The following is a 113,494-nucleotide window of genomic DNA, read 5'->3' as shown; positions in this document are numbered from 1 at the left end:
CCTCAATGCCCTGCTCCCCCTGGTCGCTCCACAGATCACCGGGCATTGCGAAATCGCGGTAGGCACCCCAATTTGAGCGGGCGCGCGGGGGGGGGGCGGGCCCCGGGCGGCACTTGCTGACGGCTGGAATACCGGCGAGGCGGTCAGGCTTCGGTGTCGGGGTCCGGGGGAAGGACGCCGGTGACGAGGAAGATCACGCGGCGGCCGATCTCCACGGCGTGGTCGGCGAAGCGCTCGTAGTAGCGGCCGAGCAGCGTCACGTCGACGGCCGCGGCGACGCCGTACTTCCAGTCGCGATCCATCAGCAACGTGAAGAGGTGACGGTGCAGGTCGTCCATCGCCTCGTCGTCCTCGTTGAGCTGCGCCGCACGCTCCGGGTCACGAGTCTCGAGCACCTCTTTGGCGCCCGCGCCCATGTTCACCGCGATGCGGCCCATTTCGGCGAAGTAGCCGTTGACCGATTCCGGCAGGGCATGGTTGGGGTGGCGGCGTCGCGTGACTTTGGCGACGTGCAGCGCGAGCGCGCCCATCCGGTTCACGTCGGCGACGATCTGGATGGCGCTGACCACCTGTCGCAGATCGCCCGCGACGGGAGCCTGCAGCGCAAGCAGGGCAAACGCCTTCTCTTCCGCGTCCTGGATCAGTTCCGAGATCCGGTCGTCTTCGCTGATCACCGACTCGGCAAGGGCGAGGTCGGCCTGGAGCAGTGACTGAGTGGCCCGGTCCATGGCCGAACCCGCCAGGCCGGCCATCTCACCCAGCAGGTGAGCGAGATCGGCCATTTGCTCGTTGTAGATGACACGCATGAGTTCAGACACTAGTGCCCTGCCCTGACCTAGTCACGAACACAGGGTTAATGCCCGGTTGCCGTCGTTTGCGCTGGTGTTGCCGCAGCTGAGAGCAGCGCCCTGGCTCCGGCATTGTTCGCAGCAACCGCGGGTGCGATAGCGAACCGCGGCGTGACCGGGATCGCATTCGATGTGATCATCGCTGCCCTGTGTGGTGGCCGCGCATCCGCCCGTCATGACAGCGCGACCAGTTCGTATTCGGACTATTGAAAGATTATTTTCGGCCTGCCAAACTATGGAGATCGCTCGCTCTAATCACGACAGGCTGGGATGACATCTTCAACACGGCGCCGGTTCATGATCGGCGGCACCGTCGCGGCTTCGACAGGCCTCGCGCTCGGAGCGTTGCCGCTGCGCGACAACGGCCCGGCCACCGCGGACTCGCCTCCAGCACCATCCGGACCCCACCCCGCACACCATCCGAATACGAGTGCGCACGGCGGCGGGGTCAGCGGGCCGACGTTCCGCAAGGGCGCAGTCGTCGATCACGCCGCGAACGGGTTCGACCCGACCGAGGTCCTGCGCGATTTCGACTACGGCAAGACCTCGACCCGGCCGGACGGCCGGACAGTGCGCGAATGGGAGGTCTTCGCCAGTGACGAGGACATCGAGATAGCGCCGGGAGTGCGTTTCCCGGCGTGGACCCTGAACTCGCGGATCCCGGGCCCGACCCTGCGTTGCCGCGAGGGCGATCTGCTGCGGGTCCATTTCACCAACGGCTCGCACCACCCGCACACGCTGCATTTCCACGGCATCCACCCCGCCGAGATGGATGGCATTCCCGGTATCGGTCGCGGCGTCATCAACCCGGGCGAGAGCTTCACCTACGAGTTCGACGCGACACCGTTCGGCCTGCACTTGTTCCACTGCCATGTCGGCCCACTGGCCGAACACATCGCCCGCGGCATGTACGGGACCTTCATCGTCGATCCGCCGCAGCCGCGGCCGCAGGCCGACGAAATGGTGATGGTGATGCACGGCTACAACACGACTTTCGATGGCGAGGGCAACCAGCTGTACGCGGTCAACGGGATTCCGTTCCACTTCATGCACGAACCGGTCCGGGTCAAGCGCAATGAACTGGTGCGCATCTACCTGGTCAACGTGCTGGAGTACGACCCCATCAACAGCTTCCACATCCACGGGAACTTCTTCGACTATTACCCCACCGGAACCCGGCTGCAGCCAACGGAGTTCACCGACACCATCGTGCAGGGGCAAGGCCAGCGCGGCATCTGTGAGCTGCGCTTCCCGCACCTGGGGCAGTACATGTTCCACGCCCACAAGACCGAGTTCGCCGAACTCGGCTGGATGGGCATGTTCGAGGTGACGGAGTAATCGCGATGACCGCCACCGTGCACACCCGCCGACCGTGGATTCTGGGACTGATCTCGGTCGCCCTCCTGACGATCGCACTGGCCGGGTTGGCCATGCTCGGCGGGCGCACCCTGCCCGAACGGACCGGCCCGCCCGTGGAGGAGATCGCGGTCGAGCACACCACGCTCACGCCCGGTGCGATCGAGCTGACGGTGCGCAATACCGGGCCCGACGCGGTGTCGATCGCCCAGGTCTTCGTCAACGACGCATACATCGACTTCACCGGCCCGACCGAGCCGATCGGACGATTGGCCTCGGCTCGGTTGCGACTGGACTATCCGTGGCAGGACGGCCAGCCCTACAAGATCTCCCTGCTGACCTCGACTGGTCTGGTGATCGAGCACGACGTCCCCGTCGCCGTCACCACACCGGAGCCCAACCCGTCGTTCTTCGGCCTGATGGCGCTGCTCGGGACCTACGTCGGCATCGTCCCCGTCGTGCTCGGCATGTTGTTCCTGCCCGTCATGCGCGTCGCGGGCAGCCGTGTCGTGCGGGTGCTGCTCGCCGTGACGGTGGGTCTGCTGGCGTTTCTGGCGTGGGAAGGCGCCAGCGAAGGCTTCGAGCTCGCGGGCCGCTCGGGTGGTGCGTTCGGCGGCACGGCCCTGGTGGTGCTCGGCGCGGGTCTTGCCTTCCTCGGACTCACCGCGGTGGACCAGTGGCTGCGCGACCGCCGCCGGGCCACCGAGGCCGCGGGCGGTGCCGGCGTGCGGCTGGCGCTGATGATCGCCATCGGCATCGGCCTGCACAACCTCGGCGAGGGCTTGGCCATCGGATCTTCCTATGCCGTAGGCGAATTGGCGCTCGGCACCTTCCTGGTCATCGGTTTCACCATCCAGAACACCACCGAGGGCCTCGCCGTCGTGTCACCACTGACCGAGCGTCGTCCACCATTGCTGACCCTGCTCGGTCTCGGACTGATCGCCGGAGCGCCCGCCATCGTGGGCGCCGTGCTCGGTGCGACGGTGAACAACGCCGAACTGTCCGCCCTGCTGCTCGGCGTCGGTGTCGGCGCGATCATTCAGGTCATCGTGCAGATCGCGCCCAGCCTGCGCGAATCGACCGGCCGGGGTTTCGACGTGATGGCACTCGGCGGCGTCGCGGTCGGACTGCTGGTGATGTACTCGACCGGGTTGCTGGTGGCCGCATGATCAACCCTGCCGCAACGCATTCCGACCCACCGCCGTGCGCCGGGTGCACCCGGCGCAGCGTATTGATCGGAGTCGGCGCTGCCGCCGCAGCGGTTGCCGCCGGATGCGCAAGCGGCAGTGCGGATTCCGGGCCGCTGCGGGTTTCGCTGGCCGAGATTCCGGTCGGCGGCGGGCGGATATTTCACCAGCAGGGTCTGGTGGTGACCCAGCCGACCCCCGGTGAGGTCCGTGCCTTCTCGGCCGTCTGCCCCCACCAGGGCTGTGCCGTTTCCAAGATCGGTGACACCATCGAGTGTCCCTGTCACGGAAGCAAATTCAGCATCGCTGATGGTTCGGTGTTGCGTGGCCCGGCTCGCGAGCCACTGGCCGCCCGGAATGTCGCCATCGAAGCGACCGAGATAGTCGTCGGAGGGCCGGCAATGCCCGAAGGCGCGTCTGCGCACTAGGACATGCTGTCTGTGCATACCATCGCAGACCACATGCGAGGCATGGGTGTTCAGCTCGGCTCGGGCCGCTGCTACTTGCAGGTCTCGTCGGCGGCGTTGACGTGTTCCAGGTCCGAGGGAAGTGTCACCGGCGTTGTCGACGCGGAGGTGCTGATGTTGACGTTCGGGATCGGATCGCCCACCGGTGTCGGCGGGCGGATGTTGCCCGTGTAATCGGCGCCGATCACCACTTCGATAATGCCGCCGAGATCGCTCACCTGCTCGATCGTCGCTCCGGGCAGCGAGCTGGCCACCGTGGCCGCTTCGGCCTCATGTCCGGCCCCGTAGCGGACCTTGGAGGCCACTTCCGAGCTGCCGAGGGAGTAGTTGGCGGTGTTGTAGATCGAGAAGCCCTGGTTGCCGAATTTGGTGGCTGCCTTGCCCCCCGCACCTACGGTGGTCGAGCCATTGGAGACCAGCAGTGACACCGTGCTCGGATCCACCGCGATCAGCTTCGGCGGCGTGGGCGGAGCCGAAGGGATCGAACCGGGCGCGGGCGCGACCTTCTTCTCACCGGGCAGCGGCTGGTCGTCTCGGATCGCCTTGAAGATGGCCTTGATGTCGGACTCGCGCGGGATCTCGTTGCCGTAGGAGGTGGTGCCCGCGGTCGGGATGGTCAAGAAGGTCACCGCACCGGCGTCCATCTTCTGCAGGGACCGCCCCAGAGTCAGCAGATCCTTCGCTTCAACCCTTTCGACAAAGGTCGCTTCCTGGAATGCAGCGATGAAACCGTTCAATTTGCCCGGATCGAACAGCACCTTGCTGGACAGAGCACCGCGTAGCAGTGAGGCGAGGAACCGCTGCTGCCGGGCGATGCGGTCGTAGTCGCTGCGTTCCTCGCCGTAGACATGCCTGGCGCGCACATAATTCAACGCGGTCTCACCGTTGATCATCTGCTTGCCTGCTGTATCGAGGACGGTGCCGAGAACTTCGTCCTTGATCGGCTTCGGTGCACAGACCTCGACACCGCCGACCTGATCGACCATTGCTTCGAAGCCGGCGAAGTCGATGCCGATGAAATGATTGATCGTGCTGCCTGTCAGTCGCTGAATCGTCGTGACCAGACATTTTGGACCGCCGAGGTTATAAACGGCGTTGAGCTTGTCGCCGATCGCCGACGGGAACGTTTCCTGGGTGTTTTCGCCCTTGTCGTTGTCCCAGCCGTTGCACTGCGGTCGGGTGACGTCGAGGTCGCGCGGGAACGACACGACGACGACGCGCGAGCGGTTCTTGGGGATATGGACCAGCATGGCGGTGTCGGCGCGCGCGCCCTCGGCGTCGTCGATGGTGCCCGCTCCGAGCTTTCCGTTGACGCCCGCGCGGGTGTCGGTACCGACGAGCAGGAAGTTCTCGTCGCCGAGTTGAGCGCCGGAGTCGACGACGTCTTTGGAGTTGTCGTCGAGCGCGTTGACCTGGTTGAAGCCGTTGGCGGTCGCGTTCAGATAGCTCCAGCCGCCGCCGGTGATCAGGACCGCGACCGCCGCGCAGATCGAAACGCTGACACGTCCGGCGATCTGCATCCGCTTGTTGCGGCGCTGCTTGGACGCCGCGAGCCGCGACAGCGGTGGATTGCCGACGGTCTTCGGTTGTGCGGCCCGATCCTTCTTATCGGATTCGGTCGTCGGCCATCCGGCGCCGCGGCGTTTGGTCTTGGCGGGTTCCTTGACCGGCGGGATGATGTCGGTGACGACCTCGGGTGGTTCCTGCGCGCCGGGTGCGGACGGTGCCGATCGCCGGGGATCCTCGGCGGTGCGCCGAACGGCGGGGCGTGCGGCGGACGGTGCGCCCGCGATGTCGTCGACGACGGGGGAGGCCACTGCGCGGCGGGCGCCGGTGACGCCTGCGGGCCGCGCGGGTTCGGTCGGTCGTTGGGGCGCGCTGCCTGCGGGCCGGGCTTGTGGGGCGCCGGATTCACGTGGGGGGGCGCTGCCTGCGGGCCGGGCTTGTGGGGCGCCGGATTCACGTGGGGGCGCGCTGCCTGCGGGCCGGGCTTGTGGGGCGCCGGACTCGCGCGGGGGCGCGCTGTCGGCGGGCCGTGTGGTCTCTGGACGCCGTGCGGGCCGGCCAGTCGGTACGGCTTCGCCCTCGGCGGCCGCCCTGCGCCTGCGGCCGCCGCGTTCGTTGTCGACCTTCTGGACGAGATCCTGAACTGTCAGCGGTGCCGAGCCGGATTCGGGAGCGTCGGTGTGCCTGGACCGCCGGGATGACCGCGAGTCGTCTCGCTCGGTGTGATCCGCCGTGGGATACCGCTCCCACGGGGCGCGATCTCCGGGCCGAGGCGAACGCCCGTGCCGATCGTCACCCACCAACGAACCTCACTTTTCGTCTACGTCGCATGGCTTATCGAGTCCGAGCCGGGTTCGCCCGGCATGACCGATTCCGCCAATGATAACGATTCCGCCACGACGAGCCAGCCCAGCGGGAAATCGAATAGGCCACACGGGTGTTTCGCGTGGTGCGTGGCCTGCTGAAATCAGCCGCCGCTGTGCATCAGATCCGCGCCCTCCGGTACGGCGGGATCCTCCGGATCGTCGAGCCAGCCGTGTGGCAACGCGACCTTGCCCGGCGAGCCCTGGCGTCCGCGTGGCCCCTCGGCGTCCCGCGGGAACGGGGCGTCCGGATCGAGTTGGCCGATCAGATCCTGCAATTCGGTCAGCCGTGACACCGTGGCGAACGACCGGCGCAGATCCGCACCGACCGGGAAGCCCATCAGATACCAGGCCATGTGCTTGCGCAGATCTCGCATTGCCTTGTCCTCGCCGAGGTGCTCGGACAGCAGCGCGGCGTGCCGGTAGAGCACCTCGCCGACGCGCCCGAGGTTCGGCGCCTCCGGGAGCGGCTCACCACGCAGCGCCGCCTGCAGCTCGCCGAACAACCATGGCCTGCCGAGGCAGCCGCGGCCGACAACGACTCCGTCGCAACCGGTTTCGTCCATCATCCGGACGGCATCGGCGGCGGAGAAGATATCGCCGTTGCCGAGCACGGGGATCGACTGTACGGCTTCCTTGAGCCTGGCGATGGCGGTCCAGTCGGCCTGGCCGGAATACCGCTGTGCGGCCGTGCGGGCATGCAGCGCGACGGCCTTGGCGCCCTCGGCCTCGGCGATGCGGCCCGCGTCGAGGTAGGTCAGGTGGTCGTCATCGATACCGATGCGGAATTTCACCGTCACCGGGACGCCCGCCGGTTCCGCGCCGCTGACCATGGCCCGCACGATTCTGCTGAACAGGGCGCGCTTGTAGGGCAGCGCCGCGCCACCACCGAGCCGGGTGACCTTGGGCACCGGGCAGCCGAGGTTGAGGTCGATATGGTCGGCCCACCCTTCGCCGACGATGATGCGCACAGCCTCGCCCAGCGTGGCCGGGTCTACGCCGTAGAGCTGCATGGAGCGCGGGTGTTCATCCTCGTCGAAGGACATCATGTGCAGCGTCTTCTCGTTGCGTTCGACCACCGCGCGAGCGGTGATCATCTCGCAGACATAGATCGAGGTGGAGCTGCCGAACTCCCGGCACAGCTTGCGGAATGCCAGGTTCGTGATGCCCGCCATCGGCGCCAGCACCACCGGCGGATCGACCGGATACGGTCCGATCCGCAGCGTGGTCTTCGCCTCGGTAGTCATCGTCACGCCGTCCAGTGTCTCATCAGGGGCAGCAAGACCCCGAAGCTGCTGGTGCGCGACGTGCGCTGATTCACTCCCCGACCCGACGACGGACCCGATCCGCCGCCGCACAATCAGTGCCGCGTTGCGTCCGCGCCGCCGATCCGATCCTTGTTCAGGTCACGGACCAGCAGGAACAACGGCACCGCGCAGCAGATGCCCACCGCGAAGGTCAGCCCCACCGACAGCACCCACCAGCGCATGATCCGGAGCGTGCGGGCTTCGGTCAGCGCCCAGCCCAGGAAGGCGATCACCACGATCGTCAGGTCGACCAACAGCTGAGTGGAGGGCAGGCTCGCGGTCCAGGCACGGAAGTAGTCGGCCTGAGTGTGCTCCGAGCCGCTGAAGTACGCGATCACCATGGCGTTGGGCGCGACGAAGCCGATCACGGTCATCGCGGCGAGAAACAGTCGCAGCGGACTCGACCATCCGGTGCGGTGGGATGCGGCGTACAGGTCGGACATCGTTATCTCCCGTGTCGGCGGCGTCGTGCCTACCTGCCCGTGGCGGGTGCGGTCGAACGAATCCTATGGTGATCGTCACAGGAAGCGGCGGCGCTGACGCTATTCGACGTCCCGGAGCCTGCGGTGGTAGATCTCTCGCACCGCGGCATCCGGCTGCGCGTAAGCGGTTGTCGCACCGGTGAATCGGGCCACTACGAGCTGTGCGCGGTAGGGCAGCAGCTGTGCCGATTTGATGATGGCGGCGAGCCTGCGCGGCACGGTCACCATCGGCTTCTCCCGCTGCACCGATGTGACGATGGCCGCGGCGACGTCCTCGGGGTCGACGGTGGTCAGCGGAGTGATCCAACTCGGCATATTCGCACCGGCGGACAGTTCGGTGCGCACGATGCCGGGCAGCACCGCGCCGACGTGCACGCCGTGTTCCTTCATCTCGAGGTGCAGCGCCGTGGTGAAGCCGATCACCGCGTGCTTGGTCGCGCAGTAGGTGGCGAGGCCGGGGAAGCCTTGGGTGCCTGCCAGCGAGGCGATGTTGATGAGATGGCCGCTGCCGCCGGCCATGAATCGTTTGACGGCCAGCCGGGAGCCGTGGATCACGCCGTTGAGGTTGATGTCGATGATGCGGTCGGTCATCGCCTCGTCTTCGTCGGCGAACAGGCCGGTCGGCATGATGCCGGCATTGTTGACCAGCACGTCCAGCGGACCGAGCGCACTGTCGACGGAATCGAGGAAGGCGGCGAAGGAGGCGCGATCGGTGACGTTCAGTGGCAGCCCGACGATCGTGGCATCAGCGTCCGCGCCCAGCTCCGCCGCGGTCTTGGCGACCAGCTCGACATCGATATCACCGATAGCCACCGCGGCGCCTGCCGCGAGAAAGGCTGCTGCGGTGGCGCGTCCGATACCGCGCGCGCCGCCGGTGATCGCGACGACCTTGCCCGCGAGCGGGGCCGCGTCCTTCGCTCTGCTGGTCATTTTCTCGGCCTTCCTGCGTTGCTCATCCCGTGGGTGTGGCCGTGCGACGCACCACGCCGTTCGCGGCCGGTTGCGCCGCTGGTTCGGCGCGGATACCCCAAGTGTCGAGGTTCGCGGCCGGATCGTCGGCGAATTCGGTATTCGCGGTTCGGCTGAAGCGCGGTGCGGTCGCGGCCCGGCGGCCTGGCCGCGGGACCGAGGGGCCTACGGCGTGAGTAACCGACCTCAGTAACCTGGTACTCCGAGTAACACCTGCCGCTGGCGGTGGGAGTGTCTCGACACACCAGACTCATCGGAGAGGCCGCATGACAGCACGGATCGAAGACACCGGTACGAGCGGGGACGACGCCGCGACAGGCACGCCGACGGCGCGAGAGACAACCGCATCGACAATCGCGGCGGCATCGGACGCGAAGCCCGCCCGCCCGGCAACGGTGTCGATCCAGGTTTCGACGGTAATCCGGGGCGCCGTCATTACCGCGCTCGTCGTCGCGGTTTGTGTGCTGAGCGGACTGCTGTGGTCGGCGCGACACGATATCGCCCAGCGAAATGATCGCGCCGCGGACGACCGGAAAGCCGAACAGGTCGCCACCGAATACTCGGTCGGCGCGGCAACGGTCAATTATCAGGACATCAATGCCTGGGTCGCGAAGCTGAAGGCGAATACCGCGCCGCAGCTGGCGAACAAGTTCGAGGCGACAGGGCCCAAACTCGAACAGATTCTGGTGCCGTTGAAGTGGACCTCGACGGCCGCGCCGATCACCGCAAAGGTGATGTCGGAACAGGACGGCATCTTCGAGGTGAATGTGTTCGTCAACGTGAGTTCGACGAATGCGCAAAGCCCGGAGGGTGCGCAGACCTCGGTCACCTACAACGTCACGCTGGATAAGAACTCGGGCTGGAAGATCACCGATGTCGGCGGCGTCGACGGCGCACTGCCCCGATGAAATAGCTCGCCATGGCGATAACGAGATAGCTATGGCAATACGAGATAGCGGGACATAAACGCGCCGCCGCCCGGATACCCGGACGGCGGCGCGTTGTCGTCGGTGGGGGTCAGCCCGCGGCGACCCCGGCCAGCTCGCGCTTCTTCGCCTCGCGGGCCAGCATGCGGTCGCGCTGCTCTTCGAACTTGATCACGTCGCCCGCCAGCTTCTCCAGGAAGATCGCGAGTCGATCGCGGACCGCCTCACCACGGGGGGTGAAGTCGGTGCGTTCGAAGATGTTCCACTTCTTGAGGACCGGCTGCACCACCTCTTCGAGGTGCTGGCGCAGGTCGTAGATGCCGTGCTTGGCCATCAGCACGCCGTTGCGACGGAAGTTGGGCATCCCTGCGCCCGGCATCTGGAAGTTCTCCAGGATCAGCGTGATCGCCTCGATGGACTGGTCAGGCGAAAGATCCAGCGCCGCACCGCACATGTTGCGGTAGAAGATCATGTGCAGGTTCTCGTCGGCCGCGACGCGCTGCAGCATGCGGTCGGCGATCGGGTCGTCGCAGACCTTGCCGGTGTTGCGGTGGCTGACCCGGGTGGCGAGTTCCTGGAAGGTCACGTAGGCGACCGAGTGCAGGAAGCCCGCGTCGGCCTCGGTGGGCGAGGCGAACCCGTTGGTCATGTGGATCATGCGCGCCTCTTCGAGCGCGACCGGATCGACGCCGCGCGTGACAACAAGGTAGTCGCGCATGACGATGCCGTGGCGGTTCTCTTCGGCGGTCCAGCGGCCCACCCAGGTGCCCCATGCACCGTCCTGAGAGAAGTTCTCGGCGATCTCACGGTGGTAGGAAGGCAGGTTGTCTTCGGTCAGCAGGTTGGTGATCATGGCCGCCTTGGCGACCTCGTTCAGCCGGGACTGCTCCGGGTCCCAATCCGCCCCGCCGAGTGCCGCGAAATTGCGGCCTTCGTCCCACGGGACGTAGTCGTGCGGATGCCATTCCTTCGCCAGGGAGAGGTGCCGGTTGACGTTTTCTTCGGCAACCGGCTCCAACTCCGTGAGCAGCTCGAGTTGAGTCAGATCCCTTGCCATGCATATGCCCTTCATGTGTGCGTGCGCTCTTGCAGGTCGTCCCCCCAAGGTAAGACCGTGCCGATGCGGCCATACCTTACGGCACCGTAAGTGTGATGCGAAACGCATCTGTCTGACAATCGATGCCCTGGTGATGCACGTCATACGCCTTCGTTGGCGCTCGGCGACCGCGTCGAGTCTATGGCTTCGGCCCGCAGCAAGGGGACTATCGCTACGGGCCGAGAGTTGTTAGCCCTGCGTGCTCGATCACATAGTGTGCCTTGATGCGTGACCGCCGCTGACGGCAGGACATACTCGCACGACCGGCATCGAGTGTCGGAGCGCTGATTCAGCGCTTGCCACCGAAGAGGCTGCCGAGCACATTCCCCAGGGCGCCGCCCGCGTTCTTGGCCAGTGCTTCGCCGATCGCGCCGCCGATGCCGCCGCTCTTGCTGCTGCCGCCGAGCAGCCCGCCGAGTAGGTCACCGATGCCACCGCCGCCTGCCTGTGCCTGCGGTGCGCCTGCGCCGCCGCCACCGGTCAGCTGCTTGGCCAAATAGGCGAGCACGATCGGGGCGAGCATCGGCAGTAGTTTGGACACCAGGTCGTTGCCGCCCGTGCCCTCGGTAGCGCCGAGCGCGCTGATCACCGTGTTCTTCTCCGCACCGAAGACGTTGTCGACGATCTTCGAGCCGTCCGCGACGTCGACCTTATCGATATCGACCTGGCCCTCGCCTTCGACGAGTTCGCCATGTCTGTCTAGCGCGCCGACCAGCGAGGCGGCGCCTTCCGGCTGGGTGGCATTGGCCTGCAATCCGCCGAGCAGTGTCGGCAGCGCCGCTTCGACTGCGTTGGTCGCGGTGCTCTCGTCGACGCCGAGCTTCTCGGCGATCTGGGCGATGGGTACCTGGGAGAGCAAATCATCGAAAGAAGTCATCAGCTCCGCCTGTCGTCGAGGGTGTCCCGGATGTACAGGTACGCGCCCACAGTAGGGGAAACCCCGCGGGCAGTGTGGTGTTTCGTGGCCGGAGGCGACGCGCGTCGCCCATCGGTGAGACAGCTCGGGCGTCCGGTTCCGAACCGGACGCCCGACACAGTGCCCCCAGTAGGGCTCGAACCTACGACCTGCGGATTAAAAGTCCGTAGCTCTACCAACTGAGCTATAGGGGCGCGGAGGGACAGTGTAGTGGGCCGGGCGCGTATCCGGTAACCGGGGCGGCGGCGCGTCCGATACGGCTGGGCGCGGCCGGTGCCTGCGCCGTGCGGGCGCCGTCGAGAGGTGGTGTGGCAGCGGGTAACAAAGGGTGCGAGCGCGACGATGCTGCCGGTAAACATCTGGTACCCAGCTTTGTTCATTTCGCCGAGACATGGATATCATCGAAACATGTTGCCTACCAAAGTCTTTGGATTTGCGGAAGGCGCGGGGCCGGAGCTCGGGGGAGCGCGTCGTCGGCGCGGGCCGGCGCCGCGCGTCGAGCGGTCGCGTCATCGGTCGGCCGGTCGGCTCGGGTGAACGTGGCTGCGACGCTGTCGAATTCGGAAATCGAGCAGGGAGCCCAGATTGATTGCGAAATGTTTGCTGTAACAGATAACCGGGCCTTGCGGCGACCCTACTCTCCAGTTTGCCGCGTGTCGGATGACGATTCCGGGTACGGTGACGACTTGGTGAATACCGGAAGAATCGCCGTCATGCCTGGCGTTCCGGAATTCGGCCTATCGTTGTTGTGTTCGAACGTATCGCGACCGGTATGGCCGATCGTGATGAACTACGAATCGACGCCGGGGGAGGCAGATCCGAGACGAACAAATACCCGGGTGCGCACCCCCTGCGGCGCACCCGGGCAGGAAAACTATACCAGCTGGTGTGTTTGAGGTTTTTCGCAAGTTTTCGTACCGAAAGTTTGAAACTGGGCGAAAACCCGGTTTGAAGTATTGATAAAACTCATAACTTCGCGCCAAGGGTTTGTTCCTTTGGGGGGCATCGATTGGCGGCGAGTAGGCTTCGGAGGCGTTTCGAGCATGGCACGGCAGCAAGAGCGGGCCCGCCGGACACGCGCGGCGATTATCAGGTCCGCCGCCGTTGAGTTCGGGAAGAGCGGCTATGCCGCTGCATCGCTCAACCGCATATTAGAAGGATCGCGCGCCACCAAGGGCGCCATGTACTTTCATTTCGATTCCAAGGAAGATCTGGCTCGCGCCGTACTGGAGACGGCGGTCGAGCGCTATCGCGCGTCGGCCGAACGTTGGATCACCAGAACGGATCTCGGTGCGCTGGACATCCTGCACGGCATGATCGACGAGATGGCGCTGCGATTGGAGCACGACATCATCGTCCAGGCCGAGTACCGGTTGATCATCGAGCCCGACTTCTATCGGGACGTGCAAACCGGCGGTGGGCGGATTCTCGGCCGCGCCACCAGGATGCTCACCGTCCGTGCCGTCGAGCAAGGGCAGCTGCGCACCGACGCGGACCCGGACCGCTTCACCCGCACGCTGGCCGCCGCACTCGCGGGCCAGCGCTACATGGTGGACCTCTTCGGCGGCGGGGCGGATCTACGCGCCAGATTCCAGGAGGCGCTCGAGGTGATCGTCGAAGCCATGGCCACTCCGGAGTGGGCCGAGAAGTTCCGCAAGGATGGCTGGCAGGCTCGAGCTCGCCTGGAAGACCTCGGTTTAGGGCTGTGACCAGCCGGTTTGGAAAGCTACACCGGTCTGTCATAAGCTAACCGAGCTCCCAACGGATACCCGTTGAAAGCCGGTCTGGAGGAATCCAGGACGAGCCCCCTTCGTCTAGCGGCCTAGGACGCCGCCCTTTCAAGGCGGTAGCGCGGGTTCGAATCCCGTAGGGGGTACGGTCTTCGGATCGTTGGTAGCACGCAAGGCCCTGTGGCGCAGTTGGTTAGCGCGCCGCCCTGTCACGGCGGAGGTCGCGGGTTCGAGTCCCGTCAGGGTCGCAAGATAAGTGCCGGAGCAATCCGGCACTTCGCGTATGGCATTCAATACGGGTGCCTGCGGCCAGGTAGCTCAGTTGGTACGAGCGTCCGCCTGAAAAGCGGAAGGTCGCCGGTTCGATCCCGGCCCTGGCCACTCGCAAGCGGGCAAGCCCTGCACGCAGAAAACGCGTGCATCGGCTTGCTCGTCTTTTTGTTTGTGGGGGTGCAACCCCCACGCCCCGCCCGGCGGGGCTTCGCCCCCCGGACCCCCGGATGTGGGTCACCTTCGCCCCCCGGACCCGCGGATATGGGTCACGGTCGCCCCCCGGACCCGCGGATGTGAGTCATGTTCGCCCCCTGGACCCTGGATGTGGGTCACGTTCAGCGCTCGGCCCCTGGATCGGGGTTTACGTTCGGCTCCCGGCTCCCGGCTCCCGGCTCCCGGCTCCCGGCTCCCGGCTCCCGGCTCCCGGCTCCCGGCTCCCGGCTCCCGGAGTCACATTTGGTCCTCGGGCCCTCCTATGTGGTCACCTTCGTACCAGGCCAGCGGTTGTGTCGGGCTTTGCCCGAAATCTCGGATCGGCCAGGGGATCGGTGGGATGCTGGGGGTATGGCTGAGCGCTGGTATTACTGCCTGAAGCACAACCGGGCCGAGCAGGGGCGGCAGTGTTGGTTCCGGGATCGGATGGGGCCGTATCCGGATCAGGCCACCGCTGAGCGGGCGCTGGAGATTGTGCGCGCGCGCAATGAGCGCGAGGATTCGCGGGATCGGTCGTGGCGCGAAGGCGAATGAGGTGTACCGCGGCGCAGGCAGGAGCGAAATGCGTCCTTGGGGTCGTCCGGCGCGCCGATCACCGCGATCGGCGGCACAGGCGTTAGAGGTGCGCCGTTCGTACAGTTCTGACATACGCCGATGCAGGTTCGAGTCGCGACAGTGGTGGTGGCCGGCCGTGCCGAGACCGGGGTGAGGACGGCCGACGTGCAACTCGATGGGTTATCGACCAGGTCTGCATCGGTGGAAGGTCGAGCGGTTTCGATCGTGTGTGAACCAGAAAAAGCCCGGCGAGCGGACCGGCCGTGGTGCAGGCAACAGAATGTCCGCGCGCCCGAGGCATTTCCGAGCGATTGCTGCACGGGTACCCGGTTCGGCCCCGGAGGTGCGACGGAAGGCGACGGAACCTCGGGGAGTGCGCTCAGGTGCTGTTTAGGTCGATCAAGTACGGTTTCCTGAAATCAGACGAATACTCGGGGTCCTGTCGTGGGCTCGGGGCTGACAGGTGAGCAGGGAGGGCGACCCTTGAGGGTTACCGTTGTTGTGCCGACCTACAACGAGCGGGAAAATCTGCCGGTTGCGGTGGAGCGGCTGACGGCGCTGCCAGTGCCCGACCTGCATGTGCTCGTGGTGGATGACAATTCGCCGGACGGGACGGGCGAGGTCGCCGACAAGCTGGCGGCCGAGCTGCCGAACGTTGTCGGCGTGCTGCATCGCACCGAGAAGGACGGATTGGGCCGGGCCTACATCGCCGGGATCACCCGCGCGCTGGAGGAAGGCGCCGATGTGGTGATCCAGATGGACGCCGACCTATCCCATCCGGCCGAGGTGATTCCGGCGATGCTGGAGAAGCTGACCACCACCGATGCCGGCGTCGTTCTCGGATCGCGCTATGTGCCGGGCGGGTCGACCGCCGCGGAGTGGAAGTGGTACCGCAAGGCGCTCTCGTCGTGGGCCAATTTCTACGTGAACCTGATTCTGCGGCTCGGCGTGAAGGACGCCACCGCCGGTTTCAAGGCGTGGAAGGCGGACACGCTGCGCGCGATCGACGTCGCCTCGATCCGCAGCAACGGCTATTCGTTCCAGGTCGAGATGAACTACCGGACGATCAAACAGGGCATCACGATCGCCGAGGTGCCGATCCGTTTCGAGGAGCGCACCCTCGGCGCATCGAAGATGAGCCTCAAGGTGCAGCTGGAGTCGGCCTTGATGCCGTGGAAGCTGCTCTTCGGTCGCAAGGTGTAGCTGGACGACCCGGGGCCCCGCATCGCTCTCGAATGCGGGGCGCTGGGGCTTTTCGCAACGCTCGTCTCGTGTTGCCCGAAAGCGTCAGTCCGCGTCCGGTTTCGGCCAGTTCAGCAGCGTGTCGAGGTAGAGCTGCCGTACCGCCTCGACCTCGTCGTCCATATCGTCGGGATTCCAGCCGCTCACATCGATGGGCGCGAGGATCGCGACGTCGACAGTGCCCTTGCGCGCGACCATCGAATTGCGCCACGAGATTTCGCCCGCGTTGCGGATCACCACCGGGATCACCGGCACGCCTGCTTGTAGCGCGATATGGAACGCGCCCTTCTTGAACGGCAGTGGGCTCGGCGTGTACGAGCGATGGCCTTCGGGGGCGACGGCGATGGATAGACCCTCGCGCAGCGTCTCCACCACCGGCGCCAGCGCGGCTTTCGCCTGCGCGGTATTCGAACGATCGATGAATGTCACTCCGACGAAACGCATCAACGGCCCGAATATCGGATTACGGGTCAGTTCCTTCTTCCCGATGCCGGTGACGCCGCCCGCCAGCACCTTGGGCACGATGACGACGTCGAATTGGCTCTGGTGGTTGAAGAGAAATACCGCAGGCCGCGGTGCGCGCGCGTGCTCCGCGCCGGAGACGCGGATTCGCACGCCGATAGCCCCGAGGGTGCCGCGCGTCGCATAGTCCATCAGTCCATCGGCCATCTTCCTGCGCTGCCGCGTGTACGACTTGGCGATCACGCCGAGGAAGGCGCCACCGAGGAGCGCGGCGAATCCCGTGATCGTCCGGCCGTAGTCGGCCGGGCTCGGCATCTGCCGCGGCCGGAACGTCAGCCTCGGCCAATCCTGTTCGGCGGTTACCACACTGAGCCGTCTATCGGGATTCACCGCAACCGGGTGGCCGACCAGCGACAGCAACGGCAGATCGGCGAGTGTGTCGGAATAGGCGTAGCTGCGGCCGAGGTCGATGCCCCGTGCGGCCGCGAAACTGCCGACCGCATCGGACTTGCCGTTGCGCCACAAGGTCTTTCCCTCGACGTAGCCGGTGAGGATGCCCTCGCTGGTCGCCATCGGGGTGTACAACACGTGCTCGATGCCGAGCGCGGCGGCCGCGGGCGCCACCTGGAACCTGGTCAGCGAGGTGGCGAGCACCACGGTGTGACCCGCGGCCTCATGGGTTCGGATGAGCCGCCACGCTTCGGGATACAGGCGCCCGTAGATGGATCGTTCGAAGAGACGTTGGCCGAGCGCGTCGAGTTCCGCCTCCGGCCGCCCCGCCAGTGCCTGCATGGACAGGTGCACGAAGCGCCCGTACTCGCCGTCGGTGAGGCCGTTGCGAATGCCGCCGAGCAGCGTTGCGGCCGCTGTCCGCGAGGCGTTCGGCCGGAAGACGCGCCGCAACAGCGAGGGCCGGGCGAACCCGTCGACGACGGCGCCGCCGAAATCGAAGACAGCGGCGACTTCGGGTCCCTGCGGGCCCGACCGGATCGCGGCGATCGCCGCTTCGAGATCCGTTGGCGCGGTCTCGCGGTGTGCGACAGTCGCGCCTTCCCGCTGATACTGCGCCGCAGCGTCGCGCGCACCCATCACGGCTCCTGCACTAGTCGGTTCGACGGATCCAATGCGGCGGCCTGAGAAATCCGGTTGCCGATGGCACGCAGTCGTTCGGCGAACTCGAGTCTGCGCTTGGTCAATTCGGCCCTGCGTTTGGCCGAATCGTGCCCGACCGGTGTCAGCAGCCCGTGGTTGTCCGCGAGTTTCAGCGCACTGGTGAACAGTTCGGTCGACACCGATTCCGGGCTGTGCAGCCGCTGCTGCAGCATCATCTGTTTGCCGACCCGGACGCACTCGTCGACGAACAGCTTGCGGTCGATCTCTTCGGCGGGGTCATGGTCGGCAAGCCGTTCGGCCACCACCAGTTGCGCGTCGAAGAAGGAACGCAAGGTGCGGTGCGCCATCATGAATCCGGAGGCGGTGAGGGTGGCGAGCACATCGGTGCCGAAGGTGTCCTCGGTGGTGTGGGTGTTCCAATCCGGGTCGAGCACCAGCATCTCCGTGGTCATCTGTTCGGCGAACTCGGACCGCTCGGGGAAGAAGAAATCGAACTTCAGTAGGTCGCGCAGCCGGAACGCCTCGTCCCAGCCCGCCTTCAGCTGGTTCGGTGCCGGTGTGTCGAGCGCGGTCAGGATGGACAGTTCGAGGATCGCGCGGTTGATGAACCAGTGCACGGCGCTATTGCGGTAGAACGCGGCTTCCAGGTGCGCGCCCGCCTCGATCGCGTAGATCGGTTCCAGCCCGCCGCGATAGACGGTGACGACCTTGGCCAGCGACAGCTGCTCCAGCACCACGGTCAGGCTCTGTTCGTCGCGCAGCGCGTCGAGCTCACCGCTCGGCAGCGCGCGCTTCTCGATGTAGTTCAGCACCGGATCGAGCACCGCGCGCACTTCGCCGAGGGTCAGCGCGCGTCCGTGCACACCGAGCAGTGCCAGGGTGGCCAGCGCGTTCACCGTGATCGGGGTGACGGCGTTGATGCCGACGGCGACCTCGAACGCCAGCCGCTGCACGGCCATTCGCTCCCGTTCGGCGATCTCTACCTCGGCGGCGGTGGAGCCCGGCTCATCCAGCGCCGAATCAGTACCGTGCAGCGGGATGGACAGCGGTGGTGTGGTGAGTGGATCGCCAAACGCCGCAAGCCGGTCGCGCGCGGACAGCGGCTCGCCGAAACGCACATAGACGTGTCCGGCCGAATGCTGTTGGCTGCGAATGTAGCGCGCCAGCCACGCCAGGCCCTCGGGCTGCTTCTTCCCGCCCACCTGTTCGGTCGCGATAGCGCCGAGCTCGTTGAGCCGTTCATAGGTGATCGACACCGGCACCAGCATCACGTCGTCGATGCGATTCGAGCGGACGGCGGCCGCGAGATAATTCAGCAGCCCGTAGCGTGGCGGCCGCAGCTTGCCGGTGCGGGTGCGGCCGCCCTCGAAGTACCACTCCAGGTTGAACCGCTTGGCGAGCAGGTAGGCGAAGTATTCCTCGACCACCGCCTTGTAGACCTCGTCGTCGCCGAAGCTGCGCCGGATGAAGACGGTGCCGGTGCGCCGGGCGATCGGGCCCATCGGCCAGAAGCTGAGGTTCGCGCCGCCGATCACATGGTTCGGCGGAAAATCATTGCGGGCCAGCACGTCACCGAGCACGAAAGCGTCCACGTAAGAGCGGTGCGAAGGCAGGAAGACCAGCGGATAACGCCGGTTGAGCGTCCGCAGTCCGGCCAGCCCGGACTCCTCGGTGTGCACCTTCCAGGTGGAGGCGTGCACCGGCCGCATCGCCTGGGTGAACAGGTCCGAGACCAGCCTGCTCTGTGCGGCAACGAGTTCCCGCAGTCCCTTCTCGGCCCTGCGGTACACCTCGTGCGGGCTCGCGCCGATCTGGTCGGCGATGACGTCGAGCCGGTGCAGGAAGTCGGGGGAGTCGAGGATCTCCTCGGCCACCAGCCGCGGCACCTTGTACCGATCGCCGATCACGTTGCGTTCGGCGCGTTCGAGCACCACGAGCGCGGCGCGCACAATGGCTCGGGCGAACGGTTCGGCGGAGCCGGTGATGAACAGCGCGGTGGCCTCGGGGTTATTGGCGCGCAGCTCGCTGAGCAGCGCGGGCTGCCCGGTGAGCACGACGTGGCGGTCCGGCGACTTGCCGATCAATCTGCGCTGGGCAAGCCGGTGCGGCTTGCGCGGATTGCTCAGCAGCGCCAGGTCGGCGAAGGTGACGCGGCGGACCCCGTCGCGTTCGGGTGGCAGCCATAGCACCCGCACGGGGACCACGAGTGGATCGTCGCTGCGGCCTGCCAGCCGGGTGGCGATGGCATCGGCGTCCAAGTCCAATTGGGTGACGGGTGCGTGCACGCCGAATTCCTTGGCGATGCCGCCGTCGGCGAGCCAGGCGCCGACGAGTTCGCGTTCGACTCCAGAGCTCGCGTCGACGAGGGCCACCACCGATCCGGGTGTCGTTGCTCGCTGAGCCTGCGCGGGTGAGTCCCCGCGGTGATCAATCATGACCAGATCCCTCCGCAACTGACGATCCCCCTATTCAAGCCCGCCACGGCATTCCGCGCAGGAACTCCGGCTCGCGAGTTCGCCGTGTGTCGGCTGTCGCGCCCATCGGGCGGCGCCCCGGCCTGTGCTCGTGCGAGCGCGGCATGGGCGGAGCGCGTCCGGTGCGCCCATTAGGCTGCGCGCATGGACTGGGCGTTGCGCGCATGCGGCTGGCACGGCCACTACACCTACGCGCCGGACGAGCCCGAACTACGGGACCGGCTGCGCATCGATACGGTCGCCGGGGAGGCGTGGCGCTGCCTGCGGTGTGGCACCTTCGTGCCCGGCGACCCGGTCGGCTCGGGGCCTGCCGACCACGCACCGGAAGTGCCGCGCGGCAGATTGCTGCGGGACCGCTGGCTGATGCGCGCGCTGGCGATCGAGCGGTTGCTGCGTGGTCTGCTCCTGGTTGCGGCCGCGGTGGTGGTATTCAAATTCCGTTCCTCCCGCGAGACCATGCGGGCGGCATTCGATCAGGATCTGCCGCTGTTGCGGCCGTTCGCCGATCAGATCGGCTGGGACATCGACCGATCCAAGCTCGTGCGGCTGGCCGGTGAGGCGTTCGACCTGTCGAACACGACCTTGCTGTGGATCGGGTTCGGCATCCTCGCGTATGCGGGTTTGCAGGTGCTGGAGGCGGTGGGGTTGTGGCTGATCAAACGCTGGGGCGAGTATTTCGCGGTCGTCGCGACGAGCCTGTTTCTGCCCTTGGAGATCTACGAGCTGACCGAGAAGATCACCGCGTTGCGGATCGGCGCGCTGGTGGTCAATATCGCGGCGGTGGTGTGGTTGGTCTACAGCAAGCGGCTGTTCGGGCTGCGCGGGGGCGGTGCGGCGTATCACGCCGAGCACAGTGCGGAGAGCCTGTTGAGCGTCGAACGGTCGGCGGTTGCTGTGGCTGTCGGCACAGTTCCGGTGTAGCCAGGTAATGCTAACCTTACTTCTCAAAGTTAGGTCAGCATTACCTTTGGAGGATCGTTGTCGACCACGGAGCGCTTGCGCCTGGAGTACGTGACCGATCCGGCGGCAGCGATGTCCCGGCTGGCTGCCGCCGATCGGTTCGGCGAGTACGTCATGTACGAGCGCCCGGGGGAATGGGTCTTCGCGGCCGATCCGCTCGGCAGTGTGGAACTGGACGCGCACGAGCTGCGCGTGGTGTGGGAGGGACGGACCACCACCAGTGCGTGGGACGGCAGCCCCGCGAGCGTCATCGACCGCGCGCTGAACGCGCTGCCGCTCGACGGCCGCCAGGCATACGGCTGGATCGGATTCGAATTCTGCGCATGGGCGCTGGAGGCCACCGCGCATCTGGCTCCGCGGACGGCCCTGGCGCACCTGATGATTCCACGCATCGAGGTGGCGATCGGCGAATTCGGCGTGCGCATCTCGGGTGCCACCCCGGCCGAGACCTGCGATATCCATGATCTCATCGCGGCCTCGCAGGAGAGTGAACTGCCGCAGGCGCATCCGGCGGACGTCCGCCTGGATTCCACCGGATATCGCGATCGGGTCGCCGAGGCGGTCGGCGAAATCCGTTCGGGCCGTTACCAGAAGGTCATTCTGTCCAGGAAGGTCGATCTGCCGTTCGTGGTCGACGTGCCCGCCACCTACCGGCTCGGTCGCGCCAACAACACCCCGGCCCGCTCGTTCCTGTTGCGGCTCGGGGGACTCGAGGCGGCGGGCTTCAGCCCGGAACTGGTCGCTTCGGTGGACCAGGATCGGGTGGTCACCACCGAACCGCTGGCAGGCACTCGCGCCTTCGGGCGCGGCCACGATGCCGACATGGCGGCCAGGGCCGATCTGATCACCGACCCGAAAGAAATTGTCGAGCACGCGATTTCGGTGCAGACCTCGTTCAAGGAGATCACCTCCGTCGCCGATCCCGGCACGCCCGCGGTCTCGGACTTCATGGCGGTGCGTGAGCGCGGCAGCGTCCAGCACCTCGCCTCCACAGTGCGCGGCAGGCTCGCCGCCGACCGCTCCAGCTGGGACGCGCTCGAGGTGCTGTTCCCATCGGTCACCGCGTCCGGCATTCCGAAGCGCGAGGGCGTCGACTCCGTCTTCCGCCTCGACGGCGCACCACGCGGACTGTATTCCGGTGCGGTGGTGACGATTTCCCCGACCGGTGCGATGGAGGCCACGCTGGTCCTACGGGCGGTCTACCAGAACACCGAGGGCGCGTGGCTGCGTGCGGGCGCGGGCGTTGTCGGCCAGTCGCTGCCCGAGCGCGAGTTCGAGGAAACCTGCGAAAAGCTGGGCAGTATCGCCCCGTACGTGGTGAAGGCCTAGCAACCGGGTCCGCTGTGGAAAGGCCCGGCCGTCGGAAACTCGGCCGGGCCTTGTGCGTTCGCCGTCAGGCTTCGCCGCGCAGGGCTTTCTTGTCGATCTTGCCGACAGCGGTCAGGGGGAGGGAGTCGGCCTGCCGCAGGATGTCGGGGAGTTTGTAGGTGGCCAGACCGCGGTCGGTGAGGAAGGTCTTGACCTCCGCCAGGGTGGGCATGGCGGCATCGACTACCAGGACGGCGCAGACCTTTTCGCCGAGGGCGGCATCGGGCAGGCCGACCGCGGCGGCGTGCCGAACGGCGGGGTGGGCGAGGAGGTGTTCTTCCAACTCGTCGCAGGAGATGTTCTCGCCGCCGCGGTTGATGACGTCCTTGATGCGGCCGGAGACGATCAGGTGGCCGGTGGGGAGGCGGCGGACCAGATCTCCGCTGCGGTAATAGCCGTCGGAGGTGAAAGCGCGGGCATTGTGCTCGGGGGCGCGGTAGTAGCCGCGAATTGTGTAGGGGCCCTTGGTGAGCAGCTCGCCTTCGGCGCCGGGGGCGACATCGTTGCCGTCGGCATCCACCACGCGGACCTCGTCGGCAGGGGAGAGCGGGCGGCCCTGGGTGGTGCATGCGGTGTCGGCGGAATCGTCGAGACGGGTGTAGTTGAGCAGCCCCTCGGCCATGCCGAACACCTGCTGCAGCCGCACCCCGAGCGCGGGCTCGACATCACGGGCGTTCACCTCGGCCAGCCGGGCGCCGCCGACCTGGAGCAGCCGCAGTGATCCGAGATCGGCCTCCTCCCATTCGGTTGCCGCGCACCACAACTGGGCCAGCGGCGGAACCACGGCGGTGACCGTGACCCGATGCCTTTCGATCACGGCGAACGCGTTTTCCGGACTCGGATCGGTCAGGAAGGCGATCGCGCCGCCCACCCCGATGGTGCCGAGGATGCCGGGGCAGGCCAACGGGAAGTTGTGCGCCGCCGGCAGCGTCGCGAGGTAGACATCCGCCTCGGTCAATTCGCACACCTCGGCGCTCGCGGTGGCGTTGTAGACGTAATCGTCGTGGGTGCGGGCGATCAGCTTCGGCAGGCCCGTCGTGCCGCCGGAGACCAGCATCAGCGCGATATCGCTCGGGTCGATTATGGGCAGTGAATCACCATCGCGCGGAACAGAATTAAGATCGGTGAAGGTGCCTGGATCGCCGAGCACCAGCACGTGCCGCACCGTCGGGACGGACTGCTCGACGGTCGCCGCGAGGTCGCGGTAGTCGAAGTCGCCGAGGCGGTCGGCGATGAGGTAGGCGACCGCACCGGAAAGGCGGGTCAGGTGCTCGATCTCGGCGCGGCGGTGCGCGGGCAACGTGAGCACCGGGATGATCCCCGCACGGAGCAGCCCGAACAGCACGGTCGCGAACTCCGGCACATTCGGCAACTGCACGACGACTCGATCGCCTGGCGCGATCCCCAGCGCGAGCAGCCCGTGCGCCATCCGGTCGGCCTCGGCATCGAGTTGCGCGTAGCTGCGCCCGACGTCGCCATCGAGCAGCGCGGTGCGATCCGGATGCCGTCGCGCCGTCGCGCGCAGCAGGTCATCGAGCGGGCGACCGGTCCAATAGCCCGCCGCACGGAATGCGTCGGCGTCGGCCGCGGGGAAGGCCACGTAGCCGTCGCCCGCGGCGCCGTTTCGAGCGCCGGGCAAGCGGTCGCTAGCGATGGGTGTCGAAGTCACAGTCGGCCTCACAGGTGGGGAGCACGGCAGATACGTACTGCCGGATCGATGTCTCTGAACATAGGTTAGGCAACCCTATATTAGTGTCTCGGTGCGCGTCCGGCCGTGTCGATTCGCCCAACGGCGGTGATCGAGTAATGGCAGCGCCTCACCGTGGGCGCGTGGGGCCGTGTGCACGCCGAGTTCACCCCCTATCGGACTAGACTCGCCAACATGGGTGGCTGGGGCACATCGAACATTCCCGATCAGAGTGGCCGGACGTTCATCGTCACCGGCGCGAACAGCGGACTCGGCGCCGCGACGGTGCGAGCGCTGGCCGGTGCGGGGGCCGAGGTAGTGCTGGCCTGTCGCAATGTGGCCAAGGGGGAGAAGGTCGCGAACGAGATCGGAGCGCGTGCGCAGGTACGCAAGCTCGACCTCGCCGATCTGGCCTCGGTGCGGGAGTTCGCCGATTCGGTGGACAAGGCCGACGTGCTGATCAATAACGCCGGTGTGATGGCGGTGCCGCTCGGCCGTACCGCCGACGGTTTCGAAATGCAGGTCGGCACAAACCATCTCGGCCATTTCGCGCTGACCGGTCTACTCCTGGACAAGATTTCCGATCGAGTGGTCACGGTATCCAGTGGTGCGCACCGCACCGGCAAGATCGATCTGGATGATCTGAACTGGGAGCGCCGCAAGTACCAGCGCTGGCCCGCGTACGGCCAGGCGAAGCTGGCCAACCTGATGTTCGCCAATGAGCTGCACCGCAGGCTGACCGCGGCGGGCTCGCCGAAGATCTCGGTCGCCGCGCACCCCGGCTACGCCGCGACGGAACTGCAATCGCACACCGAATCGGTTCAGGACACGATCATGGCCTACGGCAACCGGCTGCTGGCGCAGAGCGCCGAGATGGGTGCGCTGCCAGAGCTTTTCGCGGCCACCGAAAAGGTCGAGCCGGGCGCGTTCTACGGGCCGGACGGGTGGCTCGGCCTGCGCGGCTACCCGGCCCGCTCCAGCTCGAGCGCGGCGTCGAAGGATGCCGACGTCGCGCGTGGGCTGTGGGAGCTGTCGGAGAAACTGACCGGCGTCACCTACAAGTTCGGTGCGTAACCTACTGCTTCGGGAAGTGAACGGCGGCCGGATGTCCCTGCGCACGGGACGTCCGGCCGAATCCGTTCGGGGCGAGTCTCAGCTCAGGATGTGCAGGTCGTAGAAGAGCTGGTAGCGGTTCGGCTCGTCCGGCAGGAACCAGTGGAATCCCGCTAGCAGGAACACCACGACCAGGTTGATCGCCAGCACGATGCCGAGCAACCACAGCGCGATCCGCCCGACCATGCGGTGCGGTGCGGCGGGGATCGCCGGTGCGGCAGTTTCGTGCGAAAACGACAGCACGACACCGATAGTCGCGATCGCGGCAACGAACAGGATCCACGCCCAGACATACAGGTGCAGACCGAGCATCGGGTCACCATAGCCGGGATCGCCGGGCAGGATGTGCAGCATCGTTTGCCGCCAGGACGCGAATCCGCCTGCGACACAACCGACTATGGCCAGGCCCCAGCCGGTGGTGTAATCGTTGGCCTCGATCGTCCCGTTCATGCCCTCGCGCACGATGGACGCGGCGCCCAAGGCGGCAAGCGCCATGAACATGCGCTGCACGATGCACAGCGGGCTCGGGTACTCCCACGCGGCGAACTGGAATGCCAGCCCGCCGCAGATGACGCCGGTCCAGCCGATCACGAAAATCACCGCGAGCCAATACTGGATCTGGCCGAGGGCCGTTCGCGTGGTCGACGGCCGGCTGGTCGTCATCAGTAGTTCAATCCGAGTCCGAGACTGCTGGTGAAGTGATGGGCGAACAGCAGCACCGTCGCGATCAGCAGCACCCACCACGCACCGACCACCACCCGTCGGGAGCGCTGCTGGAACAGGGCGACCATGGCCGCCAGCAAACCGCCGAAGATGAGCGTGTCCATGGCGCAGAACGGTACTCGTTTTCCGGCTCTCACCAGCCAAGATGGTGTTTTGACACGCCGCGGGGTCGAATCGTTCGACGCGCCGGACAGTGCGCCGCGCCCGGGCTCCCGCGGGTAGTCGACGACGGCAGGGTCGAGTGGTACAGCTCATGTTCGAGCCGGTGTCACACATCGTGTCGCTGTGTCGTCCTCACTGTGAAGCCATCGAATAGAAAAGGAAGTCATCTCATGGACGCTCGGATGAATCTCTTCGCCAACCCGGTCTCCGCCAGCTTCACCAAGCGACTCACCATGGCGGGCAAGGTCATCAGTGATTCCGCTCTGCCCGCCGCCACCTACGAGCTCGTCAAGATTCGGGCCAGCCAGATCAATGGCTGTGGTTACTGCACCGACATGCACACCAAGGACGCGGCGCACGCGGGTGAAACCTCGGTGCGGCTCAACCTCGTTGCCGCGTGGCACGAGTCGACGGTGTTCACCGAGGCCGAGCGGGCCGCGCTGGCGCTCACCGAGGAGGCCACTCGCATCGGCGACGGTCGCAGCGTCAGCGACGAGGTCTGGGACCAGGTGCGCAAGCACTACGACGAGGACCAGATCGCCGCGCTCATCGCCGCCATCGCGATGATCAACGCCTGGAACCGGATGAACGTCATCGCCCGCACGCCCGCGGGTAGCTATGAGCCCGGCCAGTGGGGGTGAGCGGCAGCGCCCACCCAGCGCCGAGCCGAACGTAGCGATCGGTAGCAGCAGGCTGCCGATCGTGACGTTCGGCTCATTCGGTGCGACCGTGCGGCACCGTGCGTTCACTGGTTGGTATCTGCCTGGTACAGTCGCCGACGTGCAGCGCGTGTATTTCTGGTTTAGCGAGCCGGCCCCGGGTGGGTCGGTCTGCGGCAACCTCCTGCGCTGACCAACTTTCCACCCCGAGCCGGATAGAGACCGGCTCGACGGGTTTCCGTCAGTGAGTCGGCCTGACGTAAAGGAACCCACAACGATGACTACCGCTGCCGATATCGATGCGCGGCATTCCGATCTCGATGATCAACGCACCCTCAGCGTGAGCCCATTGCGCTCACCGGCCGAGGTGCGTCGCGTGCATCCGATCACCGATCAGCTCGCCGACACCGTGCGCGCCGGCCGCAAGGCCACTGTCGACGTGCTCAACGGCGACGACGACCGCCTGATGGTGATCGTCGGTCCGTGTTCGGTGCACGATCCCGCCGCGGCGCTGGATTACGCGCGCCGCCTCGCCGCCAAGGCCGCCGATCTCGATGATCGGCTGCACGTGGTGATGCGGGTGTACTTCGAGAAGCCGCGCACCACCCTCGGCTGGAAGGGGCTGATCAACGATCCGCACCTGGACGGCTCCTTCGATGTGAACACCGGTCTCGGTTTCGGCCGCAAGCTGCTGGTCGACATCACCGCGCTCGGCCTGCCGGTGGCGTGCGAGTTCCTCGACCCGATCACCCCGCAGTACATCGCGGACCTGGTGTCCTACGGCGCGATCGGCGCGCGCACCGCGGCCAGCCAGGTGCACCGCCAGCTCAGCAGCGCGCTGTCCATGCCGGTCGGCATCAAGAACGGCACCGACGGCGATGTGCAGGTGGCAGTCGACGGCGTGCGCGCCGCGGCCGCGAGCCACGTATTCCCCGGCACCGATCTCGACGGCCGTGCCGCACTCATCCGCACCTCCGGCAACCCCGACTGCCATGTGATCCTGCGTGGCGGCAGCACCGGCCCGAATTACGACGCCGCCTCGGTCGCCGAATCGTGCATCCGGTTGGAGAAGGCGGCGCTGCCGCAGCGGATCGTGGTGGACGCCAGCCACGGCAACAGCGACAAGAACCACAACAAGCAGATCGATGTGGTCACCGATATCGCGGCGCGACTGGCCGCAGGCGAGCCGGGCGTTGTCGGTGTGATGCTGGAGAGCTTCCTCGTCGCAGGCCGTCAGGACCTGACCCTCGGCCATGCCGAGAACCTGACCTACGGCCAGTCCATCACCGACGCCTGCCTGGACTGGGAGACCACCGCCCGTCAGCTCGACCGCCTGGCCGACGCGGTCGCGCAGCGACGGAACAGCTGAGATCGCACTGCCCTCGGTTCACGCTGTGACGCCTGGGCTCACGCACGCCCTTGGCCTGGTGAACGCCGGAGCCAGCCGCTCGGTGCGAGCCGGAGCCAGCGGCGGAACTCGGTGCGAGCTGGGCCGAGTGGATCTCGGATGTCGCACTGGCCGCGGCATGGACGACGGTCGAAGCGGCGGCCGAGAACCGGCGCGGCTGTTCGGCTATCGCGGTGTGGCGATGATGCCGAGCAGGTCGCCGGCGGACACGACCTCGACGTCGAAGGCGGCCGATGTCAGGTAGTCGGTGAGGTGACCAGGGGCCGGCTTCGGGCTGGTCGACACGGCGGCGTCCGGATGGCCGTAGCCGTAGAACAGGCAGAGCTTGCCGTTCTCGGCGAGGCAGTCACGGACGAGGGTGAGTTCCGCCGTCGGCCTCTTGGTCCAGAACACGTTCACATTGACGGCGAAGATGATGTCGAATCCCGCCGTGTCCGGGCCGATCTCGTCGAGCAATTGCTCCCTGCTCAGGTGCTCGAGCCCGGCCTGCACCAGCCTGACCCGTCCTGAATCGATGTGCGCGGCATGTCGTTTCGCGGCGCGGGCGATCGCGGTCGGGGAGCGATCGACGCCGACGACCCGCCCGTCGCGTAGTCGCTCGGCGAGATCACCGAGCGAATCGCTCGACCCCGGCCCGATTTCGAGGATGCGATCGTCCGGGCGCACCAGCATGGTTTCGATGATCCATCGAAACCGTCCGTCAGCCGCCATCAGTGCAATCTAGGAGGTCGCGGCCGCGGGTGTGCCCGATTCGCGGGTAACCCGTATCGACCCCGCGGCCGATCAACGAATCAGACGCCCTGCGGCCAGCCCTCCGCATAACCCGGTGGATCGGTGGCGAGGCGGGCGGCGACCCAGCTGTCGCGGCGGACACCGCGCTGCAGGCTGCCGAGCCTGGCCAGGCCCTCATAGCGAAAACCATTGCGGCGGACCACCGCCGCCGAGGCATGGTTGCCGACGAAGGCGTGCCAGGTGATACGAGCAAGGGCCATGCCGTCGGGGTCGAAACCGAAGTGGCACACCAGCGCGATCGCCCGCGACATCACTCCGCGTTCGCGGTGTTCGGGCACGAGCCAGAAGCCGATCTCGCGCGCCGACTCGTCGCCCGCTCCCAGGCCGATCATGCCGATGACCGGGCCGTCGGCCCGCAGCCGAAGCGCCCACGTCGGGTTGTTCGCCGCCCAGCCCTGCGCCACGAACTCGTCGAGGAACTGCTCGGCGTGCTCCCGGTGGTAGGGCACCGGAATCGTCACCCATTCGGCGATGGACCGATCCTGGCAGCATTCGACGATGGTGTCGGTGTCGGCCGCGGTCGGCGGCGACAACCACACCGTTTCGTCGGACAGTAGGCGTTCCTCCATCCGTGCATGGTGTCATGCGGGCAGGCAAGCAATCATCCGGATTTCGCATGACCAGGACGCATGCCGTGGTAATCGAGGCGTGGCGCAGACCGTAGAATCAGACCGATGGTTGCCGCTCTTCTCGCCGACTTGTTCGAATCGCATCGGGCACATTTGCTTTCCGTCGGGTACCGCCTGACGGGCAGCGTCGGCGATGCCGAGGACGCCGTTCAGGAGAGCTGGCTGCGTCTAGCGGGTGCGCACCAATCCGAGATCGAGGATCTACGCGCCTGGCTGACCACCGTGGTGAGCCGAATCTGTGTGGATCGCTTGCGCAGTGCCGCGGTACGCAGAGAAACCTATGTGGGGCAGTGGCTGCCGGAACCGGTGGTGACCGCGATCACGCCGTCCAGTGCGCCCGACCCATTGGACGCGGTGGTCCGCAAGCAGGAGTATCGCTTCGCGGCCATGGTCGTGCTGGACACGCTGACGCCGCCGCAGCGCGTGGCATTCGTTCTGCACGACGGTCTTTCGGTCCCGTTCGACGAGATCGCCGACATCCTCGGCGTCTCCGCGGACGCGGCGCGGCAGCTGGCCGTGCGTGCGCGCAAGGCCGTGGCGCACACCCCGGCCGCGGTGCCGAACGACGAACACGACGCGGCCGTGCTGCGTCTTCTCACCGCCTTGAGTTCCGGCGATATCAGCGCGGTAACCGCTGCGCTGCATCCGGATTCGACCATGATCGGCGATGCCAACGGCACCACCGCGACCGCGATCAACGTGGTCGGCGGCGCCGAACGGATCGCCCGCTTCCTGCTCGGTCTCGCCCGCAAGTACGGGCTGGACGGCTCGACCGACACCCCGGCGGTCGATCTCGAATTCGCCGCGGTCAACGGGCAACTGGGTCTTGTGGTTCGGTGGTCGGTGGCGGGGGATTGGCCGAGCACCCATCGGACCAGAATCATGGGCTTCACCGTTCGCGACGGATTGGTCTGGGGCGCTTACGATGTCGCCAATCCCGACAAGCTGTCGGGCCTTCATCTCGGGTGAAGCGACGCCAGGTCTGACCCTCATCGCCTGGCCTGGCGTCACTTGTCTTATCGCCCGATGGTCACGGCGTCGACGAACCGTTGAACCAGTTTCCCGTCGACGAACCGTTGAACCAGTTGCCGGTGGAGGACCCGAGGCCGCCGCTGCCGGTCGATGATCCGAGCCCGAGGTCGGGCGTCGAGGAGCCCAGGAACGAGTCTCCGATCAGCAGATGCGCGATGTTGCGAAGCAGACCCAGAACTGATCCGGCGACCTCCGACGCGGCCGGATGCAGTAATAGGTCGAGGTACGAGGCCATAATCGCCCCTTTCGAGATTCGCCGTGCGGCGATATGTGAGGTAGAACACGGCGAGGCTAGCCGTCGTCAGGACAACGCACAACCATGCAGGTAGAGCGCCCAAATTAGAAGTGAAACATAGCCATTCGCTATCTAATGGCAACGATAGCGACCGCTGGGCTACTCTCCGGATATGCCCACGCGTCCCGCCACCGTCGCCCGCTTGCGCCCCTTCGCCTCGACGATCTTCGCCGAGATGACCGAACTCGCCATCCGCCACGATGCGGTCAATCTCGGCCAGGGCTTTCCCGATACCGACGGCCCGGCCGGGATGCTCGAGGTCGCGCGGCGGGCCATCGCCGACGGCCTCAATCAGTACCCGCCGGGGCGCGGCATGCCGGTGCTGCGTCGCGCCGTCGCCGACGATCGCGCCCGCCGCTACGGCACCGACTACGACCCGGACACCCAGGTGCTGGTCACCGTCGGCGCGACCGAGGCGATCAGCGCCGCGATGCTCGGCCTGGTCGAGCCGGGCCAGGAAGTCGTGCTGATCGAGCCCTATTACGACTCCTACGCGGCCGCGGTGGCCTTGGCCGGTGCGACGCGGCGGACGGCTCGGCTGGTGCCCGACGGCGACCGTTTCGTCCTCGACCTGGACAGCCTGCGCGCCGCCATCACGCCCGCCACCCGGATGCTGGTGGTGAATTCGCCCCACAACCCGACCGGAACCATTCTCGGCCGCGCCGATCTGACGGCGATCGCCGATCTCGCCTGTGCGCACGACCTGCTGGTGCTCACCGACGAGGTGTACGAACACCTCGTCTACGACGGCGCCGAGCACATCAGCATCGCCACGCTGCCCGGGATGGCCGAGCGCACCATTGTGGTATCCAGCGCGGCAAAGACTTTCAGCGTCACCGGCTGGAAGACCGGCTGGGCGTGCGGTCCGGCGAATCTCATCGATGGCGTGCTCGCCGCCAAGCAGTTCATGACGTTTGTGGCCGGTGGTCCGTTCCAGCCCGCTGTCGCGCACGCGCTGAACAACGAACTCGGCTGGGTGGCTGGTCTGCGAGACGCCTTGTCGGACAAGCGACTCCGGCTCTCGGCGGCGCTCGCGGACACCGGGTTCGAGGTGAAGGCCAGTGCGGGCGGCTATTTCGTCTGCGCCGACATCACCCCGATGGGAGCCTCCGACGGGCTCGCCTTCTGCCGGGAGCTGCCGGAGCGGATCGGCGTCGCCGCGGTGCCGGTCAGCGTGTTCGCCGATGACACCGAGGCGTGGCAACGGCTGGTGCGCTTCACCTTCTGCAAACGCGACGAGATACTGGACGAGGGTGTCCGGCGGCTGCGGGCGGGCGTGCGCGTGAGCTGAGGCGCGGTCGTCAGCGCAAAGTTCCGTCCGGGCGCATGGTGTGCCTGGCCAGCGGCGCGCGCCACCGGTAGCGGCGCGCGAGCAACCGGACCGCAATGGCGATCAGTGCCGCGAGGAAACCCGTCCAGGCCCGGTAGGCGTCGAAATGCAGTAGCACCGCTGTGGTCGCCGCGCCGAAAAGAGCGGGCACCGCGTACAGCTCCTGATCCGGGCGCAGCACGCTCGGCACCTGCCCGCAGAGCACGTCCCTGATCACGCCACCACCGATGGCGGTGACCATGCCGAGCAGCGCCGCGGTCGGGGCGCCGGTGCCTTGGGAGTAGGCGACGACGGTGCCGGTGACGCAGAACAGCCCGAGCCCGATCGCGTCGGCGATCTCGAGCGGGCCGCGGGTCAGTCGGCTTGTCGGGTGCCGGAAGAACAGGACGAGCGCGGTCAGCAGCGATGCGCTGAGGTAGGTCAGGTCGGTGAATGCCGAGGGCGGCGTGCGTCCGATGAGCAGGTCGCGGATGACACCGCCACCGAGCGCGGTGCTGCAGGCCAGCACCGCCATGCCGAAGATGTCGAGGTTCTTGCGTACCGCGAGCAGCGCACCGGAGGTCGCGAAGGCGATCACGCCGAGCAGCTCGCCGATCCGCTGTGCGGCATTGACCGCCGAGTCGAACTGTGTCGCCATGATGTCGAGTTCGGCGCCCATGAATCCGTTCCCTTCCGAGTGCACTCTGCTCGAGCAGGTTTGCACGACGGGGGAGCTGTGAGTTCCGCGACACCCTGGTTACCGGTGCCGGATGGGGCAACCGGCGCGATCAGACCGGGGTCGGCCGGGTGCGGTCGGTCGCCAGCAACACCGCGATCGTGCCGAGCATCGAGCCCATCACGTAGCGCTGCGCGCGCAGCCACAGCGGCCTGCCGGCCAGGAAGGTCGAGATGCCGCCCGCGCCGAGCACGATCAGGCAGTTCACCGCCAGCGCCACCGTGATCTGCACCATGCCGAGGCACAGACTCTGCCGCCACACGTGTCCGTGGCCGGGCACCACGAACTGGGGAATCAATGCCATGTACATGATCGCGATCTTGGGGTTGAGCAGATTGGTGACCATGCCCATGGCGAACAGTCGCCGCGTCGGATCGGCGGGCAGTGCCGTCGGTGCGAACACCGAGGCGCCGCCGGGGCGCAGCGCCTGCCAGGCCAGCCACAGGAGGTAGCCCGCGCCCGCCACCTTCACCGCCAGGTACAACCCGGGGACCACCGCGAACACCGCGGTGATACCCGCGGTCGCGGCCGCCAGGTACACCGCGAAACCGGCTGCCACCCCGCTCAGCGACACCAATCCGGCCCGGCGTCCCTGCGAGACTGTGCGGGAGACCAGATACATCATGTTCGGGCCCGGAGTGAGCACCATGCCGAGCGCCGCCGCCGCCACGCCGATAATCGCTGCCGTCTCGATCATGCTTCCGATCGTCGCCGATGGACCCGGCGCTCGTCTCGGTCCAGTTGCCTGCCGCTGGACATGTGACCCGGACCGTTCCGCCCGCCGGGCTGTCGGTGGGTTCAGGGAGAATGGTCCGGAGCCAAACTAGGAGGCACCGTGACCGACGGTCCGCTGATCGTTCAGAGTGACAAGACGCTGCTGCTGGAAGTCGACCACGAGTCGGCCGATGCGGCGCGGCAGTCCATCGCGCCGTTCGCGGAGTTGGAGCGGGCGCCGGAGCACGTGCACACCTACCGGGTGACGCCGTTGGCGCTGTGGAACGCGCGGGCCGCTGGGCACGATGCCGAGCAGGTGGTGGACGCGCTCGTCAGTTTCTCGCGATATGCGGTGCCGCAGCCGCTGCTGGTGGACATTGTCGACACCATGGCCAGGTACGGGCGGTTGCAACTGGTGAAACACCCGGCACACGGGCTGGTCCTGATCAGCCTGGATCGGGCGGTGCTCGAGGAAGTGCTGCGGCACAAGAAGATCGCGCCGATGCTCGGCGCCCGCCTCGACGACGACACGGTGGTGGTGCATCCGTCGGAGCGCGGGCGGATCAAGCAAATGCTGCTGAAGATCGGCTGGCCCGCGGAGGATCTGGCCGGCTATGTCGACGGCGAGGCCCATCAGATCGACCTGGACTACACCGGCGGCGCCTGGCACCTGCGTGACTACCAGGAGATGGCAGCCGATTCGTTCTGGGCCGGCGGCTCCGGTGTCGTGGTGCTGCCCTGTGGCGCGGGCAAGACGATGGTCGGCGCTGCGGCGATGGCCAAAGCGAAGGCGACAACACTGATCCTCGTCACCAACACCGTGGCAGGCAGGCAGTGGCGCAGGGAACTGCTCGCGCGGACCTCGCTGACCGAGGAGGAGATCGGCGAGTACTCCGGTGAACGCAAGGAGGTCAGGCCGGTCACCATCGCGACCTATCAGGTGATCACTCGCCGTACCAAGGGCGAGTACAAGCATCTCGAGCTGTTCGACAGCCGCGATTGGGGCCTGGTCATCTACGACGAGGTGCACCTGCTGCCCGCACCGGTCTTCCGGATGACCGCTGACCTGCAGTCGCGCCGCAGGCTCGGCCTGACCGCGACCCTGGTGCGCGAGGACGGTCGCGAGGGCGACGTGTTCTCGCTGATCGGTCCGAAGCGCTACGACGCACCCTGGAAGGACATCGAAGCGCAGGGCTGGATCGCCCCGGCCGACTGCGTCGAGGTCAGGGTGACGCTGACCGACGCCGAGCGGATGTCCTATGCCACCGCGGAGCCGGAGGAGCGCTACAAGCTGTGCTCGACCGCGCGCACGAAAATTGCTGTGGTGGAGTCGATCCTGGCCAATCACAAGGACGCGCCGACATTGGTGATCGGCGCGTACTTGGATCAGCTCGACGAATTGGGCGTCGCATTGAACGCGCCGGTGATTCAGGGATCGACGAAAACCAAAGAGCGTGAAGAGCTCTTCGAGGCATTCCGGCGCGGCGACATCCCGGTTCTCGTGGTGAGCAAGGTCGCGAATTTCTCCATTGATCTGCCGGAAGCATCAGTCGCGGTGCAGGTTTCGGGAACATTCGGCTCGCGCCAGGAAGAGGCCCAGCGGCTCGGCCGACTGCTGCGACCGAAACAGGACGGTGGTCAGGCCCACTTCTACTCGGTCGTCGCGCGTGACACGCTGGACGCCGAATACGCCGCGCATCGCCAGCGTTTTCTCGCCGAACAGGGGTACGCCTATCGCATTACGGATGCCGACGACTTGCTGGGGCCGGCCATCGGTTAAGCGGAGGCGAAATCTCCGAAACGTGTGTTAGGAATGAGGACGTGCGACGCTTCGAATTCGCGGTCGACCGCGGGCATGCCCATGCGGTCAACGAGGTCTTCGCCGACCTGCGTCGACTGCGCACTATGGCCATCGCGGCCGCGATCATCGCCGCGACGGCCACCGCCTACCTGATCTGGCTGAATCATCCGTGGGCCTATCTGCTTGCCGTCGCCTTCGCGCTCGGAGCCGTGACCGCACTCTGGGTAGCGCTGTGGACGCCGCGCAGGGAGGGCATCGACAAGCTGTACGCCGATGGCGAACTCGTCCCCGCGGTGGTCTCCGAGACGCACCCCAGCGGGGTGGTGCTGCTCGCGCTGGTCGACGTGTCGAAGTCGGAGGCGACCGATCCGGTCTACGCCCTGGTGATCAGGAAGGTTCGCGACCTGCCCGGTCATGCGAAGCGCGCGGGTGAGCGGGTGCCGTCGGTCGCGGTGCGCACCGATCGCGCGCCACGGCAGGTCGGCGAGCGGTGGCAGTCGGTCAGCGCCATGCCGATCGCGTGGGGTACTCGCGACAGCGAGGTCATCGAACGGGCCCGCGCCGCGATCAGCGAGGTCGAATGGCGCCTGCTCACTGACAATCTCGCGCTCGCCGATAAGGTGCGCCGCGCCCCGGCCAAGCGCCTGCTGCTCGACCCGCACCAATTGCCCGACGATCTCGGCGCATGAGTTGACCTGTGATGTTCCGTAATTCGGGTTGCACGGACGCCTAGACTCGGAAGATGGTGCCCACAACTCATCTGCTGGCGTTCTGTGCCGCATCGCTGCTGATCATCATCATTCCCGGGCCCGGCGTCCTGTTCACGATCGGTCGGGCGCTCGCGCTCGGCCGCAGGGCCGCCCTCGTCTCGGTGCTCGGGCACTCGGCGGGAGTTTTCGTCGCATTGCTGCTCGTCGCCGTCGGCCTCGGCGCCCTCGTCGCGACCTCCGCGCTCGCGCTCGCCGTGGTGAAGGTCGTCGGCGCGCTGTATCTGATGTACCTGGGGGTCCAGGCGTTCCGGCAGCGCAAGGCGTTGCGGGAGGCATTGGGTGCGCGGGTCGACGCGTCGTCCGACACCAGGGTCTTCCGGCAGGGTGTGCTGGTCGGGTTGACCAATCCGAAGTCGATCGTCTTCTTCTCGGCGGTGCTCCCGCAGTTCGCCGACCCGGAGGCGGGCGCGATGCCGTTGCAGTTCCTGATCCTCGGCACCATCTTCCTTGCGATCGCGTTGGTCTCCGACAGTGCCTGGGGCATGCTCGCGGCCTCGGCGCGCTCATGGTTCGCCCGGTCGCCGCGGCGGCTGGAGGCAGTCGGCGGCGCGGGCGGCATGATGATCTTCGGTCTCGGCGCGTCGGTGGCGCTGACCGGCGCCGCCGACTGAGGCGACTACCATCCACCGAGGTCGGTACGCGGTGGCGGGACGCAGGGGTGGCGGAAAGGGGTGGTGGTCGAGTGAGGTTGTCCGGCAGGTTGTGTGCCGCGTTGGCCGGTGCGCTCGTCGCCGTCGCCGCGGCGCCCGCGAACGCGGACCCGCTGATCGGTGCACCCGGTCTCGACGATCCGTACTACCCGCTGGACGGCAACGGCGGCTACGACGCCCGCCACTACGACGTCACTCTCGACTACGACCCGTCGAACTCGCAGCTCACCGCGACAACCCGGATCGACGCGACCGCCACGCAGCCGCTGCGGGCGTTCAACCTCGACTTCGATGGTCCCGACGTGCGGATGGTGTCGGTGAACAACCTGCCCGCCGCCTTCGACCGCAACGGCGAGCACGAGCTGACCGTGACACCGCTGCTGCCGCTGCTGCCCGGCCTGCCGTTCACCGTGACAGTCGACTACGCGGGCCCCGCCGAGGACGCCGCAGGGGAGGGCTGGACCCTCGCGCCGGGCGGTGCCGCCTTCGTCGCGGGTGAACCGCATGCGGCGGCCACCTGGTACCCGCTCAACGACACGCCGCTGGACAAGGCCACCTTTGCGCTGCACGCGACCGTCCCCGCGGAATGGGAGGTGGTGTCCAACGGCGTACGGACACAGAACGTGGTCACCGGCGGGGAGCGGACGGTTACCTGGGAGTCACCTCAGCCGGTGCTCGGCTATCTGACCACCGTCGCCATTGATCGATTCACCTACCTCGAGCAGCGTCGCGCCAACGGCACGCCGTTGCTCAGCGCCTTCGCCCCGGACGCGCAGGACAGCAGGGCGAACGAACAGCGGTTGCCCGAGATCCTGGACTTCGTCGAATCGCTGTACGGTCCTTACCCGTTCGAGGCGGCAGGTGGCATCTATGTCGACGGCGAGCTGGAGTTCTCGCTGGAAACCCAGACCAGGCCGATTTACGCGCCGTGGACCGATTTGCAAACCGTGGTGCACGAAATCACCCATCAGTGGTGGGGCGATTCGGTATCGGTGCGGCAATGGTCCGACATTTGCCTGAACGAATGCTTCGCCAGTTACACCGCCGATTATCTGTGGCCGGAGCGAATCGAAGGCGCCGACGTCGACGCCGATTACCGCGACACTATTGAGAAATACCGTGACGTACAGAAGTTCTGGGACATTCCGTTGGCGAATCCTGGGGTCGGATACGAATTCACCTCCGTCTACTACCGCGGCCCGCTCTTCCTGCACGCACTGCGTAAACAGCTCGGCGACGACATATTCTTCGCCGCGGTCCGGGAATTCAATATCGCCCATGCCTACGGCAATGCCTCCATGCCGGACTTCCGCACTTTCGTGCAGTCGAAATCCAGGACCGATCTGACCGGGTTCTTCGGCTCCTGGCTCGACCAGGCGGCGGTGCCCGCCGATGAGTACCTCTTCCCGGGATCGCTACGCGGCTGACAGCGCGTCACTCGGTGTCGACTCGCTCGCGGGCCTTGTCCACCCAGCGTTCGGCGCGGTCGAGTTGCTTTTGCGCCGAACGCAATTGATCCTGCGCGGCTCGATCCGCGGTGCGGGCGAACTGCTTCTGCTGTTCGGCATGGGCCAGTTCCTCGCGGAGCGCGACGAGGCGAGATTTGCTCTCGGTCAGTCGATTTGCCGCTTCAGCACTGGCCGACTGCGCTGAATCCCTTGCCGCGAGCGCGGATTCGAGTGCGTCGAGCGCTTCGTCGAGTTCCTGGCGTGCGGTGTCCGCGGGGCCGGTGTCGGCGGGCCCGGGTGTCGTGGGGGTGTCGGCGACCGCGGCGAGTGCCGGGCCTGCCGGGCCGAAGCCCTCGTAGGTCGCGGAGGCCGCCAGGGTTCCGGTGCGGACCTGTTCGGCGACGTCGGCATCGGCGAGCGCCGCGGTCAACGTCTGACCCACCTCGCGTAGCACCCCCGCGCCGACCGGATGACCGTGGTCGGCGGCTAGCGCCCCGGCCCGTTCGGCGAGGGAGTGCACCACCTGCTGACGCTGCGCGGTGAGGCTGCGCAGCTGGTCGGCGGACAACTCCCGCTGCGCGGTGCGCAGCGCTGCGCCGAGCCGCAGCAGCGCGTCGACCTCCGCCGGAACCGCGCGCACCAGCAGGTTCACCGTCCACGCCGTGACCGTCGGTCTGCGCAACTTGCCGATGGCCGCGGCGAGGTCTTTATCGCCCGCCTCCCTGGCCGCTTTGATGCGATCGGCCCTGGCCGCCACGAACTCACCTGGGACGAGTCCGTATAAGTCGACGGCAACCTCTGCGAGGGTCATACTTTCCAAGCGTAACGATCCAGCCTCTTCGAGCGACACAGAGCTCGGATTGCTTGACCGCCCACCGCGTGGGCGAACTGCGAAAGGCATTGATAGTGGACTATTTTGGGATTCAGCTCCTCGGCCGCCTGCTGCCGTCCATCCTCGGCTACTCGATGTTGGGAATGTACAGCCTCGGAATGCGCTGACGACCTCTGCCCGTAGGCCGGGCACACCGAAGATCGTCCGAAGTGCAGATGCGGTTCCGGCGACCGTGAGGGTATCCTCACCGCGTTCACGACTGCCGTGAACGCGTTCGGTGAGAGAGGTTTCAGGTGAAGATCCCAGGAACGAGGCTGCTGGCACGAATCGTGCTTGCCCTCCTGGCGGTGGCCGCGCTCGCGGTCGCGGTGACCGGTTGTTCGGCAATCAAAGACGCGAGTAAGTCCGATACGGCGAAAGCCAAGGTCGGTGACTGCCTCAACGTCATCAAAGGCTCGGCCGTCGACTCCAAGACCGAGCCGGTCGCTTGCTCGTCGGAGAAGGCCGTGTACAAGATCGTGCAGACCTACGACTCCAAGACCGATTGCTCGGAGGACTACACCTCCTACGAGGAGACCTTGAACGGCGGCACCACCGCGTTCCTGTGCCTCGCGCCGAATTTCAAGCAGGGCAGCTGCTACATCGACAACAAACTCACCGGATACCAGTTCGCGGATTGCACGTCCACCGAGGCCACTTTCCGGGTGATCCAGCGGATCGACGGGCAGGTCGACGAATTGCTTTGTGGCGCGGATTCGGAGCAATTCCTTACCGTCTCCGATCCCAAGACGACTTTCTGCCTCGGCAAGCCGAAGGCCTGAGCTGACGCCGAACCGCTTATTCCAGTAGGGCGACCGATGCGATCCGGTGCAAGGTGAAGTGCCGGACCGCGCCGGTGACCGGGTCCAGCGCATCGAGCTGGCCGTTGCCTACTTTCAACGGCTCGACAACGCGCTGGGTCGCGACCCCCGAAGCATCGACATAGCCGATATTGACCGACCGCCGCACCCGCGCCGCCAACTGCAACAGCGCGAGGGTCGCGGCGGTACTGGTCCGGGTGCCGTCGGTACGCACCGCCTGCCCGTTGCGGGCGCTCGCGGCTCGCTCGCCCGCGCGCAGTTCGGCAACAAGCAATGCCAGCTGTTCGGTGCTCGGTGGTGTCGGCCGATAGGGCTGGCGCGCATTGGGCCTAATCGTGATGCGTGCGCCGCGTGGCCGCAGATCGACGATGGTGCCCGCCGAATCCTCGCCCGCGGGCGCGAATCCGGCCGCTCGTAACTGCTCGAGCAGCTCGCCCAGCGGAGCCTGGGCAATCGCGACGGTGGGGGCGATCGCCCGCAGCGCCAGCGCGGTCGCCACGGGTGCGGCAAGGACCTGCGCGAGGAGCGCAGGGTCGTCGCTGCGCACGAACGACTGCGCCATCCCGGCCCGCAGCTGCCCGTGCCGCCTGGCCACATCGTCGATCAGATAGGTCAGCGCCTGCGGAATCGGCGTGCGGGAGTGCAACGTGAACAGTGCGTGCAGTTCGGCCGCCGTCATACCGGCGTCCAGCGCGCGCCGCACCGAGGTCTCGCCGATCCGGTACACGGTTGCCGCGCCCGCCGATTCGACGTCGGCCACCAACGCGATCTGCTGCTGTAGGTCCGCTGTCAGCGGACCGGGTGCGATGACCGTCAGATCGGCCTGCACCAGTACGTGATCGACGGGGGCAGGCAACGCCGACTCCATGGCGGCCTCGGCGTCGGCGGCGCCGGTCGGTGCGCCGTGCAAGAGCGCCCTGGCCGGTGAGCCGAGGGCGCCACGGCCGGCGAAGCCGAGCGCCGCCGCTTCCAACAGCGTGTTCTCGACCGCCTCCGAGCGAAAGTGCCTGCGCCAGCGCGGTTGCCGCCACGCCATGATCCTGCCGATGTCGGCGGGGTCCAGCGCGGTGCCGGAGGGATACTCGCCGAGCAGGTTCAGCATCGCGCGCCGATCGCGGGGCGCGTGCGGGGTGCGCAGCTCGATCGCCAGCGCCGCCAGCGGCTTGTCGTTGGCGTCGCGCATCCCGATCATCCACGGCATCCGGTCCAGGTCGAGCCAGGCCAGCGCGAGGGTGACCCAGCGTCGGGCGAGTGGGGCCTCGCGCCAGCTGTCGGCGGCGGGCGTCGGCGCCCAGAAGTCATCGGTGGAATCGAATTCCGGCGGCGGATCCGGTAGGCCCTTCTCGACCAGCTTCGCCGCCGCGAGCAGTTCGACGAGCAACCCGGCGCGGGCTTCGTCGACTCCGGTCTGTTTGGCGATGCGACGCAACTCCCGCACCCCGAGCCCGCCCGCCCGCAATGCCGGCGCCGGCGCCTGGCCGAGCGCTTCCAGCACGTCCGCGCAGTGCCGCAACAACTCTCCCACTTCGCCCGCCGCGACCGCGTTGATGTCCGCGGGAGCCAGTTTGCTCAGCCGCGGCTGCGGCGGGGTGAGGGCATGCGGGTGCGTCACCGGTTCGCGCCGCAGCACCTGGCCGACGGTGACCGGCAGTTCGACCGTCTCCTCGTCGATCCAGTGCAGCAGTCTGCGCGTCAGCAACTGCTGGATCGGGCGGTCGGCCGGTGTGCCGGGCGCCGCGTCCCTGCTGCGCCCGCGCGGGCCGGTGGTGGCCAGTTTGTCCAGCAGTGCCCGTTCGGCGGGTGCGATCTGCGCGAGGGCGGCAATCACCTCGGGCTCGGTGAGCGCATCCGGGACCTCGGTGGTGCTGCCGATGGGCCACGGCAGCGCCTCGGCGGCCGCGGGCACCAGACGCAGGTCCTCGCCGTCGGTCCAGACCAGCGCTCGGTCGGTCAATCGCTCCAGCGCGGTATCGAGTGCGGCCGCGCTCACGCGTTCGCTCAGCTGCACGTGCAGTGCGCCGCGCGATAGCGGGGTGGCGGCCCGATCGGAGCGGGTGACGCCGTGTACGGCAAGAGTTTCCACGATCGCGAACTCGAGGGTGGTCAGATCGTCGGTGGCGCGCAGCACCGACGCACGTTGTTCGGCGCGCGCGGCGAGCACCGCCATCGATGAGGGCAGTGGCACGGCCAGATCGGGCCGGAGTTCGAGCAAGGCCACGAGCTGGGCATCGCTGCGGGCGCCGAGCCATCCGGCCAAGGAGTCGGTCGCGGTCATCGAGTCCAGCCTACGGTGCAGCGCAGTTGCTCGCCGGGGCAGGAGTACGCGTTTCGGCACCCCACCTGTATGGCCTCGGACCTATAGCGGCGGGTTAGCATGGGCCGGTGGTGAACAAATCGAAGAAACCCTACGTCGACAATGGCTGGCCCAAGGTGGCCGACGGTGACCATGCGGTAACCGAGCTCTCGTCGGCTCGTTCCGGTGGTCTCTCGCCCTACGGTGAGGACGCCGAGTTTCCGGTGCCGGCCGATCAGCTGCCGTACATGCACCCGAACACGGTGATCAACCGCTGATCATGGGCGGAAAGCCCGCGGACACGAAAAGGCCCCCGCATCTTCGTTGATGCGGGGACCTTTTTCGTGAATGAGATTGTGGCCGAAGCTCAGGAGGGGAGGAGTCCCTTGTTGGCTTCGAAGAAGTTGACGACGTTCGCATCGAGCTTCATGTTGCTCGCCTTGGCGCCACTCAGGAAATCGAGGGCTTCCTGCGGGATCTGCACACCCTGCGCCTGAACAACGGCGACGGCGCGGTCGACCGCGGAGAAGACCTGCTGCGAGCTGTCTGCCGGCTGCACCTCGAGCGGGGTCTGCTCGGCGGGCTGCCAGCGCGGCGCGGCGTCCGGCGACTTCGGTGCGGTGCGCACGGTGGGTGCGCTGCTCAGTCCGAGGTTGGACGAGCAGGAGGGCCAAGCGCCCCAGCCTTGGGTGGCGAGGACCTTCTCGGCGACAACGATCTGCTGTTCGCGGCTGGCCTGGTTAGCGGTCGCGGCGTACTCGTCGCCTCCGTGCGCGTTCCAGGTGCTCGGCGAGAACTGCAACCCGCCCTGGAAACCGTTGCCGGTGTTGATACCCCAGTTGCCGCCTGCCTCGCACTGCGCGAGGCGATCCCAGTCGGAGTCCGGCGCCGCGGCGGCGTTGCCGGCAAGGGCTACACCCGCGGTGCCGATGATGGCGCCGGTGACGGCGACCTTGGCAACAGTGCGCCCGGTGGAGGTTGGCTTGCGATGGCGTCCACTCATATCGGGTTCTTCTGCCTCTCCTACGCACCTGCAAGTGGCCCGGACTGAGAGGTCGTCCGTCCGCCCTCACCCCTACTTCCGTCGGGGTCCGGTACCCGCGGGGTGAGGCTTGGTGCGGCGGGCCGGTGGTTGCCGGGTGTCCCGGCTGGGTAAGACGGTACGACGATCGCCGCGAAAAATCACTATTTGGTAACCGGCGTGTGCGGATGGGTCTCGGTGCGGTCTCGGTATGTCCCCCAATGCTTTCGCGCAGCTGGGAAGTGGTGCGAACCGGCCGATAGAGGGCCGTCACCACTCCGTGACCTCCCCGTTATGTGACGAGGATCACACTGATGATTCGGTAACGATCGGCTCGGGTAACCGGGTTCGCGTCAGCGGGAACGGCGACCGGACCACAGCGCGTACCCCACGCCGACCAGGAATCCGAGCGGCGCGAGCATGGCGATCAGGTATAGCCAGAGCCCCGGCGCGGCATCGCTGAGTATCGGCGTCAGAAATATCGCGACAATCGCCAGCAAGCCGATCGCGAAAAGGCCGAGTGCGAGGTGCAACAGCCGATCGCTCGAGCGGCGCGGAGACCCGCTCGGAGGCGGTGGCGCGGAAGGGTTCGTCACTCGAAGACCGTAAAACTGATGTGCTTGCGTTATTGGCACCGGGGTAGACTCGATGCCTATCGCGTCCTGCATGCTGTGGGGCGCGTTCTTTTCGCAAACTGACAGGACCTCTCTCGCGATGTTTCGCGCGGTGGGTCCCGGGCAGACGGGTGTGCTCGGCCCGATGGGGGCCGAGTTTCGATGACGAACGGGTGATGGCAGTGCCGACCGGCAGGGTTAAGTGGTACGACGTCGAAAAGGGCTTCGGCTTCCTTTCCCAGGACGAGGGTGAGGACGTCTACGTTCGTTCCTCAGCGCTGCCCGAGGGCATCGAATCGCTCAAGCCTGGCCAGCGTGTCGAATTCGGCATGGCCGCAGGCCGTCGCGGGCCGCAGGCGCTGAGCCTGAAGGTGCTCGAGGCGCCGCCGTCGGTCCGTCAGGGCCAGGAGCGCGAGCGTGGCGCACACCGGGAGCCTGTCGTCCGTAAGCACACGCCGGACGAACTGCACGGGATGGTCGAGGACATGATCACCCTGCTCGAGGCCAAGGTGCAGCCGGACCTGCGCAAGGGCAAGTACCCGGATCGCAAGACCGCGCAACGCATTTCCGAGGTCGTCCGCGCTGTCGCGCGCGAGCTGGATCACTGAGCGGGCCGGCTCGCCGGGCCGCGAATGCGCCCGGCGAGTCGGCCACCTCGCGAAACCGGTGATGGCACAGGGGGTCCCGCGTAGGGTTCCTACGCGGTGCTGATCGACCAGGCGGCGTGCGGGAGGTAGAACTCTTGGCCCGTCTCGTCTTTGGCGAGGATGGGCAGTTGCATCTCGACGCCGATCAGGCGCAGGTCCGGCTCCGGCTTCGAGTCGATGGTCAGGTTGAGCGCACCCTTGGGGTAGTCGTTGCGGCTGACGATCCGGTCCACTGTGTCGCCGTTGGGCAGCGCGTAGACCAGTCGGGCGATCCACGGCGCATCCGCGATCTTCGTGGGCAGCGACATCTGCAGCGGATACCCCGCGGGCACCTCCAGGTGGAATGTCTTGCCGGTCTGGCAATCCGGCGTCGACTCACCACAAGGCAGTCGGGAGAAGATCGAGCCCACGTCAGCGTTGCCGCCGCGCTCCGGCAGGATTCGGCAGTCCTGCATCAGTGGTGTGCAATAGCCGTACGGCCGCACCGTGATGGCGGTGCCGTGCGCGTAGGCGGTGATCTCCGGCTCGCTCTCGGGGGCGTTGCGGATCAGTACCGCGAGGACGCCGACGAAGGCGACGACGAACACCAGTGCGGCGGCTGTGCCGAGCGCGATGAGGGTGCGGGTCCCTGGCTTGCTCACGACTGCGCCTCGCCGGCGTAGGGCTCCGTTCTGAGCGGAGCTGTGTTCGTGGCTAGCTCGCTGCGCTCGTTCACGATTGTGCCTCGCTGACGCTCGGCTCCGTCGTGAACGGGGCCGCTGTGTTTGTGGGCTCGCTGCGCTCGCTCACTAGATGGGATCTCCTATCCCTCGTTGGATGCGTTGGGTGTCGCCACCGCGTTGCCTGCCTGCCTCGGGAGCATGCGGCCGAGCGTGTGCAATTTCCTGCTCGGCATGCTGTGGCCGGTTGCCGCCCAGACCTGGTAGCAGGGAGTGACCTCGAAAGCTGACGAAGGTCTGGACCAGTCCGACGACGAGTATCGCCGACACCACCGCGAAACCCTTCCAATAGTCGGTCGGCAGCAGCACACCGGCCGCGCCGCCGACCACCCAGCTGAGCTGCAGCACGGTCTCCGACCGGCCGAAGCCGGAGGCGATCGACTCCGGCGGCAGGTCGTCCTGGATCGAGGCGTCGAGCGAGACCTTCGCCAGCGCGCTCGCCCCGGCCGCGACCAGTGTCGCCGCCGCCGCGCCGAGCAGGTTGTTCGCGAACACCGCGAACAGCGCGATGAGGGTGCACGCCGCGGTGCAGCCGACCACGATCAGGGAGGGCTTGCCGAGTTTGAGGCGAGCGCCGGTGGCGTTGCCGGTGAAGTTGCCGATGGCCGCGGCGACGCCGACCACACCGAGCATGGCCGCCTGCTGGACGCCACCGTGCTCGGTCGCCTTGGCGACGAAGGCGACATAGAAGGTCAGGAATCCGGTCAGCACGCGGATGGCGCTGTTGCCCCACAGCCCGGTGACGACCGATCGGCCGAGCGGCTGCCTGCGCTTGCGCGGCGGGACGGTGGCTTCCTTGGCCGGATCGAGCACTTCGGTGTTGGCGTGGTAGCTGAGAGTCGCGGGGACCTCGCCCTCGGTGACTTCGACCCAGCGCGGAATGCGCAGGCTCAGATAGGCGCCCGCGACGGCGATCGCGGTGGCGAAAATCAGTGCGCCCGTTGAGCTCGCTATCGCGGCGGCGAGTGCGGCGATAGCGCCCGCGCCGATGGTGCCGCCGACCAGACCGAAGACGGTGAGCCGAGAGTTGGTGCGCACCAGATCGATATCCGGCGGCAGCACGCGTGGCGTCACCGCGCTCTTGAGCACCGAGAACGATTTGCTTCCGACCATCATGCACAGGGCGAGCGGATAGAGCGCCCAGGTGTCGAAGGCCACGATCAGCGCCACAGTCACCACTGCGCGCAGAGCGAACGAGGTGGCGAGCGCGAGCCTGCGGCCGCGCTGCAGGCGGTCGAGCAGCGGTCCGATGAGCGGTGCGATCACCGCGAACGGCGCGATGGTGATCAGCAGGTACAGCGCGACCTTCGACTTGCTCTCCGCGCTCGCGCTTGCGAAGAACAGCGTGTTGGCAAGGGCGACCGCGATGGCGGCGTCGAGGGCGAAGTTCGCCATCGTGGCGTAGGTCAGCGCGGTGAGGCCCGACTTGTCCGCGCCGTCGGCCTTCGCCGCGCGCTGGAAGGAGGCGATACCGCGCATGGTCAGCTCTTGGCCGCGCATCGCGGCGACCCTGGTGACGGTTAGCTTGCGGGGTTGGCGTTGCTCGCCGGGCTCGTTCGCGGCGTTGTTCTCCGCCGGCTCGGCGTACTCGCCGGGTTCTGGTGGCTGCGGCGGTTGTTTGCGCATGTCGGGGGCGGATCGATCGTGCGAACTCGGCATGCGGCGGGTGTCGGACTCCGCGGGGTCGGCCGGTTCGGGCCGGGTTTCGGGTAGTCGCCGGGTGTCGAATTCGGGCGGCCGCCCCGCGGGTGGCGGTTGACGGCGGCCGTGCTCGGGGTCGAGCGGCGGCAGCGGCCGCCGCGGCGAAGGTGCGTTGGGCGGCGGATATCGGTCGAAACCGGGGTGCCGTTGTATCGGCGGGGCCTCCTCACCTTCCCGCGGACCATGGTCAGGGCCGGAGGGATCGCGGGGAGTATTCACGCATCAATTCTGACTCATCCGTCTCTTCGCGTCTCAGGCCGGACGTCCGGTGTGGGAAGTGTGTTGCCGGGCAGGCGGCCCAATGCTCGGCGGATTTCCTGGCGTCCCCGGCGCGTCGCCCGCGTACTCACGAAACCAGTCGTTGCGTGGCAACATGATTGGGAGCCCGCCGTGTTCAGGCGGGCACAAATCGGACCTCGAACATGGTCGGCCAATACTTGCCGGTGAGCAGGAAGCGGTCGGTGCCGGGGATGTGGGCGATTCCGTTGAGCACGCCGGTGGAGGCGCGGGCGGTGGGTGCGAGCAGGCCGCTGGCATCGATATCGGCGAGTACCCGGCCGGTGTCGGGATCGATGCGCAGGATCGTGTCGGTGGGGTAGTCGTTGGCGTACACCGAACCGTCGGCGGCGCAATCGAGTTCGTTCAGGTGTGTGTTGCGGCGGCCGGTGAGGGTGACAGTGCCGGTCGGCGCGAAGGTGACCGGGTCGCGAAAGGTGAGTGTGCCGGTGCCGTCGCTCATCACCAGCCTGCCCGCGCGGGTGCAGATGCCCCAGCCCTCGCCGTCGTAGGCGACGCGGCCGCGTTCGGCCAGTGTCCGCGGGTCTCTGGCGAAGGCGACCCGGTCCTTCCAGGTGATCTGCCAGAGGATGCTCCCGGCCGGCGTCACGCCCTCGCCGAAGTACGGTGCGGGCAGATCGACGCGCGCCAGTTCGGCCCCGGTGGTCAGATCGGTCGCGCGGATATTCGACGCGCCCGGCTTGCCCGTGCCTTCGTAGAGCACGTTGCCGTCGATGTCGAGGCCCTGGGTGAACGCCGACGGATCGTGCGGACGGGTGCCGATGACCTCGAATTTCATCCGTTGCGGTTGGTCGTCTGCGCTCCCGCAGCCGGTCGATGCGAGCAAGCTGACCAGTACTGTGACGGCCAACGAACGCCGATTGCGCTCCATACGGCAAAATGTAGGCCGTGAGCGCAGTTTCTGTTTCGGAGTCCGGCGTGTGGCCGATCCTGGCCGATGCCGTCGACGTGGCCCGTCGAGCGCTCGTGGAGTTGGAGCCCGCCGGGGTCGGCGCGCATTTGGGGGTGACCGCGGAGGACGAGAGTGCGGCGACGCACCGCTTCGAAGCCACCCTGCCCGGCTACCGCGGCTGGCAGTGGGCCGTCGTCGTCGCGGCCGCACCCGGTGCGACCTACGCCACGGTCAGCGAGTCGGCCTTGCTGCCCGGCCCGGACGCATTGGTCGCGCCCGATTTCGTGCCGTGGGAGCAGCGGGTTCGGCCCGGCGATCTGGCGCCGGGCGATCTGCTCGCTCCGCTGTCCAACGACCCCCGGCTGGTGCCGGGGTACGTCGCCAACGGCGACCCAGCCGTCGACGAGGTCGCCCGCGACATCGGCCTCGGCCGCCCCAGGGTGCTGAGCCTCGAGGGCCGGGAGGACGCGGCCGAGCGCTGGTACGCCGAGTTCGGCCCCGACACCGAGATGGCCAAGGCGGCCCCGTCCACCTGCGGCCTCTGCGGCTTCTACCTGCCACTGGCAGGCGCCATGCGCGCCGCCTTCGGCGTGTGTGGCAATGCGATGGGCGCCGACGGCCGAGTGGTGCACGTCGAATACGGCTGCGGCGCGCACTCCGACACCGTCGTCCCCACCGGCGGCGGCTCTCCGCTCTACGAGGCCTACGACGACGCGGCGTTCGACGTGATCACCTCGGATGCCCCACGCACGCCGACATCGGAGTCGGCGCAGTCCACAGCCGCGACGGATACCGAGCCATCGACTACTGAGGCCGATTCGAGCGCCATCACAGCCGCAACCGCGGCGGAATCCGACACAGCGATCGATTCGGCCGGTGCCGAGGTCGATTCGACTGTGGGCGCGGCGGGTGATGTTCCGGCTGGGCCGAGCACGGTGGGCGGGTCGGATGCTGCCGTCCCGGCGCCTGCCGAGGTCGAGCCGACTGCCGAGGCGGCGTCGAGTGCCGACTTGGCTGGTGGTGTCGTGGCTGGGCCGAGCACGGTGACCGAGTCCGAGGCTGTTCCGGCTGGCTCGACTGCTGCTGCCGAGGCGGAATCCAGCGGCGAGCCGGCTTCGAGCGCCGCTTCGGATTCGACTGCGGAGCAGTCGCTGAGCGTGGAGCCTGTCGAGGCCGCGGGTAACGCGGATGAGCCGGGTGTCGAACGGCCGGGGCCCGAATCATCGGCACGGAGCTGATCGCCGCGGCCGAGGCGTCCGATCCGTTCGGCACCTCGGCGTTGCGCGGCGCGGTCCTCGCCGCGTGGCGCGATTCGCCGACCCGGCTGCGCGAGGATGCCGCCACCGAGGCGGACCTGGTGCGGGCGGGGTATCGGGATCGACTGCTGACGGAGTTGGCGCAGAATGCCGCCGATGCCGCGGCGAAGGCGGGCGTGCCGGGCCGCCTGGTCGTCCGGTTCGACGGGCACACCCTGTGCATCTCGAATAGCGGTGCGCCACTGGATATTTCCGGTGTGCACGCGCTGACCGCACTGCGCGCCTCCGCGAAGGCGAATCCGGCCGCAAGTGTCGGCCGGTTCGGCGTCGGCTTCACCGCGGTGCTGTCGGTGAGCGAGGACATCGAGGTGCGCTCGACCACGGGCTCGCTGCGCTTCTCGCGCGAGAACACCTGGAACGCATTGCGCGACAACGCAATCGACGTGCCGGACACGGGCGGCGATTTCGCCCCGCCGGTGCTGCGTCTCGCCTGGCCGAGCCCCGCCGCCCCCACCGACGGCGACACCGAAGTGGTGCTGCGCCTGCGCGACGATATCGATCACGATGCGCTGCTCGCCGGGATGCGCGCCGAAGCCGTCGACCTGCTGCTGGAACTGCCCGCCCTGCACAGCATCCGAATCGGTGATGATGAGCTGACCGCCACGATCACGGATCTCGGCGCCACCGACCCGGAGCGGACCGGCTTGCGTGAGCTGCGCATCGCCGGCCAGGACCGCGACCAGATCTGGTGGGAGTACCGGACTCGCCGCGCCCGCTGGCTGCTTCCGGTTCGCGACGGCCGACCGGTGACCACTACCCCGGATGTCCTCCGAGCCCCCACCCGATCCGACGAGGAGCTGTCGCTACCGGCGCTCCTGATCGCCGACATCCCCATGCAGCCAGACCGCCGCCGCCTGCTCCCCGGCGCCCATGTCACCGAACTGGCAACGGGATACAGCGATTTCGCCGGTGCCCTCCCGCTCCGTGACCGCCTCATCCTGGTTCCGGTACCCGGCTTCGCACGCAGCGAGCCCGACGCCCTGCTCCGCGAAGCACTGATCCGCGAACTCCAGACCCACCCCTGGCTCCCGGTGGTAACCGGCCTCTCCGATGCGCCCTCGGCCGCCATCGGTGACGTGGATTCGCTGTGGGCCGAGCCCTTCTCGGAAAGCGCCGCCACTCGACTCGAGTCCGCCGTTGACAGTGCCCCGCCCCGCCCCGGTGCTGCCTCGGCCGACGAAGAATTCAGTGCTGCACCGGAGTCGGCCGACGACACGCCCCCGACCGCCGCGTCGCTGAGCGCCGTCGATCGCGCTGGTGCCACGACAGGTGGCCGAGGCGGCGTGGATTCGCCGTTGGGCGGGGAAGTGTCGGCGTCCGATCGTGTGTCGGCGGGTGTGGCAAGCCCCGCCGAGGTGTCTGGTTCGGCTGCTGGCGGCCGAGACGACGTGGCATCACCAGTGAGTCCAGGATTGCTCGATGAGGGCGCTGCTGTCGCCGAGGGCCTGGGAATTGCGGGGGGCCGGGCACTGTCGGGGCCCGCGGTGGGGACGGCTGTGCCGACTCGGGCGAGCGTGTTCGCCGGGCTCACGGCGGAGCTGGCCGGGCTGATCGATGATGTGGTCGGGCCGTTGGTGATTCCGGAGTTGTCCGGGCGTGCGCACAGTGAGGCGCTCGGTGTGCTGGATGTGCATCGATTGGGGCTGGCTCGGCTCGCCGAGTTGTCGGGTGGGTTGGAGCGGTCGCCGCAGTGGTGGTGTTCGCTGTATGCGGCGCTGGAGCCGTTTGTCGTCGATCCGCTGGCCGCCGAGGAGTTGGGGGCGCTTGCGGTGCCGCTGGCCGATGGGCGGCTCGTGACCGGGCCGCGCACAGTGGTTTTGGACGATCGGCTCGCCGACCCCATTCCGGTGCACTGGGCGCGGCTCGTGCATCCGGAGGCGGCGCATCCACTGCTGGCTCGGTTGGGAGCGCGTACCGCCACCGCCGAGGACTTGCTGAGTGATCCGGGGCTGCGCGCCGAGCTGGAGGATCAGCCCGGCGATCCGGATACCGCGGACGCGGTGCTTCGGCTCGCGGTCACTGCCGATCCGCTCGCCTTGCCTTCCTGGCTCGGGTTGCTCGAATTGCCGGATAGCTCAGGGGAATTGCTGCCCGCCGATGAGCTGCTGCTGCCGGGTGCTCCACTGCGTGAGTTGTTGATCGAGGATTCGCCGTTCGGGACCGCGGCCGAGGATCTGGTCGAGGGCTACGGCGCGGAGGCGCTGCGAGCTGTCGGCGTCGGCTGGGACTTCAGCATTGTCGTCGAGGCGGATCCGACCGGCCCAGACCATCATCTGGACGACGAGGAACACTGGTGGTCGGGCCTGCCGGAGGATCCGCCGGAGCTGGCCGCCGTCCGCGACCTGGACCTGGTGGCCGAGACCGCCTGGCCGCAGGCGCTGCGGCAGTTGGCTTCCGGTGATCGCACCCGACGGCTGCTCGCCGATCCCGACGGCTACACCGCATGGTGGCTGCGCAGGCACGCCCGCGTGGATGGCACGGTGCTCGGATTGCTCCGGCACCCCGCCGACACCGAATTCACCGGCCTGCTCACCGAATTCGCCGCTCCCGGCCTCCGCCCCCAGGACATCGACGCCTTGCGCGCAGTCCTGGCCGACCCCGACGCCATCACCCCGGATCTGGCCGCCGCCCTCCTGGCGGCCCTCGCTGATCCGGCGAAAACTCCTGCACCCGAAGTTATTTCGCGGACCCACGCACGATTGGCCGCTGCGGTGGCGGCAGGCCGTCTCGACCTGGCCGACCTCGATTTGCCCGATCGCGTGCGCGCATTGTCCGGCGCGGTGGTCGACCCCAGCGCGGCGTTCGTGCTCGACCAGCCGTGGTTCGGCCTCGCCCTGCCGCCGCAAAGCCTTGTCGTCGGCGATGTCGATACGGCCCGTGCCTTGGCGACCTTGCTCGATCTGCCGCTTGTCTCCGAGGCCGTCACCGCCGAAGTGCTCGGCGCCGGCCGCCGGACAACGTGGTCGGCCGAACCGCTCGGTGTGGTTCTGCGCCAACTCTTCACACTCGCACCGCAGCAAGGCGAGCTGGTGGTGCACGACGACCTTCGGATACGTCTGCGCGGCGCCGCGACCGCCACGGTCGCCGTTCCGTGGTGGCGGGAGGGCACAACCACGCATGTGCGCATGCCGCAAGCGCGGGACTGATTGTTCGTCGGTCGGACCGTAGCTCGCCGCGGGCGGGATATCCGCTGCCGCCCGGCGCGCTACGGCAGCTCGCCTATTCCGCGTAGTTCGACACCATCTCACTGAGCAGGTCCAGCTGCCCGCGAACGCTCTCACTGTCGTTGTCCACCAGCCAGCGCAACACGATCCCGTCGATCACACTGAGGGTGAACCGGCTCAGGTCGTGCACCGGCATCGTGAACCGGCTTCCGGTCGCATCGCGCGCGTGATCGAGGATGTCGGCGACGGTGGAGTCGTTGAATGCGTACTGTTCGCGCGCAATCGCGAGTTTCGCCGGTGTTTGTTCGCCCTCGCGAAGTGCGTAAGTCGTCGTTTCGTAAGTGAGTAGCTGTCGTTCCGGTGTGGCTTCAATGTTCAGCCACATCAGTTCGAGTCCGGCGCGCACCAATTTCTGAAGCGCTTCTTTTCCACTTCCGACGTCTTGCCAAACTGTTTCATTGGCGTCGACAGAATCGCGTAATTCCATCGACAACGCTTTGACCAGCTCGGTCATCAGCGCGTCCTTGTTTTCGAAACAGTAATGCACCACACCGAGCGAAACGCCTGCCGCCTGAGCCACATCGCGCGTGGTCACGCCCGCCACGCCTTTTTTCTCGGCAAGGCCGATGGCTGCCTCGATAAGGTGGGCCCTTCGTTCTTCGACGCTCAATCGGGAGGACACCTCTGGGAGTTAAGCGTTCAAGATGCGTGCAGTCAATTCGCGCGGCGAAAAATCTCGACTGGACGAGCGTCCAGTTGTGTGGTTCGCTGCAGAGCGGGATCGAAGGGAGACGCGTATGCCGGTGTCACGAAGGACGGTTTTGGCCCGAACTGTGGCGGGTTCGGCCACGGTGGCTACCGCGGCAGCAGTGGCCACCCTGCCGGGCGTAACTACGGCATTGAGTGCGTCCGCCGCGGCGGCACCGGGGTCCGGCGGATACCTCATCGGCATCGGCATTTCCGATATCACGGGTCCGGCCGCCGAATGCGGAATGATGGGCTACTCGCAGTTCGAGCAGCAGACCGCGGGCATCCACCTGCGCCCGCGCGCCCGCGCGTTCATCATCGCCGCCGCCGAGCGGCGAATCGTGTTCGCGGTCGCGGAGAACGGCATGATCTTCCAGTCCGTGCACCGCGGCGTCCTGCTCGAGCTCGCTCGACGCTTCGGCGACCTCTACACCGAGCAGAATGTGTTGCTCACCTCGACGCACTCGCACGCGACCTGCGGCGGCTCCAGCAACGATTACGCATACAACCTGTCGATCCTCGGTTTTCAGCAGCAGGTCTACGACGCCGAAGTGCACGGCATCGTGGAGGCGATCGCCGCCGCGCACGCGGATCTCGGTCCTGGCTCGCTCGCGCTCGGCCGTGGCGAACTGCACGACGCCAGTGTCAACCGGTCCCGCGTCGCCTTCGACCGCAACCCTGATGCGGACAAACAGTATTTCCCGCAGGCCATCGATCCGGCGGTCACCGCGCTGTCGATCGTCAAGGGTGGCAGACAGGTCGGCGCCATCACCTGGTTCGCGACTCACAACACCTCGATGACCAACCAGAACCGGTTGATCAGCGCGGATAACAAGGGCTACGCGTCTTTCTCGTTCGAGCACATCGAACACGGCGTCCGATACCTCGACGGCGCTGCCGATTTCATCGCCGCCTTCGCCCAGACCAACGCGGGCGACATGTCGCCGAACCTGAACCTGAGCCCGGGCTCCGGCCCCACCGAGGACGAGTTCGAGAACACCCGCATCCTCGGTGAGCGGCAGTACCACGCGGCGAAAGCCGCACTCGCCGAGGCGAAGTCGCTGGCCGGACCGGTCGACTCGATGCTCTGTTATATCGACCTCGCAGACATCGCCGTCGACGGTCGCTTCACTCCGGATGGACTGCCGCGCCACACCGCCCCCGCCGCCGCGGGCGTTTCGCTCATCGCGGGCAGCACCGAGGACGGCCCCGGTTTGCCGGGGATTCCCATTCCGGAGGGTGTGCGCAACCCGCTCATCGACGCGCTCGGCAACCCCAACGTCCCGGCGCCGGCGTGGCTCGAGGATGCCCAGGCGCCCAAGGCGATCGTCGCGCCGCTCGGCCTGCTGCCGCCGGTGCCGTGGGTGCCGAGCGTGGTGCCCATCCAGATCGTCCGCATCGGTGAGCTCTACCTGGCGGGTGGCGGCGGAGAATTCACCATCGTCTCAGGTCTGCGGATTCGCCGCGCGGTGGCGGCGGCCCTCGGCGTCTCGCTGGAGCAGGTGCTCATGCAGGGTTACGCGAATGCCTACCACGAATATGTCACCACCCCAGAGGAATACGACTCCCAGCAGTACGAGGGCGGGTCAACCCTGTTCGGGCGCTATACCCTGAGTGCCTATCTGCAGGAATTCACCCGGCTGGCAACGGCTTTCGCCGCACGTCAGCAGGTTCCCCGCGGTCCGGCCCCGCGTGACGTGTCCGCTATGCAGCCGAATTTCCAGCCCGCGCCGGGCCCCGACGCCACGCCGCCCGGCCGCACCTTCGGTGACGTGCTGGTCCAGCCCGCCGCGACCGCGGCCCGCGGCGCCGGAGTCGCCGCCGAATTCGTTTCCGCACACCCGAAGCACAATCCACGCCGCAACGGCACCTTCCTGGAAGTGCAGCGGCGCAACAGTTCCGGCGAGTGGGTGCGCGTCGCCAACGAGGGCGAGTGGGCAGTGCGCTTCTACTGGAGCAAGCGCGGTTCCGCCGCCTCCGTGGCCCGCTTCACCTGGGACGTCCCGTCCGATGCGACGCCGGGCCGATACCGCCTGCAGCACTACGCGGACAGCCTGAGCCCGAACGGCACACTGCACCCGTTCACCGGCACCACCGACGAATTCGACGTGGTCTGACGCTAGAGGCCGGTTTGCGCGCCTTTGTCGCCGCGCCGCGCGCCACGGCGCTGGATCGCGAAGATCGTGTACCCGAGCAGACCGACGGCCAGCCCCATGAGACACACCGGGCGGGCCGACTCCCAACGCTCGCCACTGGCCCACACCACCACCGTGGCGATCAGCCACAGCGCGCTGCCAACGGCGAGTACCGGCCGTGGATCGGTGAGCCGCTGCGGGATCTCGGGCACTTTCTGCGTCACCGCCCCAGGGTAGCTGCGAGAACAGTCGTCCCGCAGCCAACAGGTCCCGTATCGTTTGCCACTGTGACGACGCCATCGGATGTTCGAGCTCTCGCTGGTGAGCTGTCGCTTGCGGTGGTGCGTTTGACGCGACATCTGCGGGGGCGGCGCGCCGATGCGCAAATTTCGCTGACCCAGCTGTCCGCGCTGGCCACTCTGCACCGGGACGGCGCGATGACGCCGGGCGCTCTCGCGGCCAAGGAGCGCGTGCAGCCGCCGTCGATGACGCGGGTGATCGCCTCACTGTCGGACCTGGAGTTGGTCGAGCGCAAGCCGCACCCGACCGACGGCAGGCAGATTATCGTCTCGCTGTCGGATGCGGGCCGTGCGTTGATCGCCGATGAGACCAGTGCCCGCGAGGCCTGGATGACCGAGCAGCTTTCCACCCTGACCGACGAGCAGCTGGTCGTTTTGACCAGGGCCGTCGCCATCATGAAGCAACTCGTCACCGAGTCCGAATAACCCCGGGCAGCGACCCCCTGCTATCCGGCGTTGCTGGAGCTATCGTGCGCCGAAGGGCTGGTCGCTGTCGACGATCTCGCGGCCGAGTGGGAACAGCGACAGCGGGATCAGCTTGATATTCGCCCATCCGAACGGGATTCCGATAATCGAGATGAACAGCGGGATGCTGGTGAGCAGGTGGCCGAGCGCGAGCCACCAGCCCGCCACGACGAACCAGATGATGTTGCCGAGCAGCGAACCCGCGCCCGCGCCAGGCTTCTCCACGGTGGTCCGCCCGAACGGCCACAGCGCGTAGGCCGCGATCCGGAACGACGCGATGCCCCACGGGATCGTGATGATCAGGATGCAGCAGATGATGCCGGCGAGGATGTAGCCCAGTGCCATCCAGAACCCGACGAACACCAGCCAGAGCACGTTGAGGATGAGCTGAATCGGCTTCATGTGCTCCAGCATGCCAGCAGACCGGCAATTCGGGCATCACTCCTGGGGACTACATCGTCTCGGGGACAGACCCTGATGCGGGATCAGGTTGACCCGTCTACCAGCGCCGATACGGCTGCACGCGCCGGCAGCGGCCATGATCCCGGAACCGGTGCCCAAGGTGTCGGGACGAGGTGTCAGAAGAACCAGCCGAGAACCGCGTCGCGCTCGGCCCCGAACGCTTCGTCGAGCGCGCGTACCTGCCCGGAATCCTTGGCGTGCAACCGGTTCGCGGCGGCGAACACCCGCGCCGGATACGCGCCGAGGTACATGCTGCCGAGCACGTCGATGCCGAGTTCGATGTCGGCGGTACGGGTGGTCGGCGCACAGTCGGCGACACCGTCGCGTACCCGCAGTGCGAAGACACCGCCCGCGTTCCGGAACGGGTCGGTCACTGCGAGTACGACATCCAGGTCGCGCGGATACGAGCGCGCGCCGAGCGCGGCCGGGACATCCATGAGCCGCAACCAGAGTCCGTCGTAGCGGTTGTCGGTCCGCACCTGTCTCGGATCGGTCAGCAGGTAGGGGAGCGGGTCGTTGTCGGGGAGTTCGGCCTCGATCCTGGTGACGAGATCCAGTCCGCAGAGCGTCCGCCACAGTGCGGCATGGGCTTCGGCGGTCACCGTCCGGATCTCGACCACACTGGCGGTTTTGACGGAGTCCCGGTAGTGGTACCGGTACAACACGTAGCCGTCCTGGTGCAGGAGCGCGTAAAGATCGGTGCCGCCGTCCCGGAAACGCTCGGGGTCGAGGAAGGTGGCCTCCCAGCGTGCATCGGGTCGCACTTGCGCGCCGGGGGTCAGCCTGCGCCACCGGTCGTAGATCGCCCGCACCCGTTCGGTCGACTCGGCGAGTATCGCCAGTTCCACGCCGCCGGGATTCGGTGCGGAAGGCCGGAACTCGGCGAAGCGCCGATCGATGTGCACGGCGTTTTCCCGGATCGCGGGCCCGTATCCGAACCGTCCGTAGATGCCGCCCTGGCTCGCGGTGAAGATCGTCAACGGCGGCCCGGCCGCCTCGATCCGTCGATGCTGTTCGGCGTACATCGCGCGCAGAATCCCGCGCCGTCGATGCGTGGGCGCCACGGCGACCCCGGCGATTCCGCAGGCCGCGACGGTCCGCTCGCCCGGCACCGTCAACGTCATCTCCGTTGACTCCACATGCCCGACCACCCGGTCGCCGTCCACCGCGACAATCGCGTTCTCCGGCGGAAACAGCCGCCGATACGGCTCCCGCAACGCCTCGTCGGGTCGCATCCCGAAGGCCGTCTGGACCACGAGCCCGATCCCGGCCGCATCGTCCTCGGTAGCCGATCGAATGGTGATACCGGGTATCAGCGTCATACCTGGACGATCCCACGGACCCGCGCCCGCTCGCACCCAATTTTCCGCCGGTGTGCCGCTCCGGCCGCCGTCCGCGTTGGATCTGCCGGTCGAAGCGGGCGGGCACCGGTGTCGATGTCGGCGGTGCGGCCCGGCAGGATGTGTTCTTGTGGCCGAAGTGATCGATATCGACGACCCCGCCGATCCGCGGGTCGATGACTTTCGCGACCTCAAGTCCGCTGATCGGCGGCCCGACCTGCCTGGGCGCAAGGGGCTGGTCATCGCGGAGGGGGTCGTCGTGGTGCAACGGATGCTCGGCTCGCGGTTCCGGCCGAGTGCGTTGCTCGGGGTGGATAAGCGGCGCGACGAGCTCGCGGCCGATCTCGCCGGTGTCGACGTGCCGTATTACCGGGCGAGTGCCGAGGTGATGGCGCAGGTGGTGGGGTTTCACCTCAATCGCGGGGTGCTCGCCGTGGCCCAGCGTCCCGCCGAACTGACCGTGGGCGAGGCGCTCGACGGGGCGCGGACGGTGGCGGTGCTGGAAGGCGTCAACGATCACGAGAACCTCGGATCGATGTTCCGGAACGCGGCGGGGTTGGGGGCCGAGGCGATTCTGTTCGGGGACCGATGCGCCGATCCGCTGTATCGGCGGGCCGTGCGGGTGTCGATGGGCCATGTGCTCCGAGTGCCGTTCGCGCAACTCCCGCACTGGCCAGGCGGACTGGATATGCTGCGAGACAAGGGATTCCAGATCATCGCGCTGACGCCTGATCCGGCTGCGATGAATCTGGCGACGGCGATGACGGGGGAGCGGGTGGCCTTGCTTTTGGGTGCGGAGGGACCCGGGTTGACCGAGGAGGCCATGCAGGCCACCGATATCCGCGCCAGAATTCCGATGTCGCCGGGCACCGACTCGTTGAATGTCGCTACCGCGGCGGCAATGGCGTTCTATGAACGGGTGCGGACATCGTGAACGAGGGATGGTCGTGAACTACCTGCCGAACGGGGCGTACCGGCCCTATCCGCCCTACCAGGACCCGACGCCGTGGGCCGCCGGGGTCACCGTCGCCGTCATGGTGGGATTGCTGACGGCGGTCGCGGTGTACGCGTTCGGTGACGCGTTGGCGCAAGTGCATCCGATACTCGCGGTGGTGGTGAACCTCGTCGCGGCCGGCGGGGCCGCACCGACGGCCTGGCGCTGGCGCTACGCTCCGGTGACCCGTTGGGTGCTCGCCGGTGGTGCGGCCGGTGTGCTGCTCGGCTGGCTGGCGCTGCTGTTCGGCGGGTTGGCGGCATAAGGCGCGCCGGCCCGGCCCGCGCTCGTCGGTACGCGGGCTCGACCGGACTGCGATCAGATGGCGGCGTTGCCGGTCAGGAGACCCGGTCCCGGCCGCGCAGCCAACTGAAAAGGCCGCGTCTGCGTTTCGCGTCGATGTCTGTCTCCTCGTCCCTGGGCACCAGGGTCGCCGGGTCCGGTGCTTGGCCCTTCGGGTACAGGGTGAAACCGCACACCGAGATATCGCCGGGCATCAGCGCGCCGTCGGTCGCGGGCTCGCGGTAGTGGAATCCGAGCCACTGATGATTGGCGGCGTCGGCGAAGTCGGGTGGATCGAAAGGCAGCGTCTGCGGGTCGGGCAGGTCGCCGGGATACCACTGCACTGGATGATCGCCCGCCCAGTAGGGGCGCTCCCACACCAGCGGCAGGCCCTCGTCTTCGAGAATGTTGACCCGCGTCGAACTGAAGGCGCGCCGGAATTCGCCACGCTCCCAATGCGCGAACGCGCCCCAGCCGTGCGCGGCGTCGAACGCGACGAGATAGGTGTGATCGGAGGCCAGCGGCCGGACGAGTAGTTCGGGCAGCGCCGTCGGATGCACCAACGCCGCCTGCGTCGAACACACCACGGTGACACCGGGATAGCAGCCGATGTACACCTCGTCGACGTCGGGACCGGCGCAACCACCGAGTGTGCCGACCATGATCGGCAACACATCTCGGTCGGCGTGCAGCTGCTTGGCTAGGGCAAGTGCCGCATCCGGGTCCGGATCGTGGTTCGCGCGCAGTACCGCCAATGGATCGAGTGCGTCGACGTACCAGAGGGACGAAGCTTTGGACAGCATTTCCGGCACCTCCCGATGGTTGCACGAAACAGCTCCGCGAACTTCGAGCAACTCTCGGTGATCTTGACAACGTGCTGTCACCTCGAACCGCCCAACGCCGACAAAACCACTCGACGGCACACCGGAAATCTACCCGTACTTGACCGCGAAGGGCGCAGCTTCCGGCCGCGAACACGCCAGCGGCCCAAGAAATCCACGATCGAGGCGTCCCAGCAACCTCAGTATCGCCGCTGGCAAACATTTGCCGGGCGGTCGAATGCCCATACCGAACGGCGGTGAAAAGGGTTAGGTGACCAGATGACTCAGTGGCCGGAGCTACGGACGCCGAGCAGCACGTCCTCCCAGGACGGCATCGGAGCCTTACCGCGCTTGGTCCGATTGGACTTCGCGGGGGCGGCCTTGCCGTTGCTGGGTTTGGCGGGCTCCTCGGTGGAGGCCGCCGGAGCCTTCGGAGCAGCCGGAGCCTTCGGCGCGGCGGGCTCGGCCGGGACGGCGCCCGCTCTCGGTGCCGGCGTCGCGGTAGTCGAAGCACCCGCGGCGGGTGCCGTGCTGGTTCCCGCCGTTACGGCAGGCGCGGTACCGCTCGCGGCCGGAATAGCGTTGGTGCTCGCGGCTGCCGGGATAGCGGTGCTGCTGCCACCCGCGACGACGGAACGCTGCTCGTAGTACTCGTCCAGCATCGGCTGGTTCTGCCGGGGCGCGGTCCGCGCGGCCGGGGCCGCTTCCCGAGCCGGACGAGCTTCGGCGGGGCGAGTTTCGGCCGGCCTGGTCTCCACCGGAACCTCGGGCGCGGCAGGCGCCTCGATCTCGGCCTGCGGCGGGAGAATCGTGGCAAGCCCGCGTAGCGCGCGGCCGAAATCGGGATCGATCAGATCGGAAGCGGGATCGTCGAGGGGCGACACCGAACCACCGTGGGCATCCGGCTGGTAGCGCCAGTGCGCCGTGATGTCGGAACGGCCGTTCTGCCACTGCAGTTGGGCGACCCAGAAACCCTTCTCGTCTTTCCAGGCATCCCATTCGACGCCCTCGATATTGTGCCCGCGCTCGGTGAAGGCGGCGGTGACGATATCGATGAGGGTTTCCACCGCGGGGCCGTCGGCGCGGACCGGATGCGCCTTCTGCGCGAGTTCGGCGGCGCGAGCGCGCTCCAGCAGCACGGGGTAGGCGAAACGCTCGACCCTGCTGGCCGGCATCCCGGACTCTTCGGTGACCTGTTCGACGGAGGCTCCGGCACGGATACGAGCTTGAATATCGCGAGGACGCATAGTTGCTTCCATTTCGATCTCAATCTGGCCGAATCGGGCAAGGTCTCCGCGGGCTGCGGCTCGAAGCTTGTCGTCGGCGGGCAGCCGGTACTTGTTGCCGGTCTCGGTGTCGATACACACGATGTGCGTGGAGTCGGGCGTCACCCCGATCACTCGAAGTTCACGCACCGTTACCTCCTTATCGCGTCGGCTCGCGACACCGCCCACTTTCCGAAACAGTAGTGCACTACTGATGATCTCGGGGCAAGACACGCGGCACGGAAATCGGGCAATAACCCGCTGTGCCCCGCTAATCTGCTCTGTTCGATTCGCGGCGCGTGCTGGTACGGCGTGTCGAGCGTGGCGTGTCTGTGTTTTTTTGGCTGTGTTTGATTGGCAGCGCCTGCGGCGCTGCGTGTTCGCGGCCCCCTTGGTCTCGCTTCGCTCGGAAGACATCATCGTGCCGAGGGGGTGTGTCTGTGGGGGTGTTGCGACTTGTTGTCTGTGCTTGCGGGTGTTCGGACTCGGGTTGGGGTCGCGAACTCTAGTGCTGGGTCTCGCTTCGCTCGAAGGACATCATCGTGCCTAGGGGGCGCGTATGTGGCGATCTTGCGACTTTGTTGTCTGCGCTTCGGCTGCTCGGGCGTGAGATGGCCGCGAACACTAGTGCTGGATGTTGCTGTCGGAAGACGTCATCGTGCCTGGTGGGCACGCCTGTGGGGATCTTGCGACTTTGTTGCTTGCGCTTCGGCTGCTCGGACGCGAGACCGGGCGAACTCTAGTGCTGGATCTGGCTTCACTCGGAAGGTGTCGTTGTGCCGAAGGGTGTGTCTGTGGGGTTGTCGCGACTTTGCTGGATGCGCCCCGGGTACTGGACCCGCTCGGCCACTGGGTGCGTGGTTGCGAACGGGTGTGAGCGGTCGCGAACGGCGTTGGTCGGACTGCTCTCCGTGGTTGGTGCTAGGCCAGCTTCTCTACGACGTAGTCGATGCTGCGGGTCAATTGGCTGACGTCTTCGGGGGAGATCGCCGGGAACATGCCGACGCGCAGCTGGTTGCGGCCGAGCTTGCGGTAGGGCTCGGTGTCGACGATTCCGTTGGCGCGCAGCACCTTCGCGACGGCGGCCGCGTCGACCGAGTCGGCGAAGTCGATGGTGCCGACGACCTGCGAACGGTGTGCCGGGTCGGTGACGTACGGCGTGGCGAACTCACTCGACTCGGCCCAGGAGTACAGGCGCGAGGACGAATCCAGGGTCCGCTTGACCGCCCAGTCCAGGCCGCCGTTGTTGTTGAGCCACTCGATCTGGTTGGCGAACAGGAGCAGGGTGCCGAGGGCTGGGGTGTTGTAGGTCTGGTCCTTGGTGCTGTTGTCGATCGCGATCGGCAGCGAAAGGAACTCGGGGGTCCACCGACCCGAGGCCTTGATCTCCTCGACACGGGCCAGCGCGGCGGGGCTCATCAGCGCGACCCACAGGCCGCCGTCGGAGGCGAAGCACTTCTGCGGTGCGAAGTAGTAGACGTCGGAGTCGGCGATATTCACCGGCAGACCGCCGGCGCCGGAGGTGGCGTCGATGGCGATGAGGGCGTGCTCCGAACCGGCCGGGCGCTGCACGGGGATCGCGACGCCGGTGGAGGTTTCGTTGTGGGCCCAGCCGATCAAGTCGACCGACGGGTCCGACACCGGCTCCGGGGCGCTGCCGGGCTCCGAGGAGACCACGATCGGATCGCCGATGAACGGGTTGCCCTTGGCCACCGTGGCGAACTTCGAGCTGAACTCACCGTTGGTCAGGTGCAGCGAACGCTCGCGGATCAGGCCGAACGCGGCGGCATCCCAGAACGCGGTGGTGCCGCCGTTGCCGAGCACGACCTCGTAGCCGTCGGGCAGCGCGAACAGCTCACGCAGTCCGCTGCGCACCCGCGCGACCACGTCTTTGACCGGTTTCTGCCGGTGACTGGTTCCGAACACCGAGGCGCCCACCTCGACCAGGGACTGCAACTGCTCCGGTCGCACCTTGGAGGGGCCACAGCCGAACCGTCCGTCGGCGGGCTTGAGATCGTCGGGAATCGTCGGGAACGCAGTGGTCATGGCACACAGGGTAGACGGTGGTATTGCTGTGTTGCTGACCACACTCCAGCTAACGTTGACGCCCATGAACATGGCGTCGGCTATCTCGGGGTGGCGATTGCGCAGTCGGCGGCCACGTAAGTTCGGACTACGCGCCGGATCGATGTCGGATGCGCAGCGGCGGGAGTTGCTGATACGAGGAGCCCAAGGCTCCGCAACGATCTTGGGGGTGCGGCCACAGCGCGGCGAACCGGGGCATGTGTTCTGGGTTCGGGTGCATATCGACGGGGAGCTGCCCTACGAGACCAGGGTGCCTCAGCGCATGCGTGAAGACGACCTGGAATGGATGCAGCCCGGTGATGTCGTGTGCTGCCGGGTCGATCCGGGTGACCGCGACCGACTCGTGTTGTACGTGCCCGATCTCGCGGAGGCCGAGCGGGCGAGCATTTCGAAGATCCTGTCCGACGGCCGCCGCGCCGACGCCACCGTGCTCGCCGCCGCACCCGTCGCGGCCGATTACGGCGGCCGCGACGATCCGGTGCTTCGCCTCGACCTCGAGCTGCGCGCCTGGGACGAGCCGAAGCCGTGGCGGGTGCGCCTGGTCCAGCCGGTTCCGCTGGCCGCCATCGGTCTCGTCGATCTCGGCCAGCATCTCGAGGTCGCCTTCTTCACCGTCGACCGCGGTGACTCGGTGGCCGTCGACTGGCTCGCCTCACTCGGCGAGGACTAGCGCCTCGGCCGAGTCCAGGCGGTCCGTGAACCGCGGCAATCATCGTGGTGGGGTTCGCGGACCTGTTCATGACGTTGGCGATCTGGGGTGTCAACCCCGACGTCCAGGTCACTCGTGAACGGGACACGGCTGCGGCAAACCTCGAGGAGCCGCTCGATCATGTCCCGTTCGGGCGATGCTGCTTTGTCAGGCGGTGGCTGAGGGCGAGACTCGGCTGAGGGCGTAGCCGGTGACGGCGATTAGTGCGTTCTTCGCCGACTCACGGTTGCGGGCGTCGATCATCATGACCGGGACGTGGTCGGGCACCGACAGGGCATCGCGGATGGCCGCTTCGGGGAATTTCGGCCCATCGTCGAACTCGTTGACGGCGACAAGGAAGGGCAGGCCGAGCTCCTCGAAGTAGTCGACGGCCGCAAAGCTTTCGTCCACGCGGCGGGCATCGACCAGCACGATCGCGCCGATCGCACCGAGGCTGAGGTCGTCCCACATGAACCAGAAGCGGTGCTGGCCGGGCGTGCCGAATAGGTAGAGCACCAGGTCGTCGGCCAGACTGATGCGCCCGAAGTCCATTGCCACCGTGGTGGTGTGTTTATCGGGAACCGGAGAGGTGTCGTCCACCTCGGCGCTCAGATCGGTGATCACCGCCTCGGTGCGCAACGGGACGATATCGGATACCGCGCCTACCAGCGTGGTCTTGCCGACACCGAACTCGCCTGCGATCACGATCTTCGCCGAGACGGCGCGGGTTCCGGAGGAGGGGGCTACGGATTCGGGTGCGGTCATCGAAAGTCCTCGGCTGCGAATGGTTTCGACGAACGAGTAGCCCGGCCGTCGCGTACTCCACGGTCATAGTTCTTGAGGCCGTCCCGTATCGCTGCGGGATCGGGACGGCTGTCGGTGTCGAGCTGCTCCTGCGCCGCTGGCGGCGGCTCCGTACCACCCGGCACCAGGTGGTTCCCCGGCTCCCGCAGGGGCAGCCCGGCTCTGGTGCGCAGCGTGACCGGCTGATCGGCGGCCCGCTGCGCGGCCGACCACCCCTCATCCGCCGCCGAGTTCCAACTCGCCGGCGCCTCTTCCTGGCCGGTCTCCGGATCAGCGAGCCAAGCCGAGATCATGCCCGCGAAGATTGGTGTCGCCGATTCTTGCGCGGCAGGTGCGGGGTTCGCTGGGGCGGCGGAGCCCATGGACATCGCGGACCTGGTGTTCGGTGCGGTGGTCGGTAGTGCGGAAGCGGTCGCGTTCGGTGTGTCGGCGTTGCTGGTGCTCGCTGGTGTCGAAGCAATAGGCGAGCGTGCTCGATCGGCATCCCGGGTCATGGGTCCGGCCTGTGACGCCGTGGGTGCTGGCGGCTGGGCTCGTGAATCGGGATGCCTGGGTGGTACGGCGGTCGCTGTGCGATCGGCGGCTGCGGTGAGTGTCGGTGTTGCCGCCTGATCGACGCCGGATGCGGTGCCGATGGGTGAAGCAGGAGACGTCGCCGTCCGATGGGGCCTGAGCGGGGTGAGCGGGGTGAGTGGGGCCAGTGAGGTGAACGGTGCCTTGTGGGCGGTGGGTGCGGTATTCGTGTGTGCTGCGTGGCCGGTGTTCGCCGAGGGGGGTGTGTTCGGCGATGCGATCGGGGCCGCCGGGGGTGTGGCGTTCGTCGATGGCGAAAAGTTGGGAGGCGGTGCGGTTTTCGTCGTGGGCGAGGCAGCGTGAGTTGCCGCATTGCTGGGAGTGGGGGTGGTGCCGGCGGGGCGTGCGGCGTTCGGTGTCTGCGCAGCGGTAGGAGCGGTTCCCGGTGTGGATGCGGTGGTAAATGCCGCCGCGTCGCGGGCGGCAGGTGCGGGCACCGGCGATCGCGAAGGGGCAGGCGGCGCGGTTCTCGTCGATGGCGCAGCAGCGTCGACCACCACGTCGGCGGTTGTGTTCGTGGGTGGTGTGGTGCTCGACGGTGTGTTCGTGGGTGGTGTGGTGCTCGACGCTGTGCTCGCGGGCGGTGTGGTTGTCGGCGGTGTGCTCGAAGGTGACGCGGTTGCTGATGCTGCTGCTTGGTCGGCGGCGTTCGCGAGTGCCAACGAGATCGGTGTTGCGCCAGGGGCCGTGGCGGGTATGGACTTCCCCGGCGGTGCCGGGTTCCGGCCTGCCGTCATGTCCAACTGCGGTACCGCCTTCCCGCGAAGTGGCGGTGTCGGGCTTGCGGTGTTGTCGGGTTGTGGTGCGGCTTTGTTCGCCGGTGGCGGTGTCGGGCTTGCGGTGTTGTCGGGTTGTGGTGCGGCTTTCTCCACCAGCGGCGGGGTCTGGCCTGCTGCCTTGTCGGCGTTCGATCCTGGTTTGACCGGCGCGGCTCGGAAGAACGACGCGGTCTGGGAGACCCGGTATTGCTGGGTGTCCATATTCGCGTTGTTCAGGGCGGCTGTGTTGGGCAGTGGCTTGTTCGGTGTCGCGGTGGCGGACGCCGCTGAGGTCGGTGTCGCTGTGGTCGACGCCATTGGGGTCGGTGTCGGGGTGGCTGACGCCGTTGAGGTCGGAGTCGCCGTGGCTGGTGTCGAGTGCGCCGTGGTCGGCGTTGGGACCTGCGGTCTGGTCGGTGCCGTGGTGGTAGGTGCCGCCGGGCGCGGCGTCGGCTGTGACAGCGCGGCGGTGCGCAGGCCTCCTGCCTGGTTGCGTGCGCCCCTGCGGTTGGCGCCCGGGACTCGTTTGGGCAGACCGTAGCTGGTGATCACCGGTGCCGCCCGCGGTGTCGCGGCCGGTGGTTCCGGAGCGGGGCGGGGGGTGAGCGGTTGCTGGCCGATGCCGCTCGCCTGCGGTCTCGGGAGTCCGGCGGGAGCGGTGAGCAGGCTCTTCGGCTTGTCCGGCTGCGGCATGCCGCCGACCGGCGGCACCGGGGTACGGCCGGTGTGCAGCGTGTCCCGGTGAACCTGGATGACCTGCGCTCCGCTCGCCGGAGTGTCACGCTCCTGCGGCGGCACCGCGATCAGGGGCGCGGGGATGTGCAGGCTCGCGGTGATGCCGGGATTGAGCGCGCGGTCCTGGGTACGGCGCAGCCGCACCGTGATGCCGTGCCGTTCGGCAAGTCTGCCGACCACGAACAGACCCATCTGCCTGGTCGTCGCCAGCGTGGCCGTCGCCAAGGTCGCCAGCCTGCGGTTGATCTCGTCGAGTTCGCTCGGCACGATGCCGATGCCCACGTCGATGACCTCGACCAGTAGGCCGCCCTCGGAGGTCCTGCTGTAGGCGAAGGACACCTCGCTGTCCGGCGGCGATGCGCGCAGCGCGTTCTCCAGTAACTCGGCGATCAGGTGCACCAGATCCGTGGCCGCGGTGCCCGTCACCCAACCGTCGGGTGTCGCACCGGTTTTCACTCGCTGATAGTCCTCGACCTCGGAGCCTGCGGCGCGCAGAACGTCACGCACCTCCACCGGCCCGGACCGGTCGAGTCGCGATTTGGTGCCTGCGAGCACCAGCAGGTTGGCGCTGTTGCGTCGCATGCGGGCGGCCAGGTGATCGAGCCGGAACAGCTGGTCGAGCCGCTCGGGATCCTTCTCCTCGAACTCCAGTGCGTCGATCATGCTGAGCTGGCGATCGACCAGGGTCTGGTTGCGCCGGGCCATGGTTTCGAACATGTCGTTGACCTGATCGCGCAGCTGTTGTTGCTGGGCAGCGAGTTTGAGTGCCTGCGCGTGTAGTCGGTCGACCGTGCGGGCGATCTCGCCGATTTCCTCGCCGGTGTGCACGGGCACCGGATTGACCCTGATGTGCTCGAGTTGGGCGCCGAGGCTGATGCGCTCGACTTCGTCGGGCAGGTCGCGATCGGCGAGCTTGGCCGCGCCCGCGCGTAGTCGGCGCAGCGGCCGCAGCAATGAGCGGGCGACGAGCAGACCGAACAGCAGCGCCGCGATCAACGTGCCGAGCACCACGACGGAGGCTTTGATCGCCGCGGCTCGGGAGGCGTCGACCACATGGTCGACGTCGGCGAAGATGCGCTCGACGGTATCGCTCGCGAGCTTGGTGTACACGTCGCGGGACCCGAGCGCCAGATCGCGCAGGTCGGGCAACTCCACCTTGCCCGTCTCGATGGCCTCGTCGATCGCGGCCTTCAGGATGACGTTGTTGGCGCGCACCACCCGATCGAGTTCCGGTTTGGCGGAGGGCAAGTCGCGTTCGACGGTGTCGGTCAGTGTGCGGAAGGAGCCTTGCGCGGCATTGAAGTCGTTGACCTTCGAAGGATCCTGCATCGCCGACATCGCGACCATCAGGAAGTTGAAGCCCTCCAACTTGCCGAGCAGCAGATCGAACAGCTGGACCTTCCCCATGACGACCGAGGGGATCTGAATCGGCGTGAGCAGCCGGTCGACGGTGCCGACCGCCTCACGGGCGATCATGTTGTTCAAGCCCACCGCTTTGAGCGGATCGCCGCCGCCGCCCTTGCCGCCCGCGCGGATGACCTCGCTGGTGGCGGTCATCTCCCGCAACGCCGTGGCGACCGTCGGATCGATCCCCTCGCGCCCGGCGCGCATAGTGGCCTCGGTGATCGCGGTGGATAGTTCGACCAAGTCCTGGTCGGTGGTGGTGCCGTAGACCTGCCCGCCCGCGACGGTCGAGGCAGCCGATTCGAGTGCGGTGATGGCGGGAATGTCGGAGATGCGGTCGGCCGCATCGGTGTAGTTGGAGTAGTCGTTGAAGAACACCGTCAACCGAAGACCGCCCAGCAGCATGGCCGCGGCGAGCGGAACGGCAACGGCGGCGGTGACTTTCCAGCGAACGCGCCACTGCTCGAGGTTCCGCAACCGAGTGCGCGCGATCACCGTCTGCGCCACCCTCATACCGCCTTCCGCTCGGATCGTACCGATCCGGTCGCATCGCCATTCGGCGAAATGTCCGGTGAGCAGCCGCGATCCGCCAATCAGTACCACCGGACATAGTCCGTCAGCATCGGTACCTTACTGGCTGGATGCCCGCAGTTCCCACGTTTGGACGGATCGTTGTTATGAACCGTGCGAGGAGTCGGAGGCGCACGAAGATGAAGCCCGCCGACAGCGGGGCGGGCAGCGCGGCAGTGATGCTCGCGGCGGTGCCGGACTTCGGTCGGTGCGTATGCGCCAGTGAAATCACGCCGGGCGCGGCGGCATTCCCACCGGTGGTGGTCGTGGTGGTAATCGACTGCGCGGTCGGCGTATTAGCGTTGTCCGCGCTACAACCGGCGGCCACACTCGTCACACCGCTGCGACGCCGATGCCGAACATCCGTCGCCGCGATATTTCACGATCCGACATCCCCGTAAGCCCTCTTTCGACGCACGTCCCTCCGGGGATGCTTCGCGAGCCGAACCTCGTGGCAGGCAACAAATCCCGCCGCGCGTCCGGCTCGTGGATTTACCCCGTGTCGAACCGAGCAGTCGAACTATGCGTGGTGCAGCCGCGCTCGAATCGGAAGCAGGCGTGACCGAATCAGGAGTGCGAGACCGTCGCCCAGCCCGCGACGTCCTCGGGGCGGCGCGGCGCGGGGCCGGTGTAGATGGCGGCCGGGCGGACGAGCTTGCCGAGCTGCTTCTGCTCGAGGATGTGCGCACACCAGCCCGCGGTACGGCCACAGGTGAACATGGCGGGCATCATGTGCGCGGGCACCTCGGCGAAGTCGAGGATGACCGCGGCCCAGAACTCGACGTTGGTCTCGATGGCGCGGTCCGGGCGGCGCTCACGCAGCTCGGCCAGCGCGGCTTGCTCCAGCGCGGCGGCCACCTCGTAGCGCGGGGCGGCGAGACGCTTGGCGGTGGCGCGCAGCACGCGGGCGCGCGGGTCCTCGGCCCGGTAGACCCGGTGGCCGAAGCCCATCAGTTTTTCCTTGCGGTCCAGGATGCCCTTGACCAGAGCGCGTGCGTCACCGGTCTTTTCGACCGCTTCGATCATCGGAAGCACGCGCGCGGGCGCACCGCCGTGCAGCGGGCCCGACATCGCGCCGATCGCGCCGGACAGCGACGCGGCGACATCGGCTCCGGTGGAGGCGATCACCCGCGCGGTGAAGGTGGAGGCGTTCATGCCGTGCTCGGCGGCGGAAACCCAGTAGGCGTCGATGGCCTCGGTGTGCTTCGGGTCCGGGTCACCCTTCCAGCGAGTCATGAACCGCTCGGTGACGGTGTTGCACTCGTCGATCTTCCGCTGCGGCACCGCGGGCTGGTAGATGCCGCGCGCGGACTGCGCCACGTAGGACAGCGCCATCACCGAGGCGCGGGCCAGGTTCTCGCGCGCGGTCTCGTCGTCGATGTCGAGCAGCGGCTCGTAGCCCCAGATCGGGGCCAGCATCGCGAGGCCTGCCTGCACGTCGACACGCACATCGCCGGTGTGCACCGGCAGCGGGAACGGCTCCGCGGGCGGCAGGCTGCGGCCGAACTCGCCGTCGACGAGTAGTGCCCATACATCCCCGAAGGTCACCCGTCCGAGGACCAGGTCCTCGATGTCGACGCCGCGGTAGCGCAGCGCGCCGCCGTCCTTGTCCGGCTCGGCGATGTCGGTGGTGAATGCCACGACACCCTCGAGGCCGCTGACGAAGTCGCTCGGTACGGTGGCCTGCCCACCGGGAACCGCAGGGCTGGTAGTCATGTTGTGACTCTCCTTGCACATCGGGTCGCATGCTCGCGGGAGAAGAGGGATGTGGATCACCCAGCACATGCCGATCACGAAAACCTTAGCTCCTTGCTACCGCGGAGTAACGTCTGGCCCATGCGTGACCTGGACAATTCACCTGCCGGCCAGGAAACGGCCGAAAACCTCGCAACCACGGCTGCCGCGGTGGCGAGAGGATCGACGGATCCGGCCGTATTGCGGGCGGCAAGCGACCTGGCGACGATGCGTGTCGAGTACGGCGGCACCCCGTTCGGCAGCGGTGAAGACACCGATCTGGACGAAGCCTGGTTGGCGGGCGGTTGGGAACCGCTGCTGCGCCACTGGATCGAACAGGCCACCGCCGTCGGCATCGCCGAACCCAACGCGATGGTGCTCGCCACCGTGGCATTGACCGACGCCGGTCCGCGGCCGGTCGCGCGAACGGTGCTGTGCAAGGGTCTGTCGCCCGACGGTGTGACCTTCTATACGAACTACGACTCGGCCAAGGGCGCGCAGCTTGCCGCCGACCCGTTCGCGGCGGCCACCTTCGTCTGGCCCGCCCTCGGCAGGCAGGTGCACGTGCGCGGCACGGTCGAATTGGTGCCCGCCGAGACGATCGCCGTCTACTGGCGTTCCCGACCGCGTGACTCCCAGCTCGGTGCGTGGGCCTCACAGCAGTCGCGGCCGATCGGGTCGCGCGCCGAGCTCGATCGGATTCTCGCCGAGACCACCGCCCGCTTCGCCGAGGTCGACGACATTCCGGTGCCGCCGCATTGGGGCGGCTATCTGCTGCGGCCCGACGAGGTGGAGTTCTGGCAGGGCAGGCGCAGCAGGCTGCACAACCGGATCCGGGTCCGCATCGAGAGCGACGGGATGAAGGTGCAGCGCCTGCAACCGTGAACAAGTGATGAATATCGCGTCGAGCCGGCCGGGTCCGACTCGATACGCTCTCGCCGGTGAAGCTGCTCGCCGATACGACCCCACTGCGCTATCCGGACTATCGGCGACTGTGGTCGACCAACGTCGTCACCGTCGTCGGGGCGCAGTTGGCGGTGGTCGCCGTGCCGCAGCAGATCTATCAGATCACCGGCAGCTCGGGCTATGTCGGTCTGGCCGGGCTGTTCGGCCTGGTGCCGTTGATCGTGTTCGGACTGTGGGGCGGCGCGCTGGCCGACGTGATGGATCGGCGCAAGTTGCTGCTCATCACCAACGCCGGCACCGGAGTGACCGCGCTGGCCTTCTGGGGTCAGGCCGCGGCCGGACTGGACAACGTGTGGGTGGTGCTCGGCCTTTTCGCCATGCAGCAGGCCTTTTTCGCGGTGAATCAGCCGACCCGCAGCGCGACCATTCCCCGGCTGTTGCCGCCGGAACAGCTCGCCGCGGCCAATTCGCTCAGCATGACCGTCCAGCAGGTCGGCGCCATCGCGGGGCCGGTTCTCGCGGGCGCGCTGATCCCTGTGGTCGGGCTGTCCACGCTGTATCTGATCGATGCGGTCGCCCTGCTGGCCACGGTGTGGGCGGTGTGGAAGCTGCCAGCGTTCCCGCCGACCGGTACCGCGACCAAGGCCGGATTCCGCACGGTCCTGGACGGGTTCGCCTATCTGGCGACGCAGCGCATCCTGCTCGCCTCGTTCGCGGTGGATGTGATCGCGATGGTGTTCGGCATGCCGCGGGCGCTGTTCCCGCAGATCGCGCAGGAGACTTTCGGCGATCCGGCGACCGGGGGTGTCGCGCTCGGCTTGCTGTTCGCGTCGATGTCGGTAGGCGCGGTGCTGGGCGGCGTCTTCTCCGGCTGGATTCCGCGCATCCGGCGGCAGGGCCTCGCGGTAGTGATCTGCATCGCACTGTGGGGGCTCGCGATGGTCGGCTTCGGTCTGGCCGTCGGCTTCACCGGGCACGGTCTCGGTCTCGGGCTCGGCCTGTGGATCGCGCTGGGCTGCTCGGCCTTCGGTGGTGCGGTCGACATGATCTCCGCCGCGCTGCGGGTGACGATGCTGCAAACCGTCGCCACCGACGAGATGCGCGGCAGGCTGCAGGGCGTGTTCATCGTCATCGTCGCAGGCGGTCCGCGCATCGGTGATGTTGCCCACGGTTTTGCCGCGGCGAGCCTGGGTACCGCCGTCGCGGCGGCGGGCGGCGGCGTGCTGGTCGTGGTCGGGGTAGTGCTGGCCGCGCTCGCCTTCCCCGCCTTCCTCCGCTATCGCGTGAGCAGGTCGCACTCGGAGCCGGTACCTGCGGTGAGTGAGCGCAACGAGTGAACGCCGCGCGCGGCGCGGGGTGCGGCGGAAGTACTCATGAGTAGGGGTATCGAAACCTCACGCGCGCAGAACACGTTTGTGAGCTCGCCCGGTGGGCACCCTCGTTCCCGGGCAGTGCGAGCAACGACTAGCGTCTAGACGAGAGCACCGCCGTGCCGACGCACCCCGATGCCGACGGTCCTAGCCTGAGAGGGATCCTTCCGTGCCCGAAAAAGACCACATCAACGACGCCAAGCCGGTGCTGAGCTACCCCGGTGGCGAATACGCCATGACGGTTGCCGACGCCAAAGAAGGCAATGACGGCATCGACCTCGGCAAAATGCTGGCGAGCACTGGATACGTCACCTACGACCCCGGTTTCATGAACACCGCGCCGACCAAGTCGGCGATCACCTACATCGACGGCGAAGCGGGCATCCTGCGCTACCGCGGCTACCCGATCGAACAGCTCGCGGGCACCTCGACCTTCATCGAGGTCAGCTACCTGCTGATCTACGGCGAGCTGCCCACGCAGGCGCAGTTGGACGATTTCACCGATCGCATCCGCAGACACACGCTGCTGCACGAGGACCTCAAGCGGTTCTTCGACGGCTTCCCGCGCAACGCGCACCCGATGCCGGTGCTGTCCTCCGCGGTGAACGCGCTGTCGGCCTACTACCAGGATTCGCTGGACCCGCGCGATCCCGAACAGGTCGAGCTATCCACCATTCGACTACTGGCGAAGTTGCCGACCATCGCGGCCTACTCGTACAAGAAGTCGGTCGGCCAGCCGTTCCTCTACCCGGACAACTCGCTGACCCTGGTCGAGAACTTCCTGCGCATGACCTTCGGTTTCCCGGCCGAGCCCTACGAGGTCGACCCCGAGATCGCCGCCGCGCTCGACATGCTGCTGATCCTGCACGCCGATCACGAGCAGAACTGCTCGACCTCGACGGTGCGTCTGGTCGGCTCGTCCGACGCGAACCTGTTCACCTCGGTTTCCGGTGGCATCAACGCGCTGTGGGGCCCGCTGCACGGCGGCGCCAACCAGGCTGTGCTGGAGATGCTCGACGGCATCAAGGAGCAGGGCGGCGACGTCAAGGAGTTCATCCGCAAGGTCAAGAACAAGGAAGACGGCGTGAAGCTCATGGGCTTCGGGCACCGCGTCTACCGCAACTATGACCCGCGCGCGTCGATCGCCAAGAAGCACGCCGACTCGATCCTGAGCAAGCTCGGCGGCGACGACGAACTGTTCGACATCGCGAAGGCGCTCGAAGAGGCCGCACTGACCGATGAGTACTTCATCTCGCGTCAGCTGTACCCGAACGTCGACTTCTACACCGGCGTCATCTACAAGGCCATGGGCTTCCCGACCCGGATGTTCACGGTGTTGTTCGCCATGGGCCGGCTGCCGGGCTGGATCGCGCACTGGCGCGAAATGCACAGCGAGCCACTGAAGATCGGGCGCCCGCGTCAGATTTACACCGGTTACGGTGCCCGCGATTACCACGAGATCACGAACCGCTGATCACATCACCCACCATCACCTATCGAAGGGGATAGCCGAATGACCAAGCCGGAGATCGAGTTCCAGGCGGGCCCCGCGCCCACCGAGCTGGTTGTCAAGGACATCATCGAGGGCGAGGGCACCGAAGCTGTGCCCGGCGGCAACGTCGAGGTGCACTACGTCGGCGTCGAATTCGAATCCGGCGAGGAGTTCGACTCGTCCTGGAACCGTGGCGAGTCCATCACCTTCCCGCTGCGTGGCCTGATCCAGGGCTGGCAGGACGGCATCCCCGGCATGAAGGTCGGCGGCCGTCGCCAGCTCACCATCCCGCCGGAGCTGGCCTACGGCCCCGCCGGTGCGGGCCACAAGCTCTCGGGCAAGACGCTGGTCTTCGTCATCGACCTGCTGAACGCCAACTGAGCGAAAACTCTTACTGCGGCCCGTGTTCCACTTCGGTGGACACGGGCCGCAGTCGTATTAAGAGCGGGTCGGAGCGTACCAAGGCAAGCTTCACACGGAACGTGTCGGTGCCCGACCGTAGGATCCCTATCTGGTCGTCGAGACAGAGGGGGATCACATGGTCCGCAGATCGGGTGGCGTGCAGGATCCGGAACCTACGGTGCCACGGCTGGAGACACTGGCCGAGCGGGTGCTCGAGGGCGACGTCATCCTGCCCAGGTTCCAGCGCAAGTTCGTCTGGTCGGCTCAGCAGGTGCTGAATCTCCTGGATTCGGTGGCACGTGGGTACCCGATCGGCAGTGTGCTGCTCTGGCAGACCTCCGACCGTGAACTCGCCAGCGAGCGCAGCATCGCCGGTTTAGATATAGATCCACCGCGCCCCGGCTACCCGGTGAACTACGTGCTCGATGGGCAGCAGCGTCTGGCGAGTATCTGTGGAGCGCTGTTCTGGCAGCCGGATAGTGACCCAGAGAACCGCTGGAACATTGTCTACGACTTGCGAACTAGCGAATTCAGCCAAGCACAAACTTTCGACGACTCGCTATCACACCTTCTCCCCGTGCGTCTTCTGTCGACGCCATCGGATTACTTCGCCCGGGTTGCCGCGATTCCCGATCAGGATTTATCGGCCCGGGCGAAATTGTTGTACGAGCGATTCACGAACTACCAGATTGCTGTGGTCACTCTCCGGGGTATGTCGGAGAGTGAGGTTGCCAAGGTATTCGAGCGGATCAACAGCACCCACACGCCACTGACGATCGTCGACCTAATGCGGGCCGCGACCTGGAGCAGAAGCTTCGATCTCCAGGACGAAATAGACACACTGCTCGAAGTGTTGGACCGCAAGAACTACGGACATGTCGATGACAAGACATTGTTGCGCACGATTGCTGCGTCGGCGGGCTTCGGTTTCGCGCGTGACGACATGCAGGGTCTGCGGAAACTGCCACAGGATCGTTTGGAAGCTGCCGTTGCCGATGCCGCGAAGGCTGCGCGTCGTGCGGTGGACTTCCTAGCCACGGAGATCGGAACACCCAAAGCCGCGGCTTTACCGTACCTCAACCAGTTCGCGGTGCTCGTCGAGATATTCCGACGGGTACCGACACCGACATCATCGCAGCGGTCCGCGGTTGAGCGATGGTTCTGGCTGACCGCCAGCGGAGAGTATTTCAAGGGCTGGAACGCGAGGCAAATGGCCGACGACCTAGTCGCGGTCGGTGCCTTTGCGGACGGGGCGACTGAGATAGATGTCAATGCTCCGATACCGCGCGAAAAGCTGTGGACCAGTAGTCAGTTTCGCGCGAACAACGCACCGGCCAAGCTCCTGGGGCTGCTCCTCGCCGACGCTGGCCCGAAGGATCTCCGCTCCGGGCAGTGTATCGATGTCGGCCGTGCGTTGGCATGGCAGAACGACAAGGAGTTCCATCACTTCTTCCCCAAGGCATTCTTGAAGTCTGCGGGTGTGTCTGCGGCACGGGCGAATGTCTGCGCGAATCTGATCATGCTGACGTCGATCACGAACATCCACATCAGTGATCAGCGACCCTCGATGTATCTGAAAGATCTGTGCGACATGGAGGGCGAATCGGTGATTCGTGAGCGTCTGGCTCGCAGCTATGTGGACGATGCCGCATACGAAGCCGCGCTGCGCGATGACTATGGGGCGTTTCTTGAGGCCCGGGCGATGACGTTGCACAGGCGTTTGATGGAGCTGATCGGGCCCGTGGGTAGCTCGCCCTACTCACGGGCATTGGTCGTCGATGAACCAGGTGTCGATACCGATGGAGAAGTACTGATCGATCGAGACTCAGTCGACTGACGGTCAGATTGGAGGGGGAAGTGCGACTACGGGATCTGCCAGCCGCCGATCGTCCGCGCGAGCGAATGCTCGAGCGTGGTGCGGAGGCGTTGTCTGACCGTGAACTGCTTGCCCTCCTATTAGGTTCGGGCGCACGCGATTTGGATGCGATGGAGCTGGCCGCGCAGGTAATCGAGAGCCAGGGCGGACTGAAGCGGCTGGCTCGGGCTGAGCCTCACGAACTAGTCGGCCTGCTTGGCGTTGGCCCAGCCAAAGCGACGCGAGTCGCGGCCGCGTTTCAGCTTGCCCGACGAGCTTTCGCGGAGGAACAATCGGTGCCACGCAGGATTACAACGACGGCCGAGTTGGCGGCCTGCGCTTCACCGTTGCTGCATGGATTGAGACATGAGCGCGTGGTGATCGTCGTCTGCGACAAGTCAGGCACGTTGCTGCGCACAGTCCGTCTCACCGAAGGCGCCACCGACCATAGTCTCATTCCAGTTCGAGACGTGCTCACGACAGTTCTCGCCACTGGAGGTGTGACGTTTGGAGTCGCCCACAATCACCCGTCTGGCAATCCTGAGCCCAGCGATGCAGATCGAAGCGCCACTGACCGCCTCCGTGAGGCCTCTGAGTCGGTCGGACTCCGTTTCCTTGACCACATCGTGATCACCGATTGCGCCTGGCGGCGGATTACAACTTCCCCGCGAAGGCAGCGTTGAGGACAGAAGCGCGGAGTGCAGTCGATAGATGGTCTCGGTGTTTCAGGAGATCGATGTAGCGCTGGCTTTTGCTCATGTAATTGGATAGTTCACTAAGTGCTTGTTTCTCGCGATCTGCAGGGATGAAAGGAATCTCCATCGACATTAAGAGTCCTGAGCGGAGTCTCGGAAGTTGGAGATTATGAGTCAGCTCTGTCGTGCGGGTCAATGAATTCATGCCACGCAGGGCGGCTGCTATGAGTTCAGCGCTCATAGTTCCATTGGGTCGCAAGACGTACTGTTCGACACTGCACAGACCATGTTTGTCAGCGACCCATACTTTGTTGAGATATGGACGGAGATACCCGAAAAGAATGTCGCCGGGTTGGAAGCGAAGCTTCCTCCCCTTCTCGTCGCCGAGCGGGCGTCCACCGATGCGGCGTCCGCTGTTGGATTCGATATGTTCTAGACCAACGAATTCTTGGGCTTCCCCGCAATCCATGCCAGGATGAATTGTGTTGTTTACGATGTCGCAAGAATTGGATACGGTTGTAGTGCCGTCCGCGAAAGTGGCGAGAAGCCGGTCAATTCCGGCAAGCGGGAGCTTCTGCGCTGCTGAAGAAGAGGATGTACGTCGGAGTTCGTCCACGGTATTAACCCGTCGGAGCAAATTGTCGATCTTATCGGCGATGCGCTGTTGTTCATTCTTGCTGGGCAAGCGTATTTCTTGAGCAGCGAAGCTGTTAATTCCAAGTGTGCGGTTCCTGCCCGCTGATCCGGGTGAGGCGGTACGAATAGCGTCTTGTCCCGGGCCCGATGCGAAGTAGTGGCAGAGATAGCGGATATCTGCCTGAGATTCGTCTACGCGGTAGGTCATAAACCGATGCGAGCCGATTAGTCCATCTTCGTTCTCCGTAGCGATTGCGACGGCGCCTTCCCAGGCGAATACGTTGCTGAAAAGGAGATCGCCCGGGTGGATATGGAACACCCTCTTGCTGCCGAGCTCTACTCCGGAGACCGGGTCCTTATGGAACAGCCCTCGGCCGAACGACCGCAGTCCAACCTCTCTGAATACACCCTCTGGATCCACGGCTGCAGGGCGTCGCTCAAGGTTCAAGATATCGCCGACTCGGTGTATGTGAAGCTGCATTACTCGGAGCTCCTTAACCCAGCCTCGATCTCCTCCAGTAGGCCGAGTATTTCCTTCTCCGTCTTGATCAGGTCTCCCACAAGTTCAGCGGGTGGGCGATGGGCAAGGTCGTTGGCAGTGTTGGGGTTGCTCAGATCGAGGTTGAAATTCCTTCCCTTGATTTCCTTGGAGGAAACCTTCCATGCATGCTCGCTATCCTCGCGGCCTTCGCGGGCCTTTCCGCCCCACCAGGCGGTACAACCGGCGAACTCCTCGCGCCGCATCGGCTTGGTCTTGGTGTAGCCGCGTCGGCCTACAGGCGTTGGAATCTCGTAGAACCAGGTTTCCTCGGTCGGACCGGTCTTCTCGAAGAACAACAGGTTGGCCGGAATCTGGGTGTACGGCGCGAACACGCCTTGTGGCAGCCGGACGATGGTGTGCAGGTTGCACTCCTTCAGGAGCTTTTCCTTGATCTGCTTGGCCGCGCTGCGAGTCTCGAACAAAGAGCCGTTCGGTAGGACGATCGCGCACCGACCGCCAGATTTGAGCCGCTCGATCACCGAATATACGAACAGCCAGGCGGTCTCGCGAGTCGCAATACCTTTCGGGAATCGGTCCGCGACGGACTTCTCCTCTTCGCCACCGAATGGCGGGTTAGTCAGCACGACATCGACGAGGTACTGCCGACTGGTTTCGTTGCGCATTTTTATGAGCGCGTTTTCGCGTACAACGCGTGGAACATCAACATCGTGCAGTAGTAAGTTCATCATGCACAGCAAATAGGGGAGCGGCTTCTTTTCTATGCCGCGAATATCGCTGTGTAACTGTGCCAGCTCCGTCGAGTTGGTGACCAGTGGTTTCGATTCATCGAATGCTTCGACAAGAAATCCGCCGGTGCCGCACGCCGGATCGAGTATTGATTCTCCAAGTTTAAGGAAGGACTGCTCCACCATGAATTTGATGACCGGTCGCGGTGTGTAGAACTCGCCGGAATCGCCCGCGGCGTCCCGCATCTCCTTCATGATCGACTCGTAGACAAACGCCATCGTATGGACAGTGTCGTCGGCCTGAAAGTCGATCGAGTTCACGATGTTGACGAGGTCGCGCAGCAACGTACCGGACAGCATCCGGTTGTTGACTTCCTGGAAGATCGAAGAGATTACATTGCGTGGGTCGTCCGGCCCCGAACCTTCGAGCGTGCGCAGGTACGGTAGAAGATCGTTATTGACGAAGTTCAGAAAACTGTCGCCAGTGAAGTCCTCGTTCGCTCCCCAGGCTTGCCACTGGTGCGTTTCGTCCAGCGCAGGCATATAGTCGTCGTACTCGATCGCTCGCAATCCATCGACTCGTTCATCAAACGCGCGCAGGAACAATAGCCAGGAAAGCTGGGGCAATCGATCCAGATCGCCATTGAGGCCAGCATCCTTGCGCATGATGTCGCGCGCGGTCTTGATGGCCGAGGCGATCTCCGACTTTGTGCGGTATACCTTCCGCTTGGTGGGCACTGGGAAGTCCAGTGCCTCCTCCTGCTGTGTCCGTGCGGGCATGGATTAACGCTCCCTTCGGGATGCATCGTCGAGTGCCGCGTTCCAGAAGCCGCGCAGCAGCGCCAGGGCGGATGGAAGATCGGCCTCGGATTCGGTGAGTTTCGCTGCGAATTCAGGATATTCGGCAGCCCATCGCGGCGGTGGATCAGGGATCGTTGTGGGACACGGGTGAGTGTTCCGGATGGTGAATACGTGTTGCACGATGGCTACCAGAGTTGGGTCGGACCGCAGGCCGTTCTCGATGAGTAAGACCAGATCGACAAGGTCCTTCACCCGTGTATTCGGCCGATCGCCATAGTCTCGGGTCAGCGCATGCAGCTTCTCGGCGAAATGCTGCCGCCGGTCCACGGCTTCGATTGAACGGGCGGGAATGCCGGCGAATTGAAGTGATCCGGGCAGCGTCAGGTGCTCGATCGCCGCCAACTCCTCGCCGCGTGCGGCGACATCGAGGCGGATATTTGAGAACGATTTGCCGGCCAACCATGCCTCGATCGAGTAGCGCCATGCTCCGCGGCCAGCGGTGTCTGCCGACAGTGTCGTCGGTTGGCCGACTCGGAATGAGAACCAGTCCCCATCTTGGTCGACGGCGAGCGCATCGATGAGCAGCTCGCGCACTGAAGTGCCGCTGGGGGCGTCATCCCCGAGTGCGAAGTCGATGTCTTTTGTCGCCCGTGCCCTGTCCCGCAGCCGAAATTCAAGTGCCGCACCGCCCTTCAGGATCCATTGGTGGGCGTCGTCGCCAGCGAGCCGCACGGCAAGCCGATCGAATACCACCCGCCGCCTGAGTCGGCCGAGATCGTGGCCGGACGTCTCGAAATCCCGCTTGAGTCGGTCCTCCAGAGCACGACGCAGATCTATGCTGGTTTTGTACGGCATCACTCGGCCACGCTCCGCAACGCCCGCTCGATTGCGAGCTCGGCGCGTGGGCCCACTGCTTGCGCTGTGTGCGCAAGTCGCCGCCGGGTCATGGTCCCGCGATCGAGAAGTTCATTGACCGCCGAATCGACGATGTCCTGATCGACGCCGGATTCGGCGGACTCGAGGACAGCTCTCAGCGGAGTGGTAACGCGGAAGCCCTCGTGTTGTTCGATGTCCGTATCGGTCAATGTGGCACGGTGCAGGACGACAGAGGTATCCCTCTGCCGAAAGCCGGACGGCACGGTGAGGTGAACGGTGTCAGGATTGGCGATTCCGAGATCGTGAACCGCGAGTGCACTGTCGTGAGAGACGACGGCCCGATCGCCACTCCATAGCATCCATCGGACTAAGTGGTCGGTGTCGTGGCTGGGTAGGGATGAGTACTCGCGAAGGCGATAGATCCCACGGTCGATCCGCACCCAGTTCCCCCGGTCCGTGTGGAAGTGTTGAGCCTGGTAGGAATATCCAGCATCTTTGGCTTCCGCCGCAGTGAAGTAGCCGCGTTGGCGGGTTGCGATCTGCCATAGCCGATCCCGGCGACCGCTTTCATCCTGGCGCACCAGGCGAGTCTAGCACCTTCCTAAAGGTAATTTTTAGTTCTGTGCATGCTCGTGCGTGGAACTCAAATTTTCGTAGGAGGTCAGCTGACGTCGAACAGATACTGCCCGAGGTGGTCGATCGCGTCGTGGAGTTCCACCTTGCCGCCGAACATCGTACTGATCTTGCGCAAGTTTCCGATCTGGCTGAACGGAGCCACGCGCAGTGCGCTGGCGCTCAGCTCCTGAGCGCCGTGTTCGGTGAACTTCTCCAGCAGTGCGTCGAGGACCTTTCTGGCTGTAGGGCCGAAGCTCTCCAAGAACTCCCGCTGTTCGCGTCGAACTCGTAGCGCTCGTTCGGCGCGGGAAACTACGGGTAGCTCCCAGGCGGCGTAGATCACCAAGTCGATCGGATCGGCTTCAGGGTGTCCGAGCCTGGCGAGCAGATCCTCCGGCTCGATCGCTTGGGCGCGCAGTTCTTCTAATAGGGCGGTGCGACTCTTCGTGGTGGCCCATTGGGTCCGGAGATCGTTCGGCGACAACCGCATCGACAGAATCTGGTCCCGGACGAACTCTCGGTACTCGACGAGTCGCAGGGTCTGCCCATCGGGTTCCAGCTGGTAGAACGCCTCATTCCAGACGAACACTTCGACATCGGCAACATAGATCCGCTTGCCGTTGGCCTGGATCTGATCGGCCAGGTCCTCGTCGATCGGGACCGCGGGATGATCAGGGCTGTCGGGTATTTTCCCTTCGTCTTGTTGTTCGTACGCATGGTCGGGTTCTGCGACCTCTTCGTCTTCGTCTGGGATGACCTCGTCGCGCTCGACGACGGCGCCGTCAAGGTCGACAGCGTCCTCGACGAGCCGCAGGGGCGGTCCGTCGAAGGAGGGATCGTTGAATATCCTTGTTGCATAGGTTAAGTCGATGATATCGAACGAACCTTTGCCAGCTTCCAGGCAGAGTCGAGTGCCTCGCCCGATCATCTGCTTGAACAGGGGTGTCGACGCGATGCGCCGGAAGATCACGATGTTCTTGACCGATGGTAGGTCGATACCAGTGGAAAGCAACTGGCTGGTTACCGCAATGACCGGTTCGTCGGTGCTGACCTTGCGGAACTCATCAAGCAGGGCTAGGCCAGGGTCGCCGTCGGCATCGGTGATTCGGCAGACATAATTATGATATCTCTCGACCATGTCGAGGTTGCGGTTGCGCAGCGCCACTGTCATGCGCCAGGCGTGATCGTTGTTCTCGCAGAAGACAATTGTCTTGCCCATCCGGTCGGTCTCCCGGAGATAATCCGTCAGATACCGGGCTACCTCGCTGGTGCGATCGAGGATCGCGAGCACACGCTCGTATTGTCGCGGTCCGTAGATTCCGGAGGGCACCGGATCACCATCTGTGTCGAGCTTCCCGGGTTCGGGCTCGTAGCCCGTGACGTCGACGTTCAGGCTGACCCTGCGCACTCGATACGGTGCGAGGAATCCGTCTTCGATACCGTCTCGCAGTGAGTACTCGTAGACCGGATTGCCGAAGTAATCGAAGGTGACCGCGTCGTTGGAGTTGATCGGCGTGGCCGTCAGGCCGATCTGGATGGCCCCGTCGAAATGCTCCAGGATCCGGCGCCATTGTGATGCCGACCGGGCGCTGCCTCGATGGCACTCGTCCACGATGATCAGGTCAAAGTAGTCGCGCTCGTACATCTCGAACAGCGCTTGTTCGTTGCCCTGCTCCATGGATTGGTAGAGGGCGAAGTAGATTTCTCGACTCCGCTGATCGCGGCCACGGGTGAGTTTGTGCACCACATCGCCGAATGCTGGAATGAAGTAGTCGTCCTTTGGCTGATCGACGAGCATGTTGCGGTCAGCCAAGTAGAGAACCCGTGGCATGCGTCCCGGCGTCCAGTTCGACTGCCTCAGTTTCGCGACGAGTTGCAGCGCGACCATCGTCTTGCCTGCCCCGGTGGCGAGTACGAGCAAGATTTTGCGGTTGTCTCGGGCAATGGCCTGCAGTGCTCGATCGACCGCAATGCGCTGGTAGTACCGAGGCCGTAGCCGAATGTTGTCGCTGTCGCGCAGTGTCGAGTTGTATGCTGCGGTCAGTAGCCGCTTCTCCAGGTCGTTTTTGACACCGGTATCGCGGCAGAACCGCTGCCACAGTCCTTCCGGCGACGGAAACTCGGCAACCTCCGTGATCGGACCACCGATCACTATCTCCCAGATGCGGTGACCGTTTGTGGCATAGGCCACCGGGAGTCCGAGCTTTTCGGCGTATCGAGTGGCCTGTGCGTAACCGTCTTCGGCCTTGATCCGCGTCCGTTTGGCCTCGACTACGGCGATCGGAAGCTCATCGCGATACTCAAGCACATAGTCGGCGACTAGCGCGCGAGCGTGACGATGCCTACGAGCGGAGGCAATGATCTTGCCTTTGGTGATGGCGTACTGCTTGCGGATTTGCTCGTCCTGCCAGCCCGCTTGTTCGAGCTTCGGTAGAACCAGCCGCTGGCAGGTCTCGTCTTCGCGTATACCGCCCCAATCACGCACGACTTATTGATACCCCAAGACGCCGGCATTTGGAACGGTGATCAACTACTTCGTGCCACGAACTCGCCACGAGTCTCGATTCGAGATCAGTTGTGGACGACCTCGACGAGGTCGTCCACCGGGCGCCATCGGCCAATTACATACTAGCGCCGGTCAATTGGTCGACCACCGTGCGGACTAGGGTGCCGAGATCGGTGCTCGGGTCCACGGCGCTGCCGACGAGGTTGCTCAGCTGGGATACGGCCTGGTTGGAACATTGTGCAGGCTTTCAAGTTTCCACTGAAGATCGGGCGCCCGTGTCAGATCTACGCCGGTTACGTGGCAGGACGGCATCCCCGGCATGAAGGTCGGCGGTCGTCGCCAGCTCACCATCCCGCCGGAGCTGGCCTACGGCCCCGCCGGTGCGGGCCACAAGCTCTCGGGTAAGACGCTGGTCTTCGTCATCGACCTGCTGAACGCCAACTGAGCGAAAACCCTTACTGCGGCCCGTGTTCCACTTCGGTGGACACGGGCCGCAGTGTTTCGGCATCAGATCCGGGTGACGTGGACGGGCCAGTGGCACTCTCCGTCGCCGTCGTCTACGGGTCATCCATCTGCGCCGATCAGGCAAGCCGAACCATCGGACCTGTAGAGGACCGCTCGGCTAGCTATCGGGGCCAGTTCGAGTTTCCCGGGCGTGTCCTCGTGAAAGATCGCGAGTAGCGCTCGCACAGAGGGGTCGACATCGAGTCCGGTCCAGTCCTTCTCGGACATCGGTTTACGTTTCCGTCGCCGACGCGGGAAGGTCGGCGACGTTCAGCAGCGCGACCCAGTAGGCATCGCGCAGCGCGTCCCACAGATCGTAGTGACCGGGGAATGCGTCACGGACGTCCGCGAGATCCGGGGCGTTCGGTTCATCGAACAACACCATGCCCGGCCCTGCGTCCGGCATTGGTTCACCACTGGGCCATCGATATGACGCCGAGGCGTCGGCCCGGTTCTGTATACGGAGAATCCGGCAATCGTGTCCGATCAGCCGCCAGGTGACGACCTTTCGGCCATCCGCTGATTCGGTGGTACGCAGGCGATCTCGGCGCATCATCGGTCCTCGAGGTTGGTGCGCCCGGTGCCGGGGGGCCGTACACCCCGGCACCGAGACGATTCGGCAGATGTGGGTTGATCCGCCCACTCACGGATCGCGTGTACGAAGCTCTCGACCACGTCGGCCGGTGCGCCCACGTACGCCATCGGTGGCCCGATGAATGGATCACGTTGCGGAAGTACGTTATTCGGCATCTGCGGACCTCCAGGGATGGCTGCGGCTCAGGTACGCCCGGAGGGACCGTGAGGGAGGTCGACCCTTGCTCCAGGCGCATGACCAGCACAGCACCGGGTCCGGCCTTCAATTAGTGAAATCTGAATGTTCAGATGAACTTGTCCAAAGCTCCAGGGCGAGATGCGGATACGCGGTAGAACGGGTTCGGAATCCAGCGAATGCGTGTTCACCTCGAGGAGTACTGCGATGCCCCAGGACGAGTCTCCGACTCTGCTGCGCCGCCAATTGGGTCGGTTCCTCCGCGAATTGCGTGAGAAGCAGGGCTTGACGATCCAGGATGCGGCTAGGGAGGTTCAGCTCAGCTACAACGCGCTTCAGCGACTGGAGGCCGGCCGCACAGTCAATCCGAAACGGCAGGACGTTCGGGAGCTGTGCATGTTGTATGAGGTGGCGGAGGGGGAGACGAAGCAAGCGGTAGACCTCGCCTCTCGTGCGGCTGCGGCCAAGGACGAGGACGGCATTACGTCTCTCGGCGGGCTGTTTTCGGACGCGTTCAACATGTATGTCGGTATGGAGCGCTCGGCTCGACGGCTCTTGTCGTACGAAGTGCAAGTACCTGGCTTACTGCAAACTGCCGACTACGCTCGTGCGCTGATCGGAGCGTTCTTCCATGACGGAACCCTCGACGAGATCGAGCGGCGTGTACAGGTCCGGCTGCGCCGTCAGGTGGTTGTCACCCGGAAAGCGGCCCCTCTGGCGTTGGAGATCCTGCTCGATGAATCTGCCTTACATCGGGTTGTCGGAGATTCGCGAGTGATGGCAGCGCAGCTCCGCCAGCTTGCCGAGGTCAGCAAGTTGGAGAACGTCAGCCTCCGAATACACCCCCACTCGGCGGGATTCACGCGCGGCATCTTGCACAGTTCGTTTGTGATTCTCGATTTCGGCATCGGCAGCAAGGGCAAGCCAATCGAGCCACCAGTGGTCTATCTCGACGGTGGGATGAGTAGCGATCTTTACCTCGAGAAGCCTGAGCTGGTTGAGCGATACACTGAAATGGCCGACGATATCCGGCGGATAGCGCTGGATGAGAAGAGCACGCGAGACCTGCTACGACAGGTGGCGAAGGAGAAGTACGGTGACCGTTGACCTGTCCCGGGCACGCTGGTTCAAGAGCAGCCGCAGCGCGTCCAATGGTCAGTGTGTAGAGGTCGCGTTCCTCGATGCCGGCCTGGTTGGCGTGCGGGACTCCAAGAATCCGACGGGTCCTGCGCTGGTCTTCACGCCCGGCGAGTGGTCCGCCTTCACTGCCGGTGTCCAAGATGGCGAGTTCGATCGCCCATAGCCACCTCTGGTGCGCTCGACCAGCACACAGGCCCAGCTCGAGATCCCTTCGAGCTGGGCCTGTTTCGCGAGCAGGGAAATTGGCGTGACTCGTTCTGGCGTGGGATCTATATTTCAGACTTTGCGGTCGACATCGAAGGGAGGGGCCTTGAAGCTGGCAGAGGCATTGTCGTTGCGGGCGGATTCGGCGCGGCGGATCGAGCAGCTGCGGGCTCGCATCGTGAGCAGCGCTCGCTATCAGGAGGGGGAGGAGCCTGCCGAGGATGCGGCGGGGCTGCTTGCCGAGGTCGGTGAGGTGCTCGGGGAGTACGAGACGTTGATTCGGCGCATCAATCGCACCAATGCCGCCGCGCAGATCGACTCGGACGGCACCTTGACGGATGCGCTGGCGCGTCGGGATACGTTGCGGTTGCGGCATTCCGTGGTGACCGCCGCGGCGGATGCGGCTTCGGGTAAGGGGCAGCCGGGTTATGCGCGTCAGTTGCGGTCCGAGCTGAAGATGTTGTCCGCCTTGCCTGTTGCGGGGCTGCGCGAGCAGGCCGATGAGCTTGCCAAGGAGCTTCGCGAGCTCGACGTGCGAATCCAGCGCGCCAATTGGGAGGTCGATCTGCTGGACTGACGCAGCGAGGTGGAGCAGGTAGTTGTCGCGGAGGCGTGCACAACCCGCTGGGCCGACGGGTATTCGGCCCGCCTCCTGGCGCACGATGGGCAGTGCGAGGGTTCGACTCCCTTCCTCACAGTGCAGCCCAGCATGGCGCACAGGTGACAGGGCACGGCACACAGCACACCACCATGTGCAGATCCGCGACGACGAGGGCGGGCAAGGGGCACTCCACCTCCATACATGCGACAAGCGCGGCAACCATGAAAACTCCACATTCGCTCGTGACGACACAACCTCCCTGTCGACTGCGAACCCGCCGCAACTCGTACGCAAACCCTCTAGTCCAACCAGACACCAGTGCACCTCGTCGATTCGACGGTAGTGAAATGGCGGTCCGAACCGAAGCTCAGAACAACCATTTCACTACGCTCGATACCTGAAATGCCTGCGACGCGACCACAGCCAGTCGCTGGACGTTGTGTGCCTGCCTTGTTCTGTGCAGATCAGTACGGCTACCGGATGCGGTTGATTCCCTATCCCGCCAGCACTTCACGCAACTTGGTGGCGAAGCCGTCCGGGTCACCCTGCTGACCGAACTCGCCGCCGAGGAAGCCGCCGTGGTGGCTGGGGAAATCCACCGGCGTCGAACCCAGCTGCTCGGCGACGGCTACGCCGGTCCGATACGCCAGTTCCCCTGCCGATTCCACGCCGATGGCGACCACGATGCGGGTGGAGACGGCACGGAGCGTCTCGAAGTCGTGGTCGTAGTGAGTGGTCGGGAGGATGTTCTGACCGACCAGCGGGTCGTTGCCGGAGCCATCGTCCTCGGTCGGGAGGCCGAACGCGGCGGGGTCGACCGGGAGGGCGGGGAAGTCCGCGGGGACTTCACCTTTGAGCTGGAGCAGAATGAGGAATTTGGCCATGGCGAGGCCGAAGCCGTCGCTGCGGTAGGTCTCGTGGATATGAGCGGTAGCAGCCATTGCCTGCTCGCTGTCGGGGAGGTACCGGACGGCGGGGGGCTCGTGGGCTACGAGGATGCGGACCTGTTCGGGATGCTTGGCGACGAGGGCGAGGGCATTGACCGCGCCGCCGCTGCTGGCGAAGAGGTCGATCGGGCCGCCGCCGAGGGCGTCGATGACGCGGTGCAGGTCGTCCGCGTGCAGGTCGGGGTTGGATTCGCTGGTGGGGTCGTTCTTTTCGCTGCGGCCGGTGCCGCGCGGGTCGTAGGTAACGACCGTGCGGTCGGGGAAGCGGGCGGCCAGGCTGACGAATCCACTGGCGTCCATGGGCGAGCCGATCATCATCAGGATCGGCTCGTCACCGGCCTGCTCTGCTTGGCGTACGTCGTAGGCGATTTCGGCGCCGGAGGTTTCGAGGGTGTAGGTCTTCAGCTCGGTCATGGTGGTCGCTCCTTTTTGTTGGTTATTCGTGCAGACGGACGGGGGCACCGAAACTCATCGGTGTGTCCGCAGCGGCCCGCACGAGAACACAGAGCGTCCGGCGCGACGGCCTCGACCCGCGACTGCTTGATGATCTGGCCTGTGCTTACTGGTCGGCCGTATTCGGCCCCATCCGGCAAGCCCCCGTTGCCCTACGTGAGCAGTGTGTTCACAGGCACTGAGGAGGCCCGAGGTCACTCGTGGACGACTTCGACCGGATCGGTGAGTGCGAGGGCGAGTGCGGACTGCTGGCTGGTGCTGCGCTGGGGGAGGGCGGCCATGGCCTTGTCGGTTTGGGTGCCGAGGTTGGTGACGATCTGCTGAAGTCCGGTGACGCCTGCGGTCATTTGGCTGATGGCGCTGGTCAATTGGGCGCCGCCCTGTTCGGCCAGCTGCGGGAGGCCCTCGGCCAGTTTCGCGCCTTCGTTCAATTGGGCACTCGCGCTGTGCAATCGCGCTACGACGGTGCGCAGCAGGGTGCCGAGATCGGTGTTCGGGTCCACCGCGCCGCCCACCAGGCTGCCGAGGCCGGTCAGCTGAGATCCGGCCTGGCCCGAAACATCGCGCAGGGCTTCGAGTTTCCCGATCACGTCGGCCAGCCGGGGATCACCGGCGAAGGGCAGCGCGCGCAGCAAGGGAAGGATCTGATCGAGGCCGCCGCTCACGGTGTTCGCGGTCTGCTCGACTTGGGCGATGGTGATCCCGGTCGAATCCAATGCCGAGGCAAGCTGATCTGCCTGCGCCGCCGCGCCATCGACCGTCGAATTCAGCAGGGCGATCGCCGAAGTCAACTGTGCGGAGCCCTCTTTGGCGAAGCTCAGGAAGCCGAGCAACTGATCGGCCCCCGAGCTGAACTGATCCGCGCCCGTGGCTGCCGCGTTCACTCCGGCATTGAGCAGCTGGGTAGTCAATTGCACCGACGAGAGCTGGGTGCGCGCTTGGGCGACGGCCGACAGCGCGGCATCGACACCCGCCGCGCCGATCCGATGCGTCACCTCGTTCACCGCGCCGTTCACCAACTGCGAGTCCGCGCCTTTATGCGTCGCGACGGTCACCTTGGCCCGTTGGGGCTGGTCACCGGCCAGCGTGCCCATCGCGGCGGTGAGATCGGCGGGCAGCGTGATCACTGCGGCGTAGTCGTCGAGATCCGCCTCCCCGGGCTCGGCCGCGGTCCATTCGTAACCGCCCGCCTGCTCCAGCGCCTGCACGACGCGCGCGCCGGTAGGCCCGGTGTCGGCGTTGACCACGGCGATACCGGTCGGTGCGGCGGCGGAGCGCGAGCAGGCCGTGATGCTGCCCCCGATCGCGCCCGCAGCGACAATCCCGACGGCGAACAGTGCCCAGCGGGCGCGTTTTCCGATCACATCAGCAGACCCTATGGCCCGCGATTGGCGCAACGAATAGCACTTCTCTGAGGATTCGGTAAGGACCAGCGCCCAAGACCTCGTCGAACGTCCTTGTCGCACTCCTCGTTTGCTGTGCGATGTGTTCCGCGGCCGCCGCGCCCGAGCGAGAAGGGTCGCCGTAGTAATCGCCGAAATCGGGTCGATCGGCAAGTCCTGCGGTAGCGCGAGGCTAGCCAACGACTCAGTCGCCGAACGCTGACTCGCCGACCTCGTGCAGTTGCTGCCGCAAGGCGTTGTCACACAACGCGCCATCGACGCCCGCTCGGTAAGCGGAGGCGGGACTGACACCGAGTCGCTCGGCCAGGTCGTATTCCTGGCCGAGCGTGGTGTTGAAGAGCGCCGGGTCGTCGGTACCGATACTGCAGCGGACGCCGGCATCGAGCAGTCGCGGTAGTGGATGCTCTGCCACGTCGGCCACGACACCGGTGCCCAGATTCGAGGTCGGGGTTACGCGCAGCACGATGTCGCGATCGACAAGCTCGGCCATCAGGGCGCGATCGCCTGCCGCGGCGATGCCGTGCTGCAGCCCGTCCGGATTCCAGCGCAGGACATCCCGGATGGCGTCGACGCCCCCGGCTTCCCCGGCGTGTGGGACGATCCCCAGCCCGCCTTCTCGGGCGATGGCCACCGCCCGATCGAACTGCGAGATGTCGCCGCGCGCCAGTTCGTTGCCACTGACGTCCAAGCCGACAATGCCGCGGTCTCGGTATCGCACGGCCAAACGGGCGCATTCTTCGGCAAGGTCGTGTGGAACTCCCCAGATCAGGCTGGGCATTGCCCGCACTTGGACACCATAGCGTTCAGCCGAGGCGACAATGCCGTCTGCGACGCCGTCGAACATAGCCGGGTAGGGGATGTTGTCCCATTTATTGCGATTGATGGGAGAGAAGGTGGCTTCGATGTACTCCACGCCATGGGATCTCGCCTCGGCGGCGTAAGCGATCACCGCCTGGCGGAAGTCGTCTTCGGTCCGCATAGCGCCTGTGGTGGTGCGCCACATCTGCAGGAAGTGGTCGAAGTCGCGGTACTGGTACATCTCGGACAACGCGGCGACATTGTCCGCGGGCAGAGCCACGCCGTTACGGCGGGCCATGTCCAACAAGGTGTTCGGCCGGATCGTGCCCTCGAGGTGCACGTGTAGCTCGATTTTCGGATACGGGTTCGGGGATGCGCTGCCGAGCGGGTGCGCGTCGTTGGAGCCGCCGAAACCTCCCGAGGCATCGTCTGAATGTCCGGACCGTAGATGGCCGTTTTCGAAATCGTGGCGAAACCCTCTGTCAGCTCTCCGCAATGTTTCACCACCATCGGTGGCTCCGTGAGCGAGGGACCTGACGCCGTGCTGGGCAGCCCATGCCCCCGTCGTGAGATCGCCGCTCAAGAGTTTGGCGAGTCGGACACCTGTCTCCGACAGAACCTCGGATCGAATCAGCAAGTCAACCCAACCTCCGGCCTGATCACACAGCTTTGCATCGAAATATTACAGCGACTGTACGAAATTGGTTCCCATGCTGATTGTTCAGACCGGACCGCGCCCTCCGGAATGATCTTGTCCCCCCATTCTGCCGCCGACTACGGCCGTCATCGGAAGTCGCACCATAACTGTCCGGGAGCGGGTGATCGGGAACCGCTCAGTGCGCGGTGCGGTTGGGCAGGTGCAGGACCAGGCGGATGCCGCCGAGCGTGCCGTTGTCGAAATAGGCTTGCCCGCCATGCAATTGGGCCTGCTGGGCGACCAGGGCGAGGCCGAGGCCGGAACCGCCTTTGCTGGCTTGGCTGCCTCGGAAGAAACGGTCGAACACCGCGGTGCGCTCGTCCACCGGGATGCCGCGGCCGTTGTCGTCGACGGAGATCACGATGTGCCCGTCCGGTGCGCGATGCGCGGACACCAGCGCCTCGGTCGCGCCGCCGTGTGTCACCGAGTTCTTCAGCGCGTTGTCGACCGCGAGGCGCAGCCCGGCGGGCAGACCGCGGGTCACCAGTTCGGCATCGGTGTCGATGCGCACGGTCAGGCCGGGGAAATGCCGCATGGCGTCATGTGCGGCCTGATCGCACAGGTCGCCGACATCGGTGGCGACGTGGTCGCGTTCGTTGGTGAGATCGCCGGTGGCCAGACGCTCGAGCGCGGCGAGGGTGGTTTCCACCCGGCCCTGGCTGCGCGCGAGGTCGGTCAGGATCTCGGTGCGCTGGGCCTCGTCGAGGTCGAGGGTGCGCAGCACCTCGAGATCGGTGCGCATCGCGGTGAGGGGAGTACGCAGTTCGTGGGCGGACACGGCGGCGAAATCACGCGCGGTCTCCAGCGCGGCGGCAGTCTCGTCCTGCGCCTGGTCCACGCGGTGCAGCATGGTGTTCACCGCCTCGGCGAGCTCCTCCGCTTCCCGCACACCCGATCCGTCGACCGGTGATTGCGGATTATCGGGATCGGGCCTGCCGCTACGGGCGCCGACCTGGCGGGTGAGGTCGGTGATCGGTCGCACCGCGCGTCCGGCGAGCAGCCAGCCGAGCGCGGCGGCGGCGGCGATGGCAAGCGCCGCGCCCGCCAGGACCCAGCGCTTCTGCTCGGCGGTCGCCCGGGCCGCTTCGGCGGCGGGGATGCCGAGTGCGACCGTGCGGCCCGGCGGTTGGTTCTCGGTGGTGGTGAGCATTCGATAGCGGACGCCGCTCACGGTGACGGTGCCGAATCCTGGTGCCAGATCAGGCAATTGGGTCGGTCCGCTGGCGGTGACGACGCTGTTGTCGCGGACAGTGACCGCCAGGTTGGTGTCGAGCCCGGAAATAGTGACGAACCCGGCGGCCAGCTCTGGCTTGAGCAGGACGATGCGCGAGACGATGGTGATCTGCTGATCTATCTGCGCCACATTGTTGCGTTCGATCGCGCGCACGCTGATGAGGCTCAGTATGGACACAATGATCACCGCGCCGGCCGCCGCGGCTCCGGCCACCCGGGTACGCAGCGAAAATGACCGGCGGCGACGCCTTTTCGTCGGCGCAGGCGGTGTGGTCGGCGACCAAGAGGCCTCCGGCGCTGCGGGCGAAGAGCCGGTCACCTTGTGCTCGAATTCATTTGGGCGCTCGCAGCACGAACCCGACGCCGCGGATCGTGTGCAGCAGCCGCGGTGAGTCGCCCACCTCGAGCTTGCGTCGCAGATAGCCGACGAAGACGTCGACCACATTGGTGTCGGCCGCGAAGTCGTAGCCCCACACCAACTCCAGCAGTCGCTCGCGGCTCAGCACCACACCGACATTCCGCGCGAGCGTGGACAACAGCTCGAATTCCCTTTTGGTGAGCTCGATTTCGTTCCCGTGCAGCAGTGCGCGATACCCGGCGACGTCCACCTCCAGCGGCCCGACCGTGACCGCACCGGGCGTGGCCGGTGCGGTCACGTCCGCGCGACGGCGCAGCAGCGCCCGGATCCGCGCCACCAACTCCGCGAGCACGAACGGCTTGACCAGGTAGTCGTCGGCGCCGGATTCCAGCCCCGAGATCCGGTCGTCGACCGAGGCGCGCGCACTCAGCACACAGATGGGCACCTCGTTGCCGAGAGCGCGCAGCGCGGTCACCACCCCGGCGCCGTCGAGCACCGGCATGTTCATGTCCAGCACGATCGCGTCCGGCGCGTGTTCGGCCACGCTGCGCAGCGCTGCGGCGCCGTCCCTGGCGACAAGCACCTGGAAGCCGGACAGCCGCAGCCCGCGCTCGACCGAGGCGAGCACATCCTCGTCGTCGTCGACAACAAGGACGGTCGGGGTCGTACGCTCGCTCGTCACGTCGTTCATTGTGCGCTTCCGCCTCTCCGCGTCTTCAGGCCATACCAGCAGGTGCCGCGAGGTTTTGCGGGCAGGTCCTGCGGTGGGCGCGCCGGAGTTTCGGGGCGTGCCCGGTGAGTTGCCCCTGTACTGACGAGATCAGCCGGCCTGTTGGGATCCGAAAAGGCGAGCCGGGAGTGCCGGCCTAGTAGCTGTGGCAGGAGTCGGCGACCGCGCGGATCGTCGCGCTCAGACCGGAGGCGCGCGGATCGTTCTGCGCGTCCTGCGCCGCACTCGGGTTCTCGTCGATCACACGCTGGAATTCCGCGCGGCGCTGTTCGACCGGCTGATCGAACTTGCGCTGCAGCTCGGCCTTCTGGCTCGGGTTCGAGTCGAGAATCGAGGCCAGCTGCGGGGCCTTGGCATGCAGGGCGGCGTCGACCTGGGCGAAGGAGCAATCGGAGGTCAGCAGCGGCGCGGCCATGTCGGTCATGGCGTCGGCGGAGGCGATGGTCGGCGCGAGGAACATCGCGACGGTGGCGAGTCCGCACGCGGCGAGTGCGGTGTAGGCGGGTCGACTGCGCAAGGCCTTCATGTGTGGCTCCAGATCTTCGAGGGGTACGTCAGCGGTGGTCTCGACGCTGTCTCGAGGCTATTGCCATGGGCTGGCACATCGGTGAGCTATCCCTGAGAAACCTCTGAGGGATGTTAACGCCGGATGAACGCAAATCTATGACGGCGCAACCGGATCCGCGTTCGGCGCGAGCGGCGTGCCGCTATCGGCCGAGGGCGGTCGGGCAGCGGCGATCTGCTGCTCCAGGGCGTCGAGCACCGAGGAGTCCTCGATAGTCGAGGGGATCTCATAGGTGTCGCCCGCGGTGATCTGCCGAATCGTCTTGCGCAGGATCTTGCCCGACCTGGTCTTGGGCAGCGCGGAAACCACCACGGCATCGTGCAGGGTGGCGATGGCGCCGATCTGCTCGCGCACCCGCGCGATCAGTTCGTCGCGCAACTGCGCCGGGTCGATCTCGACGCCGGACTTGAGCACCACATACGCGATCGGCCGCTGGCCCTTGAGTTCGTCGGGCAGTCCGATCACCGCGCATTCGGCGATCGCCGAATGGCCCGCGATGGCGGCCTCGATGCTGCCCGCCGATAGCCGGTGTCCGGCCATATTGATGACATCGTCGCTGCGGCCGAGGACGAACAGGTAGCCGTCGTCGTCGAAATATCCGGAGTCGCCGGTGAGATAGTGCCCGGGGAAGGCCAACATGTAGGACCGGACGAAGCGTTCTTCATCGCGCCATAGGCCGGTGAGGGTGCCAGGCGGCATGGGTAGTCCGATGACGATATTGCCCTCGGTGCCGGGAGCGACCGGATTGCCCTCGGCGTCGAGGACTCGCAGCCGGAATCCGGGCACCGGCACCGACGCCGAGCCCGCCTTGATCGGAAGCTGCTGCAGGCCGAGCAGGTTCGCGCAGATCGGCCAGCCCGTCTCGGTCTGCCACCAGTGGTCGACGACGGGGCAGTCCGGCCGGTCGGCGAGCAGGGTCTCGGTGGCCCATTCGTAGGTCGCCGGATCCAGCCGCTCGCCCGCGCAGAACAGCGCGCGCAGCGAGGACAGGTCGTAGCCGCGCGCCAGCGTGGCGTCGGCATCGGCCTTGCGAATGGCGCGCAGCGCGGTCGGCGCGGTGAACAGCACGCGGACCTGATGCTCGGCCACCACTCGCCAGTAGGCGCCCGCGTCCGGGGTGCCGACCGGCTTGCCCTCGTAAAGGAGGGTTGTCGCGCCGACCAGCAATGGCGCGTACACGATGTAGGAGTGCCCGACGACCCAGCCGACGTCGGAGGCGGCCCACATCACCTGTCCCGGCCCGACGTCGTAGATATTGCGCATGGACCAGGCCAGGGCGACCGCGTGTCCGCCGTTGTCCCTGACTACGCCCTTCGGCTTACCGGTGGTGCCCGAGGTGTACAGGATGTAGAGCGGATCGGTGGCGTCCACCGGCACCGGATCGGCGAGCGGCGCATCGCGCACGGCGTCCTCCCAATCCAGCCACTGCGCCGCGACGGTCTGGGCGGAGCTGGGCAGTGATTCGGTCGCGGGCTGGGGCGCGGGGAAATGGATCGTCGGGAACTGCGCGCGCTGCTTCACGATGACATTGCGCGGCGCGCTGGTCTCGGCAAGATCCAGCGCATGCAACACGATCGGCGGGTAGTCGATCCGGCGACCCGGCTCCAGGCCGCCGGAAGCAGTGATAATCAGCACAGGCGTCGCGTCATCGATGCGTGCCGCGAGCTCGGGAGCGGCGAAGCCGCCGAAGACTACGGAATGCACCGCGCCGATGCGGGCGCAGGCGAGCATCGCGATGACCGCTTCGGGGATCATCGGCAGGTAGATGATGACGCGGTCGCCCTTGGTGACACCGAGCCGGACCATCGCGCCCGCGAAGCGGGAAACCTCTTCGAGGAGTTCGGCATAGGTGAAAACGCCTCTGGCGCCCGTCATAGCGGAGTCGTATATTAGTGCGGGCTGGTTCGCCCGGCCTTCCTCGATTGCGGTGTCTCCGTGCACATGTCGGTCGAGGGCGTTGAAGGAGGTATTCAGGCGAGCATCAGGGAACCACCTGGTCACTGGGCGGGCCATGGTGTCGACGATCTGGGTTGGCGCGACCTCCCAATCGATCGCCTCCGCCGCGCTGCTCCAGAACTCGGCCGGATCGACCAAGCTGGTCTGATAGACCGGTCGGTAGTCGTGCTTCGCGTTCAACCCGGTGACTCCCTAGCCTCGCCTCGATGCCCGCCTCGATAGATCAGGACGATTGTGGCAGACTTCACGCGACGCCCGGGTGGGTGCCGCGACCTCTGGTTATGCCTGGAACGGGCTGGTCAAGGACCGTAGCCCTACTCGGAGTCAACCAAGAAGTTATTGATCCGTTAGAATCTGATGTCACTTATTTGGGCAGTCGTAGACGCAATTTCTCGGCCAGCCGCAGTTCCTCGGCCAGCTCTGCCTGTCGAGCCAGCATGCGAGTGTGAAGGTTCGCTGATGGCGCGTGGTTGGGGCCAGTTTGGAAAGTGAGTGGGAGATGCGTGACGCCGCTAGGTCCGGCAGCAAACGCTGGGCGCTCGGCAACTGGGACCTGCGCTGGAAGGTTACGGCGGTTTTGGCCGTACCGCTTGCAGTCGCGGTCGGCCTCGGCGTGTCCAGGATTGCTTCCGAGTTCGCCGAGGCGAACCGGCTCGCCGGTGCCGCCGAGAACATCGGTGCCATCCCGGCTGTAACCGCGCTCAGTGCGCAGACGGCGACGACCGCCGCCTCGCAGATGATCGCGCTGTTCCCTGGTGCGCCATCGATCGTGTCGGACAAGAACCTCGCCGACCTCGATGCCGCCATCGGCAATGCTGAGGCCGTCGGCCCCAAGCTGAACGGTGTGTCGGGCGCTCGCGCGTCACTGGACAACATGCTCACCCAGGCAAAAGCCGTGCGTGCGCAGGGCAAGGCCACCTCGACCCAGTCGGGCCCCGAGATCATCGCGATGATCGACCGGGTCCGCAATGACAGTGTGCGCATCGTCGAGACCACGGTCGGCCAGGTCAGTGACCCGGCCATCGATATGGCGAAGCTACGTCTTGTCGACTCGCTCAACACCCGCGCCTCGCTGGTCGGTGAGATCGCCGCGTTCCCCGAAATCCTGCGCAATGCGCAGGTCGGCGTGCAGGCCTTCCTCACCGCGGCGAACACCGAGCGCTCGCTGCTCAATGTCCTCGCGCACCGTTTCTCCGACGGTGATACCTCGATCGCCGACCTGCGGGCCGGTATCGATACCCGAATCGGGCTGCTGAGCAGCCCGCAGTCGCAAACCGGTCAGCTCCCGGTCGGCGACCTGAAGAACTCGCTCACCGCCAGCCTCGATGTCTACGAGCGCGTCGTCGGCAAGGCCACCAAGGACATCGACTCCTCGATGAATGCGCTGGTGTCGAAGGCCAACACCGACGCGTGGACCTATACCGCGGTCGTCATCGCCACCATCCTCGCCGCGCTGATGCTCGCCGTTTTCGTGGCGCGCTCGATGATCGTGCCGCTGCACCGGCTGCGCCTCGCGGCGCTGCGGGTGGCCGAGAGCGATCTGCCACACGAGGTCGCCCAGCTGCGAAACGGCGCTTCCCCGGAGGACGTGCCGCTGGAGCCGATGCCGGTGCGCAGCGCCGAGGAGATCGGTCAGCTGGCCCGCGCCGTCGACGACATTCACGGACAGGCGCTGCGTCTGGCCAGTGATCAGGCGCAGATGCGTTCTCAGGTCAACGACATGTTCGAGACCCTGGCGCGCCGGTCCAAGTCGCTCGTCGACCATCAGCTCACGCTGATCGAGGCGATGGAGTACGACGAGAAGGATCCGCGACTGCTGGAGAACCTCTTCCGGCTCGACCACCTGGCCGCTCGTATGCGCCGTAACGGTGACAACCTGCTGATTCTGGCCGGTACCAAGCAGCGCCGTGCCAAGTCCGCTCCGGTCGAGATCGCCGACGTGTTGCGCGCCGCTATCTCCGAGGTCGAGGACTACGAGCGCGTCAAGCTCGGTGCGACACCGCGCGGTTCGCTGAAGGAACCCGCAGCCTCGGATATGGCGCACCTGTTCGCCGAGTTGCTCGATAACGCGCTGCGTGCTTCACCGCCCGAGACCGATGTGAAGTTCACCTTCGCGCAGGCCCATGACCAGGGCATGCTCATCGAGGTGGCCGACCGGGGTATCGGTATGCCGCCCTCGGAGATGGCCGATATCAACCACAGGCTGGAGCAAACCGCCGAGCCGGGCCCCGACACCGCACGGCACATGGGTCTTTTCGTGGTCGGCAGGTTGGCCGAGCGGCACGGACTCACGGTCCGATTGCGGCCGACCTTCGACACCGCGCGTGACCCGGGTGTCACCGTGACCGTGCATGTTCCGGTGGGCCTCATCGTCATCGGACAGGGACAGAAATCCGCGCTGCCGACGCAGGCCGCACCTCAGGTGTCGGCCGGTGCTCCACAACGGCAGGCGAGCCCGTCATCGATGCAGATGCGGGGGATTACCAGGACTCCTGGGGGCAACGTGATGGTCACCGTCGATCCCGGTGTGAGCGGCCCGATTCCGGTCAGCAGCCCGGCCCCCGCGGCCGGTGGTCCGGCGGCGGCAGGCGGTGGCTTGCCGCAGCGGTCGCCAGGATCGACGATTTCCGCAGGCCTGAACCCCAATTCGACTCCGGGCGGTGCGACCCTGCGCCCCACACCCGGACAGGCGCCGAGCGGTCCGCAGCGCGGCAAGCTCGCCGCGGCGAACCTGCCCAAGCGCAGCGTGTCGCCGGGTGGTCCGCCGCCGCGCCAGCCCGATGGCGTCGAACCGACCGTGACGGGCCTGCCGCCGCGTGATGCGAACTCCGGTGAGCTGCCCCTGCGGCAGCCGGGCGCCAATGGCGTGCCGAAGCCTTCCGCAAGCGGTGGTCTGCCGCAGCGTCAGCCTGGCACCACGAGTGGTCTGCCGCAGCGTCCGTCGGGTCTGAACGGTGTGCCGCCGCGCGAACCAGGTGCGAGTGGTCTGCCGCAGCGTGAGTCGAACACGGGTGGTTTGCCGCAGCGTGAGCCGAGTTCCGGTGGTCTGCCGCAGCGTGACTCGGGCACGGGCGGTCTGCCGCAGCGTGAGCCGAGCGCTGGCGGTCTGCCGCAGCGTCAGTCGGGTCTGAACGGTGTGCCGCCGCGCGAACCAGGTGCGAGTGGTCTGCCGCAGCGCGACTCCGGTCCGAACGGTCTGCCGTCGCGCGATCCCGCTTCGGGTGGTCTGCCGCAGCGTTCATCGGGCCTGAACGGTCTGCCGCAGCGGGAACCCGGTGCCAACGGTCTGCCCCAACGGGATTCCGGGGCGAGTGGCCTCCCGCAGCGTGATTCGGGTCTGGGCGGTTTGCCGCAGCGTGACCCGAGCACCGGTGGTTTGCCGCAGCGTGACCCGAGCACCGGTGGTTTGCCGCAGCGTGACCCGAGCACGGGCGGTTTGCCGCAGCGTGACCCGAATACCGGTGGTTTGCCGCAGCGTGACCCGAGCACGGGCGGTTTGCCGCAGCGTGACCCGAGCACGGGCGGTTTGCCGCAGCGTGACCCGAGCACGGGCGGTTTGCCACAGCGTGACCCGAGCACGGGCGGTCTGCCCCAGCGTCAGCCTGCGGCGACGAACTTGCCGCAGCGGGACGCGGTGAACGATCTACCGCAGCGTCAGCCCGGCTCTCAGGTGCCGCCTGGCCTGCCGCAGCGTGACGCGAATACCGGTGGTCTGCCACAACGTGAATCGAGGTCCGGCCTCGGTCTGCCGCAGCGCGAGCGCGGCAACCCGCAGCCGCCGAGCGGCGAACAGCCGGCGCTCTCCGATTCCGGAGCGTCGTTGGCAGGCCGCGACCCCGGCCGCCACAGCTTCAAACCCGATACGGGCAAGGCCGCCTCGTTCTTCCAGACCAGGCTGCAGCCCGCGGCGGAAACCAACTCGCCCATGGACAGCCCGATCTTCGCCGAGATGATGTCGGCGTGGCTGACCGATCCGAACCCGGACCGGTCCCAGGTGGCCGCGTCCTTCGAGGCGCCGGGCGACGAAGGATGGCAGGCGGCTCAGCGGGCGAGCGAGGCCCAGGCCGAAACAAAGACTGCCGCCGGGTTGCCCCAACGCAATCCGGGCGGAAGGCTGGTCCCCGGCGCCGTAATCGGCGCCGCGGATCGGGCGGCACGTCGCGATCCAGAAACGATCAGGTCCAGCTTGAGTCGTCACCAGCAGGGCGTCCGGGATGGCCGCGCAATGAAGGCAACGAACCTAACCGGAGATAAAGGAGACCGATGAACCCCGATCTAGGTGGTACGAATCGTCAGCTGGATTGGCTGGTTTCGAACTTCGCCAACGAGGTTCCTGGCGTAGCTCATGCCGTCCTGGTCTCGGCTGACGGCCTACTCATGGCCGCGAGCGCCCAGCTGCCCGTCGATCGCGCCGAGCAGCTCTCGGCCGTCACCGCGGGACTCGCCAGCCTTTCGGTCGGCGTCTCGAACCTATTCGAGGGCGGCACCGTTTTGCAGTCGGTGGTCGAGATGGAGCACGGCTACCTGCTACTCATGGCAGTCGGCGACGGCTCCTACCTCGCGGTGCTGACCAACACGTCCTGCGACATCGGTCAGGTCGGATACGAAATGGCTTTGTTGGTCGAGCGTGTTGGCCAGACAGTGCAGGCCACACCACGCGTCACGATGGGTTCCTGATGGTGGGATGGACATAGACGATCACCGCGTGGGGAGCGCCGAGCCTAGCCTCGTACGCCCGTACTCGCTGACTGCGGGCCGCACCAGGCCCGCAGTCGAGCTGGCGTTGGAAGCCCTCGTCGCATCGCATCCGGTCGCCCTGGAGCGGCAGTTCGAACTGACCAACATCGAGACGTCCATCGTGGAGTTGTGCAGAGAATCGCCGTCCGTTGCCGAGGTAGCAGCGCGCTTGGGTATCCCGATCGGGGTGGCCAGGGTGCTGGTGGCCGACCTGATCGAGGCCGGACACGTCCGAGTTTCGGCGACTTTGAAAGACGATTCCAGCGACGATGAACGTCGCGAGCTGATCGAAAGGGTTCTCAGTGGACTCCGGCGTATTTGATTCGACGGCACAGGTCGATACCCGAACCAGCAAGCCAACCTCGGCGAAGATCGTGGTCGCTGGTGGCTTCGGTGTCGGCAAGACCACGTTGGTCGGTGCCGTTTCGGAGATTGTTCCGCTGCGCACCGAGGCATTGGTGACCAATGCCAGCACCGGAATCGACAACCTGACGGGTGTTCCGATGAAGTCCACCACCACGGTGGCTATGGACTTCGGTCGGATCAGTCTTGCCGATGATCTGGTCCTGTACCTGTTCGGTACGCCGGGCCAGTACCGGTTCTGGTTCATGTGGGACGACCTGATCCGCGGCGCCATCGGCGCCGTGGTGCTGGTCGACACCCGCAGGCTCGAGGACAGTTTCGCGGCCGTCGACTACTTCGAAGCGCGCAACCTGCCGTTCCTGGTAGCGCTCAACGAGTTCGACGACGCACCGCGCTATCCGGTCGAGGACATTCGCCAGGCGCTGGCGGTGCCTGCGGATGTGCCGATTCTGTCGATCGACGCGCGGCGGCGTGAGCCCGCCAAGCATGCGCTGGTCTCGTTGACCGAGTACGCCCTGCGCAAGGTGATGCAGGGATACTGAGTCGCTCGCGCGGCGCGCGTCGAATCACAACCAGGTAGTTATTCTCCCTCGGTGAGGATTTCGGCGCGCGCGCTGCTCGGGCAACTGCTCGACCCGGATTCGTTTGTCAGCTGGGATCGGTCACCCGTCGAGGTGGCCGCCACCCGGCTGTATAACGAGGATCTGCGCAAGGCTGCGGTCGTGGCGGGCACCGATGAGTCGGTGCTCACCGGCGAGGGGCTGTTGCGTGGTCGAAGGGTGGCCGTAATCGCTTGTGAGTTCGGGTTTCTGGCGGGCTCCATCGGGGTTGCCGCCGCCGAGCGGATAGTCTCGGCGGTCGAGCGTGCCACCGCGTCCGGCCTGCCGCTGCTCGCTTCGCCGACCTCCGGCGGCACCAGGATGCAGGAGGGCACCGTCGCCTTCGTGCAGATGGTGAAGATCGCGGGCGCCGTCGCCACGCACAAGGCCGCGGGTCATCCCTATCTGGTATATCTGCGCGATCCGACCATGGGTGGGGTGTTCGCCTCGTGGGGTTCGCTGGGGCATATGACCTTTGCCGAACCCGGCGCGTTGATCGGGTTTCTCGGCCCCCGAGTCTATAAAGCGTTGTACGGCAAGGACTTTCCCGAGGGTGTGCAAACCGCGGAGAACCTCTATCACAGCGGTGTCATCGACGGCGTGGTCGGGGTGCCGGTGTTCCGCCGTATCGCGCATCGAGCCTTGAGCGTGCTCAGTGGTGTGCCGGATCCTCTTGCGGCGGAACCGGGTTGGGCCGCGGCCACGCGCCACGATGGCGCGGATTCTGCGGGCGTAGATCCCGCGGGCCGAGCCTGCGAATGCTCGGCCTGGGAGTCGGTGACCATCTCGCGCCGCCCGGGTCGGCCCGGCCTGCGTGACCTGTTACGTCATGTGACGCAACGGGTTCCGCTCAGCGGCACCGGTCAGGGTGAATCCGATCGCACCATCGTGCATGCGCTGGCCAGGTTCCGAGGCAGGCCCTGCGTGGTGTTCGGGCACGACCGCTCGGGCCAGCAGGGTGAGCACACCATGGGCCCGGCCGCGCTCCGGGAGGCCAGGCGCAGCATGGCGCTTGCCCAAGAGTTGCGGCTGCCGCTGGTATTGGTGATCGACACCGTCGGCGCGGCGCTGTCGAAGGAGGCCGAAGAGCGCGGACTCGCTCCCGAAATCGCCCGCTGCATAGCCGATTTGGTGACCCTGGACACCCCGACCATTTCAGTGCTGCTCGGTCAGGGCACCGGCGGCGGAGCGCTGGCGCTGCTGCCCGCGGATCGGGTGCTCGCCGCCACGCACGGCTGGCTGGCGCCGCTGCCGCCGGAGGGCGCGAGCGCGATCGTCTACCGCGATACCGACCATGCGCCGGAGCTGGCCGGTGCGCAACGTATCCGCGCCGCCGATTTGTGCGCGGACGGCATCGTGGACCGCATCGTGCCGGAGCTCCCGGACGCGGCCGACGAGCCGGTCGATTTCGCCCGTCGCATGGTCGCCGCCATCGCGGCGGAGCTCACCGAGCTGCATGACCGACCGCTGGCGGAGCTTCGCGCAGCGCGCCACAACCGCTACCGCAGGCTCGGTCTCCCCGGCCGGTGATAGGCCGATCCGAGCCTGGATCGTCGGTGTAAATCTAGGCTCGACCAGCGAATTGTGAGCCAACACGCCAAGTGGTGTCGTTGACGACTTGCCGTAGCACTTCTACCGTCGATAGGTGACCTTCAAAAGCGAGACATGCGCCATCCCCTCGATTGTGCTGAACGACGGGAACGTGATCCCGCAGCTCGGCTTCGGTGTATTCCAAGTGCCACCCGATGACGTTGTCCCGGTGGTCACCGCCGCATTGGAGGTTGGCTACCGCAGCATCGACACCGCCGCCATCTACGGCAACGAGGAGGGCACCGGCCGCGCCATCCGCGAGTTCGGGCTGCCGCGCGACGAGGTCTACGTGACAACGAAGCTGTGGAACTCCGAGCAGGGTTACGACTCCACACTGCGCGCCTTCGACGCGAGCATGCAGCGCCTCGGCCTGGACTATCTCGATCTCTATCTGATCCACTGGCCGGTCGCGCAGGCCGACCGCTTCGTCGATACCTTCCGCGCCTTCCAGACATTGAAGTCGCAGGGCCGGATCCGGTCGATCGGCGTCTCGAACTTCACCATCCCCGATCTCGAGCGGCTCATCGGCGAGACCGGGGAGATCCCGGTGGTCAACCAGATCGAGCTGCATCCGCGGCTGGCTCAGCGCGAGCTGCGCACCTTTGACGACAACAACGCCATCGCCACCGAGGCGTGGAGCCCGCTCGGCCAGGGCACCCTGCTCGACGACCACACCATCGTCTCCATCGCCAACGAGGTGGGCCGCACTCCCGCGCAGGTGATCATTCGCTGGCACCTCCAGTCGGGCATCATCGTCATCCCGAAGTCCGTCACCCCCGCGCGCATCGCCGCCAACTTCGAGGTTTTCGGTTTCGAACTCACCCCCGAGCAGATGGATGCGATCAACGCCTTGGACAAGGGCGCCCGGATCGGTCCCGACCCGGCGGCGTTCACGGCCGGCTTGGTATAGCCAGATACTTGGTGAGCTCCACCGCGGCGGCGCGACCCGCGCGGTTCGCGCCGATGGTGCTCGCCGACGGGCCGTAGCCGATGAGGTGAACGCGCGGGTCGTTCGCGACCTGGGTGGCGAGGCGGCCGGTCATGGTGATGCCACCGCCGGGGCCGCGCAGGCGCAGTGGCGCGAGGTGGTCGAGGGCGCTGCGGAATCCGGTGGCCCAGAGGATCACATCGGCGTGCTGGAACGAACCGTCGGCCCACCGCACGCCGTCCGGTTCGATGCTCCGGAACATTGGATGCCGGTCCAGCGCACCCCTGGCCCGCGCGGCCCGCAGCCGGTCATCGAGCCGCAGTCCGGTCACCGAGACCACCGAACCTGGTGGCAGTCCCCGCCGCACGCGATCCTCGACCATGGCGACGGCTGTGCGGCCGTCCTCCTCGGCGAAGGGAGTATCCCGGAACACCGGTTCGGACCTCGTGACCCAGGTCGTCGTCGTGACCTGGGAGATCTCGTCGAGCAGCTGCACAGCCGAGACACCACCGCCGACCACGACGACATGCTTGCCGGTGAATTCGCCGGCAGTGCGGTAGTCACGGGTATGCAGTTGCCGTCCCGCGAAGGTCTCCGCACCCGGGTACCGCGGGATGAACGGATGTTCCCAGGTTCCGGTGCCGTTGATCAGCCCGCGTACCCGGATCGTCCCGGCGGAGTCGGTCTCGACGTTGAGAATTCGAGCGACCTCCGGATCGTTGTCAGCGCGGCGATCACAGACCACCTTGACCGACACCTGTCGTCGAACCCTCAGGTCGAAGCGTTTTTCGTAGAGCTCGTAATAGCGCGGCACCGCGGTGGCCGCGGGCGCGGACTCGGACCCCTCTGGCAATGTCTCGGCGAACGACATACCGGGCAGATCGTGCACCCGGTTCACCGTGGTCAGCGTCAGCGACGGCCAGCGAAACTGCCAGGCGCCGCCGGGCCCCGGCGCGTGGTCCACGATCAGGAAGTCGCGTTCCGCACGCAATCCGAGGCGCTGTAGGTGATAGCCGGCCGACAGTCCTGCCTGACCGGCACCGATCACCAGGATGTCGAAATCAGTCGGCACAGCCGCCGATCGTAGCTCTTTCCCTAGTGCCTGATCGGTCTGTGCTGTGGACTGTGGCAGAGTTGACTGTAACCACTCGAACCGGTCAGTTGGGGAGGATGCAATGCTCGGTGTCAGCCGCGATGGCGACGTAGTCACCATCGAATTGCAGCGCGAGGAGCGGCGCAACGCGCTCAACAACGAATTAGTGGCACAGCTGAGCGAAGCGGTGCGGACGGCGGCCCAGGATGCGCGAGTGATCGTGCTGACCGGGCGGGGCCCGATCTTCAGCGCGGGCGCGGATCTGTCCGGCGTCTACTCGGACGAGTTCCTCAGCGGGCTGCTCGACATGCTGCACACCATCGAGTCGGTGCCGGTGCCGGTGATCTCGGCGATCAACGGCGGCGCGCTCGGCGCGGGCGTGCAGATCGCCTTGGCTTCCGACCTTCGAGTGCTCGAGCCCGATGCCTACATCGCGATTCCCGCGGCCAAGCTCGGCATCACGGTCGACCGCTGGACCGTCCGGCGGCTGGCGTCGCTGATCGGCGGCGGCCCCGCCCGCACCATCCTGCTGGGTGCGGAACCGATCTCGGCCGCCGATGCCTACGCCTTCGGCTTCGCCAACAAGCTCGGCACGCTCGCCGACGCGCAGGCGTGGGCGAAGTCGATCGCCGGCCTCGCGCCCCTGTCGCTGCGCCACATGAAACTGGTGTTCAACGACGACGGCACCCGCGATCCGGACAACCAGCTGCAGCGTGCGGCGCTGCATGCCGCGTGGAACAGCGCGGATGCCCGAGAGGGCCGCTTCGCCAGGCAAGAGAAGCGCGCCGCGAAGTTTGTGGGGCGATGACATGAACGTGAAGACGATCATCGGCGCCGCTGCCGGCGTGCTCGGTATCGCATGGGTGGTGCGCGCGGTGTGGGATATCCCCTCCGCGATCGGCGCTTCGATGTCGGCCATTCAGCCATACGCCGCCGGCGCCGCGAGCTACCGCAATCGCCAGTTCCACAACACCGAGGCCAGTAGTCAGATCGTCGCGGGCTCTGCGCTTTCGCTGCTGTATTCGGCGTTGACCCGGCGCAATGCCGGTCGTCCGCGCGGGGTGATTCCGCTCGAGACCCCCACGGCGCCCTCGGCGGCCGCCGATCTCGCGGTCACCTGGTACGGGCACGCGTCTGCGCTCGTCGAGGTGGACGGCTACCGAATTCTCACCGATCCCGTATGGAGCGAACGGGTTTCGCCATCGGCGATGGTCGGCCCGATGCGGATGCATCCGGTACCGACGCCGTTGTCGGAGCTGCCTCCGGTGGACGCGGTGATCATCTCCCACGATCACTACGACCATCTGGACAAGGCGACCGTCCGGGAGCTCGTGCTCGGTCAGGCGGCGCCGTTCCTGGTGCCCATCGGCATCGGCGCGCACCTGCGGCACTGGGGTGTTCCGGAGCATCGGATCATCGAATTGGATTGGGGCGGGTCGATTTCGCTGGCGGCACTCGGTCGCGAGCGGGACGGCACCGACCTGGTGATCACCTGTACAGAGGCTCGGCATTTCTCCGGCCGGGGTCTGGTGCGCAACACCACGCTGTGGGCCTCCTGGTCCCTTGTCGGCCCGACCCGCCGGGTGTATTTCGGCGGAGACACCGGTTACACCAAGGCCTTTGCCGAGGCCGGTGCGGCGCTCGGTCCGTTCGATCTGACGTTGCTGCCGATCGGCGCCTATGACGAACGCTGGCCCGATGTGCACATGAACCCGGAGGAAGCGGTGCGCGCCCACGCCGATCTGTGCGTCGGCGACCCGGGCCACGGCATGCTGGTGCCCATCCACTGGGCGACCTTCAATCTGGCCTTCCACGGGTGGTCGGAGCCGGTGCGCAGGATGGTCGAGGCGGCGCGGGCGGCGGGCACCTCGATCGCGGTGCCGATGCCGGGGGAGCGCGTGCACCCCAATGGCCTCCCAGCACGGGATTCGTGGTGGGAAGATGTGGGTTGAACACCTCGGTTAGGCGTACCTCCGCCTTCGCTCCGGCCGTGCGCCGGCTGCGGGTGGACTGCGTCCAACAGTGTCTATTAGGCGTACCTCCGCCTTCGCTCCGGCCGTGCGCCGGCCGCGGGTGGACTGCGTCCAACAGCGTCCGTTAGGCAACAGGAAGGAACGATGGCATGAGTCTCGTGGACACTCTGAAGGGCCTGGTCGGCAAGGGCAAGGACGCGGCGTCCAAGAACGCGGGCAAGATCAACGAAGCGGTCGACAAGGCTGGTGACTTCATCGACGAGAAGACCAAGGGCAAGTACTCGGACAAGATCGAGAAGGGCAAGGAGGCCGCCAAGAAGGTGGTCCCGCCGGAGCAGCCCGGTCCGCAGGCTTGATGCGCGGCGGGGACCTGTTCGTGTCGGTCCCCGCCAGTAAAATTCGGCTATGGTGACCCGCCGTACATTCGGTGGCAGCTCGGGCCTGCCGGGTATCGAGGTTGAATTGAGCAACCTCGACAAGGTGCTGTATCCCGCGACAGGAACAACAAAAGGCGAGGTCATCGCCTATTATTCGGCGATCGCCCCGGCTATGCTCTCGCATATTGCCGGCCGCCCTGTCACCAGGAAACGCTGGCCCAACGGCGTCGACGAGCCGTCGTTCTTCGAGAAAAACCTTGCCGCACACGCTCCGTCGTGGCTGGAGCGCCACACCGTCGTGCATTCCGAACGCCGCGTGGTCTATCCGGTGATCGATTCCGAGGCGGGCCTGGCCTGGCTCGGGCAGCAGGCCGCGCTGGAAGTCCATGTGCCGCAATGGCGTTTCGACGGCGACGAGGTCGGTCCCGCGACCAGGCTGGTGTTCGACCTCGACCCGGGGCCTGGTGCGGGCCTGGCCGAATGCGCGAAGGTCGCGCTCGCGGTGCGCGACATGGTCGAGGGCATCGGGCTGCACGCGTTCCCGGTTACCAGTGGTAGCAAGGGAATTCACATCTATGTGCCGCTGGACCGCGAGTTGAGTCCCGGTGGCGCTTCGACGGTGGCCAAACAGGTGGCCACGAATCTCCAACAGCTGCACCCGGATCTGGTGACCGCGACCATGGCGAAAGCGGTGCGCACCGGCAAGGTCTTCCTGGACTGGAGCCAGAACAATCCCGCCAAGACCACGATCGCGCCGTACTCGCTACGCGGCCGGGCTCATCCCAATGCGGCGGCCCCGCGCAGTTGGTCGGAGATCGAGAATCGGAAAAAGCTGCGGCACTTGCGTTTCGACGAGGTTCTCGCGCGCTGGCGCGACGACGGCGATCTGCTCGCCGGGCTCGATCCGCCGCTGTCGAACACCGACGCGCTGACGAAATACCGGTCGATGCGTGACCCGGCGCGCACACCCGAGCCGGTGCCCGCCGCGGTGTCGGCTTCGGGTACCGGCGATCGGTTCGTGGTTCAGGAACATCATGCGCGGCGGCTGCATTGGGACGTCCGGCTCGAACGCGACGGAGTGCTGGTGTCGTGGGCCGTGCCGAAGGGCCCGCCGACCTCGTCGGAGCAGAATCGGCTCGCCGTGCACACCGAGGACCATCCGCTGGAATACCTGGACTTCCACGGTGCGATCCCGAAGGGCGAGTACGGCGCCGGCGAAATGACGATCTGGGATTCCGGCACCTACGAGACCGAGAAGTGGCGCGAGGACGAGGTGATCGTCGCGTTCCACGGCACGCGTTTGCAAGGGCGCTACGCCCTGATCCGGACCAACGGCAATCAGTGGCTGATGCATCTGATGCGCGAGCAGTCACCACCAGCCGATGACGCCGAGCGTGACAGGCCGAACGGACACGCCCTGGCTGCTACCCCGACGCCACGGTCGAGCGCCCCCGCGCCGTTTCCCCGTGGTCTCGAGCCGATGCTGGCGACGCAGGGCGAGGTCGCCGACCTCGATGCCGCCGACTGGTGCTTCGAGACCAAGTGGGACGGCTTCCGGCTGATCGCCGAAATCGCCTCCGGCACACTCACCTTGCGCAGCCGTGCGGGCAATGTGGTGACCAGTCGATACACGGGGATGCGCGCGCTGGCCACGGAACTGGCCGGCCACGACGTGGTGCTCGACGGTGAGGCCGTGGTGTTCGACGACCACGGCGTCGCCAATCTCGGGCTGCTGCAAGCCGATGCCGCGCGGGCCGCCTTCGTCGCCTTCGACGTGCTGTACCTCGACGGAACTTCGCTTGTCCGCAAACGATATTCGGATCGTCGGCGGGTGCTGGAGGCGCTCGCCGCGCAGGCGCCCTCGATGCTGGTGCCGCCGCGGTTGGACGGTTCGGGCGCCGACGCGCTGCACTACAGCAGGCAGCAGCGGCTGGAAGGTGTGGTCGCCAAGCGCAAGGACTCGGTCTACCTGCCCGGCAAGCGCGGGCACTCCTGGGTGAAAGAGCGCAACTGGCGCACTCAGCGGGTGGTGGTCGGCGGCTGGCGGCGCAGCGCGGCGCGGGATTTCAAATCACTGCTCATCGGCATACCGCACGAGGGCAGGCTGTACTACGTGGGCAGGGTCGGCACCGGCTTCACCGAGCCCGACATGAAGGACCTGGCCACTCGCCTCTCGAAATTGGCGCGCAAAACCAGCCCGTTCGACAACGACCTGACTGCCGAAGAACGCAAGGAAGCAGTCTGGGTGACTCCGAAACTGACCGGAACAGTGCGCTTCATGAACTGGACCGAAACCGGCCGACTCTGGCACCCGGCCTGGCTGGGGCTGTCGGGCTGATCCCGCCGACCACGCGGATGGCCGTTCCCGCGGAAGCCGTCCGTCATTGCCCGCCGGAGACCGCCGTCACTGCGCGCTCAGATTCGACCAGGGGCTACGGGCACTACTACGGCGCGGCCCGGCCGATCCTCGGGTGCGGGGTCTGCAGGCGCGCGCCGCGAACGCACCCAGTTCCGACCGCGCGGCCCTGACCACTTCGATCACCTGGACGCCGACGGCCGACACTGCCTGGCCCACCCGGCGTGCAGGCCGGCGATTGGACGCGGGGAAGGGGAAGGCGTCCTTGACTTTTCGGAAGTTTCGCACCATGTCGGTTCCGGGCCGACCCGGAGCGTCGGCGGCCGCACGCTGGTCGACGAAATGTTGGTGGCGCTTGGGTACGGTTGATTCGCTGTTGTATCGGCTCGACACCGTGTCGGCTCGCGAACAAGGAGTGCCCTGTGGATTTCAAGAACCTGGCGAACAAGGCGATGGACCTGGCCCAGAAGAACGCGGACAAGGTGGATACGGTCATCGAGAAGGCGGGCGATCTGGTCGACAAGAAGACCGACGGCAAGTTCGCTGGTCAGGTCGACAGTGCTCAGGAAGCTGCCAAGAAGGCAGTGCGCGAGCAGGGGTGAGCGCCGGATTGCGGTAGTCGACCGGGGACATTCGGTTCCCCGGTCGACGAATACCTCGCGGGCGAAGCTCAGGCGGGCTCGCCGGCGAGCAGCGGAAGGATGGTCGCGGTGTCGGTCACCATGGCGTGGCCCTGGAACTCGAATTCGTCGTAGGCCCGCGTCATCGCTTCCTTGTCGCGGCCGCCGCAGGCGTCGCTGATGACAATCGGCACGAAGCCCAGATCGGTCGAGTGGGTGACCGTCGGGGCGATGCCGATCTCCAGCGCGACCCCGGCGATGGCGTACGCGCCGATGCCGAGGTCGCGCAGCGTCGCGGCCAGGGGTGTGCCCTCGAACGCCGACATCGATGTCTTGTCGAACACCACCTCGTCGGCGGTCGGCCGGAGCTCGGGGACCAGTTCGAAGGCCGGGGTGTCGCGCTGCAGGATGAACTTCACGTCGTCGACCGAATCCGCCTGCTGCCAGCTCATCGCCATCCGCAGCGCGAACGTCCCACTCAGCCTGCGCGGCAGGAAGAAATGCCGCAGGAAGATCACGGGATAGCCGCCGCGGCGGGCCGCCTCCACCACGCGCGCGACCCGCTCGATGATCTCGTCGCTGTCCGGTAGCTGGCTGAGCACACCGACCTGCATGTCGTAGACGATGACGGCCATGCGATGCGGGGCGCACACATCGGCGAGTTCTTCGGGAATGTCCAGTCCGTTGCCGTGTCGCAAGGTCAGCTCAACTCCATCCTCGATACCCCGAACACCGTCCGGACCCGTTCCGGCGGCGATTCGGTCGCGCTTGCTATTCGATTGTGCGGTGGGCACTTTCGACCCCACTGTAACCATCGATGACCAGGACGACTGCGGCGGTGGGTCTGCCCTCGAGTGACCGTTGCCGGGCCTGGCGTTTCCGCAGTACCGTGGTGGTCTCGAGGTCGTGCAGAGTCGGCGCCGACGCGGACCCGGCGTCACTGCTTCGCGGCACTTCGGAATATAGGAGGCCCCGATGAAAATCCTCCATAGCAAGTGGGGTGCCGCGGCACCGGCCTCGATTCTCGCTGCGATCGCGATCGTGATCGCGGCCTCGGTGACGATCGCGCCGGCAGCCGGAGCGAATGTGCCGCGACCCGATGCCGATCCGTTCTACGCCGCGCCCGCGGACCTGGCCGACTATCCGGACGGTGCGATCACGCGCTCGCGGCGGATTCCGCTCTACGGTCTGCCCCTTCCGGTTTCGGCGTGGCAGGTGCAGTACCGGACCAATGACGCGAGCGATCGGCCGGTGCCGGGGATGACCACCGTGATGGTGCCGAACCTGCCCTGGTTCGGGCCGGGAGAAAGGCCGCTGCTGTCCTACCAGAGCGCCGAGGACAGCCTCGGCACCCAGTGCGCACCCTCCTACGCCCTGCGCGGCGGCTGGGAGATCGGCGGAATCAACACCTGGATCGACACCCCGTTCATGGCCGCGGCGCTGCTGCGCGGCTGGGCGGTGGTGGCCACCGACTACGAGGGCTCGCAGTCCCGATTCCTGGACGGGGTGAACTCGGGCCGCGGTGTGCTCGACGGTATTCGCGCTGCCCGCGCCCTCGCGCAGGGCGGCATCGGGCCGACAAGCCCGCTTGGGGCGTGGGGCTATTCGGGTGGTGCGTTCGCCACGCTCTGGGCGGCGCAGATGCAGGTGGACTACGCGCCCGACGTCCGTTTCGCGGGCATCACCTCCGGCGGCGTGCCCGCCGACTGGCCCGCCATCGCCAGGGGTGTGGACGGCACCGTTCAGGCCGGTCTCGCGATGCTGGTCGTGCTCGCGCTCGCGCAGAACAACCCGGACGCGGGCATCGTGGAGATGTTCAACGATCGTGGTCGCAGGATGCTGGCGGAGGACGCTACCGCCTGCGGTTGGGATCTGGTCCTGAAGTACGTCAATGCTCGGGTCGACGATTACACGATCGAGCCGAATTTGCTGTCGCACCCGAACTTCCTGGCGGCCACCGGTCCGCAGGAGCTCGGCGCAGGCGTGCCGTCGGCCCCGACCTACCTGTACCACAGCACGACCGATGACGTGATTCCCGTGGCAGGCTTCACCGAACTGGTCGGCCGATACTGCGCGCAGGGCGCCGACATCAGCTTCGTGCATTCACTGCTGCCGAGCCATAACCCGACCGCCGTCGGTGAGGCCGCCGGTGCGATGGCCTTTCTCGCCGACCGATTCGCGGGTGTGCCGGTCGCTCCCGGTTGTCACGGCAGGTGATACCGGAAATGCCAAGGCGGGGGCGCCCCCGCGGGGGTGGGGGGGGGGCCCCGGGGGGGGGGGCGCGTCACCCCCGGCTGGGGCGGGAGGGGTCCGTCAGGGTGGGGCGGCCGGGGGGCGGGGGGGGTGGGACGAAGCTAGGCG

General features: G+C 66.5%; 98 protein-coding genes, 4 tRNA genes and 2 pseudogenes. 53 read left to right on the top strand and 51 right to left on the bottom strand.

The genetic code is table 11. The features are described from left to right. Positions 1 to 143 precede the first annotated feature (143 nt). Positions 144 to 806 carry a phosphate signaling complex protein PhoU gene (phoU, locus tag ACFU4Z_RS02865; RefSeq protein ID WP_379059219.1) on the bottom strand — a complete coding sequence of 221 codons (663 nt, stop codon included), beginning with the start codon at positions 804 to 806 and terminating at the stop codon, positions 144 to 146. A gap of 312 nt (positions 807 to 1,118) precedes the next feature. On the opposite strand from phoU, the gene ACFU4Z_RS02860 reads away from it, so the two are divergent. From ACFU4Z_RS02860 to ACFU4Z_RS02850, 3 genes are read left to right on the top strand one after another with little or no spacing between them, the layout of a single operon-like run. Further along, positions 1,119 to 2,186 carry a multicopper oxidase domain-containing protein gene (locus tag ACFU4Z_RS02860; RefSeq protein ID WP_379059218.1) on the top strand — a complete coding sequence of 356 codons (1,068 nt, stop codon included), beginning with the start codon at positions 1,119 to 1,121 and terminating at the stop codon, positions 2,184 to 2,186. A gap of 5 nt (positions 2,187 to 2,191) precedes the next feature. After that, complete coding sequence (locus ACFU4Z_RS02855) at positions 2,192 to 3,373, top strand: ZIP family metal transporter (protein ID WP_379059217.1); 1,182 nt, start codon at positions 2,192 to 2,194, stop codon at positions 3,371 to 3,373. Continuing rightward, on the top strand, positions 3,370 to 3,819 hold the full coding sequence (locus ACFU4Z_RS02850) for a ubiquinol-cytochrome c reductase iron-sulfur subunit (RefSeq protein ID WP_379059216.1): 450 nt from the start codon (positions 3,370 to 3,372) through the stop codon (positions 3,817 to 3,819). Before ACFU4Z_RS02855 ends, ACFU4Z_RS02850 begins: the two co-directional genes overlap by 4 nt. 71 nt (positions 3,820 to 3,890) lie before the next feature. Here ACFU4Z_RS02850 and ACFU4Z_RS02845 read toward each other — a convergent pair whose 3' ends face one another. The 4 genes from ACFU4Z_RS02845 to ACFU4Z_RS02830 form a co-directional block, all read right to left on the bottom strand. Next, positions 3,891 to 6,164, bottom strand: a complete 2,274-nt coding sequence (locus ACFU4Z_RS02845) for an LCP family protein (protein WP_379059215.1) — start codon at positions 6,162 to 6,164, stop codon at positions 3,891 to 3,893. 167 nt (positions 6,165 to 6,331) lie between these two features. Then, positions 6,332 to 7,474 carry a tRNA dihydrouridine synthase DusB gene (gene dusB, locus ACFU4Z_RS02840; protein ID WP_379059313.1) on the bottom strand — a complete coding sequence of 381 codons (1,143 nt, stop codon included), beginning with the start codon at positions 7,472 to 7,474 and terminating at the stop codon, positions 6,332 to 6,334. Positions 7,475 to 7,587: 113 nt separating this feature from the next. After that, positions 7,588 to 7,977 (bottom strand): DUF2834 domain-containing protein, encoded by a 390-nt coding sequence (locus tag ACFU4Z_RS02835; protein WP_379059214.1) that lies wholly within the window; start codon positions 7,975 to 7,977, stop codon positions 7,588 to 7,590. A gap of 99 nt (positions 7,978 to 8,076) precedes the next feature. Then, entirely contained in the window at positions 8,077 to 8,946 is an 870-nt protein-coding gene (locus ACFU4Z_RS02830; protein WP_379059213.1) for an SDR family oxidoreductase, read from the bottom strand. Positions 8,947 to 9,251: 305 nt separating this feature from the next. Between ACFU4Z_RS02830 and ACFU4Z_RS02825 the strand changes: the two genes are divergently transcribed. Continuing rightward, positions 9,252 to 9,893: a hypothetical protein gene (locus tag ACFU4Z_RS02825; RefSeq protein WP_379059211.1), complete on the top strand. Its 642-nt coding sequence runs from the start codon at positions 9,252 to 9,254 to the stop codon at positions 9,891 to 9,893. A gap of 109 nt (positions 9,894 to 10,002) precedes the next feature. On the opposite strand, the gene ACFU4Z_RS02820 is transcribed toward ACFU4Z_RS02825, so the two are convergent. The 3 genes from ACFU4Z_RS02820 to ACFU4Z_RS02810 form a co-directional block, all read right to left on the bottom strand. After that, positions 10,003 to 10,968 carry an acyl-ACP desaturase gene (locus ACFU4Z_RS02820; RefSeq protein ID WP_379059209.1) on the bottom strand — a complete coding sequence of 322 codons (966 nt, stop codon included), beginning with the start codon at positions 10,966 to 10,968 and terminating at the stop codon, positions 10,003 to 10,005. A gap of 328 nt (positions 10,969 to 11,296) precedes the next feature. Next, on the bottom strand, positions 11,297 to 11,884 hold the full coding sequence (locus tag ACFU4Z_RS02815; RefSeq protein ID WP_379059208.1) for a DUF937 domain-containing protein: 588 nt from the start codon (positions 11,882 to 11,884) through the stop codon (positions 11,297 to 11,299). A 160-nt stretch (positions 11,885 to 12,044) separates the two neighbouring features. Continuing rightward, a tRNA-Lys gene (locus ACFU4Z_RS02810) sits at positions 12,045 to 12,117 on the bottom strand. A gap of 849 nt (positions 12,118 to 12,966) precedes the next feature. Between ACFU4Z_RS02810 and ACFU4Z_RS02805 the strand changes: the two genes are divergently transcribed. From ACFU4Z_RS02805 to ACFU4Z_RS02780, 6 genes are all read left to right on the top strand, one after another. Beyond that, positions 12,967 to 13,632 (top strand): TetR family transcriptional regulator, encoded by a 666-nt coding sequence (locus ACFU4Z_RS02805; RefSeq protein WP_379059207.1) that lies wholly within the window; start codon positions 12,967 to 12,969, stop codon positions 13,630 to 13,632. Positions 13,633 to 13,726: 94 nt separating this feature from the next. Further along, a tRNA-Glu gene (locus tag ACFU4Z_RS02800) sits at positions 13,727 to 13,799 on the top strand. 28 nt (positions 13,800 to 13,827) lie between these two features. Continuing rightward, positions 13,828 to 13,901, top strand: a tRNA-Asp gene (locus ACFU4Z_RS02795). 59 nt (positions 13,902 to 13,960) lie between these two features. Beyond that, positions 13,961 to 14,034, top strand: a tRNA-Phe gene (locus ACFU4Z_RS02790). A gap of 456 nt (positions 14,035 to 14,490) precedes the next feature. Continuing rightward, positions 14,491 to 14,673, top strand: a complete 183-nt coding sequence (locus ACFU4Z_RS02785; RefSeq protein WP_379059206.1) for a hypothetical protein — start codon at positions 14,491 to 14,493, stop codon at positions 14,671 to 14,673. Between the two features lie 504 nt (positions 14,674 to 15,177). Then, on the top strand, positions 15,178 to 15,897 hold the full coding sequence (locus ACFU4Z_RS02780; protein WP_379059205.1) for a polyprenol monophosphomannose synthase: 720 nt from the start codon (positions 15,178 to 15,180) through the stop codon (positions 15,895 to 15,897). An 84-nt stretch (positions 15,898 to 15,981) separates the two neighbouring features. On the opposite strand, the gene ACFU4Z_RS02775 is transcribed toward ACFU4Z_RS02780, so the two are convergent. Together ACFU4Z_RS02775 and ACFU4Z_RS02770 are read right to left on the bottom strand one after the other, a co-directional pair. Beyond that, the gene (locus ACFU4Z_RS02775) at positions 15,982 to 17,487 is read right to left on the bottom strand and encodes an HAD-IB family hydrolase (RefSeq protein ID WP_379059204.1); all 1,506 of its coding nucleotides are present in this window, start codon (positions 17,485 to 17,487) and stop codon (positions 15,982 to 15,984) included. Beyond that, complete coding sequence (locus ACFU4Z_RS02770) at positions 17,487 to 19,946, bottom strand: glycerol-3-phosphate 1-O-acyltransferase (protein ID WP_379059203.1); 2,460 nt, start codon at positions 19,944 to 19,946, stop codon at positions 17,487 to 17,489. Before ACFU4Z_RS02770 ends, ACFU4Z_RS02775 begins: the two co-directional genes overlap by 1 nt. 183 nt (positions 19,947 to 20,129) lie before the next feature. Between ACFU4Z_RS02770 and ACFU4Z_RS02765 the strand changes: the two genes are divergently transcribed. Together ACFU4Z_RS02765 and nbtS are read left to right on the top strand one after the other, a co-directional pair. Next, positions 20,130 to 20,906: a DUF2127 domain-containing protein gene (locus ACFU4Z_RS02765; protein ID WP_379059202.1), complete on the top strand. Its 777-nt coding sequence runs from the start codon at positions 20,130 to 20,132 to the stop codon at positions 20,904 to 20,906. Positions 20,907 to 20,963: 57 nt separating this feature from the next. Then, positions 20,964 to 22,274: a nocobactin biosynthesis salicylate synthase NbtS gene (gene nbtS / locus ACFU4Z_RS02760; protein WP_379059201.1), complete on the top strand. Its 1,311-nt coding sequence runs from the start codon at positions 20,964 to 20,966 to the stop codon at positions 22,272 to 22,274. Between the two features lie 64 nt (positions 22,275 to 22,338). Here nbtS and ACFU4Z_RS02755 read toward each other — a convergent pair whose 3' ends face one another. Further along, complete coding sequence (locus ACFU4Z_RS02755) at positions 22,339 to 23,952, bottom strand: (2,3-dihydroxybenzoyl)adenylate synthase (RefSeq protein WP_379059311.1); 1,614 nt, start codon at positions 23,950 to 23,952, stop codon at positions 22,339 to 22,341. 243 nt (positions 23,953 to 24,195) lie between these two features. On the opposite strand from ACFU4Z_RS02755, the gene ACFU4Z_RS02750 reads away from it, so the two are divergent. Beyond that, a complete protein-coding gene (locus ACFU4Z_RS02750; protein ID WP_379059200.1) occupies positions 24,196 to 25,074 on the top strand; it encodes an oxidoreductase in 879 nt (292 codons plus the stop codon). Positions 25,075 to 25,152: 78 nt separating this feature from the next. Here the strand turns inward: ACFU4Z_RS02750 and ACFU4Z_RS02745 are convergent, their stop codons facing one another. Both ACFU4Z_RS02745 and ACFU4Z_RS02740 read right to left on the bottom strand, forming a co-directional pair. Continuing rightward, positions 25,153 to 25,776: a disulfide bond formation protein B gene (locus ACFU4Z_RS02745; protein WP_379059199.1), complete on the bottom strand. Its 624-nt coding sequence runs from the start codon at positions 25,774 to 25,776 to the stop codon at positions 25,153 to 25,155. After that, complete coding sequence (locus tag ACFU4Z_RS02740) at positions 25,776 to 25,940, bottom strand: DUF5993 family protein (RefSeq protein WP_379059198.1); 165 nt, start codon at positions 25,938 to 25,940, stop codon at positions 25,776 to 25,778. Before ACFU4Z_RS02740 ends, ACFU4Z_RS02745 begins: the two co-directional genes overlap by 1 nt. A 228-nt stretch (positions 25,941 to 26,168) precedes the next feature. On the opposite strand from ACFU4Z_RS02740, the gene ACFU4Z_RS02735 reads away from it, so the two are divergent. Both ACFU4Z_RS02735 and ACFU4Z_RS02730 read left to right on the top strand, forming a co-directional pair. Continuing rightward, on the top strand, positions 26,169 to 26,639 hold the full coding sequence (locus ACFU4Z_RS02735; RefSeq protein ID WP_379059197.1) for a carboxymuconolactone decarboxylase family protein: 471 nt from the start codon (positions 26,169 to 26,171) through the stop codon (positions 26,637 to 26,639). Between the two features lie 295 nt (positions 26,640 to 26,934). Further along, positions 26,935 to 28,026, top strand: a complete 1,092-nt coding sequence (locus ACFU4Z_RS02730) for a 3-deoxy-7-phosphoheptulonate synthase (RefSeq protein WP_379059196.1) — start codon at positions 26,935 to 26,937, stop codon at positions 28,024 to 28,026. Between the two features lie 204 nt (positions 28,027 to 28,230). Here the strand turns inward: ACFU4Z_RS02730 and ACFU4Z_RS02725 are convergent, their stop codons facing one another. Together ACFU4Z_RS02725 and ACFU4Z_RS02720 are read right to left on the bottom strand one after the other, a co-directional pair. Further along, positions 28,231 to 28,776, bottom strand: coding sequence for a class I SAM-dependent methyltransferase (locus ACFU4Z_RS02725; RefSeq protein ID WP_379059195.1), 546 nt, complete (start codon positions 28,774 to 28,776; stop codon positions 28,231 to 28,233). Between the two features lie 80 nt (positions 28,777 to 28,856). Next, positions 28,857 to 29,426, bottom strand: a complete 570-nt coding sequence (locus ACFU4Z_RS02720) for a GNAT family N-acetyltransferase (RefSeq protein ID WP_379059194.1) — start codon at positions 29,424 to 29,426, stop codon at positions 28,857 to 28,859. Between the two features lie 105 nt (positions 29,427 to 29,531). Between ACFU4Z_RS02720 and ACFU4Z_RS02715 the strand changes: the two genes are divergently transcribed. Then, positions 29,532 to 30,455 (top strand): sigma-70 family RNA polymerase sigma factor, encoded by a 924-nt coding sequence (locus ACFU4Z_RS02715; RefSeq protein ID WP_379059192.1) that lies wholly within the window; start codon positions 29,532 to 29,534, stop codon positions 30,453 to 30,455. 61 nt (positions 30,456 to 30,516) lie between these two features. Here the strand turns inward: ACFU4Z_RS02715 and ACFU4Z_RS02710 are convergent, their stop codons facing one another. After that, complete coding sequence (locus tag ACFU4Z_RS02710) at positions 30,517 to 30,753, bottom strand: hypothetical protein (protein WP_379059191.1); 237 nt, start codon at positions 30,751 to 30,753, stop codon at positions 30,517 to 30,519. 172 nt (positions 30,754 to 30,925) lie between these two features. Here ACFU4Z_RS02710 and ACFU4Z_RS02705 point away from each other — a divergent pair, with 172 nt between their 5' ends. Continuing rightward, complete coding sequence (locus ACFU4Z_RS02705) at positions 30,926 to 32,104, top strand: pyridoxal phosphate-dependent aminotransferase (protein ID WP_379059190.1); 1,179 nt, start codon at positions 30,926 to 30,928, stop codon at positions 32,102 to 32,104. A gap of 10 nt (positions 32,105 to 32,114) precedes the next feature. Here the strand turns inward: ACFU4Z_RS02705 and ACFU4Z_RS02700 are convergent, their stop codons facing one another. Together ACFU4Z_RS02700 and ACFU4Z_RS02695 are read right to left on the bottom strand one after the other, a co-directional pair. Next, positions 32,115 to 32,801 (bottom strand): trimeric intracellular cation channel family protein, encoded by a 687-nt coding sequence (locus ACFU4Z_RS02700; protein WP_379059189.1) that lies wholly within the window; start codon positions 32,799 to 32,801, stop codon positions 32,115 to 32,117. Positions 32,802 to 32,910: 109 nt separating this feature from the next. Then, positions 32,911 to 33,555 (bottom strand): LysE family translocator, encoded by a 645-nt coding sequence (locus ACFU4Z_RS02695; protein WP_379059188.1) that lies wholly within the window; start codon positions 33,553 to 33,555, stop codon positions 32,911 to 32,913. A 138-nt stretch (positions 33,556 to 33,693) separates the two neighbouring features. On the opposite strand from ACFU4Z_RS02695, the gene ACFU4Z_RS02690 reads away from it, so the two are divergent. The 4 genes from ACFU4Z_RS02690 (at position 33,694) to ACFU4Z_RS02675 (ending at position 38,220) form a co-directional block, all read left to right on the top strand. After that, positions 33,694 to 35,352: a DNA repair helicase XPB gene (locus ACFU4Z_RS02690; protein WP_379059187.1), complete on the top strand. Its 1,659-nt coding sequence runs from the start codon at positions 33,694 to 33,696 to the stop codon at positions 35,350 to 35,352. A 41-nt stretch (positions 35,353 to 35,393) separates the two neighbouring features. Then, a complete protein-coding gene (locus ACFU4Z_RS02685) occupies positions 35,394 to 36,062 on the top strand; it encodes a DUF3239 domain-containing protein (RefSeq protein WP_379059186.1) in 669 nt (222 codons plus the stop codon). Between the two features lie 53 nt (positions 36,063 to 36,115). Next, positions 36,116 to 36,754 carry a LysE family translocator gene (locus tag ACFU4Z_RS02680; protein ID WP_379059184.1) on the top strand — a complete coding sequence of 213 codons (639 nt, stop codon included), beginning with the start codon at positions 36,116 to 36,118 and terminating at the stop codon, positions 36,752 to 36,754. A 71-nt stretch (positions 36,755 to 36,825) separates the two neighbouring features. Continuing rightward, positions 36,826 to 38,220 carry a M1 family metallopeptidase gene (locus ACFU4Z_RS02675; protein ID WP_379059183.1) on the top strand — a complete coding sequence of 465 codons (1,395 nt, stop codon included), beginning with the start codon at positions 36,826 to 36,828 and terminating at the stop codon, positions 38,218 to 38,220. A 7-nt stretch (positions 38,221 to 38,227) separates the two neighbouring features. Here ACFU4Z_RS02675 and ACFU4Z_RS02670 read toward each other — a convergent pair whose 3' ends face one another. Beyond that, positions 38,228 to 39,052: a hypothetical protein gene (locus tag ACFU4Z_RS02670; protein WP_379059181.1), complete on the bottom strand. Its 825-nt coding sequence runs from the start codon at positions 39,050 to 39,052 to the stop codon at positions 38,228 to 38,230. Positions 39,053 to 39,366: 314 nt separating this feature from the next. Here ACFU4Z_RS02670 and ACFU4Z_RS02665 point away from each other — a divergent pair, with 314 nt between their 5' ends. Then, a complete protein-coding gene (locus tag ACFU4Z_RS02665; RefSeq protein WP_379059180.1) occupies positions 39,367 to 39,894 on the top strand; it encodes a hypothetical protein in 528 nt (175 codons plus the stop codon). Between the two features lie 16 nt (positions 39,895 to 39,910). Here ACFU4Z_RS02665 and ACFU4Z_RS02660 read toward each other — a convergent pair whose 3' ends face one another. Then, positions 39,911 to 42,208 carry a helicase-associated domain-containing protein gene (locus tag ACFU4Z_RS02660; RefSeq protein ID WP_379059179.1) on the bottom strand — a complete coding sequence of 766 codons (2,298 nt, stop codon included), beginning with the start codon at positions 42,206 to 42,208 and terminating at the stop codon, positions 39,911 to 39,913. 107 nt (positions 42,209 to 42,315) lie between these two features. Here ACFU4Z_RS02660 and ACFU4Z_RS02655 point away from each other — a divergent pair, with 107 nt between their 5' ends. Further along, a complete protein-coding gene (locus ACFU4Z_RS02655; protein WP_379059178.1) occupies positions 42,316 to 42,504 on the top strand; it encodes a hypothetical protein in 189 nt (62 codons plus the stop codon). 89 nt (positions 42,505 to 42,593) lie between these two features. Here ACFU4Z_RS02655 and ACFU4Z_RS02650 read toward each other — a convergent pair whose 3' ends face one another. Together ACFU4Z_RS02650 and ACFU4Z_RS02645 are read right to left on the bottom strand one after the other, a co-directional pair. Continuing rightward, positions 42,594 to 43,229 (bottom strand): resuscitation-promoting factor Rpf1 domain-containing protein, encoded by a 636-nt coding sequence (locus ACFU4Z_RS02650; RefSeq protein WP_379059176.1) that lies wholly within the window; start codon positions 43,227 to 43,229, stop codon positions 42,594 to 42,596. 371 nt (positions 43,230 to 43,600) lie between these two features. Further along, positions 43,601 to 43,843: a hypothetical protein gene (locus tag ACFU4Z_RS02645; protein ID WP_379059174.1), complete on the bottom strand. Its 243-nt coding sequence runs from the start codon at positions 43,841 to 43,843 to the stop codon at positions 43,601 to 43,603. A 200-nt stretch (positions 43,844 to 44,043) separates the two neighbouring features. On the opposite strand from ACFU4Z_RS02645, the gene ACFU4Z_RS02640 reads away from it, so the two are divergent. After that, positions 44,044 to 44,469 carry a cold-shock protein gene (locus tag ACFU4Z_RS02640; RefSeq protein ID WP_379059309.1) on the top strand — a complete coding sequence of 142 codons (426 nt, stop codon included), beginning with the start codon at positions 44,044 to 44,046 and terminating at the stop codon, positions 44,467 to 44,469. An 89-nt stretch (positions 44,470 to 44,558) separates the two neighbouring features. Here the strand turns inward: ACFU4Z_RS02640 and ACFU4Z_RS02635 are convergent, their stop codons facing one another. The 3 genes from ACFU4Z_RS02635 to ACFU4Z_RS02625 all read right to left on the bottom strand — a co-directional run bounded on the left by ACFU4Z_RS02635 (position 44,559) and on the right by ACFU4Z_RS02625 (position 48,096). Beyond that, the gene (locus tag ACFU4Z_RS02635; protein ID WP_379059172.1) at positions 44,559 to 45,149 is read right to left on the bottom strand and encodes a DUF2771 domain-containing protein; all 591 of its coding nucleotides are present in this window, start codon (positions 45,147 to 45,149) and stop codon (positions 44,559 to 44,561) included. A 147-nt stretch (positions 45,150 to 45,296) separates the two neighbouring features. Further along, the gene (locus tag ACFU4Z_RS02630; protein WP_379059170.1) at positions 45,297 to 47,147 is read right to left on the bottom strand and encodes an MFS transporter; all 1,851 of its coding nucleotides are present in this window, start codon (positions 47,145 to 47,147) and stop codon (positions 45,297 to 45,299) included. A gap of 175 nt (positions 47,148 to 47,322) precedes the next feature. Then, entirely contained in the window at positions 47,323 to 48,096 is a 774-nt protein-coding gene (locus tag ACFU4Z_RS02625; RefSeq protein WP_379059168.1) for a glutaminyl-peptide cyclotransferase, read from the bottom strand. A 17-nt stretch (positions 48,097 to 48,113) separates the two neighbouring features. On the opposite strand from ACFU4Z_RS02625, the gene ACFU4Z_RS02620 reads away from it, so the two are divergent. Together ACFU4Z_RS02620 and ACFU4Z_RS02615 are read left to right on the top strand one after the other, a co-directional pair. Continuing rightward, positions 48,114 to 49,355 carry a DUF3027 domain-containing protein gene (locus tag ACFU4Z_RS02620; protein ID WP_379059166.1) on the top strand — a complete coding sequence of 414 codons (1,242 nt, stop codon included), beginning with the start codon at positions 48,114 to 48,116 and terminating at the stop codon, positions 49,353 to 49,355. 41 nt (positions 49,356 to 49,396) lie between these two features. Beyond that, a complete protein-coding gene (locus tag ACFU4Z_RS02615) occupies positions 49,397 to 52,579 on the top strand; it encodes a sacsin N-terminal ATP-binding-like domain-containing protein (protein WP_379059164.1) in 3,183 nt (1,060 codons plus the stop codon). Positions 52,580 to 52,652: 73 nt separating this feature from the next. On the opposite strand, the gene ACFU4Z_RS02610 is transcribed toward ACFU4Z_RS02615, so the two are convergent. Beyond that, a complete protein-coding gene (locus ACFU4Z_RS02610; protein ID WP_379059163.1) occupies positions 52,653 to 53,267 on the bottom strand; it encodes a TetR/AcrR family transcriptional regulator in 615 nt (204 codons plus the stop codon). A 127-nt stretch (positions 53,268 to 53,394) separates the two neighbouring features. On the opposite strand from ACFU4Z_RS02610, the gene ACFU4Z_RS02605 reads away from it, so the two are divergent. Further along, complete coding sequence (locus ACFU4Z_RS02605; protein WP_379059162.1) at positions 53,395 to 55,461, top strand: neutral/alkaline ceramidase; 2,067 nt, start codon at positions 53,395 to 53,397, stop codon at positions 55,459 to 55,461. A 2-nt stretch (positions 55,462 to 55,463) separates the two neighbouring features. Here the strand turns inward: ACFU4Z_RS02605 and ACFU4Z_RS02600 are convergent, their stop codons facing one another. Further along, complete coding sequence (locus tag ACFU4Z_RS02600; protein WP_379059161.1) at positions 55,464 to 55,703, bottom strand: DUF2530 domain-containing protein; 240 nt, start codon at positions 55,701 to 55,703, stop codon at positions 55,464 to 55,466. A 63-nt stretch (positions 55,704 to 55,766) separates the two neighbouring features. Between ACFU4Z_RS02600 and ACFU4Z_RS02595 the strand changes: the two genes are divergently transcribed. Then, the gene (locus ACFU4Z_RS02595) at positions 55,767 to 56,204 is read left to right on the top strand and encodes a MarR family winged helix-turn-helix transcriptional regulator (RefSeq protein ID WP_379059160.1); all 438 of its coding nucleotides are present in this window, start codon (positions 55,767 to 55,769) and stop codon (positions 56,202 to 56,204) included. A gap of 39 nt (positions 56,205 to 56,243) precedes the next feature. On the opposite strand, the gene ACFU4Z_RS02590 is transcribed toward ACFU4Z_RS02595, so the two are convergent. Together ACFU4Z_RS02590 and ACFU4Z_RS02585 are read right to left on the bottom strand one after the other, a co-directional pair. Further along, positions 56,244 to 56,645: a YccF domain-containing protein gene (locus ACFU4Z_RS02590; RefSeq protein WP_379059159.1), complete on the bottom strand. Its 402-nt coding sequence runs from the start codon at positions 56,643 to 56,645 to the stop codon at positions 56,244 to 56,246. 176 nt (positions 56,646 to 56,821) lie between these two features. Further along, entirely contained in the window at positions 56,822 to 58,027 is a 1,206-nt protein-coding gene (locus ACFU4Z_RS02585) for a GNAT family N-acetyltransferase (RefSeq protein WP_379059157.1), read from the bottom strand. A gap of 148 nt (positions 58,028 to 58,175) precedes the next feature. Here ACFU4Z_RS02585 and ACFU4Z_RS02580 point away from each other — a divergent pair, with 148 nt between their 5' ends. Further along, a complete protein-coding gene (locus ACFU4Z_RS02580) occupies positions 58,176 to 58,979 on the top strand; it encodes a TrmH family RNA methyltransferase (protein WP_379059156.1) in 804 nt (267 codons plus the stop codon). A gap of 13 nt (positions 58,980 to 58,992) precedes the next feature. Beyond that, positions 58,993 to 59,304: a DUF2537 domain-containing protein gene (locus ACFU4Z_RS02575; protein ID WP_379059154.1), complete on the top strand. Its 312-nt coding sequence runs from the start codon at positions 58,993 to 58,995 to the stop codon at positions 59,302 to 59,304. Between the two features lie 73 nt (positions 59,305 to 59,377). On the opposite strand, the gene ACFU4Z_RS02570 is transcribed toward ACFU4Z_RS02575, so the two are convergent. From ACFU4Z_RS02570 to serC, 3 genes are all read right to left on the bottom strand, one after another. Beyond that, a complete protein-coding gene (locus ACFU4Z_RS02570; protein ID WP_379059152.1) occupies positions 59,378 to 60,124 on the bottom strand; it encodes a DUF6928 family protein in 747 nt (248 codons plus the stop codon). Positions 60,125 to 60,426: 302 nt separating this feature from the next. Then, positions 60,427 to 61,557 carry a septation protein SepH gene (gene sepH, locus ACFU4Z_RS02565; RefSeq protein ID WP_379059150.1) on the bottom strand — a complete coding sequence of 377 codons (1,131 nt, stop codon included), beginning with the start codon at positions 61,555 to 61,557 and terminating at the stop codon, positions 60,427 to 60,429. Positions 61,558 to 62,328: 771 nt separating this feature from the next. Beyond that, positions 62,329 to 63,453: a phosphoserine transaminase gene (gene serC / locus ACFU4Z_RS02560; protein WP_379059148.1), complete on the bottom strand. Its 1,125-nt coding sequence runs from the start codon at positions 63,451 to 63,453 to the stop codon at positions 62,329 to 62,331. 64 nt (positions 63,454 to 63,517) lie between these two features. On the opposite strand from serC, the gene ACFU4Z_RS02555 reads away from it, so the two are divergent. Continuing rightward, on the top strand, positions 63,518 to 64,162 hold the full coding sequence (locus ACFU4Z_RS02555; RefSeq protein WP_379059146.1) for a hypothetical protein: 645 nt from the start codon (positions 63,518 to 63,520) through the stop codon (positions 64,160 to 64,162). A gap of 186 nt (positions 64,163 to 64,348) precedes the next feature. On the opposite strand, the gene ACFU4Z_RS02550 is transcribed toward ACFU4Z_RS02555, so the two are convergent. The 3 genes from ACFU4Z_RS02550 to ACFU4Z_RS02540 all read right to left on the bottom strand — a co-directional run bounded on the left by ACFU4Z_RS02550 (position 64,349) and on the right by ACFU4Z_RS02540 (position 70,740). Next, positions 64,349 to 64,945 carry an ATP/GTP-binding protein gene (locus ACFU4Z_RS02550; protein ID WP_379059144.1) on the bottom strand — a complete coding sequence of 199 codons (597 nt, stop codon included), beginning with the start codon at positions 64,943 to 64,945 and terminating at the stop codon, positions 64,349 to 64,351. After that, positions 64,942 to 68,967: an ATP-binding protein gene (locus ACFU4Z_RS02545; RefSeq protein WP_379059142.1), complete on the bottom strand. Its 4,026-nt coding sequence runs from the start codon at positions 68,965 to 68,967 to the stop codon at positions 64,942 to 64,944. The genes ACFU4Z_RS02550 and ACFU4Z_RS02545 overlap by 4 nt, the downstream gene beginning before the upstream one ends. Before the next feature lie 624 nt (positions 68,968 to 69,591). After that, on the bottom strand, positions 69,592 to 70,740 hold the full coding sequence (locus ACFU4Z_RS02540; RefSeq protein WP_328408933.1) for a citrate synthase 2: 1,149 nt from the start codon (positions 70,738 to 70,740) through the stop codon (positions 69,592 to 69,594). Between the two features lie 120 nt (positions 70,741 to 70,860). Here ACFU4Z_RS02540 and pdxH point away from each other — a divergent pair, with 120 nt between their 5' ends. The 6 genes from pdxH (at position 70,861) to ACFU4Z_RS02510 (ending at position 77,466) form a co-directional block, all read left to right on the top strand. Then, positions 70,861 to 71,643 carry a pyridoxamine 5'-phosphate oxidase gene (gene pdxH / locus ACFU4Z_RS02535; RefSeq protein WP_379059139.1) on the top strand — a complete coding sequence of 261 codons (783 nt, stop codon included), beginning with the start codon at positions 70,861 to 70,863 and terminating at the stop codon, positions 71,641 to 71,643. Between the two features lie 56 nt (positions 71,644 to 71,699). Beyond that, positions 71,700 to 73,001 (top strand): MFS transporter, encoded by a 1,302-nt coding sequence (locus tag ACFU4Z_RS02530; RefSeq protein WP_379059137.1) that lies wholly within the window; start codon positions 71,700 to 71,702, stop codon positions 72,999 to 73,001. Positions 73,002 to 73,203: 202 nt separating this feature from the next. Then, positions 73,204 to 74,508 carry a citrate synthase gene (locus ACFU4Z_RS02525; RefSeq protein ID WP_379059135.1) on the top strand — a complete coding sequence of 435 codons (1,305 nt, stop codon included), beginning with the start codon at positions 73,204 to 73,206 and terminating at the stop codon, positions 74,506 to 74,508. A gap of 39 nt (positions 74,509 to 74,547) precedes the next feature. Next, positions 74,548 to 74,907, top strand: a complete 360-nt coding sequence (locus ACFU4Z_RS02520; RefSeq protein ID WP_379059133.1) for an FKBP-type peptidyl-prolyl cis-trans isomerase — start codon at positions 74,548 to 74,550, stop codon at positions 74,905 to 74,907. A 157-nt stretch (positions 74,908 to 75,064) separates the two neighbouring features. Next, positions 75,065 to 76,765, top strand: a complete 1,701-nt coding sequence (locus ACFU4Z_RS02515; RefSeq protein ID WP_379059131.1) for a DUF262 domain-containing protein — start codon at positions 75,065 to 75,067, stop codon at positions 76,763 to 76,765. 20 nt (positions 76,766 to 76,785) lie between these two features. Next, positions 76,786 to 77,466 carry a RadC family protein gene (locus ACFU4Z_RS02510; protein WP_379059129.1) on the top strand — a complete coding sequence of 227 codons (681 nt, stop codon included), beginning with the start codon at positions 76,786 to 76,788 and terminating at the stop codon, positions 77,464 to 77,466. Here the strand turns inward: ACFU4Z_RS02510 and ACFU4Z_RS02505 are convergent. From ACFU4Z_RS02505 to hsdR, 6 genes and pseudogenes are all read right to left on the bottom strand, one after another. Continuing rightward, entirely contained in the window at positions 77,438 to 78,595 is a 1,158-nt protein-coding gene (locus ACFU4Z_RS02505; protein WP_379059127.1) for a hypothetical protein, read from the bottom strand. The genes ACFU4Z_RS02510 and ACFU4Z_RS02505 overlap by 29 nt on opposite strands. After that, positions 78,595 to 80,121: an N-6 DNA methylase gene (locus ACFU4Z_RS02500; protein ID WP_379059125.1), complete on the bottom strand. Its 1,527-nt coding sequence runs from the start codon at positions 80,119 to 80,121 to the stop codon at positions 78,595 to 78,597. Before ACFU4Z_RS02500 ends, ACFU4Z_RS02505 begins: the two co-directional genes overlap by 1 nt. A gap of 3 nt (positions 80,122 to 80,124) precedes the next feature. After that, positions 80,125 to 80,997: a nucleotidyl transferase AbiEii/AbiGii toxin family protein gene (locus ACFU4Z_RS02495; protein WP_379059308.1), complete on the bottom strand. Its 873-nt coding sequence runs from the start codon at positions 80,995 to 80,997 to the stop codon at positions 80,125 to 80,127. Continuing rightward, on the bottom strand, positions 80,997 to 81,227 hold the full coding sequence (locus ACFU4Z_RS02490) for a hypothetical protein (protein ID WP_379059322.1): 231 nt from the start codon (positions 81,225 to 81,227) through the stop codon (positions 80,997 to 80,999). The genes ACFU4Z_RS02495 and ACFU4Z_RS02490 overlap by 1 nt, the downstream gene beginning before the upstream one ends. A gap of 213 nt (positions 81,228 to 81,440) precedes the next feature. Then, positions 81,441 to 81,599 (bottom strand): annotated as a pseudogene (locus tag ACFU4Z_RS02485) (hypothetical protein); the annotation flags it as partial. A gap of 80 nt (positions 81,600 to 81,679) precedes the next feature. Continuing rightward, positions 81,680 to 84,118: an EcoAI/FtnUII family type I restriction enzme subunit R gene (hsdR, locus tag ACFU4Z_RS02480; protein WP_379059123.1), complete on the bottom strand. Its 2,439-nt coding sequence runs from the start codon at positions 84,116 to 84,118 to the stop codon at positions 81,680 to 81,682. A 319-nt stretch (positions 84,119 to 84,437) separates the two neighbouring features. Here hsdR and ACFU4Z_RS02475 point away from each other — a divergent pair. Beyond that, a pseudogene (locus ACFU4Z_RS02475) lies at positions 84,438 to 84,584 on the top strand (FKBP-type peptidyl-prolyl cis-trans isomerase); the annotation flags it as partial. 291 nt (positions 84,585 to 84,875) lie between these two features. Here ACFU4Z_RS02475 and ACFU4Z_RS02470 read toward each other — a convergent pair. Beyond that, entirely contained in the window at positions 84,876 to 85,049 is a 174-nt protein-coding gene (locus ACFU4Z_RS02470) for a hypothetical protein (RefSeq protein WP_379059121.1), read from the bottom strand. A 570-nt stretch (positions 85,050 to 85,619) separates the two neighbouring features. Between ACFU4Z_RS02470 and ACFU4Z_RS02465 the strand changes: the two genes are divergently transcribed. From ACFU4Z_RS02465 to ACFU4Z_RS02455, 3 genes are all read left to right on the top strand, one after another. Further along, the gene (locus ACFU4Z_RS02465) at positions 85,620 to 86,519 is read left to right on the top strand and encodes a helix-turn-helix domain-containing protein (protein ID WP_379059119.1); all 900 of its coding nucleotides are present in this window, start codon (positions 85,620 to 85,622) and stop codon (positions 86,517 to 86,519) included. Beyond that, positions 86,509 to 86,715 carry a DUF397 domain-containing protein gene (locus tag ACFU4Z_RS02460; protein WP_379059117.1) on the top strand — a complete coding sequence of 69 codons (207 nt, stop codon included), beginning with the start codon at positions 86,509 to 86,511 and terminating at the stop codon, positions 86,713 to 86,715. The genes ACFU4Z_RS02465 and ACFU4Z_RS02460 overlap by 11 nt, the downstream gene beginning before the upstream one ends. Before the next feature lie 147 nt (positions 86,716 to 86,862). Then, positions 86,863 to 87,333 carry a DIP1984 family protein gene (locus ACFU4Z_RS02455; RefSeq protein WP_379059115.1) on the top strand — a complete coding sequence of 157 codons (471 nt, stop codon included), beginning with the start codon at positions 86,863 to 86,865 and terminating at the stop codon, positions 87,331 to 87,333. Positions 87,334 to 87,851: 518 nt separating this feature from the next. Here the strand turns inward: ACFU4Z_RS02455 and ACFU4Z_RS02450 are convergent. The 7 genes from ACFU4Z_RS02450 to ACFU4Z_RS02420 form a co-directional block, all read right to left on the bottom strand. Continuing rightward, on the bottom strand, positions 87,852 to 88,718 hold the full coding sequence (locus tag ACFU4Z_RS02450; protein WP_379059113.1) for an alpha/beta fold hydrolase: 867 nt from the start codon (positions 88,716 to 88,718) through the stop codon (positions 87,852 to 87,854). 233 nt (positions 88,719 to 88,951) lie between these two features. Next, positions 88,952 to 90,121 carry a hypothetical protein gene (locus tag ACFU4Z_RS02445; protein ID WP_379059111.1) on the bottom strand — a complete coding sequence of 390 codons (1,170 nt, stop codon included), beginning with the start codon at positions 90,119 to 90,121 and terminating at the stop codon, positions 88,952 to 88,954. A 223-nt stretch (positions 90,122 to 90,344) separates the two neighbouring features. After that, complete coding sequence (gene add, locus ACFU4Z_RS02440) at positions 90,345 to 91,454, bottom strand: adenosine deaminase (RefSeq protein WP_379059109.1); 1,110 nt, start codon at positions 91,452 to 91,454, stop codon at positions 90,345 to 90,347. Positions 91,455 to 91,791: 337 nt separating this feature from the next. After that, on the bottom strand, positions 91,792 to 93,102 hold the full coding sequence (locus ACFU4Z_RS02435; RefSeq protein ID WP_379059106.1) for a sensor histidine kinase: 1,311 nt from the start codon (positions 93,100 to 93,102) through the stop codon (positions 91,792 to 91,794). A 118-nt stretch (positions 93,103 to 93,220) separates the two neighbouring features. Then, the gene (locus ACFU4Z_RS02430; RefSeq protein ID WP_379059105.1) at positions 93,221 to 93,937 is read right to left on the bottom strand and encodes a response regulator transcription factor; all 717 of its coding nucleotides are present in this window, start codon (positions 93,935 to 93,937) and stop codon (positions 93,221 to 93,223) included. A gap of 175 nt (positions 93,938 to 94,112) precedes the next feature. Beyond that, a complete protein-coding gene (locus ACFU4Z_RS02425) occupies positions 94,113 to 94,502 on the bottom strand; it encodes a hemophore-related protein (protein WP_379059104.1) in 390 nt (129 codons plus the stop codon). Between the two features lie 135 nt (positions 94,503 to 94,637). Further along, positions 94,638 to 96,677, bottom strand: coding sequence for an AMP-binding protein (locus ACFU4Z_RS02420; protein ID WP_379059103.1), 2,040 nt, complete (start codon positions 96,675 to 96,677; stop codon positions 94,638 to 94,640). Positions 96,678 to 96,996: 319 nt separating this feature from the next. On the opposite strand from ACFU4Z_RS02420, the gene ACFU4Z_RS02415 reads away from it, so the two are divergent. The 6 genes from ACFU4Z_RS02415 (at position 96,997) to ACFU4Z_RS02390 (ending at position 104,696) form a co-directional block, all read left to right on the top strand. Then, positions 96,997 to 100,764 (top strand): ATP-binding protein, encoded by a 3,768-nt coding sequence (locus ACFU4Z_RS02415; RefSeq protein ID WP_379059102.1) that lies wholly within the window; start codon positions 96,997 to 96,999, stop codon positions 100,762 to 100,764. Beyond that, positions 100,761 to 101,174 carry a roadblock/LC7 domain-containing protein gene (locus ACFU4Z_RS02410; RefSeq protein WP_011207200.1) on the top strand — a complete coding sequence of 138 codons (414 nt, stop codon included), beginning with the start codon at positions 100,761 to 100,763 and terminating at the stop codon, positions 101,172 to 101,174. The genes ACFU4Z_RS02415 and ACFU4Z_RS02410 overlap by 4 nt, the downstream gene beginning before the upstream one ends. Positions 101,175 to 101,181: 7 nt before the next feature. Beyond that, positions 101,182 to 101,556, top strand: coding sequence for a DUF742 domain-containing protein (locus tag ACFU4Z_RS02405; RefSeq protein WP_036533019.1), 375 nt, complete (start codon positions 101,182 to 101,184; stop codon positions 101,554 to 101,556). Next, the gene (locus ACFU4Z_RS02400) at positions 101,537 to 102,139 is read left to right on the top strand and encodes an ATP/GTP-binding protein (protein WP_379059100.1); all 603 of its coding nucleotides are present in this window, start codon (positions 101,537 to 101,539) and stop codon (positions 102,137 to 102,139) included. The genes ACFU4Z_RS02405 and ACFU4Z_RS02400 overlap by 20 nt, the downstream gene beginning before the upstream one ends. A 51-nt stretch (positions 102,140 to 102,190) precedes the next feature. Next, positions 102,191 to 103,726 carry a carboxyl transferase domain-containing protein gene (locus tag ACFU4Z_RS02395; protein ID WP_379059099.1) on the top strand — a complete coding sequence of 512 codons (1,536 nt, stop codon included), beginning with the start codon at positions 102,191 to 102,193 and terminating at the stop codon, positions 103,724 to 103,726. A 115-nt stretch (positions 103,727 to 103,841) separates the two neighbouring features. Next, complete coding sequence (locus tag ACFU4Z_RS02390; RefSeq protein WP_379059097.1) at positions 103,842 to 104,696, top strand: aldo/keto reductase; 855 nt, start codon at positions 103,842 to 103,844, stop codon at positions 104,694 to 104,696. Here ACFU4Z_RS02390 and ACFU4Z_RS02385 read toward each other — a convergent pair. Continuing rightward, entirely contained in the window at positions 104,677 to 105,786 is a 1,110-nt protein-coding gene (locus tag ACFU4Z_RS02385) for an NAD(P)-binding domain-containing protein (protein ID WP_379059096.1), read from the bottom strand. The genes ACFU4Z_RS02390 and ACFU4Z_RS02385 overlap by 20 nt on opposite strands. A gap of 103 nt (positions 105,787 to 105,889) precedes the next feature. Here ACFU4Z_RS02385 and ACFU4Z_RS02380 point away from each other — a divergent pair, with 103 nt between their 5' ends. The 5 genes from ACFU4Z_RS02380 (at position 105,890) to ACFU4Z_RS02360 (ending at position 111,115) form a co-directional block, all read left to right on the top strand. Then, positions 105,890 to 106,615 carry an enoyl-CoA hydratase gene (locus ACFU4Z_RS02380; protein ID WP_379059095.1) on the top strand — a complete coding sequence of 242 codons (726 nt, stop codon included), beginning with the start codon at positions 105,890 to 105,892 and terminating at the stop codon, positions 106,613 to 106,615. Between the two features lies 1 nt (position 106,616). Beyond that, on the top strand, positions 106,617 to 107,759 hold the full coding sequence (locus ACFU4Z_RS02375) for an MBL fold metallo-hydrolase (protein WP_379059094.1): 1,143 nt from the start codon (positions 106,617 to 106,619) through the stop codon (positions 107,757 to 107,759). 170 nt (positions 107,760 to 107,929) lie between these two features. Beyond that, positions 107,930 to 108,136, top strand: coding sequence for an antitoxin (locus tag ACFU4Z_RS02370; protein ID WP_379059093.1), 207 nt, complete (start codon positions 107,930 to 107,932; stop codon positions 108,134 to 108,136). Positions 108,137 to 108,185: 49 nt separating this feature from the next. Beyond that, positions 108,186 to 110,495 carry an ATP-dependent DNA ligase gene (locus tag ACFU4Z_RS02365; protein ID WP_379059091.1) on the top strand — a complete coding sequence of 770 codons (2,310 nt, stop codon included), beginning with the start codon at positions 108,186 to 108,188 and terminating at the stop codon, positions 110,493 to 110,495. A 440-nt stretch (positions 110,496 to 110,935) separates the two neighbouring features. After that, complete coding sequence (locus tag ACFU4Z_RS02360) at positions 110,936 to 111,115, top strand: antitoxin (RefSeq protein ID WP_379059088.1); 180 nt, start codon at positions 110,936 to 110,938, stop codon at positions 111,113 to 111,115. 68 nt (positions 111,116 to 111,183) lie between these two features. Here the strand turns inward: ACFU4Z_RS02360 and ACFU4Z_RS02355 are convergent, their stop codons facing one another. After that, positions 111,184 to 111,927 (bottom strand): cysteine hydrolase family protein, encoded by a 744-nt coding sequence (locus tag ACFU4Z_RS02355; RefSeq protein ID WP_379059086.1) that lies wholly within the window; start codon positions 111,925 to 111,927, stop codon positions 111,184 to 111,186. Between the two features lie 181 nt (positions 111,928 to 112,108). On the opposite strand from ACFU4Z_RS02355, the gene ACFU4Z_RS02350 reads away from it, so the two are divergent. Then, the gene (locus ACFU4Z_RS02350) at positions 112,109 to 113,350 is read left to right on the top strand and encodes a lipase family protein (protein WP_379059084.1); all 1,242 of its coding nucleotides are present in this window, start codon (positions 112,109 to 112,111) and stop codon (positions 113,348 to 113,350) included. The last annotated feature ends 144 nt before the right edge of the window (positions 113,351 to 113,494 follow it).

It is taken from the genome of Nocardia sp. NPDC057440 (genome assembly GCF_042802915.1).
In the GTDB taxonomy this organism is placed as follows: domain Bacteria; phylum Actinomycetota; class Actinomycetes; order Mycobacteriales; family Mycobacteriaceae; genus Nocardia.
The sequence above is the reverse complement of the archived record's forward strand: the minus strand, read 5'-3'. Positions and strand labels throughout refer to the sequence as shown.

Excerpts from the sequence above, each read along its gene's own strand:
- pdxH (WP_379059139.1), top strand. The coding sequence starts at position 70,861 with ATGCGTGACCTGGACAATTCACCTGCCGGCCAGGAAACGGCCGAAAAC.
- ACFU4Z_RS02835 (WP_379059214.1), bottom strand. The coding sequence starts at position 7,977 with ATGTCCGACCTGTACGCCGCATCCCACCGCACCGGATGGTCGAGTCCG.
- ACFU4Z_RS02730 (WP_379059196.1), top strand. The coding sequence starts at position 26,935 with ATGACTACCGCTGCCGATATCGATGCGCGGCATTCCGATCTCGATGAT.
- ACFU4Z_RS02520 (WP_379059133.1), top strand. The coding sequence starts at position 74,548 with ATGACCAAGCCGGAGATCGAGTTCCAGGCGGGCCCCGCGCCCACCGAG.
- serC (WP_379059148.1), bottom strand. The coding sequence starts at position 63,453 with ATGACCACTGCGTTCCCGACGATTCCCGACGATCTCAAGCCCGCCGAC.
- ACFU4Z_RS02570 (WP_379059152.1), bottom strand. The coding sequence starts at position 60,124 with ATGCTGTCCAAAGCTTCGTCCCTCTGGTACGTCGACGCACTCGATCCA.
- ACFU4Z_RS02550 (WP_379059144.1), bottom strand. The coding sequence starts at position 64,945 with ATGACCGCACCCGAATCCGTAGCCCCCTCCTCCGGAACCCGCGCCGTC.
- ACFU4Z_RS02745 (WP_379059199.1), bottom strand. The coding sequence starts at position 25,776 with ATGACGACCAGCCGGCCGTCGACCACGCGAACGGCCCTCGGCCAGATC.
- ACFU4Z_RS02785 (WP_379059206.1), top strand. The coding sequence starts at position 14,491 with ATGGCTGAGCGCTGGTATTACTGCCTGAAGCACAACCGGGCCGAGCAG.
- ACFU4Z_RS02680 (WP_379059184.1), top strand. The coding sequence starts at position 36,116 with ATGGTGCCCACAACTCATCTGCTGGCGTTCTGTGCCGCATCGCTGCTG.
- ACFU4Z_RS02415 (WP_379059102.1), top strand. The coding sequence starts at position 96,997 with ATGCGTGACGCCGCTAGGTCCGGCAGCAAACGCTGGGCGCTCGGCAAC.
- ACFU4Z_RS02805 (WP_379059207.1), top strand. The coding sequence starts at position 12,967 with ATGGCACGGCAGCAAGAGCGGGCCCGCCGGACACGCGCGGCGATTATC.
- ACFU4Z_RS02505 (WP_379059127.1), bottom strand. The coding sequence starts at position 78,595 with ATGCAGCTTCACATACACCGAGTCGGCGATATCTTGAACCTTGAGCGA.
- ACFU4Z_RS02540 (WP_328408933.1), bottom strand. The coding sequence starts at position 70,740 with ATGACTACCAGCCCTGCGGTTCCCGGTGGGCAGGCCACCGTACCGAGC.
- ACFU4Z_RS02545 (WP_379059142.1), bottom strand. The coding sequence starts at position 68,967 with ATGAGGGTGGCGCAGACGGTGATCGCGCGCACTCGGTTGCGGAACCTC.
- ACFU4Z_RS02825 (WP_379059211.1), top strand. The coding sequence starts at position 9,252 with ATGACAGCACGGATCGAAGACACCGGTACGAGCGGGGACGACGCCGCG.
- ACFU4Z_RS02470 (WP_379059121.1), bottom strand. The coding sequence starts at position 85,049 with ATGCCGGACGCAGGGCCGGGCATGGTGTTGTTCGATGAACCGAACGCC.
- ACFU4Z_RS02815 (WP_379059208.1), bottom strand. The coding sequence starts at position 11,884 with ATGACTTCTTTCGATGATTTGCTCTCCCAGGTACCCATCGCCCAGATC.
- ACFU4Z_RS02365 (WP_379059091.1), top strand. The coding sequence starts at position 108,186 with ATGGTGACCCGCCGTACATTCGGTGGCAGCTCGGGCCTGCCGGGTATC.
- ACFU4Z_RS02740 (WP_379059198.1), bottom strand. The coding sequence starts at position 25,940 with ATGGACACGCTCATCTTCGGCGGTTTGCTGGCGGCCATGGTCGCCCTG.
- ACFU4Z_RS02770 (WP_379059203.1), bottom strand. The coding sequence starts at position 19,946 with ATGATTGATCACCGCGGGGACTCACCCGCGCAGGCTCAGCGAGCAACG.
- ACFU4Z_RS02555 (WP_379059146.1), top strand. The coding sequence starts at position 63,518 with ATGAACATGGCGTCGGCTATCTCGGGGTGGCGATTGCGCAGTCGGCGG.
- ACFU4Z_RS02500 (WP_379059125.1), bottom strand. The coding sequence starts at position 80,121 with ATGCCCGCACGGACACAGCAGGAGGAGGCACTGGACTTCCCAGTGCCC.
- ACFU4Z_RS02725 (WP_379059195.1), bottom strand. The coding sequence starts at position 28,776 with ATGGCGGCTGACGGACGGTTTCGATGGATCATCGAAACCATGCTGGTG.
- ACFU4Z_RS02820 (WP_379059209.1), bottom strand. The coding sequence starts at position 10,968 with ATGGCAAGGGATCTGACTCAACTCGAGCTGCTCACGGAGTTGGAGCCG.
- ACFU4Z_RS02710 (WP_379059191.1), bottom strand. The coding sequence starts at position 30,753 with ATGGCCTCGTACCTCGACCTATTACTGCATCCGGCCGCGTCGGAGGTC.
- ACFU4Z_RS02350 (WP_379059084.1), top strand. The coding sequence starts at position 112,109 with ATGAAAATCCTCCATAGCAAGTGGGGTGCCGCGGCACCGGCCTCGATT.
- dusB (WP_379059313.1), bottom strand. The coding sequence starts at position 7,474 with ATGACTACCGAGGCGAAGACCACGCTGCGGATCGGACCGTATCCGGTC.
- ACFU4Z_RS02735 (WP_379059197.1), top strand. The coding sequence starts at position 26,169 with ATGGACGCTCGGATGAATCTCTTCGCCAACCCGGTCTCCGCCAGCTTC.
- ACFU4Z_RS02650 (WP_379059176.1), bottom strand. The coding sequence starts at position 43,229 with ATGAGTGGACGCCATCGCAAGCCAACCTCCACCGGGCGCACTGTTGCC.
- ACFU4Z_RS02670 (WP_379059181.1), bottom strand. The coding sequence starts at position 39,052 with ATGACCCTCGCAGAGGTTGCCGTCGACTTATACGGACTCGTCCCAGGT.
- ACFU4Z_RS02705 (WP_379059190.1), top strand. The coding sequence starts at position 30,926 with ATGCCCACGCGTCCCGCCACCGTCGCCCGCTTGCGCCCCTTCGCCTCG.
- ACFU4Z_RS02410 (WP_011207200.1), top strand. The coding sequence starts at position 100,761 with ATGAACCCCGATCTAGGTGGTACGAATCGTCAGCTGGATTGGCTGGTT.
- phoU (WP_379059219.1), bottom strand. The coding sequence starts at position 806 with ATGCGTGTCATCTACAACGAGCAAATGGCCGATCTCGCTCACCTGCTG.
- ACFU4Z_RS02750 (WP_379059200.1), top strand. The coding sequence starts at position 24,196 with ATGGGTGGCTGGGGCACATCGAACATTCCCGATCAGAGTGGCCGGACG.
- ACFU4Z_RS02430 (WP_379059105.1), bottom strand. The coding sequence starts at position 93,937 with ATGAACGACGTGACGAGCGAGCGTACGACCCCGACCGTCCTTGTTGTC.
- ACFU4Z_RS02585 (WP_379059157.1), bottom strand. The coding sequence starts at position 58,027 with ATGACGCTGATACCCGGTATCACCATTCGATCGGCTACCGAGGACGAT.
- ACFU4Z_RS02625 (WP_379059168.1), bottom strand. The coding sequence starts at position 48,096 with ATGGAGCGCAATCGGCGTTCGTTGGCCGTCACAGTACTGGTCAGCTTG.
- ACFU4Z_RS02775 (WP_379059204.1), bottom strand. The coding sequence starts at position 17,487 with ATGGGTGCGCGCGACGCTGCGGCGCAGTATCAGCGGGAAGGCGCGACT.
- ACFU4Z_RS02860 (WP_379059218.1), top strand. The coding sequence starts at position 1,119 with ATGACATCTTCAACACGGCGCCGGTTCATGATCGGCGGCACCGTCGCG.
- ACFU4Z_RS02660 (WP_379059179.1), bottom strand. The coding sequence starts at position 42,208 with ATGACCGCGACCGACTCCTTGGCCGGATGGCTCGGCGCCCGCAGCGAT.
- ACFU4Z_RS02700 (WP_379059189.1), bottom strand. The coding sequence starts at position 32,801 with ATGGGCGCCGAACTCGACATCATGGCGACACAGTTCGACTCGGCGGTC.
- ACFU4Z_RS02425 (WP_379059104.1), bottom strand. The coding sequence starts at position 94,502 with ATGAAGGCCTTGCGCAGTCGACCCGCCTACACCGCACTCGCCGCGTGC.
- ACFU4Z_RS02495 (WP_379059308.1), bottom strand. The coding sequence starts at position 80,997 with ATGCCGTACAAAACCAGCATAGATCTGCGTCGTGCTCTGGAGGACCGA.
- ACFU4Z_RS02590 (WP_379059159.1), bottom strand. The coding sequence starts at position 56,645 with ATGAAGCCGATTCAGCTCATCCTCAACGTGCTCTGGCTGGTGTTCGTC.
- ACFU4Z_RS02450 (WP_379059113.1), bottom strand. The coding sequence starts at position 88,718 with ATGACCGAGCTGAAGACCTACACCCTCGAAACCTCCGGCGCCGAAATC.
- ACFU4Z_RS02830 (WP_379059213.1), bottom strand. The coding sequence starts at position 8,946 with ATGACCAGCAGAGCGAAGGACGCGGCCCCGCTCGCGGGCAAGGTCGTC.
- ACFU4Z_RS02715 (WP_379059192.1), top strand. The coding sequence starts at position 29,532 with ATGGTTGCCGCTCTTCTCGCCGACTTGTTCGAATCGCATCGGGCACAT.
- ACFU4Z_RS02465 (WP_379059119.1), top strand. The coding sequence starts at position 85,620 with ATGCCCCAGGACGAGTCTCCGACTCTGCTGCGCCGCCAATTGGGTCGG.
- ACFU4Z_RS02605 (WP_379059162.1), top strand. The coding sequence starts at position 53,395 with ATGCCGGTGTCACGAAGGACGGTTTTGGCCCGAACTGTGGCGGGTTCG.
- ACFU4Z_RS02370 (WP_379059093.1), top strand. The coding sequence starts at position 107,930 with ATGAGTCTCGTGGACACTCTGAAGGGCCTGGTCGGCAAGGGCAAGGAC.
- ACFU4Z_RS02515 (WP_379059131.1), top strand. The coding sequence starts at position 75,065 with ATGGTCCGCAGATCGGGTGGCGTGCAGGATCCGGAACCTACGGTGCCA.
- ACFU4Z_RS02375 (WP_379059094.1), top strand. The coding sequence starts at position 106,617 with ATGAACGTGAAGACGATCATCGGCGCCGCTGCCGGCGTGCTCGGTATC.
- ACFU4Z_RS02765 (WP_379059202.1), top strand. The coding sequence starts at position 20,130 with ATGGACTGGGCGTTGCGCGCATGCGGCTGGCACGGCCACTACACCTAC.
- ACFU4Z_RS02720 (WP_379059194.1), bottom strand. The coding sequence starts at position 29,426 with ATGGAGGAACGCCTACTGTCCGACGAAACGGTGTGGTTGTCGCCGCCG.
- ACFU4Z_RS02695 (WP_379059188.1), bottom strand. The coding sequence starts at position 33,555 with ATGATCGAGACGGCAGCGATTATCGGCGTGGCGGCGGCGGCGCTCGGC.
- ACFU4Z_RS02850 (WP_379059216.1), top strand. The coding sequence starts at position 3,370 with ATGATCAACCCTGCCGCAACGCATTCCGACCCACCGCCGTGCGCCGGG.
- ACFU4Z_RS02405 (WP_036533019.1), top strand. The coding sequence starts at position 101,182 with ATGGACATAGACGATCACCGCGTGGGGAGCGCCGAGCCTAGCCTCGTA.
- ACFU4Z_RS02380 (WP_379059095.1), top strand. The coding sequence starts at position 105,890 with ATGCTCGGTGTCAGCCGCGATGGCGACGTAGTCACCATCGAATTGCAG.
- ACFU4Z_RS02855 (WP_379059217.1), top strand. The coding sequence starts at position 2,192 with ATGACCGCCACCGTGCACACCCGCCGACCGTGGATTCTGGGACTGATC.